Genomic DNA, 101,108 nt, shown 5'->3' on the forward strand with positions numbered 1-101,108 from the left:
AACCGGCCGCGGATTCGTCAATGGCGCCAATTATCGTACTCGTATTATGCTCAGAAGCGCCGTCAGAACGGCGGCCTGATCATGCATCGCAGCAGTGGAATTCACCACGAAACGCGGAGAGCCCGTAAGCATCGGAACAAGCAATGTCTTTCAGCCAGACCGCAAAAAGCACTATTCTCCCAACGTTCAGCGCGCTTGTACGTGCTTCGCCGCGGTCGCTATGGGCTCGGCGATTGTCACCCTCGTGCCTCAGCTTTAGCGAGCCTCTGCAGTCTGAGGATCTGCCTTCAATCAGGAGTACGCAGTCGAGCAGGTTGCTGCACGGCCAAGTGGCGCTTACCAGGGTCGGCATCAGAGAGGAATGGACACGACCGAGCAGGGCTCAAAGATGACCCTGCCCACGACTTTGCACACCATTGCTGAGATCCGGAACGATATGGGAACCGGTCACGGGCGGACCCTTTGTCACGGACGAGCGGTTCGACGCAGCGCAGGTTGGCCGTAACTCAGCTTGTTCAAGGCGCCTTCTGCCCCATTCCACCACCGGATCTCCTCACCTGACCGGTTCGCATCAATAAGGCAGGTGGGGGCTCTGATAGGACTGTGGGGAAGGACCGCATGGTAATTTTTCTATTCGGTCGCGAGCCTGCCCTAGTAGGGGTCGCTAGTCCTCGTCGGCGTCAATGATGTAGAAGCCCCCCCGTGTGAGGATCTTCCGTATCGCTGATCTGGCAAGCCTGCCCGCCTAGGCCTGCCAGGGCGGATAAGCTTTCACAGGCGCACAAGCGCTCTGCGCACGGACAGCCAGCCGCCGCCCGCATCGACCACTCCGAGGGACCACCCATGTCTATGACCGAACAATTCGTCGTGCCTGCAAAGCAGGACGATCTTCCGAGGATGAACGGGTTCGGCCTCGCTTCGCTCATTCTAGGCGCCTTCGCCGTCGCCGTTGCCTTTATTCCGGTCCTGGGGTTGCCGGCCCTCGTGCTCGGACCATTGGCCATGATCTTCGGAGGCATCGGCCGCGCGCGGGTTCCAAGGGATACGGTTGCGGGGACTGCCGGGCTGATTCTCGGAACGATCGGGACCGTGATCGCCCTCATCATCACTTTCCTGCTGGCCGTCAACCTGGTCCAGCTCCGAGAAACCTTCCCCACCCTTCCGCTCAATTCCGCGCAGGCCCCCTCCGTATCACCGAACGCCGCTAGGAGTCCGGCACCTGCCTCTGCGCCGTCTCCGGAAACCACCGGCCAGATGCCGGGCAAAAACTGCCAGGGACCCGGTGAAGCGGGGCCCGAAGGAGTAGCCGGCGGCACCCCGGTGACGTACGTCGTGGATGGTGAACCCGGGAAAACCTTCAACGTCGATTATGGGCACCCCATGGAATACGGCTGTGTCGAAGGGGTCTCCGGCCACTGGGAAATTACCAGATCGATGAGCGACCCCGAAATGGGTATAGGAATCACCACGTGGTATGACGGCGGGGGCGATGAGACGCCGACCTGCAAAATCCTGATTGACGGGAAGGTCGTCGATGAGGGATCGCTTCAAGGCTGCACTTTCTGACTGCCTCCGCGCCATTCGGGTGCTCAGGAGGCGAATGCCGCCCGTGACCTAATGAGCTTGAGCTCGAGCGGACAAGACCTAACGGCCCAGCCCAACCCTTTGTACTTCCGCGAATATTTGCGCCCGAAACCGAGTTTTGCTCGTTGTTCACCCCAGCGTGCAAGGTGCGCTGGTAGTGTCCCGTCATGGATGACGAACTGCTCGTAGCACAGCCCCTCTCCGCCAAAGACCTCGCCGGCCGTGCAGGCTTCGATGAGAACTTCCTGGGCCAGCCCGTGCCGATGCCCGCCTTGCCGGGCGTGGAGACGGTCCTGTTGCCCTACACGCACTTCTCGGTTCTGATACGCCCGGATAAGCGCCTGGCCGCCGTTACAGGACTGGGTATGGACGGCAGCAAACTCATGGACCTGGACCGGGCCGGGATCCCCTGGCGGCTGGATCCCCGGCTGGCCTCCGACCTGCAGACGGGCGAGCGGGTCTACGCCGGGAACGACATCGACCGCGGCCACCTGGTCCGCCGGGCCTCGGCGGTCTGGGGCGACACCGTCGCCGAGGCGAAGCTGGCCAACGAAGACACCTTCCACTACACCAACGCCGCACCCCAGGCGGCCAAGTTCAACCAGGGGCTCGAACTGTGGCTGGGCCTGGAGTCTTACCTGCAGCAGCATGCCGCCGAGTACCGCGACAGGATCGTCGTCTTCACCGGGCCGATTTTCAGCGCCCAAGATCCCGTGTATCGGGGCGTGGAGATCCCGTTGCGCTTCTTCAAGGTCGCCGTGTTCATCCACCAGGGAGAGCTGGCGGCTGTCGGATATGTGGTGGACCAGACGCCGGAGCTGGGCGAACTGCCCGACGTCCCGCGGCCGGGGGCCATCGACGACGTCCCGCCGCTGGGCCCGTTCCGGACGTTCCAAGCACCCATCAGGGACATCGCCGAGCTGACCGGCCTGGACCTGGACCAGCTGGTCGCCGTGGACCGGATGCCGATCGCCGCGACCCTCGGCCCTGCCGAAGTGGGGTCCACGTGGCGGAAACTGAATGCCGCCGAAGACCTCGACCTGGACTTCGACCTGGAGGACTAGCGCGGGGCTGCTTCTGGTCTTCGAGGGCTGGGGGAGTGGGCATGAGATCCCCAGACCGCACTCTCGGGAAAGGATGCCGCCCTCCTCATCGCACTACTCGCCGCCTCAATACTGCTGACCTTCGGGGTGGGTCTAGCAGTTCCCGACCGTGTAGGGATGGAGCCGGATTGCAGTCGAGGGTCGACGCGACGTGGTAGGAAGTTGTGCGACCGCCGCTGACGGCCTATCCTCTACAGGCATAGAATCAAAGTGTTGTCGATCACATCAGCGCCGCTCACGTCTAACATGGAAGAACACCCCTCCTATCGCGCAGCCAACTATTCCATCGTGATATCAGAGTTGAGAAGCAGTCGCTTTATTTAACAGCGATGGTCACTAGTTCCTGCATAAAGTTGGCCGAGTTTAAGTCCCATTGAAAGCAGGAGCAAATCGTCAGGATTATTTGGATCCAGGCCCGTTATTTCCTGTATTCTCCGCAAGCGATATGCAACAGTATTGGGATGTACATGTAGGAGTTTTCCGGTCCGCGCCAAGTTGTACTTCGTTTCGAAGTACGTGCACAGAGTGGCGACAAGATCACCCTCATGAACGGCATCGTACTCTCTGAGCGGCGTCACGGTGTCTGCGATCAGACTGCCTGAATAATCGCTTGTGCGAGCGATGTGGTGCAGGACAACATCTCGGAAGCTTGTCGCTTGATCGAAGCGCTTTAGGGCGATGGCAATAGCGGACGCTTCCGCAGCCTCTGCGTATCCCAAGGGTACGCCGGCCAGGCCTGCGTGAGAACGGCCCATCCCGACGACAGAATGTTTCACCCTCTTAGCTAAACGATCAGCAATAGCGCGGACTCCCTCGTCACTGCGATCATCGGCAAGGGGATAAACGCACACCAATTCGCTGTGTCGGTAGCCGAGAATCACACGCCTGGCATCTGACTCAAAGCAAGAGCGGACGTCTTCCACCAAGCCCCGGGGCGAAGCTGTCCCCAATTCGTCCAAGCCTTGGAAGCGCACGACCATTACAATGTGCTGGCCCTTGAGGCTCTGAGCTAGTGCCGAGGCGCCCAGCGTCGCACGCCCTTTAAGGACTCCTTCGCCATGCAGCAGCCAAGTCAACTGATCACCACGGAGGAGCGATCGATCCGAGGCGAAGCCGGACGCCTCGGATCGGAACGCCTCTGTTACTACTAACGACACATGGTCCACGAGCCGCATGATTTGCTCGGCCATCTGAAGGCCAGCGTCCATCCGGTTCGACGGCGTGGACTGTGCCTCTGGCCCAAGCATGTGCAGAACCGTCCGCCCCCAGAGTCGATAGGAGCGGAGCAGGCCTTCAAGGGAGACGCCCTGATGAAAACGACGGACAGCTAGGTCACGAAGCTCATTATCGTCGACTTCTCCCTTGTCGGGCCCACACGCGATACTGCTGTGGAGAACTTCGATGAGCGAGGCACAATGCGGCAAAAGATCCTGCTCTACAGCAACCACTGGAAATTGGGCCAGTTCATGAATGTCTGACAACCAGCGTGTCACAACTGCCCGCGCTACCTTGCCGATATCCCAACCTGGCCCGACCGCGGTTAGAGGAGACTCTTTCCACTCGTAGCCATCGCTGTACCGCTCGGACGAAGCATGCGGGGGGTCGGGAACCAGCCGGTGACCCAGTAAGACTTCGACCGGCTGTGCCTCGCTCTTCGCACGAAGCGTAGGGCGATGTAGACGATTAGCCAGCACGGAAACAGGCTGCACCAGCGGTGATCCCATCGCTTCCTCCAATAACACCATCGTTGTTCCGGTCAAGCTAGCCGATTACAGGACTTTCAACGCGGAAATTAGCCGCGCGATGGTCGGCGGGAAGATGTGGTCCCTTGTTGAATAGCTTCTCCCTCAAAGTTCCCTCCCGGTATTTGGTCTTGTAAACGCCGCGACGCTGCAGCTCTGGAATCACGTAATCGACGACGTCTTCATGGGTCTTGTGGGCGATCGCTCGGCTAAGACAGAAACCATCGACACCAGACTCCTCAACCCATTCCTGCATCTGGTCGGCAACTTCCTGGGCGGAACCCACAACAACCGGACCAAGGCCGCCAATCGCTCCCCACTGCACGATATCCCCGATGGTCCAGCTTTCGCCTTCCGGCTTGGAGGCCATAAAAGCGTCAATTGCTGAGGTAATCGAAATGTCGCGATTCGCGTTCTCATCCAACGGCTGAGACAAGTCGTACTTGGAAAAATCAGTGCCCAGCCACTGGGACATGAGAACCATCGACCCCTCTAAGCTGACATATTTCAGGTAGTCTTCGTATTTGGCTTTAGCTCCTTCCGAGGTCTCATCTGTAATAACCGTCATTTGGTTGAATATCACGGCACTGTCCGGCTCACGGCCTGCCTCTACCAGGAGTCTGCGGATGTCCGAGACCGTCGCCCGAAGTACTTCCTTAGTTGGGGCAGCTGTAAAGATCGCTTCGGCGTTCTGGGATGCGAATGCTTTACCACGGCTAGAAGATCCTGCTTGAAAGATAATCGGTGAGCGCTGCGGAGAGGGTTCACTTAAATGCATTCCAGGTACCGTAAAGATTTTTCCGACGTGATCGATGTCATGAACCCGTGAAGGATCGGCATAAACACCGCGCTCTTGGTCTCGCAGAACTGCCCCGTCTTCCCAAGACCCTTCCCAGAGCTTGTAACAAACCTCCAGGTACTCCTCGGCTAGGTCATACCGGTTTGCGTGAGTCATCTGGCTCGCGAACCCTAGGTTGCGAAGTCCACTTTCGTTGTAAGACGTCACGACGTTCCAACCGCTCCGGCCGTTGGTGAGATGGTCAAGCGTCGACATCCGCCGCGCAAACGGATAAGGATGCTCAAAAGCGACGGAGGCCGTAATCCCAAATCCGAGGTGCTCCGTCACGCCGGCCATGGCGGAAACTAGAAGAGAGGGGTCATTTTCAGGCACCTGCGCCGCTTCGCGGATTGCCGGATTCCGGCTCGATTCATAGACCTCGTAAAGGCCCAGAACATCGGCAATGAAGAGACCGTCGAACATCCCCCTTTCAAGCGTTTTGGCCAAACTGGTCCAGTACTCCAAACTGGTGTAATCCATGGACCGACACTCGGGGTGCCGCCACAGTCCTGGGGCTTCCGCCATTACGCAGTTCTGCTCGAATGCAAATAGACGTATCTCTCGGGTCATGATTTTCTCCTGATAGTTCAGTGTGTACATGCTTTACATAGTCACGGGGACAAGGACGCACGTCTGGAGCACGCAACAGTCGCTTGTGACAGACCCCCTCGGAATAGCTCACCTGTCGAGGGTGATCCAAACCGTCTTGAGTTCGGTGTACTGCTCGAAAGCCTCTATGCCCTTCTCGCGGCCTCCGAAGCCGGAAGTGCGGAAGCCGCCAAAAGGCGTCGTGATGTCACCTTCGCTGTATCCATTGATGGCGACAGTTCCAGCCCGGACGGCACCCGCGAGTTTGAGCGCGGTATAGATGTCGCGGGACCAAATCGTTGCGGCCAGCCCGTAACTGCTTGCGTTGGCAATTCGGATGGCTTCATCTGTGTCCTCGAAGCCGAGAACGGCTACCACGGGCCCGAAGATCTCCTCGCGGGCCACTGGCATGTCGGGGGTGACGCCATCTAGTACCGTCGGTTGGACGAAGTACCCACCCGTTTCCGGCAGCGCCCTTTTGCCGCCCGCTGCGATTTCAGCGCCGGCGCTGACCGCCTCCTCGATGTAGCGGATGGTTCGATCGGCGGCGGAGGCCTCGATCAGGGGGCCCATCTGCGTCCCGGGGTCTGCTGGCGAGCCCAGGCGAAGCTTGTTGGCTCGTTCAACGAGGAGCTCGACGAGTTCGCTGCGGATCGAATTTTGGACGAGGATGCGTGATCCAGCTGTGCAGTTCTGCCCGGCGTTCCAGAAGGCCGCGGTGACCATATCCTCGGCAATCACCTGCAGATCTTCTTTGGCGTCCGCAAAGACAATCTGGGGACTCTTGCCTCCGCACTCGAGGGAGACCTCCTTGAGGTTGCTGTCCGCTGCGTAGCGCAGGAATTTACGTCCCACTTCCGTCGAGCCGGTGAAGGTGATGGCGTCAACGTCGTCGTGCAGTCCGAGGGCCTTGCCCGCGATGTGCCCGAGCCCGGGAACGACGTTGAACACACCGTCGGGCACGCCGGCCTCGGTCGCCAGCTCGGCGAACCTGATGGCTCCGAGAGATGATAGCTCCGCGGGCTTTACGACGATCGAATTCCCCGCAGCTAGGGCGGGCCCAATTTTCCAGGCAAGCGTGACAGCGGGGAAGTTCCAGGGGACGACGACACCCACGACTCCGATGGCCTCGCGGACAACGTAGGCGAGGTTGTCGGACGAAGTCGGGGACACCTTTCCGAACACCTTGTCGATGCTCTCTGCATACCAGCGGATGGTGTTGATAGCGTCCGGAGTGTCGATCTCCCTGCAGTCTGTGATGGGCTTTCCCGCCTCGACGGAGTCGAGCTGTGCGATTATCTCGAGATCATCTTCAAGTAGGTCGGCGAACCGAAGGAGGATGCGCTTTCGTTCGGCGGGGGCTAGGCGGCTCCAGACGCCGCTTGTGAACGACCTGCGTGCCGCCTTCACTGCTCTGTCGATGTCCTCGGCGCCTCCGGCGGTGACCTCGCCGAGGACCTTTCCGGTCGAAGGATCGACTGTTTCAAACGTGGCGCCGTCGGCGGCCTCCTCGTGCCGGCCGTCGATGTAGGCATTGAAACTCGTCTTCGGTGGCAGTACGTGTTCCATGAAACTCTATTCCTTTCGTGATGTGGTATCTGTTGGGGTTTGGCCGGCGTCTCTGCACAAATTCTCAGAGATCACTTGCGGTGATGGTGTAAGCGGGGCACCGGGTCATTGGGGGAAACGACATGCCTGGGGAGATCGCCCTCCTGCGGCTGGCGTCGTTCATGAACTGCCCAAGCCTTGAATTGCCTTGGACGCGAGCACTGCTGATGCTAGGTCGTGTAGGGCCTCTCCTTGCCGGGTGCACAGGTCGTCTGCAGATGCAGTCAGCGCATGATCCTCAGTAAAGTGCTTTTTCCAAAGGAAGACATGGGGCGAAAGCGTCTGCATGTTATAAACGGAGCTCAGGACGGAGCGAAGATTCTCTCCGCCCCGGTAGTGGCGCTCGGACGCGCCGGTCATCAACGTGGCACATGCCTTTCCGGTCAACGGATTACGTTTTGAGGCGAAGGATTGGCTAGCGATTTCGTCCAAGAACGCTTTCAGCGGCCAAGTTGGCTCCGCGTTGTAGGTGGGTGATGCAAATACGGTCGCTGACGCTGTCTGGCAGACTTGGATCGCAGCCTTCACATCGCCGAAATCACGAACCAGTTGGACCGAAGTTGCACCGCCTTTCGATTCAACGCCATGGAGAACGGCAGATGCTGCAGCAGCTGTGCGCAGGGAGGGCAGAGGCGAGAAGATAAGCGCTACGACTGTGAGCGAGGGCCCGGGCGGCACAGCGGTGGTCATCCAACAACCCCCTTTAGTTGTTTGAACGACGAGCCGTGGTAAACCAGCGGGACCTGGTCAAGATGAGACTTGAGCGCCTGAATCCATAACAGAACGAGGAAGTGGTCGCCGGCAGGGATCACAGAATCGATCGTGCAATCGAAGGTGGCCGAGGCGCCCTCGATGAAAGCCGCCCCCGAATCACTAACTTGCAACTGGAGTCCATTGAACCGCTCAAGGAATTTACTTGACAGTTGGCGACACATGGTCCCCTGTTCTTCGCTCAGGACGCTGATGCCGAGCGCGTTCGCGTTGCGGAGACGCGGCCATGTCGAGGACTGACGATCCATGCATACGGATACGAGCGGAGGGTCGAGTGAGACGGGGGTGAAGGTGCTGGCGACCATACCGACCGGTTCGCCTTGAATCATGCTGCAGATCGCGACCACCCCGGACGGAAAGCAACTGAAGGCGCCCTTCAGCCCGGATACAGTGGGGCGTTCCAAGCTCGGCAACCGGTAGGCCCTTGGGGCATTGATCGAGTTGCTAACACTGCTGCTGATGCTCATGTCGACCTCCTATATCTGTGACCTACATCTCGAGTCTGTGGCCTCGGCTGCGACAAGTGCATCAGTGACTAGCACGGACTTCTCCACTGAACACTCCACGGAGTTCACGGTCGTGGCTGCTGCAACGTCTCCTAGCCGACAGCAGTAAATACTGGGGATTTCCTCGAGAGGCGGGGGATGGGTGAAGGCAGGCACGGGCATCGCTGAAGGGCGGTTCCGTCTTGCGCATCCTCGCCTTGGCTGAGCATGCGCGACCAGACGTGGCTGACCTGCGAGAATGCACGTGGGAGGGTAATCGGCGCTGCCGGCTATAAGCGGCAGTGGCGCCCCCTAGGAGTAGTCAGATAGAGATGCGGCAATGACTCGCCACTACTAATGCGTCGCGACGGGCATCCTAAATCGCCAAGTGGGATCCTTACGGCCCCTTGCGTAACCTTTCAAAGGCCGACTCACAGTCAACCTTTTTCATCTCTGTGCGGACAGTCCGGAGACACGTGTCCTCGCCGGTTGGTAAGGACGGAACTCCGGGCTGCGCGGACATTATCGCTTTCGCCGCTGTACGTCGACCATTGGTGACCTGGTTCTCCACCACCCCGGTTACTCGCCGCTAGTTCGCGACGCAGTCCTCGTTGGATTTGGGTGCCATCAACGAGCTTGAAGCCTTCGCCAAGGCTTTGGAGGCGCTGCTTCAGATGTACCCATAAGCTCACCCTGAACTCTTAGAGATGGCATAAGGTTATGCCCCCTGTGGTATCGACGACTTGCACGAGCAATTGTTGGGCATGCGTGTAGAGACAGGCACCGTAGTCGTTTCGTAGATTGACGTGCAGCACTCAGCCGACGAGGTATTTATTGTCTTCGGTTATCGGACCGTCGGGTCAGACCACAGGAGGAAAAATGACTGAACATCTCGCGCAGGGGCAAGGAGCTCCCCCAAAGGACCAGAAACGGTTGTGCGTTTTTATTGCCCCGGCGATATCTCTCCTGAGTCTGTGCGGGATTGCATATCTCGTTATACAGAACCTGTCGGGCCTCGTTGGAGGATCCACATCGCTAACGGCCGCCTTACTGGTGATGTTTGCGGCGGCTTTCGGAGCCGGCGTGGTCCTGGCTTTCCGCCGCCCCGACCTCACACTGGATTAGGAGTGAGGTCAATTGAAGCTGCCTCGCTCCATGGGGCACTAACCGTCAGCGGCCAGACGTGGTCCTGTACGGCTTGCGACGATAAAGGCTGCTGCGCCTGCCGAAGGCTGGGGCACCAGCTGCGGCAATGGGGTCGGTCCACGTGTGCTAGTTCCAGACCCCGACTGGCAACGCAAATTGCACGGCCGTATTGCCGAGTAACTGCTCCCAATATTAACGGTTTCTCTCTCCGGCTCGTGGAACTGCAATCCTCCTGCCCTGCAAGGAGTTACCAAGAACAGGTCGATCTGTGTCCCTCAATAGATAGAACCGACGGCAAAGAGCATACTGAAAATGCAGTGACCGCTCATGCCGAGCGCGCCCTATGAGCACTGGGCAGTCCGGGAAAATCCCAGCAGGCGCTCATCGGGGATTGGCTTTCCTCGCCCTGGCTATGTTCCTTGGCATGACCACTTGGTTCTCTGCCAGTGCCGTTCTCCCGCAACTCGTCTTGCGGTTCAACCTATCGACTACCTCCTCGGCCTGGTTAACCGTTGGAGTTCAGGTGGGCTTTGTCGTTGGGGCCGTTCTCTTGGCTCTCACCAGCGCCGCGGACCGGTTTGGTTCGCGGCAGCTCATGGCCACAGGCGCTGCCCTCGCTGGTGCGGTCAACCTGTCCCTGCTGGTGGTAGACACAGGAGTGGGATTAATTGTCGTTCGGGTGGTGACCGGGGCGTGCTTGGCGGGAGTCTACCCATCCGCAACCAAGGCGATCGCAACATGGTTTCGGGCTTCACGTGCGACAGCGATCGCGGTGTTGATCGGCGCCCTGACGCTGGGCTCTGCCAGTCCGCACCTTGCGGCGGCGGCAGGAGGGATGGACTGGCGGGTCGTTGTTGTTGTCACCAGCACGCTTAGCGCGCTGGGAGGGGCCACAGCGTTGTGGCTGGCGACTGACGGACCTTATTCGTTCCCGCGTTCGCGGCTTCGGCTGGGGGAGGCAGCCCGTGCCTTCATGGCCCGGCCTGTGTTTCTGACGTCGTTGGGCTACTTCGGACACATGTGGGAGTTGTATGCCATGTGGTCGTGGTTCGCGGTGTTCTTTGGTTCCGTACTCTCTAACAACAGAGCTACAGATGAGACTGCTCTTGGCAGTCTGGTGACGTTCGCGGTTATCGGTGTCGGCGCTGTCGGTTGCTGGGCAGGCGGTCAACTGGCTGAGCGAATCGGCAGCGCCCGCACCGCCATCTTCTCGATGATAGTCTCGGGATCATGCGCACTATCCATCGGGTGGCTCGCTGGCGGCCCAGTTTGGGTGGTGATCGCGGTAGCGCTGATTTGGGGATTCTCGGTGATCTCGGATTCCGCACAGTTCTCCACGCTCATCATCGAGGTCGCAGACCAGCGATATGTCGGCAGCATTCTCACTCTGCAAATGGCTCTTGGTTATTTGGTGACAGTTCCGGCTGTCTGGCTTACCCCCCTACTGGAGAAGTCCAGCGGATGGGGGCCGGCTTTCGTGCTCCTTGCGATGGGACCATTAGTTGGAGTGTGGGCTATTATTCGCTACCTGGTCAGCCCTCCTGTACGATCCGTGGGTTACGTGTTCGCGGGCCGCTTTCGTAGAGGCAGAGGATAGCCTCCGAGGGCGAAAGTACACGCGTTCGCCCACCCGAGCGGCATTTGGGACAACTCACGCAGTGGCTTCCGCGCCAGGCGTCCGCGCTTCAGGCAGCGCCGGCGTCGAAAAGGTGTGATCGGTTTTCCTTATTGCTGACTCTAACTACGTTGTCGACATCAAACTAGCTCGCCGACGCCGTAACTGGTCTTCAAAATGAAGTACCTGACGCTGCTCGTTCTGTGACGGCGTCTTGGCAGATTTTCGCATGGTGAGTCATGCTCAGGCGCTCATACGCCTCGTGTGCTTCGGTTAGGTAGGTCGTGCCTTGTGCGATGTCACCAGGCGCACCTCTTGAGTAGAGCATAAGCCCGAAAAATCGCCGGGAATGTGCTGCCTCAATGATATGCGGCAACCTGTCGGCAATATCGATGGCCGACAGGAAGTGTCTTTCTGCTTCGTCCCATCTTTCTGCCGCCAGCGCAGCAATGCCCGCCGACCGTTCGACAAGGCGACCATCAACGAACTCCATACATACGACTCCTGTGCGCCGGGAGAAGTCTACGATGTTTTCGTAGAGTTGGGCTGCCTGCTCGTGTTCGCCTAGCACGAAGAGGCCTTCGGCAACAGCAAGCATCCAGAACCAGGAGCCGCAGGTATTGGCTTGATTCCCAGCCGGCATCAGCCAACGATATTCATCGAGCATTTTCAATGACTCGGTCCGGTTTCCTTGGTAGGCCAGCAGCTCAAAGAGTAGGCCGGCTCCCCAGCCGGTCATCGCCGTTCGTTTTTCCAGCCTGGAGGCTTCTTCAAAATGGGTAAGAGCGGAGGACATGTCCCCACTGTAAAATAGCGCGGTTCCAAGATATCCATAAGACATAGCCTCGAGGCCAGTGCCCACTGCACGACAGAGCTCAAGGTCGCTCTCCGCGTATAAGGCAAAAGCCTGCATATCGCCGAATTCATAGAAAGCCAACAGCGCGTCTATCCGATTCTTTTGCAGCAAGGCACCAAAGTTACCGCCGCGGTCCGCGAGCGTACTGACCTCATTTCGAAGTGCTCGAGCTTCTTCAAACCGACCCGTGCCCACCAAAGCGAACTGTAGATAACCCATAACGCTACTCAGCATCCACCGATCGTCGGCGTCACGAAGATCTCGCAAGGCCGCCTTCGCGTTCTGAATCGCCCGACTGTGCTCGCTGAAAGCGGTAAGCTGAATCGTCGATGCTCCGAGAGCATGAGCTTTCAAAGCGCGATCGCCCAGAGTGGTCGCAATGCCATGTTCAGCTGCTATGCACCGAGAGCTTCTCACGTAGTCTCCAGACCAGCCCTGCGCGATCGCCAGATGGCCGAAGAGGCGCCCTAATTCCCGGCCTTCCGAACCTCTGAGCAGGTCGACTCCGTACTGCGCCAGTTGTACAGCCTCCTCCATACGGATGGCCCACATTGCGTTGTAACTTGCGGCTTCGCAGGTGCGCGCGACGGAATGGAGGTCTCCAGAATCACTTGACGCGTCCAAGGACTCGCGCCAACATTCTAGTGCGTCGTCCCATCGGCCCAATCCTCTTAACGCCACCCCCATCTGAAAAGTGATCTCCGACCAACTCACAGCGTCGGTTCTAGCTCCGTACTGCCGCGCCTGGTCGAAGAAGTCATACGCGTCCTGAAAAGCGCCGCTGGCAAGGGCAGAGCGTCCAGCCATGACCAGAAACGGCACCTGTTCAGGATTCGAAGCAACGCCTGCCTCGACGGTATGCCGGGCTATCTCGTCAGCTCGATTGGGGCCGCCTATCGTCTCGTCCTGCAATGCCGCCGCAGCCGCCGCGTGAATACGCCTTCTTCGAGCGGGCGAAACGTGACTGAGGATTGCTTTCCGAACGATCTCGTGTGCGAACGTGCACCGATCAGGCTCTTCGCGAACGTATGCTGAGGAAGGCTCCTTGTTGTCGTACACCAACCCCATGGCAGCGGCACGTTCTGTCATGGATATAACCCTGTGATCCTCACAATCCGCGACGCGGCTCAAACAGTCTACGTCGAACTGGTTGCCAAGAACTGCGGCTGCCTCAAGCAGTGCCCGATCGCCAGAATCTAATTTCCTGACGCGATGTGAAACTAGTTCAGCGACACCCAGAGGAACGGAGCCTGTGCCGGTGACGCTCTTTCTCGCGCCAAAATCTGCCCGCACCGCCTCCGTAAGGAAAAAGGGATTTCCCTTCGTCTCTGCGTAAACGTTCAGCCAACGACTCTCAGGTGGATCTTCTGCGTCCTTGTTAAATGAGTGTATGAGGGCCAGAGATTCCGTGACACTTAGTCCCGACATTTCGATACGCGTCGCTGCCAAACCACGGTATGTGTCACTGATGAATGAAGAAAGATCCGAACCCAGTTCGGCATATCGATATGTCAGCAACACGTGGATCCTGCCTAGTTCGCCTTTAACGAGGAGACGGTGCAGAAGACCCAGCGCAGGTCGAGATGCCCAGTGAAGGTCGTCCAAAACGAGCAATACGGGACGCGTTCCGGTGAGGCGCTGGAGCAGGATCCTGACGGCTTCCGTCAGACGGTGGCGCCCCACGCCGCCGTCGACCATGCGGTCAGCATCGGGTTCGGATCGGTGATGCTTCAAGTTCGGAACGATCAACCCTAAGTCGTCTAGGAGAGTCCCCAAGCTTTCCTGCAAATCTGATATGGATAGGTCGCGGAGATATGGAGTGACAGCTTCTGCGACAGCCTCGTACGGTGCCGAGATGTCTTCATGGAAGCCTCCGTAGAGTACCGTAGCGCCTGTATTGAAGACCTCCGCGGCGTACTGCGCGGCAAGGCGGCTCTTTCCAATTCCCGCTTCTCCGGAAAGCATGGAAAGCCGCTCGGAGCCTTGAAGAGTTCTCCGCCAGTCCTCGCGCAGCAGCTGTAACTCGGCTACCCGTCCCAAGAATCGGTTCGATCTCGCCTGACGGGCAAGCGGCGCTGGCATCGAGGGGGTGAGCCCCTGCTCGGGCGCGAGTTCTTCAAGAGACTTGATCAAAGCCGCTCGGCCAGGCTCTCCGAATTTACTCAACAGAGAAGAGACGTGGCTTTCCACCGTGCGCACCGAAATGAACATCTCGGCAGCCATCTCAGCGTTTGACTGTTTCTTGAGCAGCCCGCCGAGGATTTCAAGTTCGCGGTCCGTAACACTACGCGACCTCGCTTGGTTACTAAGCCACTGCGGGATGGAGCCCATAACATTTATCCTAACAAGTGTTACGTCGACCATTTCGGAACAATTGAACAGCCATGACGCCACCCATGAGCCCAACCTACTAGCGGGCACCTTGGTGGCGTCGCCGTCTTCCACACCTGGGTGGGTGCGTCTAGACGTGGCGCGATACCTTTGAGGTTAGTCGGCGAATTGTCGATATCAGTGACATCGAATGTGTGTGGGGGGGGGCTGGCCCTGGCGTGGTAGCTAAGGTTCACACCGAATGCTTGCTGGAGGTGTCCTGTCGTTTCAACGATGCCGACGAGAAGACACGGGCGAGGCTGCCGTGGTCGCCGCGACCAAAGACCTTGATGGGATCCCTGCTTTGCCCGCCTAAAACGAGGATGCGAACCGGATTGCAACCGATTGGTTGAGCCCGACCAGACCAGCCTCGACTTAGCCCTCCTGACGTCCGGTAGACCGGCCTTCGTGGCTCTTTACAGGAAAGCCTAGGAATGTCATGACCGACTCATGGTTGCGAGGGCTCTCTTCTCGCCCATTTTGAAAAGCCTGAGTTACCTTGGGTGAAGCTACCGCATCGCTCACTAAGACATTAGCCTTCACTGTCGCCACGTCCGCCCACCAAACCTGTCGCGGCGAGCACTTGGTCCAACCAAGGAACGCGATTGACGAACCGTGTATATTTTTGCGGCATCGTCCACCGATATGAGTCATGTTCCCAGTTAATCTTGAGCTGGCGTCGTTCCGTGACGGCTGTGAATGTGTAGATCAACCAAGGACTGCCGATCTCATCATCAATCACCAATACAGGGCCATGGCGGAGAGCGACAAGGTCCCTGGCCCCAAGTCCGGCTTCCTCATATATCTCTTCCAGGGCTTGGCAGCTGGGCGAAGATCCATGTTCGACAAAGCCCGTAATGCAGTGCCAGAGGCTTCCGTCATGAGTGAGATCGCTGCTCCGTCGGAACAGGGCGATCCTGCCGCGGCACTCAAGGACAACTGCCACCACCGTTCGACTCCCTGGAATTTCCTGGCTGTGAGTGTCGGCCAATATCTGAGAGTTCAATACCGTTGGCTCCTTTGATATTTGGGCGTCAGCACGGAGCAACCATCCCAGCGTTTACGATGGCACGTGCAGCCGATTCTTATAAAGAGGTGAGGCGTTGTAACCAAGGTGAAATGAGCCTGCGCCACTTACGAATCGGGTCGGATGCCCGCATGGGAGGATGGACTCTATGCAGACACTGTGGATCCTGATGGTTCCCTGTCCGCGCGGTCATGACGTTCCCACTTGTAATCGACCCACACTTCGAAGCCCTCCGATTTCTCATATAGCTGCCGTGGATCTGGGCCCTCTGGTCTCAGCCACAGAACCTCGTCATCCCGCGTGACGGCGTCTACAGTTCCGTAACGCACGACATTGCCCTGACGCCGTATAGCCACTTGTCGACCAATGAGGGGATGCCACGCACTTTGGAAATGAAATGCCATTAAGGCCCTCACATTCGGATGATTCCCCGTGCCCTGCCTGGAATTGGAACTTCTTCAAGCAGGGCACGAGGAAGGTCTAGGCGGAGAGCAATTCTTGCCAGGGGGACAGCTCAAGGGCGTGGGCGTCGCTTACCGACCTGTTGGCAACCCTCCCAGCCGCAACGTTGAGGCCAGCGGCGAGGGACGAATCCTTCTCCAGAGCCCTCCTGACGCCTTGATTCGCCAACGCGACCACGTATGGGAGGGTGACGTTGTTGAGCGCGTAGGTAGAGGTGCTGGGTACGGCCCCGGGCATGTTGGCTACACAGTAGAAAAGGCAGTTGTGTACCGAGAAGGTCGGGGATTGATGTGTCGTGGCACGGCTGTCTTCGAAGCAGCCCCCCTGATCCACTGCGATGTCAACCAGCACGCTTCCTGGTTTCATCCGGGAGACCAGTTCGTTGCTTACAAGCTTTGGAGCCTTTGCCCCCGGAATCAACACAGAGCCAATCACAAGGTCAGATTGCACTACCGAGCGTTCAATCTCATAGCTGTTGGAAGCGACTGTCTGGATACGACCGCTGTACTGCGCATCCAGTTCTCGCAGGCGATTGACGTTTATATCAAGAATGGTGACCTTCGCACCCAAACCGAGAGCCATGGCAGCGGCATTCGTACCTGCGACCCCTGCCCCGAGTACAGTCACGTTTGCCGGCCGAACGCCTGGCACACCGCCCAGCAGGATTCCTTTGCCGCCCGCAGGAGCCATGAGTGAGTTTGCCCCAACCTGGACAGCGAGTCGACCCGCGACTTCGCTCATGGGGGCTAGGAGCGGTAGGAACCGGCCAGTCTGCACGGTCTCGTAGGCGATGGCAGTTACGCCCGAGGACAGCAGTGCTTCGGTCAGCTCAGGTTCGGCGGCGAGGTGAAGGTATGTGAAAAGGGTCAGTCCCTGACGAAAATGACAGTACTCAGAGGCGACTGGTTCCTTAACCTTGAGGACCATATCTCCCCGGCCCCAAAGATCGGTGACGTCATGAACGATTTCTGCACCGGCCAGCACGTACTCCTGATCTGAGATGCCGGAGCCTTCACCAGCACCTGCCTGAACGAGAATTTCGTGGCCGTTGCTCTTGAGCTCGTGGACTCCAGCAGCGGTGATAGCCACGCGGTACTCATTATTCTTAACTTCCTTTGGAACAGAAACGATCATGTCGGTGCTTTCTGAAGAGTTATAAAACGGTTGGACGAGAATGCAGGGTAGGTCGCCTCGACGTCAAAGCCAGCAGCGGCCTTGAGGCTTCCGTAGTACGGCGTAGGTCAAGCGCGTCACTTGTTTTTGACCGGCGGAGCCGGCCTAATAAGTTCAACGGGGTGAGCCATGGTAGATGGTTTGTAGGTGGCCAAGTAAGAGAGTTTCTTCCGGGACTACTGCCATCACCTTCAGTGGGGTTTAGTGGGTGGGTTCGTGAAGCTGACGATATTTTCCCTTGAAAAAGAGCAGAGGATCGCGGGTATGCCATTCGGCAGGGCTCATTTCGTTGACCTGCCCAACCACGATGTAGTGATCTCCTGCTTCATATTCGGAGTGCAGGTCGCAGTCGAGCCACATGAGTGTGTCAGCGATGACGGGGTTTCGGTTGCGGGTGGGATTCCAATCGATGCCGGCCCATTTGTCCGTTCCCTTGCGGGCAAACTGATTTGAAATCTCTTGCTGAGTGTCGGACAGGACATTGACGGAAAACCGGCCGGTGTCTCTGATCCGAGGGTAAGTGGTGGAGGTCAGCATGACGCTGAAGGAAATGAGCGGCGGATCCATCGAGACACTGTAGAAGGACTGGCAAGTGAAGCCGATAGGTTCCAGTCCGTCGTGCCCAGCGATGATGGTGACGCCAGAGGCGTAATGTCCGAGGGTGTTTCGAAAGGCCCGCTGGTCGATCCGTTGGCCGGTAACGCAGTTCTGGACGTCTTGCCCGGTTTTCACGATGTGTCTCCTTTTGATGCTCTGTGTGCAGTCTCTTTGCACGCTTGCAGCTACCTTGGCCGGTCGGTCGAGGGCAGGCTGCGTGTTTGCCTCAGCGTTTCGACGATGTTTTCATGGCGGGCCATTCGGCACTTTAATGACTAATTGACAGTGATTGATCAATGACGAGGGCCGGCCGGTGCGCTCAAGCTAGCGTGTCTCCGCTCACAACTGTAAAGTCTGCCAAGGGGGGAAGTCTGTGCAGGTTCAATGGATCTTTTCCTCGTCCACGCTGTGGAATCCACAGGGCCGACGGTCTCCGCAGGCCGTAGGGATTCGCCGACGGTGACACATTCCCTGCCGCCTGGGACGATCCACTGTCGCGAAGGTAATGCGGCAGCAACCCAATCAGTTAAGCGAACGACGGTGACCATTACCGGCTCCGTCTGCGGCCGCCCGTTAGGCGAAGAAGTCCGCCAAAGCTCCATGGGCTGGATCCGGGAGCCCCTATGTTCTGCCTCGGCGTCTATGGACCCAGGTGACAACACCCCGCATCATGGACGACTGGTGGGACGACTGGTGGGGGTGTCCCTATGTTCTTCGTCAAGGAGTCAAGCTGCCTTGAGCTGGGATGTCTTGTAGAGGGTCATGTGGCAAAGCAAGGCGAAGAGCGCGTCGCAGCGGCGTCTAGCGAGAGCGATTAGAGCTTGGCTGTGGCGTTTGCCCCTCGGCGCGTTTCCCGTCGTAGTTAGCCGAGGGAAGCGGGGTTGCCCTTTCGAGGTGCCCGATCTCCAGGGCACGGGAGCGAATCCGGAGTAGGAGGCCAGATAGCCTGCGGAGGCGAATGCCTTGCCGTCGATCTTGGCAATGGTCCGTGATTCCGTCCTGACGCCGACCGCCGGCATGGATGTCAGGACGAGGTGAAGCGGGTGGGCGGTTTCCGCGAAAGTTCTTCGGCTCGGGCCAGCAACTGGATGCGGGACGTGCGCGACTGCACCAGTTCCGCGGCCAGTTGCGGCAGCACGATGCCGGGTGCACCCATATCGGATACCACCAAGGCCCGCTCGCCGAGGCGGTGAAAGCCTCGGCCGCCCAGCGTTTGCCGGCCCTCGGCGCGAATTTGCCCAGCAGGCGCCCAACCGGGTTGACCGGGCTTTCGCAGGGCCTCAGGGGTCGGGTATCTGACCGGCAGTTCGGCCATCGCCGGGTGGTCCAGATGCGGTTCGATCACCCGCTCCAACGCAGGGTGGGATGAGTCTTAAGCCCAGGATCCGATTGGATGCAGCCCCGGTCTGCTGCGCCAGGTCATAGCCGAACCCGCAGAGCATCGACAGTTCGGCGGACTGCTCATCATCTGTGGGCGAACAAAGAAGGTAACGAGGGACAGACATCATGCCGAGCCCGCAGGCCAGCAGCCCTAATTTTTACCAATCCGACGCTACGAAGAAGGTAATGAGATGGCAGCACGGCGTTATCGTTGCAAGGCGAGGCGGCTACTGAGGCATTCCACACAACGGGGTTGGGGAGTCCTGATCAGGTGACAGTAGCGTCAATTGTGGTATCGACGGCTTGCACGAAGCAATTGTTGGGCATGCGTGTAGAGACAGGCACTGTAGTCGTTACATAGAGTGACGTGCGGTACTCAGCCGACAAGGCGTCTATGTCGGTCCCTATCGAACCGTCGGATTAGACCACAGGAGTAGAAATGACTGAACGTCTTACACAGGGACGAACAGATCCCCCAAAAGCCCAGACACGCTTGCGTGGATCTATTGGTGTGTGGGGACTCGTCTTCATGGTTGTCGCAGGAGCCGCACCGTTGGCCGTAATCGGAGGTACTGTTCCCGTTGGTATGTCCCTGGGTAACGGCGCCGGACTTCCGATGATTTTTCTAGTCGCGATGGTCATCCTGCTGTGCTTCGCGGTGGGGTTCATGGCGCTGACGCCCCATGTACGCAATGCCGGTGCGTTTTACACCTACATCGGTAGAGGTCTCGGGCGTCACGTCGGCTTTGGTGCCGCTTTCGTAGCTCTGCTTGGTTACCTTGCGTTGCTCATTGGCCTCTATGGCCTACTGTCTGGTTTGGCGGTAAGCCTGTTCGAGTCATGGGGCATATCCTCACACTGGCTGGTATGGGCAGTCTTGGCTTGTTTAGGCACAGGCTTCATGGGGCACCGGAATATTGACTTGTCTAAGAAGGTGCTCGGAGCAGTGCTCATAGTTGAATTGTTGATCGTCGTGGTCTTTGACGCTGCAGTTTTCCTTAGGGGCGGCGGACCGGAAGGGATATCCACAGGGTTCCTCGACCCGGTAACTGTCATGTCCGGCGCTCCGGGACTGGCTCTGCTATATGCATTCTTGAGTTTCTTGGGATTTGAAGCTACGGCAGTGTTCAGAGATGAGGTAAAGGACCCCGACCGCACGGTACCTCGTGCAACCTACCTTGCGCTTGTCGTTGTCGGCGTCTTCTACGCTGTCTCCACCTGGGCGCTGATTTCATCATTTGGGGATGACGCAGCCGTTCAGGCAGCTACCGAAAACGGTGAAGCTATGCTGCCATCTGCGATGCATCAGTACCTCGGTGCCGTTGCCGAACACGGCGTCCAAGTTCTGGTCGTGACGAGTATGTTCGCTTGCGTATTGGTTTTCCAGAATATCGTTGGGCGATATTTTTTTACGATCGCCAATCGAGGGGCATTGCCGGCCGTTCTGGGCCGGGCTCACATCAAGCATGGCTCTCCCTATGTCGCCTCCGCTGTTGTCATGGTGACTGTGCTGGTTTTCCTAGTCGGGGTAGCGATTATTGGTCTGGAGCCAATCAACGGACTCTATGCGTCCTTCGCCGGATTCGGCACCGTCGGCTTCATTATTCTCCTGCTGGGAACCTCGCTTTCTGTTCTGGTCTTTTTCGCCCGTCGATCACGTGAAAAGAAAGACAGGCCGAGTGTTGTGCGCGTTTTTATTGCCCCAGCATTAGCTCTTCTAGGCTTATGCGGGATCGCATACCTCGTCGTACAGAACCTGCCGGACCTCGTTGGAGGATCCACCACGCTAGCGGGCGTCTTACTGGTGATGTTTGCGGCTGCTTTCGGGGCCGGCGTGGTCTTGGCTTTCCGCCGCCGCGACCTCACGCTGGATTAGCACCCGTCGCACCTCGCGCTGGTGGCGGATCGTTGACAGACAGGGTGCTATCCGCAGTTGTGCGACGCCATTTCTCCTTCGTATGCGGGACCCGGCGGGGGAACTTCCACGGGAACCGCTGACTGTTATCAGGATAACTCCGATTAGATTCATTGAGAACGGCCGCCTGACAGGTCCTCTTGGATGCGGTTGGGGTATTGAGCTTCTAGAGAAAGCTCCCGTTGCGGCCGTCCGTCACGTGCTCAGTCTGGCGCGGAATCAAGCCGTGATGAATATTCCGTGTAGCGCCTTCAAAAAACTGCGAAGCCGGATTTCCACCCGAATAAATCAAACGAAAGGAACACCATGACTGAAACAAACACCGTGACCACAGAGGCTTTCGCCGATCTCGCGGCAATCAAAGCGACAGTGGCTGCTGTGACGGAACAGCGCGAGCTCGGCAAGGTTACCTTCAGCATGCTCAGCGAGTCTGCTGGCGGACTCACTGCCAAAACCGTTACAGGACCTCTGACCCAGGCAGGCCATGCCGATGAATCTCGCCACGGCAAATTCACGCTGCACAGCGACGAGCCTGTTGCACTGCTGGGTACCGACACCGCTGTAAGCCCTGCTGAATACATCCTCAAAGGCCTGGCCGGCTGCTACCTGGTTACTTTGGCCTCCCTTGCTGCAGGCAGGAACATTCCGCTGAAGCACGTCGTGCTCACCCTGGGCTTTCATATCGACCTCAGCGGTTTCCTCGGTATCGACGACAGCGTCCGCAAAGGCGCCCAGCAGATCACCGTGGACGTCGAGATAGATAGCCCCGGCACTTCCCAAGAGGACTTGGAAGACCTGATCTGTGCGATGGAAGCAACTTCGCCCATCCGCGACACCTTGGCGAACCCTGTACCCATTACCACCCGCCTCGGCTAACTCTGGACGGGCATAGCCAACGCACAAGTAATGTGCGTCCCTTAGCGGACAGAAAAGATTTAAAAAAGGAGCAAGGCTTGGGCGGGTAGCTGCACAAAGCGCGGCTGCCCGCCTTCTTGTCCGCGGGGAAAAGGGCAACCACATCGTCAGGGAGAGCAACTTGTTGTGCCCTCCTCGGAGTGGCTCTTCCGATCTCCTAGGGTTAAGTGAGGAGATCATGCGAGCCAGCCTTGTCGGCCTTGAAGAGGATCAAATACCTTGGCATCATTGCCTCCCCAGCTAGTGAGCGGGGCGAGTCGAATCGTTTTCAGGCGACACCGCCCTGTTTCCTAGAGGCGCCGAGGGCAGAGCGACAGCAGGCGGAGTAACAGTTGCAGCGTCGATCTGGCTCGGCTCGAAACGGCCGGAGATGATGCGCTCAACAGCGGCCGGTTGCCGGCGCACCGCGATCAGCGTCCGTAGAGCCAGATCGACAGTCTTACGGTTCGAGGTGGCGCCCGTTAGCTGTTTGGCCTGCTTGAGTTTGTCTCGGTCGATGTCAAATGAGGTGAGGGGCCACGGTGCCTCCTGGTATACAACGGCCGACCCTGTGAGGCTGCGCGCAGGAGCTGTTCGGGTTGTTGCGCCGATCCATCAGGCGTAGCGGCCGGTAGCCGTTGATAACTTTTATCAGCGCCCAACCGTCAGCACCAGAGCGTCTTCGACTTCTCGATAAACGCTTGGAGCGTTATGCCGCCTTCGAGGTATGAGTTGATGTCCTCTACGGTCTCGCGGTCAGGCTTCATGCCCTCCAGCGCCCAGCTGGCCATAGTGTCAACGGTCAGCTCGCGCTTCTGCTGGCTAGTGAGCAGTGATCGAAATCCTCAAGACCTATAGCGCGGAACCGTGACTAGGCACAGCCGCTAGGGCGCAGGCGAGGTCCGGAACCTTGTGTGAGGAGCGTTTGGAGAAGCGCGAGCACCGCAAAATCTGACCCGTTCGGCAGTACGCCAACGCTGCGTTCAGATGCAACTCATTTGCATTCGACAAGTCTCTTGAGCTCAGCGTCGTAAACATAGCCGACGATCTCGCCGGACATGATCATGTTGACGGCTTGGTTAATTACGTTCCGGGGCGCGACAAACCACTCCGAGGGGTCGTAGTTGCGGCCTTTTCGATCGATCTGGGTGAGATCGAGCCGCACCTCGGCGAATACCCGGTGCAGGAGGTGCTCCAGCGCGGACGGCTTAAGATTGTAGGTGCGGTATTTCTCAACGATCTTCACCGGAGCCATCAGGTACGTCGGCGACTTCTCCGCTCCCTTCAGACGCTGTTCCACGCTCGTGGTCGAGAACCCGATCTTGTGAAGGTCCGTGATCCCGGCGATCTGCGGATCATCACTCAAGGACTGGAGCACGTAGATGTGGCCGCTCTCCTTGTCAGCGTCAAAGACATCCTCGGCTTCGACGCCGGTGCGGACGATCGCCTGGCCTTCCTGCTCGTGGAGCCGGATGGAAAGGGATTGCCTGTACATCGAGGACTCGGTGCCGTTCTCGAAGATCACCCGCAGCCGCTGCTTCGGTTCAGGTTTGCCGCCGACGACCATCGTCATGGTTTCACCAACCTCGGCGACGAACAGCATGATGCCGTTCAGGACGAAGAACCGCCCCTCCTGCACTGTGGGCAGCCCCTTGAAGGGAGCCAACGTCACAGTGCTTTCGGCAAGCTCGGCGTGCTTGGCCTTGAAGAGGTGTTCGAACTGGTCAAACTCAAGGCTCTTCTTCCGCTTCGCCACGGAGTCAGGCGAATTTGGTGCCTTTCGCACCGGTAATTCCGAGACATCGAGCAGTCCGGATTCATCGCCCAGCAGATTCAGATCATCATTTTCGAGCAGGTCATCAAGCGACGTAGGGGCCTCAGGAACCTCTAACAGACCAAACTCGTCGAGATGCTTCAGTGCTGCGATTTTCTCCTCGTTGGCGAGGATGCCATCGAGCCGGGCTCCGAGCTTTCGTTCGGCGATCTCCCGCGTCGTCGAGCTCGGGATCCGGCCATGGGCACGGCGAAACTCCACGATCTCCAGGAATGCGCGCTCCAAGCGATCGGCTGAGGTGACCTTCTTAGGCTTTTCCGGTGCGTCCAGTAGTCCGTCAACATCCGCGTCGAACAGCTCTTGGAAATTCCCCGGGTATGCAAAATCTACTGGACCGACCGTTTCCGCTTCGCTCATGCTTCCTCTGCCATTTCCATTGCCCGTTGCGCGGCCTGATGCTCCTGCTTCTTGCGCTGCAGGAACAGCAGCACCTCGGCATACCGCTTCTCGGTCGGCTCTTCAGAGCGCACGTTCGGCCTGCGTCCTGCAACCTTGACCCAGTTTTGGATCTTCGGGAAAAGTGCCAGGGCTTCCTCTTCGGTGACCTCCACACGTGTGGCGGTGATGGTGTCCTGGATGATGCGCAGTACGGATGGGGTCACGGACTTGGAGATGACCTCGAAGGCCCGCTGGAACGGGTTGACCGAGTCGATGAGATTGATATTGATGTCATCGATATTAACGAACTTCTCAGCCATCTTGATGAACCGCTTATCGCCGACCTCGCGGACCTCGCCGTTCTTAATGACGGAATCCACGATGACCTGCTGACGAAGCTCTTCAACTTGAGTCTCGTCCAGGTCGGGGTACCGCTCGCGGATGATTTTCGGGATCAGAACCTTATTCGTCGTTTCGGGATCGACCGAGCCGGCGGCCGCCTTGGCGAAGGTATCATCCTGCAGAATCGTTGCCTTCAGATCATTCAAATCCGTCTCGACGATCTGTTTGACGCGTTCGGACGAGGGCTCCTTGAATCCCTTGATCTTGATGATTCCCGGCGGAGTCACGTCATCGTCGTCAGTGCGCTTGGTCTTGAAGGTGAAGTTCTGTGCGAGCACTTGCTCCATCAGCAACGACGCCGTAATGGCCTTCAGCATGTTGTTCACCGAGACCTTCACCTCACTCTGAGTGGCGTCAGGCTCAGCGATCAGGTTCGTGAACTGGGCATGCTCCTTGCCGGGGCTGTCGCGGGTGACGCGACCAATGATCTGTATGACCTCGGTGAGCGAGGCACGGTACCCGACGGTCAGGGCGTGCTCGGCAAAAGGCCAGTCGAAACCTTCCTTTGCCATGCCCAGGGCGATAATGATGTCCACACCATCGCGCTCTTTGGAAGCTACATGAGCAAGATAGTGGAGCGTGTCAGCGCGCTTCTTCTGGTCCGTGTCATCCACGAGATCAGCGACCCGAAGAATCTCACCGGTGTCTTTGCGGCGAATGCTGATGATCCCGGTCTCCGGGTCGGTAGCTTCGACATGGCCGATGGCGTCGATAATGAACCCGACTTCTTCGATCTTGTCCTTGGTGGACTCACCTGAGTTGACGTTCGGAATGTGCACGATTGTCTTCTTGTCCAGAAGCAGGACCTCACCGATCGCATCGGTATAGCGGCCCTGGTAGAAGTGATGCCCGATGCCAAGCGAGTGCAAGTACTCATAACCGTTGAGCTGGTCGTAGTAGTTGAAAGTGACCGGCGTGAACCGTGCCTCATCCTCAGCAGACAGCACAGGGACTGAATCGCCGCGGAAATACGAACCGGTCATAGCAACGATGTGCACGTCCGAGCCGTTCATGACTTCACGCAGGAGCGCACCCAACCGGTTAGCCTCCGTGTTCGCTGAGACATGATGGAATTCATCGATCGCCAGCACGGTACCGTTGAACGCATCCGGTGCGAGCTTTTCGAAGGCGAACCGCAGAGTTGCGTGCGTGCACACCAGAGTGGCGTCGGGGCCTTCGAGAAAGTCGATGAACGCGCCAACCTTGCCTTGCGAGGAACCGGCGTCGCAGAGGTTGTGCTCGTCTTTGATTTCCCAGTCTGCGAAGAACCCCTGCAAGGTGAGCTTCGTCGAGGAGAAGGACGCCCCGATGGAACGCTCGGGGACGGCAACGATGACCTTTTTCCGGCCTTGGTTGTAGAGCTTATCGAGCGCAACAAACATCAAAGCACGCGATTTGCCTGAGGCCGGCGGAGCCTTGACCAGGAGGTGCTGGGCATCTCGCTTTGCGAAGACGCGCTGCTGCATCTCGCGCATACCTAAGGCGTCGGTGTTGACCGATGCCTTAGTGCGGGCATACGTCACGTCGACGATGTTCATCGGCTTGTTCACTTCTTCTGGTTCCCCTTTGCAGACTCTGCTTCTGTCATCGCCTCATACATAGCAAAGAGGTCCGACAACCTTTGTTCATCAGTCTCGTAGGCATGTTTTGAGTAGATCGAATCCACGAGAGTATCAATCTCGGCATGAGCGGCGCGGAGGTCGGCGGGCATGTACTTCGGATCGTAGAGTTCTGCCAAGGTGAGTTCGCAGTGGTACTCGCGGACATCCAACACACGAAGGGCTGCAACCGTGAGCCTTTCCTTCAAGTCATCGGAAAGTTGCGGCACCGGAAAGTTGTTGTACACGATTGTGTTGGAGTAGCGATAATTGATTCGCATTCTTCCTGCGACGGCTCGCACCCATGTCATGTGTGCTTTCGAGGTGATAATCGCGAATACCCAGGGCTCAGCATCGTACGCGGCGAATGCGGCATTAGAAATCACAGTGTCGGGCCCCAGATACCCGACGGGAATGTAGTCGCGAAGCCCCGAAGACGCAGCAGGGACAATAATCGACTCCGTCGGCTTGTAGCGGACCTCACCAAAGCGGAACGGCATGGACGAGATCTTCTGAGTGGCGGCCTTCGGGCTTGCCCTACGCATCTCGGACGTTTTCACGAAACGACGTTGCAGAGGCGCGATACTTAGTGCTGACTCTTCCTCGCCTGGGTTCACCCACACGCAGTATCGGTCTAGTCCGTTGATGAATTCCAGCGAGCCAAGGAAGGTCTTGAGGAAGTGTGCGGCTTGAGGAGCTTCATCTATGAGGGCATTCCGGTCGTGAGGTTCAAGGACCAAGTTGCCACCGTCGGTTGGTTGCGAGCCCTTTTCCATGGGCGGCAGTGCCGAAAGCGGTTTGGAGCGTGAATGAACGTAGATGTTCTTGCCGTCTGCGAGATAACCATTGATATTTGACGCAGCGATCTGTAGGTCATCCGTGAAGAGATACTTTGGACGCTGTCCCACTCTTCGCAAGCCGATAACGGCGACTGTGACGTCGGCGTTTCCCTTAGCATTGTTGTCCCATTGGAACCCGGTGTGAGCGAAACCGATCTCCAGATCCATGGAGAAGATCATGGGAAACATGAGCGCAACGTGTTCGCCTTGTGACACAGTCTTTGTCGTTACGAATGCGAGCTCAGCTCGGCTACGCGCGATGTACTCAGCGCCTTTGATAAACCAGAGGGCGATGTAGTTAAGGCTCTTCGAGTATGGACGTGTGCCGAACACAAAGCCGAAGTCTGCTTTTTGGGCAGTCGACTGCCTTGTCGACCCGTAGTACGGCGGGTTTCCGATGAGGTAGATCTCATCGGTCCCGTTGTTGGGGCAAATATGATTCCAGTCGACACGAGCGGCATTGCCCGCCTGAACCTGACCTGTCTCCTTCAGCGGGATCAGCGGGATGGAGAGCTTGAACTTTTCCTTAAACTCGCTGTTCATCTGGTGCTTGGCGATCCAGAGGGAGAGAATTGCGACCTCGACCGCAAAGTCGTCGAGCTCGATGCCGTAGAAGTTCTCAATGTTAATCTTCGACTCGGCGTACAGCACCTGATGCTTCGGATCGATCTCAAACAGTCGCTCCAAGATTGCGTGCTCCAGACGGCGCAGTTCCTTGTAGGCAATGACGAGGAAGTTGCCGGACCCACAGGCGGGGTCGAAAACCTTGATCGCGCTTATGCGTTCGAGCAGTGCTTCAAGCTTCTTGACGGAGTCGAATCCGGTATCGAGCTGTTCCTTCAAATCATCCAGGAACAGCGGCTCGATGGTCTTGAGGATGTTCGGCACCGACGTGTAATGCTGGCCCAGATCGCTGCGCTTGCCCGGGGTGACAATCGCTTGGAACATAGATCCGAAAATGTCCGGGTTGATGTCGCGCCAGATCAGCGTGCCCGACTCAAGTAGCAGGTCGCGGGCATTTCTCGTGAACTGCGGCACCACATGCTCTGGTGCCATGGTGAACAACCGGCCGTTGACGTACGGGAACCGTGCCAGGTGTTTGGGCTTCTTTGCGGCGTCTTCAGTATCGAGCGCCATGAAGACTGCCGTGAGGAACTCAGCGACGTCTGAACCGTCGGGCTGGGTATGCGAGCCGACGGCGTTGGTGAAGACACCCTCATCGAAGATGCCTGTGTCTTCGGCAAAGAAGCAGAACAGGAGCCGGGTGAAGAACACATTCAGGGCATGACGCCCGTGTGCCATGTCGAACATGCCGGGGTTCGCCGCCAGCAGCTCGTCGAACAGTTTGCCCATCCGTTCAGCTGCCTTGACGTCCGCGTGCGCCTCGGCGACGTATTGTGCTTTCTCCATTCCGGCCCAGGGCAGGAAGAACGTGAAGTGTTGGTTGATGTCCCGGATCGGGATCATCAGGTTCTCGCCGGTCTTCGTGTCGATGGCCAGCAGTTCCATGTAGTCGGTGACGATCACGAAGCGCGTGTTGTACCGCACGACCAGCGGGGAAGTCTTCAGCTCGTCGATGACCGCGAGCGGATCATCGGTTGTCTCCTTGAAGTAGACGACGTTTTTCTGCGCCACTTCAGTGCATGGATCTTTGGCAACGTTGAGCGAGCCATTGCGCAGTCGGGTCACATTGCCCTGAGGCTTTCCATACGCCAGTAACAGGCTGAAAATGAACTCGCGATCGTAGGATTCACGGCCGCCGAGTGGGGCAACGCGTTCCTCGACAGATTTTAAGTTCAGCTTCACCATCGACGATTTTCCTCCGCGAATGTGATCCCACCGAGGGCCTGGCCCTCGGTGTTTAAACCCTTGCATCCGAGGCCGGCTGGCATGCCGTCGGCAGACGACCTCGGATCGCAAGCGTTCATACTCCTCGTCGGCAGCGCAGGAGCGCGCAATACCTCCCCGTGATCTTATCCGGGACTGTCCCGGCGCACCGACGCAGCCCTGTCTTCGAGCGAAACGAGTGCGGGACCTGATGCGGGATTTGACCGGCCGCCACCGGAGTCTGCACCATAAATGCACCACGCCACTCCCCGAAATGAAGAAAACCCCCGGATTTCCGGGGGTTTTCTGTGGCGGTGACGGTGGGATTTGAACCCACGTTGGCTGTTACACCAAACAACATTTCGAGTGTTGCACCTTCGGCCGCTCGGACACGTCACCAACGCGTCAACTTTACCCGTTGTTGGCCCTGAGCCCCAAAACGGCCCGATGAGAGGCCCGTGTCAGAGCGCGGAGTCGCCGCGGTGGCCCGCAAAGAAGCCGCGGAGCATGGCGGCCGACTCGTCGGCCCGGACCTCGGGGTAGACCTCAACCCAGTGGTTCAACCGCCGTTCCCGCAGGATGTCGAAGACGCTGCCGGCTGCCCCGGCTTTTTCATCCCAGGCTCCGAAGACCACCTGCGGGATCCGGGCCAGCACAATGGCGCCGGCGCACATGGCGCATGGCTCCAGCGTTACCACCAAGGTGCAGTGGTCCAGCCGCCACGTTCCAAGCTTTCGAGCTGCCTCCCTGATGGCCACCATCTCGGCGTGGCCGGTGGGGTCGTGGAGCGCCTCCCGTTCGTTGCGTCCGGAACCCAGCACCTCGCCGTCGGGCCCGATCACTACGGCACCGATCGGTACATCGAGTGTGTCCAGCGCCAGGCGCGCCTGGTCCAGGGCAAGGCCCATCCATCGGTGGTGCTGCGGATCAATCGGGCCCATGGCACCATTCTGGCAGGCCCGATGTTTGTCCCTGCCAACCGGCTGCCGGTAGTTTTGTGTAATGCGCGTACTCGAAGTGGACCATCCTCTTGTTGCCCACAAACTCACCGTTCTCCGCGACAAGACCACTCCGTCGCCCGTCTTTCGCCAGCTCACCGAAGAACTGGTGACCCTGCTCGCTTATGAGGCCACCCGCGATGTCCGCACCGAGCCGGTGGAGATCGAGACTCCGGTAACCCTGACCATCGGCACTGCCTTCACCAAGCCCACCCCGCTGGTGGTGCCGATCCTGCGCGCCGGTCTCGGCATGCTCGAGGGTATGACCAAGCTGGTGCCGACCGCCGAGGTCGGGTTCCTTGGCATGGCCCGCAACGAGGAAACCCTCGATGTGATCACCTACGCCGAGCGGCTGCCGGCCGACCTCACCGGACGCCAGGTGTTCGTGCTGGATCCCATGCTGGCCACCGGCGGCACGTTGCGCGAAGCCATCAAGTTCCTCTTCGCGCGGGGCGCCGCGGACGTAACCTGCATCTGCCTGCTCGCCGCGCCCGAAGGGCTGCAGGCGCTGCGAGATGAACTTGAGGACACCAATGTCTCGATCGTCGTGGCCTCCATTGACGAGCGGCTGAACGAGAAGGCGTACATCGTGCCGGGGCTCGGCGACGCTGGCGACCGGCTCTACGGAGTGGCCGGCTGACCCAGCCGACAGGCGCCCAACGGAGGGCTGCGGCTTCAAGACCCGCCGCGCCTGGCCGGAACGAGAGGTGTGTCCACATTTTGGACGCCTTGCAATATCCCGCGGTATCGGGTTAGCCGCTGCCTGAGGGGGGCCTTAACGCCCCATGGGTGAATATTTATGCGGTCAAAGCCTGAAGCGATCGCTTTGCATTTATATTTATTCACCGTGATTATTGTGATCCCTCGCACAAAAACATGGAATCGTCTCATTATTTGAGATAAGCAGGCTTATATTACTTGCACGTAAGCTTTGTTACGAGGAAACTCATGCTTGTGAACAACAACGCAACAGCATCTGCAGCCGCAGCCATCAGTTTCGGAGGGTCTCCCGGATCACTGACGGACTGTTGCCGAATGCAGGCCTAACTCCCCACCCCTCGAGTTATCCAGGCAATCCAACTGTCCAATGGCGGGCGCCAGAAACACATTCCGTGCGGGCATGCCATGCATTCGCGCCGTGATGACGGCCATTCACACATGAGGTTCTCAATGTCAGTTTCATCCGGATACGTCCACATCTCCGTCCGCAACGCACAGAACCGGGCGGCCGCCGCCCAGCGTCAGGCCGCCGGAGCGCACCAGCAGTTCGCCGGGCAACCGAACCACCAAGGGGAGCAGCCCTACCGCGTGCTGCGTGCGGTTCCGGGCCAGTACGACGCCGGTGCGGCCAACCCGACCACGGCACCGACCCCTGTGGTCACCCCGAATGGAATTCCCGGGCCGCAGGCAGTCTCCAATGACACCGTTGCCCGCGGTTTTGTTCTCTACGTAGGCCTCGACGAGGAAGCCGCCGCCGCCCAGGGGACCTCGCTGAGCAAGTTGGCGGCCCAGGTCCGTGCCTACGTGCAGTCGCTGGCCGCTGACGCCCAGACCCACGGGGCCGTGGCCCTTGCCCCGGCCGACGCGCCAGGCGAGAACATTGATGTGGTCCGCCAGGCCCTCGGCGACCCCACCGTCAGCCGCCGTCCGCGCACGCCGGCGGTGGAGATCCAGCGCCAGCCTCAGCAGGCTTCGCACGCCAGCCGTCCGAGCGGCGTGCTGATCGATCTGTCCCGCCGTGAAGTGCATCTGGACGGCGAGACGCTGAACCTGACGTTCAAGGAATTCGAGCTTCTCAACTACTTGGTGGAAAACGCCACCCGCACGGTGGGCCGCGAAGAGCTGCTCTCCGGACTGTGGAAGAACGCCGAGGAAGTTCCGAACGAGCGCACCATCGACGTACACATCCGCCGGCTTCGGTCGAAGCTGGGCCGTTTGGCCAATACCGTGCGCACCGTACGGGGCCAGGGGTACCGGTTTTACGAGCACCCGGAAGTAGTTGTCTGGGCTGCGCCGGAGTACTCGATCTAGCGCTTTACTCGCCTTTCGCACCCCGGCCCCCGAATTCCTCGGGGGCCGGGGTGCTTTGTTGATTCTGCACCTCTACGCCGCTCCAGCAGGGTTACAGGCCGTATTTTTCTAGGAGGCGGAGCCAGACTTCGCTGATGGTGGGGTAGGAGGGGACGGCGTGCCAGAGGCGGTCCAGCGGGACTTGACCGACGATGGCGGTGGTGGCCGCGTGCAGCAGTTCGCCGACGCCGGGGCCGGCGAAGGTCATGCCCACGATCACCTTGCGCTCCTCGTCCACCACCATCTGCGCCCAGCCTTGGTAGCCATCGGCGTAGAGCGAGGATCCGGCGACGGCGATCGGCAGTTCGGTGGCCGAGACACTTAGGCCGCGCTCCCGGGCCTGGTCTTCGGTCAGGCCGACGAAGGCGAGCTCCGGATCGGTGAAAACCACCGAGGGCACCGCCGCGTCGTCGGCCGTGCTGGCATAGCGGCTCCACGGTTTCGGTTCACCGTCCAGCTCTCCGGCTGCCCGGGCGGCGATCGCCTCTCCGGTGGCGCGGGCCTGGTATTTGCCCTGGTGGGTCAGCTGCGCCTTGCCCGCCGCATCGCCCACCGCGTACAGCCAGCCGCCGTCCACTCCGGCAACGCACCCGCTGGCGTCCACGTCGAGATGCTTCGGGTCCAGCCCGATTCCTTCCAGGCCGAGCCCGGACAGGGCCGGGTGCCGTCCGCTGGAAACCAGAAGTTTGGCTCCCGTGACGGTGTCTGCCGCCCCTGTCTCCCCGTCCGAACCCGCCGCGGTCAGCGTGAGGGTGACGCCGCCGTCGTGCGCATCCGCACGGGAGGTGGCGGTGTGCAAGCGGATCCGCACTCCGTCGCGGCGCAGACCGGCTTCCACCAGCCGCCGGGCCGGTTCAGGAAACTTCGCCAACAAATCCCCGCGAGCCACCAGCGTGACGTCGGTGCCCAGCCGGGCGTAGGCCTGGGCCAACTCGCAGCCGGAGACGCCGCCGCCCAGCACCAGCAGGCTCTCCGGAACCTCGCGGGCGGAAGTGGCCTCGCGGGTTCCCCAGAACTCGATCTTGTCCAGGCCATCGACCCGCGGCACCGTCGGCGCGGACCCTGTGGCCAGCACGACGGCGTGGCGCGCCGCGATGCGTGTCTGCGTTCCGTCGTCGTCCGTGACCGTCACCTCGCGCGGACTGCTGATCTCGGCGGTGCCACGCAGCAGTTCGATGCCGGCCCCGTCCACCCACTTCACCTGCGACGAGTCGTCCCAATGGGAGGTGAACGAGTCCCGGCGGGCCAGCACCGCGTCCGCATCCAGGCTGCCGGTCACGGCCTGCGCAGCGCCCTGGACGCTCCGCGCGGCCTGCAGCACCGTCCCGGGACGCAGCAGCGCCTTGGATGGCATGCAGGCCCAGTAGGAGCATTCGCCGCCCACCAGTTCCGCTTCCACCAGAATGGTCTTGAGCCCTCCGTTGGCGGTGCGCTCCGCCGCGTTCTCGCCGACCGCGCCGGCACCAATCACCACAACGTCCGCTTCGAGTGTTTGCTCAGGCATGTGCCGAGCCTTGCACCGCTGCGTGGCCGTGGCAAGGGGGCTACTACACTCGTGGTGTGAACGACCACCACCTGAAGAAGCTCATGATCATGCGCCACGCCAAGGCTGCGTGGCCGTTGGGGGTGGAGGACCATGAACGGCCGCTGGCCAAGCGCGGGCACGACGAGGCGCCGCTGATCGGACGTTGGATGGTGGAACACGACTCGATCCCCGATTTCATTCTGTGCTCCTCGGCACTGCGCACCCGGCAGACCTGCACCTGGGTGTGCAACGAACTGGGGGAGAAGGCGCCGACGCCGATGCTCTCCGACGAACTGTACGACTCACCAGGGGTGCGGGTGCTGTCCGAGATCAACCAACTGCCGGACACCATCACCTCGCTGCTGGTGGTGGCGCACATGCCGGCGGTGCAGGATCTCGCTATGCGGCTGGCCTCGGTGGACTCGGACGAAGAGGCCGTGATGGAGATGGCCACCCACTACCCGACGTCCGGCCTGACCGTGCTCCAGCACGCCAAGAGCTGGGCCGAACTGGACGGACGCGACGCCGCGGTCACCAACTTCGTGGTGCTGCGCTGACCCAGCTTCCGCCCGATCGACTGCTCAGAATGCCGCGTGCCTCTGCGTCGCCTGGATGGCGGGCGGCCGCAGTCACTGCGGTGTGAACAGGTCCTCAATACTGCATTGGAAGACAGCCGCGAGCCGGAACGCGACTGGCAACGATGGGTCGTACCGGCCCTTCTCAATGGAAATGATGGTCTGACGCGATACTCCGAGCTCATCGGCCAACCGCTGCTGCGACCAACCTAACTCTTGGCGATGCTGCGGAAGCATGTTTTCCATCAGGCAGCGGATTTCTTCAGCCACAGGTAGCGTGCTGCGAAGTCGAGCATGGCAAACAGCAGCACTGCGGCGAGGATCCAGCCGATGGGTGCTTCCAGTCCCGTGAAGGAGAACACGGCAGCGCCCAGCCCGCCGGCCAGGAGAATATCTCCGAACGCCCCGCTCGTAGCTTTCTGATACCACGCCGATTCAATGGAATCCTCCGGCTTGTCAATCGCTCCAGTGAGAGTTGAGCGCTCCACGAGGACTGCCCATCCGAGTGCTGCTGCGACCGGCAGGGTGCAGACTACGACGACGGCGAACGCAAGCAGCGGACGCTCTACATCGGTCAGCAGCACGAAGAGCCCGCCTAGACCCGCGGAGATCAGTACGCCGATCGCCAGCGATGTACTCAACAATGCTGCGGTGCCGCCGCCAAAGCGTGCCTGCCCCCAGCGACTCCGCGCAATGACCTTGTCGCCCAAGTCCCGCTTCCCTTCTGTAGTGGGAAGCGCTTCTCCAGTGAGCACCTCCTAGGTCAAGGAAACTTTACAGTAAAGCGCACTTGACGTAAAGGGTGCTTGACTGTCGGGGCGGCTCGACTGGAACGAGTGTGATCCGGGCGTCCGATCGCCAGGGGACGGGGGCGTTCAGCGTCAGCTAGACGTGGATGCGGTGCAGCTTGTCCGGGTTCCGGACCAGGAAAATCTCCCGGACCAGGCCGCCGTCGATCCTGAAGCTTGCCACGGTATCCACCGCGCCGTCGGGGTCGACGGCGACGAGGGCCGGCAGCCCATTGACTTCGGCCACGTGCAGCTGGAACGGGGTGTCGGGCTTGCTGGTGACGCCGAGCAGGAAGCGCAGCACCTTCTCCACACCCAGGATGGGCCGCAGCGCCGCCGACTTCTGTCCGCCGCCGTCGCTGGTGAGAATGACGTCGGGAGCCAGCAGGCCCAGCAGCGGCTCGACCACCCCGGTGGTGGCTGCCTGCAGGAACTGCTCGGTAATCCGCTTGTGCAGGGCCGGATCCACTTGGTTCCTGGCCTGCCGGCTGGCCACATGGGCACGGGCGCGGGAGATCAGCTGCCGCACCGCGGCCGGGGAGCGGTCCAGTGTGCGGGCGATTTCCGGTGCCGGATACCCGAAGACTTCGCTCAGGATGTAGGCAGCGCGCTCCAGCGGGGACAGTTGTTCAAGGACCACCAGCATGGCCAGCGAAACATCATCGGCCAGCACGGCGGCTTCGTCGGGTGCAGGGGCTGCCGCCGCGCCCGGCAGGCTGCTGACTGGCTCGGGCAGCCACGGGCCCACGTACTCCTCCCGGCGCCGCTGTTGCGTGCGGAGCCGGTTCAGCGCCAGGTTGGTCACCGTCCGCAGCAGGTAGGCACGCGGCTCCCGGACCTCCTCGAGGGGCACCTCGGCAAAGCGCAGCCAGGCCTCCTGGACCACGTCCTCGGCGTCCGCCGCGCTCCCCAGCAACCGGTAGGCCGCGCCAAAAAGCAGCCCCCGGTACTGCTGGAACACGTCAAGGTTCGACTCCGTCGTCGTCACTTCAGCCTCCAATGCTGCACGTCTCCTTGAATCCCTGGCTGGTCAGCCCCATGGCGGCATTCACCCTTGAACGCTGGTTCTCCACGCCAATCAGGTAGGTCAGTTCGGCCAGTTGTGCCGGACTCAGGTTTTGCCTCAGCCTATCCACAAGTTCATCGGTAACGGCCGGCGGCGTGGCCGTCATGGCTTCGGCAAATTCAAGGACATCACGTTCCGCTTCGCTGTAGACGGTGGCGGTGCGCCACTGGGGGACGGCCCGAAGTTTGGCCGGATCAACGCCTTGATGGTGGTACTCCCAGTAGCCAAAATCCATGCACCAGCTGCACCCGATGGTGGCGGAGGCGCCCATCACCGCCAGCGCACTCAGCGTGGGCGGGACGGACCGGAACTTGCCCACGGCGGTTTCGTGCCGCAGCCAGGCGAACAGCACCCTGCGGTTGTGCATCATGGCGAGGCCGGGATCCAGCACTTTGCCGTACTTGCGCTTGCTGTAACCGGTCATGATCCGCAGGAACAGGCTGGGCTCGTGATCTAGCGGGATGCGTGCCATGTGGTCCTCCTTGACTCTGCCCCGGAAGTGGGGTTGTCAGGGAGACACCGCAGAGGTGGCGGAGTGTGACATCGGAGTAAGTGAGCATAAAAAATGCGGCCCGGTCGGTGACCGGGCCGCATCTGTTGGTGCGCCCAGAGGGATTCGAACCCCCGGCCTTCTGTTCCGTAGACAGACGCTCTATCCAGCTGAGCTATGGGCGCTTGGCCTCGCGGCCGGATACAACTGTAGCGTGTTTATCGGGCGGTCGCCAAATCGAGGGGTCCATGCCCCGCTGAGCCCCGGAATTCCGGGCGTTCTCGGCCCCTTGGGTTGTTCAGGTCCACTACGGCGCCATGTGAACTAGACCGGTCTATATGACCTTAATCACATATTTGATCGCGGTCACAACCAAAAACCCCGGAATCGCGGGGCTCATCCTCTTCGTCCCCGCCGAGGCTGGTTGGTGGGCCCCCGACTGGTCTAGCCGGTGGCCCATAGCATCAGTACACACCACTGGCCCAAGAAAGGGATGAGTCATGGGCGATACAACGCGTCAGCCGGTTCTTGAGGAAACACTTGGGGACGCCCCAACTACACATGCACAGCTTCTGGCCTGGGTGGCCGAAGTTTCCGAGCTGACGCAGCCCGACTCTGTGTATTGGGTGGACGGCTCCGAAGCGGAATACGCACGCCTGACCGACCAGTTGGTCGAGGCCGGAACGCTGCAGCGGCTGAACCCTGAGCTGTTCCCGAACTCGTTCGTCGGTTCGTCCGACCCGAAGGACGTGGCCCGCGTTGAAGAGCGGACCTTCATCTGCTCCGAGAAGGAGGCGGATGCCGGGTTTACCAACAACTGGATGGACCCCGCCGAGATGAAGGCGATCCTGCGGGAACGCTTCGCCGGCAGCATGCGCGGGCGCACCATGTACGTGATCCCGTTCGTCATGGGTCCCCTGGATGCCGAGCAGCCGCAGTACGGCGTCGAAATCACTGACTCCGCCTACGTGGTCGCTTCGATGCGCATCATGGCCCGGATCGGCACCGACGTGCTGCGCAAGATGGAAGCCGAGGATGCGTTCTTCGTCCCCGCGCTGCATTCCGTCGGCGCCCCGCTGGAGCCCGGCGAGGCCGACGTCGTGTGGCCGTGCAACGAAGAGAAGTGGATCGTGCACTTCCCGGAAGAGCGCTCCATCTGGTCCTACGGCTCCGGCTACGGCGGAAACGCGCTGCTGGGCAAGAAGTGCTACGCCCTGCGTATCGCCTCGGTGATCGCCCGGGACGAAGGCTGGCTGGCCGAGCACATGCTCATCCTCAAGCTCACCAGTCCGGAAGGCAAGGCCTACAACGTTGCGGCAGCCTTCCCCTCTGCTTGCGGCAAGACCAACCTGGCGCTGCTGGATCCCACCATCGAAGGCTGGAAGGCCGAGACCCTGGGTGATGACATCAACTGGATGCGCATCGGCAAGGAGGGCGAGCTGCGCGGCGTGAACCCGGAGTACGGGCTGTTCGGCGTCGCGCCGGGAACCGGCTGGGGCACCAACCCCAACGCCATGCGCGCCATCGCCAAGGGCAACTCCATCTTCACCAACGTCGCATTGACCGACGACGGCGGTGTCTGGTGGGAGGGCATGACCGAGGAAGTGCCTGCTCACCTGACCGACTGGGAGGGCAATGACTGGACGCCGGACTCCGGCCGTCCCGCCGCCCATCCGAACTCGCGCTTCTGCACCCCGATCTCGCAGATCGACATGCTGGCCCAGGAGTACTACAGCCCGGACGGTGTGGAGATCCACGCCATCCTCTTCGGCGGCCGCCGCAAGACCACCATCCCGCTGGTCACCCAGGCCCGCTCCTGGACCAACGGCATCTTCATGGGGTCCACGCTGTCTTCGGAAACCACCGCTGCTGCGGCTGGTGCCGTCGGAGTGGTCCGCCGCGACCCGATGGCGATGCTTCCTTTCATCGGCTACAACGCCGGCGACTACCTCAAGCACTGGGGAACCATCGAGGGCAAGGCCAACCCGGAGCGCCTGCCCAAGGTCTTCCTGGTCAACTGGTTCCGCCGCACGGCCGACGGCGGCTTCGCCTGGCCGGGCTTCGGCGAGAACTCCCGCGTGCTGAAGTGGGCTATCGAGCGCATCGAGGGCACCGCGGACGCCAGGGAGACTCCGATTGGGTACATCCCGACCGGAGAGTCGATCGACCTGACCGGCCTTGACATGACTCCAGGGCAGGTGGAAGAAGCCGTCAAGGTGGATCCCCAGGAGTGGAAGGAAGAGCTCAAGGGCATCGAGGAGTGGTACGCCCGCTTCGGCGAGGCACTGCCCGACGAGCTGGCTGCCGAACTGAAGCAGCTGCAGGCCCGCTTCGCCTGATCGGAAAAGTCCGGGCCGCCTTGATGGCCCAAAAACGGGTGAGACCCGGCGCTGTTGCGCCGGGTCTCACCCGTTTTGCTGTCCTGGGCCTTGCCCGGATCGCCAGCCGCAGTGCCGAGCCCGTGGAGCCGCTGGTCTAGACCGGCGACTCCGCGGGCGGCGGGTTTAGTTAGCCGAGGCCAGCCAGAGGTCCGGACCGAAGACCTCGTAATGGACCTTCGTGGCCGGAATGCCGGCGTCGATCGCCTGGCTGCGGATCGACTTCATGAACGGCAGCGGGCCGCAGACGTAGACCGACGCGTCCGCCGGCAGTTCCACATCCTGCAGGGTCATGAAGCCGGTGTTGAAGCCTTCGGTCGGCTCTTCCAGCCAGAGCTGGAGGTTGGCGCCGTCCAGCTTCTCGACGTCCTCGGTCATCTGCTCGCGCAGGGCCCAGGCTTCCAGGCTCTTCTCTGCGTGCAGCACGATCACTTCGCGGTCCGATCCCTGGCTGGCCAAGAGCCGCAGCGCGGAGGCGGACGGCGTGCAGCCGATGCCCGCGGTAGCGAAGACCAGCGGCCCATCTCCGTCGTCCAAGGTGACGTCTCCGTAGGGGTTGGACAGCTCCAGCACGTCGCCCACCTGCACCTCGGAGTGCAGGACCGGGGAAACCTCGCCGCCGTCGTCGCGCTTGGTGGTGAAGACGCGGCGGGTGGTGGACTCGACGTCGGAGCTAAGCGAGTACTGCCTGACCTGGCGCAGCCCGTCCGCCAACGTGACCTTGACCGAGACGAACTGGCCCGGGACGGCAACGGTGGCCGGGGTGTCGTCGGCCGGTTCCAGCACAAAGGTCATGCAGCCGATGCCTGCCGGGGTCTTCTCCACCACCTTCCACGGGGTCCACATCTTGTCATTGGCCTGCTGTGCGTAGAGGCCCTTCTCCAGCTTGATCAGGGCATCGGCCATCAGCCAGTAGACCTCGGTCCACGCTTCGGCGATTTCCGCCGTGATCACGTCGGCCAACTCTTCGGCAATCGCCTCGAAGAGGTACTTATAAACGATCTGGTACTGGTCCTCGGTGATGCCCAACGAGGTGTGCTTGTTGGCAATGCGGCTGAGCATCTGCTCCGGCACCAGGTCCGGGTTGGCGACCAGTGCGGAGGCGAAGGCGGCAATCGAGCCCGCCAGGGCCTTCTGCTGCTCGCCGTTGCGCTGGTTCGCGCGGCTGAACAACCCGTCCAACAGTTCCGGATGGGCGGCAAACATCCGCGAGTAGAAGTTCGGGGTGATGCTCCCGAGCCGCTCGCCGACGAGGGGCAGGGTGGCTTCGATGATGGGGCGGGATTTTTCCGAGAGCACTGCTACTCCTTGCTGGAAGTGAACGTTACGAGATCAAAGTAGCACCGCAAATGCTAGTTTAAATCCATGTTTCTACGTGTTGTAGAAAAAGTTCAGCGGAATGGTGCGGATCAGGCCGGACGGCGGGTGAGCAACGTCACAAACACCGGCTCCATTTGTGACTGGTGCGGCAGCGAGGAGACCACCACGGAGTCCAGTTCGAGGTAAAAAGCCTCGCGTGCACGGCGCAGTGCCCCGCGCAGTCCGCAGTTGTTGTTCATCGGGCAATCGCCGTTGGGCGACTCGCAATCCACCAGGTCTTCGCGGGCATCCAGGGTGCGCAGCACGCTGCCCACCGTGACTGCCCGGCCGGCAGGGCTGATCCGCACGCCGCCGGACCGGCCGCGCACCGCTTCGATGAGTCCGAGCCCGCGCAACTTCAGCACCGCCTTGCTGACATGGTTGTACGGCGTCCCCACCCCGTCGGCAATGGCCTGGGTGGTCATCAGTTCTCCGTCCGGGGCTGCCGAGAGCAGCATCAGCGCCCGGAGGCACACATCGGAGAACGCATTGATACGCATGCTTGCCATATTAGCCGCCCGCTCTTGACAAAAGCTGCGGCTGTGCCTTCAATCACCCGGTGCGGCGCAGCCCCGGGTCCTCGGGCCCATCCCGACGACGGGGCACGGCGGCCCTGCTCAGCCCTCCGCCGGGCCGGCTTCTTCCACGGCATCGGGCCAGACGAGGCGTTCCTGCGGGTCCACGAAGGGGTCGGGATAGCTCCACTTGCCATCGTCGTCGTGATGATAGGGCTGAATGGCGGAGACGGCGACGCCGGTGGAGTGCTCCACGGCAATCTGGATCGCGTCGGCGTCCTCTTCGGGCAGGAAGATGTCGCTGATCACGGCGACGGCGCGGAAGTCTCCGCGTTCCTGCCGCAGCGTGGCATACAGATCCTCGATCATGCCGTCCACGTTGACCTCGGCCGCCTCCGCATCAAGATCATCCGGAGAGACCACCACCAGGCGCAGTCCGCCGTCGTGCGTGGTGACCAGCGCCGCCGGCAGGAACGCCCCGTGGTCGGCCAACTGCTCCTGCGCTACACCCAGTCCGGTGCCGAACAGCGTGTCGATGTCGGCCAGTACCTCGGCGGGCAGGCCGTCGCGCCAGGACGCACTCATGCTGCTTCCCGGACCCGGGCCAGGACATGTTCACGGAGCGTGGTGAGCAGTGCCGGGCTGGTGGCTTCGGCGTTCAGGCGCAGGAACGGTTCCGTGTTGGAGGGCCGCAGGTTGAACCACCAGGATCCGTCGTCGGCAATGACGGTGGTGCCGTCCAGACGGTCCACGCTCACGCCGGTTCCCGCGTAGGCGGCGGGGCAGTCGGCCGCGGTGGCGGCGGTCCCAGCGGCGGCCGGGTCGCCGGCCAGAGCGGGCGCGAAGTCGGCCAGCACACGGGCGACGGCGGCGTCCTTGTCCTCGACCTGCGAGTTCAGTTCACCGGTGGCGTGGTAGGGATCGTATTCGGCGGCCAGTTCGGACAGCGGCGTCGGCTGTTCACCGAGCGCGGCCAGGACATGCATGGCGGCGAGCATGCCGGTGTCGGCGTTGTAGAAGTCGCGGAAGTAGTAGTGCGCGGAGTGTTCGCCGCCGAACACTGCCTTTTCTTCCGCCATGTGCGCCTTGATGAACGAGTGGCCCACCCGGGTGCGCACGGCCCGGCCGCCGGCGGCGGAAATGGCTTCGGGCACGGCGCGCGAGGTGATCAGGTTGTGGATCACGGCCGGCTGTTCTTCGCCGACTGCCTTGGCGCGGGCGATTTCCCGGCGCGCGACCAGCGCGGTGATGGCCGAGGGGGAGACCACGGCCCCGGTGTTATCAATCACAAAGCAGCGGTCGGCGTCGCCATCGAAGGCCAGGCCGATGTCGGCCCCGTGCTCCCGGACGGCGGCCTGCAGGTCCACCAGGTTATCCGGTTCCAGCGGGTTGGCCGGATGGTTGGGGAAGGTGCCGTCCAGTTCGAAGTACAGCGGCACAATCTGCAGCGGCAGCGCCGGTAGGAGGCTGTCGCCGAGCACCGCGGGAGTGGTCATTCCGGCCATGCCGTTGCCGGCGTCGACCACCACTTTCAGCGGCCGGATGCCGGTGAGGTCCACCAGCGAACGCAGGTACCCGGCGTAGCCGGAGAGCACGTTGGTTTCGGTGATGGTTCCCGTGCCGGTGCCGTCCGGGATGCCGGTCTCGAGGTATTTCTGCGCCCGGTCGCGGATGTCGAACATTCCGGTGTCGGAAGAGACCGGCACGGCGCCGGGCTTCGCCATCTTCATGCCGTTGTACTGGGCCGGGTTGTGGCTGGCGGTGAACACCACTCCGGCGGCGTCGAGGGATCCGCAGGCATAGTAGAGCTCGTCGGTGGAAATCAGTCCCAGCATCACGATGTTGGCACCCCGGCCGGCTGCGCCGTGCGCGAACGCGGCAGTGAACTCCGGCGAGGACGGGCGCATGTCCCCGCCCACCAGCACCGTCTGCCCGGCCAGGGACAGCACGTCCACGAAGGCGGCTCCAGTCGCTTCGACAGTAGCGGCGGTAATGGTCTCGCCCACGATCCCGCGGACGTCGTAGGCCTTGAAGGACAGGCCAAGATCTATGCTGCTCACCTCACCAGCTTATAAGGGGCACCTGTGGAAAAGGGACAGGTTGTCAGCTGCGGCTGGAATACTGGGCAGCATGGCTGAGCGGACCGACGGGACAATGGACACTGCGACGGCGGAGATCGCCACACTGGAAACGGCGGCGGCCGGGCAGGACGGCGGCGCCCTGCGCCAAGAGGCCACGGCGCTGCTGCGGGCCCTGGTGGGCAACGACGCGGCGGAGTTCCACGAGGGCCAATTCGAGGCCGTCGAGGCGCTGGTCTCCGGCGGCCGCCGGGCACTGGTGGTGCAACGCACCGGCTGGGGCAAGTCGGCGGTCTACTTTGTGGCGAGCCTGCTGCTGCGCCGCCGGGGCGCCGGTCCCACGTTGATCGTCTCGCCGCTGCTCGCGCTGATGCGCGACCAGGTGGCCGCTGCCGAACGCGCCGGCGTGCGCGCCGCCGCCATCAACTCGGCCAACCAGCTGGAATGGGGGCAGATCCAGGAGCAGCTGGCCGCCAACACGGTGGATGTGCTGCTGGTATCGCCCGAGCGGCTGAACAATCCGCGCTTCCGGGACGAGCAGCTGCCGCAGCTGGTGGGCAGCTCCGGACTGTTGGTGATTGACGAGGCCCACTGCATCTCCGACTGGGGCCACGATTTCCGCCCCGACTACCGCCGGATCCGGGACCTGATCGGGCAGCTCCCGGACCGGGTGCCGGTGCTGGCCACCACAGCCACCGCCAACTCCCGCGTGGTCCATGACATCGAAGAGCAGCTCGGCCTGCATGCCACCGCGGAGCACGACGGCGGGGTGCTCACCATCCGGGGGCCGCTCGCCCGCGCCTCGCTGCGGTTGGGGGTGCTCCGGCTGGCCAGCCCGCGTGCCCGGCTCGGCTGGCTGCTCACCCACCTGAACGACCTGCCCGGCAGCGGGATTATCTACGCACTCACGGTCTCCGCGGCAGAGGATACGGCACGGCTGCTGCGTGAGGCCGGCCATGAGGTGGCCGCTTACACCGGCCGCACCGATCCTGCCGAGCGGGAACAAGCGGAAGCGGCGCTGAAGGAGAACCGGGTCAAGGCGCTGGTCGCCACCAGCGCGCTCGGCATGGGGTTCGACAAGCCGGACCTTGGCTTCGTGGTCCATCTGGGGGCGCCAAGCTCCCCGGTGGCGTACTACCAGCAGGTGGGGCGTGCCGGGCGCGGAACCCCGAACGCCGACGTACTGCTGCTGCCGGGCACCGAGGACCGGGATATCTGGGAGTACTTCGCCACCGCATCGATGCCCAACGAGGGGACCGCCACCGCCGTGCTCCGCGAACTGGCCGCTCCCGGCACGGTGCTGTCCACGGCGGCGCTGGAGACGCTGGTCAACCTGAAGCGCTCGCCGCTGGAGCTGCTGCTGAAGGTCCTGTCCGTGGACGGCGCGGTGCGCAAGGTCAGCGGCGGCTGGGAGGGAACCGGCCAACCCTGGGTGTATGACGCGGAGCGCTACGGGCGCATTGCGCAGGCCCGGGTGGCGGAACAGAACGCCATGCTGGACTACGAGAACACGTCCGGCTGCCGGATGGAGTTCCTGGCCAGCGCGTTGGACGATCCGGCCGCCGCGCCGTGCGGTCGCTGCGACAACTGTGCCGGACCCTGGTACTCGGACAGCATCGCGGCCGAAGCCACTGAAAGCGCAGGCGCCGCCCTGCAGCGGGCCGGTGTCGAGCTGGAACCCCGAGCCATGTGGCCCAGCGGAATGGACAAGCTGGGCGTGCCGGTCAAGGGCAAGATCCCGCCGGCCGAGGCCAACGGCAGCGGGCGGGCGCTGGCACGCCTGACAGATCTGGGCTGGGGCGGGCAACTGAGGGAGGTCTTTGGCACCGATGCTCCGGACCGTGAGGTGCCTGCCGGCATGCTGAAAGCCTGCGTGCAGGTTCTGGCCCAATGGGGTTGGGCAGAGCGGCCGGTGGCCATCGTGAACGTGCCGTCGCGGAGCCGGCCGCTGCTAGTGCAGTCGCTCGCCCGGGGGCTCTCGGACATTGGCCAGTTGCCGTACCTCGGCGAACTCGCTGTCCCGCACGGCGGCCCGTGCAGCGGCCCCGGCGGCAACAGCGCCTTCCGGCTGGCCGATGTCTGGGACCAGTTCCAGGTCCCCGATGGCGGGGAAGCATGGCTGGCGCAGAACCGGGGCCCCGTGCTGCTGGTCGATGATCTCGCCGACAGCCGCTGGACGCTGACCGTGGCCGGCCGCGCACTGCGGCTGGCCGGGGCGGAATCCGTGCTGCCCTTCGCGCTCGCGCTCAAGGGCTGAGTTGCCCCAGGGCCGCTCGGCGGTCGTACGCTCACGGGCTGAGCTGCGGCCTCCCGGGCTGAGTCGCGACCTCCCCTTGTACGTTGACGGTTGGCTGTGCCGGGGCCACAATCGCATTGTCAACGCGGACGAGATGCCGCGGGCCTAGGTGAAGGGCTGCCTGGCCCGGCGGGTCCCGAACGTTCGAGGCCGCCAGCGCTGGTCGGATGGTGGCTCGCTCCTAGCATCAGGGGAGGTCGCTGAGCGTGGCCGAGAAGAAAATCGAGCACCCGACCGTCGAGGAGCGCGCCTCCCGCGGCAAGGAAAGCCGCCAGAAGACGCCCGTCTCCAGCCACACCGGCTGGATTCCTGCCTCCGACCGGCCCGACCCGATAGCACTCCTCGAGAAACAGAACCAGACCAGGGAACAGGATCTGGTGCCGGTGCGGCACGGTCGGATGCTGGTCTCACCATTCGCGTTCTACCGCGGCGCGGCCAAGATCATGGCCGCCGACCTGAAGGACACGCCGCGGGCCGGCCTCCCGTCCCAGCTGTGCGGGGACGCCCACCTGTCCAACTTCGGTGTGTTTGCTTCGCCCGAGCGGAACCTGCTGTTCGACTTGAACGACTTTGACGAGACGCTTCCAGGGCCGTTCGAGTACGACGTCAAACGCATGTCCGCGAGCTTCACCATCGCGGCCCGGAACAACGCGTTTACGAAGGACGAAACACGGGACGTGACGCTCACCGCGGTTCGCGCCTACCGTGAGGCGATGGCGCAGTTCGCGCAGATGCGGACGCTGGACATCTGGTACGCCCGCCTGTCCGAGGAGCAGTTGGTGGAAGCCATCGACCTGGCCGTGGCATCTCAGAAGGGCAAAGCCCTCAAGAAGGCAGCCAAGCGGATGGGACAGACGGCGCGGCAGGGCCTCGAAAAGGCCCACGCCCGAGACAACCTGCAGGCACTCTCCAAGCTCGCCGAGCGGGTGGACGGCAGCTACCGGATTGTCGGCCAGCCGCCCATCGTCATTCCGGCCCGGGAGCTGGCGGATGTGTATGGCATGTCCGGCGATGAAGTTGCGCACCTGATTCGTGAACAGTTCCGGTCCTACCGGGCCACACTGCAGGACGACCGGCGTTACCTCCTTGAACAATTCGAAGTCATCGACGTCGCCCGCAAGGTCGTGGGCGTTGGCAGCGTCGGTACGCGCGCGTACATCGCCTTGCTCAAGGGGCGCGATCAACAGGATCCGCTGTTTCTCCAGGTCAAGGAGGCCACGCGGTCGGTGCTCGAGGACCACTTGCCGAAGAGCAAGTTCCGGCAGCCCGGCGAGCGGGTGGTGCAGGGGCAGCGGATGATGCAGGCCGCGAGCGACATTTTCCTGGGCTGGACCAAGGGCGTGCAGGACAACCGTTTCCTGTATTGGCGCCAGCTACGGGATATGAAGGGCTCGGCCGTGGTGGAAGTGATGAAGCCGCGCGGCTTGACCTTCTATGCCAGTGCCTGCGGCTGGACCCTGGCCCGTGCGCACGCCCGATCAGGTGACCCGATCGCGATCGCCGCGTATCTGGGCAAGAGCACCAAATTCGACGTCTCCATCGCGGATTTCTCCGAGCGTTACGCGGACCAGAACGAGAAGGACTACCAGGCTTTCACCGACGCGGTGCGGACCGGCCGGCTAGAAGCAATCCACGGCGTCTAAGTCCAAAGCGTCAGCCGGGGACCGCTTGCCGGCCGGCGCCCGCTGGCGGCATCGCGGCCAGCGTAGATCAGGTTCGGTCCATGGCCGGGCGCCATTCTCTGGCCAGGCTACGTCAACGAGTCGATTGCGACGGTGAGGGCAAGGATGAGCGGGACGTCTTCGCCCGCCGAGATTTCGACGCCGTAGGACTCACGCACGCGGAACCACTTCTTCGAGATCGTGGCGACGGTGCGGCCGTCGCGCTCGATCTGGTACTCGTGGTCGACGATGTTACCGTGCGCCTTCAGATCCTCGCCGTCCTTCACATCGATGGCGAAACGATCCCGGATCCCGATCAGCGCCTTGTGGACCGTCGCGGCGGTGTCGCCGCCGCGCTTGACGTCGACCTTGTCCCGGATCGAGAGCTTGCGCTCCTGAATGCTCGCCAGTTCGTTTCCGGAGGTGTCCTCCAAAACGAACGTGTCCCGGATTCGGACCGCCTTGCCGTTGACCTTGAAGACTCGTTGGCCCTGGTCGTTCTCGATCCAGAAGTCATCCCCGATCGAGAGCAGTTTCTCGCGCATCTGAAACCGCGCGCCTGCGGGTTCTTCAGGCCGGTGCCGTAATAGTCCCATGTCCGGTTCATCCTTCGGATTCGAGCCCTGTGATGTCGGCGAGGGTTTCACCGGCCACGTTTTCATAGTCGGCCATGATGATCTCTCCATCTGGTTGCGGGGGAAGCCGAGGAACGCGATGCGGCCGGATCGCCACGGCTCTAGTCGCAACCTAATCCGCCAAAGCGGAGGAAGGCATCACCCGAAGGGGATGAGGATGGTCAATGCCAGATAACCAGCCCGGCGACGACCGTGACGACCGACGGGAACCAGGCGACGGCCGTGCCCAGAGCCCAAGGACGTGTCTGTGCCGCCACTTTTAATCTATCGCGCACAAGGGGGCTTGCGGCAAGGCCCCCGTCATGCCCCAAACTGGCTCGGACGTGCATGGAAGAGGCGTACGGACAAGGCTTGGAAAGGCGGTGGCTGCGATGGCCGACGTGATCATTGCCGGAGGCGGCCCGACCGGGATGATGCTGGCCGCTGAACTCACCCTGGCCGGGGTGGAGGCGGCGATTGTGGAGCGCCGTCGGACGCCGGAGCTGGTGGGCTCGCGTGCGGGCGGATTCCACTCACGGACCATCGAAATCCTCGATCAGCGCGGGATTGCCGACCGGTTCCTCGCCGAGGGGCAGCGCGTCCAGGCAGCATTCTTCGGGAACACCAAGCTGGACGTGAGCGACTTTCCGACCCGGCACCCCTACACGCTTGGCCTGTGGCAGAACCATATTGAGCGGATCCTCGCCGGCTGGATTGAGGAGCTGGGCGTGCCGGTCCATCGGGGTCTCGAGGTGGCCGGCTTCGCCCAGGACCACAGCGGGGTCGAAGTGCAGCTTGCCGACGGCGGGCGGATGCATGCGCAGTACCTGGTCGGCGCCGACGGCGGGCGCAGCGCTGTCCGGAAGGCCGCCGACATCGATTTCCCCGGCTGGGACGCGACGCGGAGCAACCTGATCGCCGAAGTGGAGGTAACCGAGGAGACACCGGCGGGCGTGCGCATCGACGAGGTGGGAATTCACGGGCTGCACCTGATGGAGGACGGCCGAACAATGCGGGTGATCGTGACCGAGAGGCAACTTGGCCCGGCAACCGAACCCACCCTCGCCGAACTCGGCAAAGCGCTGACCGAGATCTATGACACCGACTTTGGAATCCACAGTCCGAAATGGATTTCGCGGTTCACTGATGCCACGCGACAGGCCGCGACCTACCGCAGCGGCCGGGTGCTGCTGGCCGGCGACGCCGCGCACATCCATGCACCGTCCGGCGGGCAGGGAATCGGCCTCGGCATCCAGGACGCCGTCAACCTTGGCTGGAAGCTCGCCCAGGTGGTCAAGGGCCTTACCCCGGACAGTCTGCTGGACACGTACCACGCCGAGCGGCACCCCGCCGGCGCCCGGGCGCTGAAGCACACGATGGCGCAGTCGCTCATGCAGCGGGCCGATCCTCGGATCGGCGCGTTGGCCGACACGGTGGCCGACCTGTTGACCATTGAGCAGGCCAGGAAACAGGTGGCCGGGCTCATTTCCGGCCTGGACGTCCGCTACGACCTCGGCGACGGGCATCCGCTGCTCGGGCGCCGGATGCCCGACCTCGACCTCGTCACGGTCAACGGCCCGCTGCGCGTGTTCACGCTCCTGCACGATGCCCGAGCTGTGCTGCTCAACCTCGCGGCGCCGGGCAGCATCGATGTGGGACCGTGGGCGGGGCGGGTGCAGTTAGTAGACGCCGCGTACGACGGCGGGTGGGAGCTTCCGGTGATCGGTCCAGTCAGCGCGCCCGAGGCCGTCCTCATCCGGACCGACGGGCATGTGGCCTGGACGGGAGGCGGGACACAGTCTGGCCTGCGGGAGGCGCTAACCACCTGGTTCGGGCCCGCGCGGCCCTAAGGCCGGCCCACTTCATGCCGGCTGGGCGGGCCGGGCCCCGGAGACGCAAAAACTCCCCCGGTTTCCCGGGGGAGTTGACGCGGAGACGGGGGGATTTGAACCCCCGGTCGAGTTTAACCCCGACCCTTCATTAGCAGTGAAGTCCATTCGGCCGCTCTGGCACGTCTCCAAACGCTATTGCTAGCCACACAAGACTACCCAGAACCGAGGGTCAAGAGCAAAACCGCCGAACGGCCTAGTCCGTCAGCGCCCGCCACAAGAAGGTGTGTGAGAGGGCTTGCAGCCGGGCAGTCTGCTTGTTGTCGCTGGCGCCGGCATGGCCGCCCTCCAACGCCTCGTGGAACCAGACGTTCTCCACGCCCAACTCCAGCATCCGCGCCGCCATTTTCCGCGCCTGCACCGGGCCGACCCTATCGTCCGAGGTGGCGGTCCAGATCAGCGCATCCGGATACTCGGTGCCCGGCTGGAGCAGGTGGTAGGGCGAGAAGGTGCGGATGAACTCCCACTGCGCCGGGTCCTCCGGATCCCCGTACTCGGCAATCCAGGAGTAGCCGGCGGAGAGCTTGGTGTAGCGGGCCATGTCCAGCAGCGGCACCCCGCAGGACACCGCGCCGAACAGGTGCGGGTAGCTGGTCATCATATTGCCCACCAGCAGGCCGCCGTTCGATCCGCCCGCGCAGCCCAGCCGCTCCCGCCGGGTGACGCCCCGGTCCGTCAGGTCCTGGGCCACCGCCGCGAAGTCCTCGTAAGCGCGGTGCCGGTTGGCCTGCAGCGCCGCCCGGTGCCATCCCGGACCGTACTCGCCGCCGCCGCGGATGTTGGCCACCACATACACTCCGCCGCGGCCGTCCGCGGTGCGCTGTTCCAGCCACGCCCGGCCGACGGTTCCGCTGTAGCCAGGGGTCCTGGCGATTTCGAATCCGCCGTAACCCGAGAGCAGCACGGGATTGCCGCCGTCGTACCTGAGGTCTTTTGGCGCCACCTGGAAATAGGGCACCTGGGTGCCGTCCTTGGAGGTGGCGAAGTGCTGCTGGACCTCGTAGGCGTCAGCCTCAAAGTACGACGGCGAAGCCTTGACTTCCGCCGCCGGCCCGCCGATGGTGCCGCGCGAGAGCGTGGAGGGAGTGAGGTAGCCGGTGGCCACCAGCCAGTAGTCGTCGGACTCTTCGTCATCCACAGCCGAGGCATCCACGGCATGCAGCGGCGGGCAATCCTGCAGCTCCGAGGCCGACCACCCGTCCGACGGATCCAGCACCCGGACCTGGGAAGAGACATCGTGCAGCAGATTCAGCAGCAGGTAGTTCTTCGTCCAACTCCAGGACTGCAGCGAGGTTGCCGCATCCGGCGCGAACAACACCTCCACCTGGCGGTCGCCGGCCAGGAACGCTTCCAGATCCGCCGCCAGCAGCGAGCCCGCGGGTTGGACGGAACCGCCGATTTCCCAGTCGCCCTGCGGCCTCATCAGCAGCCACTGGCGGTGCAGGTCCACGTTCACATCGGTGGGCACATCGATGGGCAACCATTCCGCGTCCCGACGCAGGTAGGTGCGGTAGTTGAAGAAGTCGATCACATCCACCGCGACGTCGCGTTCAAAGCCGGGCGTGGAATCGTGCCCGACCTGGGCCAGCATGTGGTCCTCGGGGACGTCGAAGTATTCCTGGGCCTCCGCCGGATCCTGGCCGCGGAGCAGGATGCGGCTGGTCCGCGGGTAGGAGGACGTGGTCAGCGAGCCCGGGCCGAAGTCGGTGCCCAGCAGAATCCGGTCCTGGTCCAGCCAGGAAACGTAGCTCTTGGCCACGGGGATATCGAAGCCATCGGCCACGAAGGCCCGGTCCTCGACGTCAAACTCCCGCAGCCGCACGGCATCGCCGCCATCGGGTGACAACCGCAGCATCGCCCGCCGGTAGCTGACGCCGTCGGCCGGACGCAGGAAGGCGGAACCGGCGTACACCCACTCGATGCCCTCGGCCGCGGCCAGCGCATCCACATCCAGCAGGACCTCCCACTCGGGGGAATCCGTCAGGTAGCTTTCCCACGTAGTCCGCCGGAGCAGGCCACGGGGGTTCGCCTTGTCGCGCCAGAAGTTGTAGTAGAAGTGGCCGCGCTTGGTGACGGCGGGAATCCGGTCTTCCGCGTCGAGGACCTCCAGGATGCCGGCCTCCATCTCGCTGAACTGCCCGTCCACCAGCTTGTCCTCGGTGCGCCGGTTCTGGCCCTTCACCCAATCCAGCGGCTTGTCGCCGTAGATGTCCTCCAGCCAGATGAGGTCGTCCTGGGGCAAATGAGTGCTGTGCTGCGCGGAGTCCTGAGCCATGCACCCATCCTAGGCATGCTGCCGCGGACGCCAGCGTGCACCTCGCGGTGACAGCCGGCGCAACGTTGTCCTCCCGCCGGCCGGAGGGCTCGCAGATGGCTGGAGCGGGGCATGGACCGGCGGCGCGCGCGTCCGCTGGCGGACAGGATGCGCCACATTGTCCTCCCGTCAGTAAGCAAAGCTGGCGCTGCTTCCGTCCGCTGGCCCGAGATCACTGGGGCCTCCCGGATCAATCATGAGGACCGCTGGCCCTTCCGTGACGAATGTGGCGCCCGCTGTACAGGTAGGAGGTTGACGCGCACGGCGCGGGAAGGGGGAGCGCCGCGCCGTCCTGCTTGCGGGCCGTCGCGCTCGCGTCGCGCTCGCCGGGCCCGCTCCTCGGACCGTTGGCCCGGGCGGCAGCCCGTAGGCTAGAAAGCATGGACAATCCGGGCATCTATCGTGTAGCCATCGTGGGCGCAGGCCCGCGGGGCACCTCCGTGTTGGAACGAATATTGTCCAACCAGCAGGCACGCGGCGGGGCCCGGCTGCGGATCCATCTGGTGGACCCGTTCCCGCCGGGGCCGGGGCATGTCTGGCAGCCGAACCAATCGCGGTTGTTCCTGATGAACACGCCCTGCCTCTTCCCCACGGTGGTGCCGGCGCCGGGGACCGACCAGGTGGGACCCGATCCGGTGGCGGGGATGACGTTCGAGGCCTGGCGCTCCGCCGTAGCGGACGGCAACATTCCCGATGTGCCGCCAGCCGACGCGGAGGAGGCAGCAGCGCTGGGGCCCGCCGATTTTCCCAGCCGTGCGCTGTACGGCCGCTACCTAGCCTGGACCTTTGCGCACCTGGCCGCCCGGACCGGAGCGGATGCCTCGCTGACCGTTCATGCGGCCGAAGCCACCGGCCTGGCACGGCACGACGGCGGGTGGCAGCTGGAGTTGGACGACGGCACCACCCTGCCTGCTGACGCAGTGGTGCTGGCGCTGGGCCATGTGCCTGCGGCGCTGAACCCGGAGCAGCAGCAGCTCCAGGATGCGGCCGCCCGGCATGGGCTGAACTATCTGCCGCCGAATGTGCCGGCCGATGTGGACTGGGGCAGGCTTCCGCCCGGGCGCACGGTGCTGGTCCGCGGAATGGGCCTGAACTTTTTCGACCTGATGGTCCAGGTGACCGAAGGCCGCGGCGGACGGTTCCTGCCCGCGACAGACAGCCAGCCGCTGACCTACCTTCCGTCGGGGAAGGAACCGCGGCTGGTGGCCGGATCCCGGCGCGGCACCCCCTACCGGGCCAAGGCCAGCATCAACAGCTACATTCCGGCCGGCGTGGAGCTGCAGCACTTCACCACACACACGGCCCGCCTGTTCGCCGAAGCCGGCGTGCAGCCGGGTTTCGACCACGATCTGTGGCCCATGCTGCACCGCGACGTTTATTGGACCTATTACTCCACCCTGGCGCGGGAACAACCGGAATGCCTCAAGGTGCCACCGCAGGAGCTGCTGGCCGGGCTGGACCACCTGCTGGCGGAGAAATGGGAGCCAGGAAACCGGACGTTGCTGACACGCGTCCGGACCTACCTGGCCGAGCGGGTCAGCGAAGACAAGCTGCTGGACGTGGAAGCCCTGGCCAAACCCTTCGGCGGGCGGAAGTTTGGGTCCGCGGCGGAGTATCAGCAGGCGGTGCTGGGCTATCTGGACGCGGACGCGGAGGGTTCGGCGCGGGGTACCGATGATCCGCTCAAGATGGCGGTTGGGGCCCTGAACGCCGGCCGCTCGTTGCTCAAGAAGATCGTGGCCGACGGCGGCATCACCGAGGAATCATGGCTGGCCGAACTGCGCGGCTGGTTCGAACCGCTGGTCGAGGGACTGGCCAGCGGACCACCGGTGCAGCGCATCGAGCAGTTAGCGGCCCTGGCGCGGGCCGGCGTCGTGCAGTTTGCGGGTCCCGAGCCGGTGTACCAGGTGGACCCGGCGACCGGCCGCTTCCGGGTCACTTCGCCGTGGGTCGACGGCGCGGAATACAGCGCCGCCTACCTGGTGGAGGCGATGATGCCGGTCAACCGGGTGGCCCATAGCCGGTCGCCGCTGCTGCGCCGGATGTTCGAGGACGGCCTGGCCCGGCCCAAGCTGATGATTGGGCCGAACGGAGCGCCGGTGACCGGTTCAGGCCTGGATGTCACGCAGCCGCCGTACCGTCCGCTGGACCGGAACGGGCAGCCGGTGCAGGACCTGTACGTCATCGGGTTGCAACTGTCCGCGGTGCAGTGGGGCACCTCGATAGCCGCCGAAGCCGGGGCTTCCGGCGAGACCGGCGGCCGGACGTTGCAGGATGCCGACCGGATAGCCCGTGCCATCTTGGACGCCGCGGACCAAAGAAGCCTGGCCGGCGCCGCGCAGGCGGGCACCGCCGTCGTTGGCAGCAGGAGCCAAGCCGGCTGACGTGGGCAGCCGGGGCCAGGCCGGCTGACGCCGGCAGCAGGAGCCAGGCCGGCTGACGCCGGCAACGGAGCGAACGAACGGGCCCTCCCCACACTGAGAAGTACAGCGTGGGGAGGGCCCGTTCGTTGACGTGCTGGCTAGCGCTTACCGCCGCCGTTGCCGCGGTCCTTGTCCATGTCCAGGCCCACGATGATCGGATCGTGGTCACTGGCCCGGTAGGGATCCGGAGCGTAGAAATTGGTGGCGTTGTAGTTGTACCGGCTGTATTCCAGCGCGATCGATTCCACCGAGTTGATGTTCCAGATGTCGGCGCCCTTGACCTTCGCGTCCGCTGCGGGCGAGGCGAAGATGTAATCCAACGAGCCAACCATGCCGCCGAAGCTGTAGCTGTGCTCGCCGGTCTTGGCGCCCTGGTCCACGTACCCGGCCTCGGTGAGGACCTTGATCGGGTCCTCCTGCGCGTAGGAGTTGAAGTCACCGGTCAGCAGCACCTTGCCGGTCCGGAACTTCTCCTGCATCTGCTCCGCGAAGCCCACCAGCGAATGCGCCTGTGCGGTGCGGGCTGCATTCCAGGCGCCCTGACCGTGGTCGGCGTTCTCACCGGAGCTCGGGCCGGAGCCCTTGGACTTGAAGTGGTTGGCGATCACCACGAAGGTATCCGACGGGCCGTTCTTGGCCTTGAACGCCTGGGCCAGCGGCTTGCGCGCGTTGGCGAAGGCTTCGGTGTCGTTGTGGATCACCGACTCCTGGACCGTCTTCACCTCGTCCTTCTTGTAGATGAAGGCCGTGCGGATGAAGTCTTCGTCCCCCAAGGCCGGCAGTTCCTCCGGTGACCGGACGTAGTCCCAGCCGCCGTGCTGCGGCCCCTTGCCGGAATGCTTGCCGTTGTGGCGGGTGTCGCCCAGATCCGCGTTCAGTGCCTTGGTCAGTGCGGCCAGGGCAGCGTCGCGGTCCTTGCCGAACTGGGCGGAGTTCTCAATCTCCTCCAGCGCCACGATGTCCGCATCCAGCGCGTTGATGGCCGCCACAATCTTGGCCTGCTGGCGTTCCAGGTTCTCCGCGTCCCAGGCGCCGCGGGCATCGCAGTTGCGGGCCGTGATCGGATTGCCATCGCGGTCGGTGAACGCACCGCACCCCGCCACCTGGTCACCGGTGGTGCTGAAGTAGTTCAGCACGTTGAACGAGGCCAGCTTGACCCCGTCCACCTGTTCCGGAGCGTCGGTGCGGGTGTTCTGGAACGACGCCGGCTGGACGCTTTCCGCGTTGTCCACCGTCAGGTGGCCCAGCGGCTGGAATCGCCAGAGATCGAACCGGTAGTCCAGCACCACGTTGGTGTCGAACGTGGCCGGGGCGCCTACCCGCACCGGATCTTCGGTGGACAGGTAGGGCAGCGGGATGTCCTTGTTGGCATCCGCGCCCAGGTAGTTGACGCTCGAGCCGTCGTCCAGCGTGACGGCCAAAGCGGCGTTCTTCTCCGTTTCGGCCCAGAACTTGTCCGAGCCGTAGGCGCCGACGGCGGTGGGCTGCACCAGCGCCGAGTCCCCGGCGGCAAGGCCGATCTCGCCGTACTGGTTCAGGGAGAAGTTGTCGGTGACGGTGAAGCCGCCCTGCGGGCTGAGCAGCATGCCCTCGAACTTCTCGCGCTCCGTCTCCGTGGCCGGCCAGCCGATGCTTGCCGCCTTCGGTGCCTCCGCGGCTTCCGTCAGGACGGTCAGGCCTTCGGCGCCGACGGTGATCTCGGTCAGGCCGTGGAACTCGCTGACCTTGCCGATGACTTCCACGAAGTCGCCGGTTTCCACGTCACCGACGGTCTCGGGGGAGTAGACGAACACGGCGTCTGAGGCGGTCCGGTCGGTGGTGTTGGTGTCGCCGCCGGTGCCTTCGGTCTGCAGGTAGTAGCCGTCGAAACCGCCGGTGGCGTAGGCCGCGGTCACCACGCCGCGGGTTGTCACGGTCTTGCCGGCCAGCGGGCTTTCCGTGCCGGTGCCCTGGATTTCAGCGATCGTCGCTGCTTCCGGCTCGGGATCACCGCCGCCGTTGTCCTCGCCGGAACCCTGCGGGGAGATGTCTGCGCTGAGGCTGAAGTCCGCCGCGTTGTTGTTGGTGTCGGTCCCGTCGGTGCGGTTCATCGACCGGACATCCGTGTTGCCCCTCGGCGACTGGGCCGCTTCGGTCTCGAACGTGTTCGAGGTGCCGTAGCCCAGCAGGTCCACAACATTGCTGCGGTCGATTACCGAACCGGTGCCCAGATCGGCCACCGCGCCGGCCTGGTTGGCCAGCAGCAGGGTGCCGTTGGTTCCGGACGGCGTCAAGGTGGTCACCAGATCCGGTTCCGGCAGCTTTTCGCCGCTGCCGCCGTTGGAGTTTGCCTGCACCAGGTAGTAGCCGCCGGCCTCGATGCTGCCGGACAGTGCTGCCACACCGGTGGGGTTTCCGGTCCCGCCTGCCGAGCGGTACTGCAGCGACCAGCCGTCCAGGCTGACCTCCGCGTCGGTGGGGTTGTACAGCTCGATGAACTTGTTCTGGAAGGCGGCTCCGGCGCTGCCGCCGGAGAGGTAGGCCTCGTTGATCACCACATGGTCGCCGCCGCTGCTGCCACCGGACTCGATGGCGGACGGCAGCCGGAGGGTGGTCCCGGACGGGGTTGCCTTGAGCTCGAAGTAACCGCCGTTCAGCGCGGCAGGCGCGGTGAACTCGATGGAGGCACCGCCGTCGGCCACCGGGAAGGTGCCCAGTTCCGTGCTGGTGCCGGCCGCGTCAACGTAGGCGAGCGCCACTTCGGTGTTGACGGGGGCGCCCAGCGAGGTCAGATCCAGCTTGGCGACCTTTACGCTGACCTGCTGGCCCGGGCTCACTGATTCCGGCGTCCCGGCCACCTGCACGGTGCGGCGGGCGAAGTCCGGGGAGAGCGGGCTGTTGTCCCGGATGTAGGCGATCCACGCGTCGCGGTCCACCAGGCCAGAGTCCCGGGTGTCCGCGCCCTCGGTGAAGACATGGAAGTTGTCGCCGCCCTGGGCCAGGAAGCTGAAGGTGCCCACCCGGTAGCCGCGCTCCGGATCCAGCGGTTCGCCGTTGACCTGGACACCGGTGATGCGCTCGCCTTCGGGCAGCGCCGGGTCGTAGGTGTAGTTGACGTTCTTGCTGAGGCCCAGCTGCAGGTAGGCACGGCTGGGCACCTCACCGGCGGCGGTGCGCTGCCATTGCTGCTCCAGCATGGTCTTGACCTGGGCGCCGGTCAGCGTGGTGGTCCACAGGTTGTTCAGGAAGGGCAGTACTCCGTTGGCCTCGGCGTAGGTGATCGTGCCGTCGGGTGCGTAGTAGAGCTCGTTGCGCAGCCCGCCGGGGTTCACTACACCGATCTCTGCGCCGCCGCGGTCGGCGGAGGCGAGGGAAGCCAGCAGCGAGTCGGCCACCAGGTTGCCCAGCGTCGACTCAGAGCCGCGGTCGTCGCGGTCCGGCTCTGTATCCGCGTCCGGACCGTCGGGCAGGAAAGCGGTGGTGATGTCGCCGGTCACCGAGCCGACCTGCTGGGCGCCGACTTCCTCGGCGTTTTCCAGTGCGGCCTGGACGATCGAGGACACTTCGGCCACCCGCGGATAAGCGGATACCAGCTCGCCGTCGGCGGTGCCGGTGCGGGGCACAACGGCGGCGGTGTGCGCCAGCACCTCGTCGGTCGCGGCGTCGTAGCTCAGCTGCACCTGGCCGATGTTCGCACCGTAGGAACCGGTCTGCACCACGGGCCGCGTTTTGCCGTCCGCACCCGGAACCGGGGCGTCGAAGCTGTAGGCCTGGTGCGTGTGGCCGTTGAAAATGACGTCCACGTCCGGGCCGGTCTCGTTCACGATTCGGCTGAACACCGCGCTCGCAGCCACCGCGCCGGCCAGATCCGTGTTCGTGTTCGCGCCTTCGTGGTAGGAAGCCATGATGACGTCGGCTTCGTCGCCGGTGCCGTCGGTCAGCTCGGCCGCCACCCGGTTGACGGCGTCCACCGGGTCGCCGAACTCCACGTCGGCGATCCCGCCCGGGGACACCAGCGAGGCGGTCTCCTCGGTGACCACGCCGACCACGCCGACGGTCACACCGTTGACCGGGACCAGTTCGTACTCGGGCAGGGCCGGTTCGGTGGTGCCGGCCCGGTACACATTGGCGCCCAGCTGGGGGTACTTGGATGCGGGGGCCACACGGTCCGTCAGGTCCTCGAAACCGCGGTCGAACTCGTGGTTGCCCACCGCCGTCGTCGCCAGTTCGAGGGCGTTGAGCACATCGATGGTCGGCTGGTCCTGCAGGGTGGAAGACGCGAAGACCGAGGCCCCGATGTTGTCCCCGGCGGAGGTGAACACTGTTCCCTCCGGGTTCTGCGCCCGAAGCTGTTCCACGGTGCCGGCGAACTTGACCGTGTTCGCGTCGATCCGTCCGTGGAAGTCGTTGATGCTCAGCAGGTTGAGTTCGACCGGATCGGCCGCATGCGCGGGTAACGCCGCGAATGGCGCCGCTACCAGGCCTGCCGTCAGGACCGCAGCCAGCGCGGTCTTCGGTGATGAAGTAGCCATTTGGCCCTATCTCTCAAGGTGGAAGTGATGATCCGCGCACCCAGGGAACGGCTGCGGCACGGCTGCACGGTGCAAGCACCGCTCCCCAGTTCAGCTGGCTGGGATGAACGGGAGGTTACCCGAGGGCCAGATGTAGCGGAATACTTCTATGAAAGAACAGCTTCAAATAGGGTGAAACGTTCGCCAAGGCTTGACAGAAAGGGCCGAGCCCGTTGCTCGGGGTGCCCGACTCGGCTTAGCGGCGGCTGTCCTTCAGCGTGCCGGTGGTTGGGGCATCCTTGGCACCCACCAGGCAGAGCAGTTCCCGGTCCTGCTCGCCGCTCCAGCTTTCCTCGGTGGGGTTCAGGTGGATCAGTTCCAGCTCGGAGTCGTCGTAGGGGACGCCGGCGAAAGCCTTGAACTCGGCCACGCAGAACTCTTCGGCCTTGGCCGCCACTTCCTCGTCGCCGGGATAGTCTCCGTCCGGCAGGTTGCTGGCCGCGAACGCCTCCAGTTCGTGGGGCTGATCGCACGGCACGAACTCCACCTCGGTGAGGCGCTCGGCACGCGGGTTGTTCAAGCAGTCACCCACTTTGATGGCGTAGGCGCCGGCGGAAGCGGCTTCGGTCACGGCTCCGGATTCATCCCGCGGCGGTTCCTGCGGGCCGCCCAACCCGCAACCGCTCAGCGCTGCCAAGAGGACGACGACGGCGGACGCCATGAGTGGGCGGCGGACAGGTGCGGGCTGGCTGGGCACGGGTTCTCCTCGGGGCTTTGATGCAACGGCTCCTAGCCGAGGTTATACCGGCGGCGCGAGGGAGGCAGAATGCTTCACTCCGGCCGGACCCCCGGTGCCACCTTCTCGCCCCGGCGCCACCGCCTTCTCGCCCCGGTGCCACCTTCTCGCCCCGGCGCTACCGCCTTCTCGCCGTTGGCACCGCCTTCGACCGCCTTCTCCCGTGGAAAAGCAGCAGGTGCCCGGGCCGGACGGCCAGGACACCTGCTGCTGAAGCGGAAGGTATGGGATTTGAACCCATGAGACGGGGTTACCGCCTACTGGTTTTCAAGACCAGCTCCTTCGGCCGCTCGGACAACCTTCCTCACCTTGTAGTCTGACACGGAGGGGTGTACCCGGGCAAAGCGCGTACGCTCAGGGTTTCCGTGTCCGGAGCAGGCGAAGGGAGGCCGGCATGAAAGCGGTTTTTTACGAGGGAGCAGGCGGGCCCGAGGTCTTGAGGCTGCGGGAGGCAGAAGCCCCGCAGCCGGCGGAGGGCGAAGTAGTCATCGATGTGGCAGCGGCCGGGGTGAACCGCGCCGATGTCCAGCAGCGCCTTGGCGTCTACCCGCCGCCGCCCGGCGCATCCGAGATTCCTGGCCTGGAGGTGTCCGGCCGCGTGTCCGCGGTCGGCGCCGGAGTCACCGCGCTGCGGGTCGGCGACGAGGTGTGCGCCCTGCTGGCCGGGGGAGGGTACGCCGAACAGGTGGCGGTCCCTGCCGGCCAGGTGCTGCCGGTGCCCCGCGGCGTGGACCTGGTGACGGCGGCGGCGCTGCCGGAAGTGGCCGCGACGGTTTTCTCCAATCTGTTTATGACCGCCGGCGTGCAGGCCGGTGAAACCGTCCTGATCCACGGCGGGGCCGGCGGCATCGGCACCATGGCCGTCCAGTTGGTCGATGCGTTCGGAGCCGTCCCGGCGGTGACGGCGGGCAGTCAGGAAAAGCTCGACGTCGCACGGGGCCTGGGCGCCGAGGTGCTGATCAACTACCGCGAGGAAGACTTCGTGGAACGGATCAAAGAGGCTACCGGCGGCCGCGGCGCGGACGTCATCCTGGATGTAGTGGGTGCCAAGTACCTGCAGCGGAACGTGGATGCCCTCGCCACGTCCGGCCGCCTGGTCGTGATCGGCCTGCAGGGCGGAGCCAAAGCGGAACTGAATCTGGGCCAGTTGATGGCCAAACGAGGCGCGGTCATCGGAACCACGCTGCGGGCCCGCCCAACGGAGGAAAAAGCCGCCATCATGCGTGCGGTTGCCGAGCATGTGTGGCCGCTGGTGGTCTCCGGGGACGTCACGCCGCAGGTGCACCGCACCTTTGCCCTGGCGGACGCTGCCGCGGCCCACGAGTACTTCGATTCGGGCGCCCACACCGGCAAGATCCTGCTCACCACCGGCTGAAACGGACCGCTCCGTTCCCTGTAGACGGCGGCGCTGCTACGGTGCATCGTTAATAGCATCGGCGTTCCACGAAGGGGGAGCATGATGAGTGAGAAACCCACCGGAGCCCTGTCCGGGCAGTCCGGAAAGGACCCGGATTCCGACCTGCTGGTGCAGGATCCGAACCTCCCGCCGGTGGCCCTGGATCCGGCCGCCGAGGCCGAGCAATACAAGTGGACGCCTACCAAGGTTGTTATTTGGGTCGCCATTGCGCTGCTGGGCGGAGTCAGCTGGAGCATGCTCGCCTTTTCGCGCGGTGAAACGATCAACGCGATTTGGTTCGTCTTCGCCGCCGTCTGCACCTATTTCATCGCCTACCGCTTCTATTCCAAGTACATCGAGAGCAAACTGACCCGTCCCAACGATCGGCGTGCAACGCCGGCTGAGTACAACGCGGACGGCAAGGATTTTGTTGTCACGGACCGCCGCGTGCTCTACGGCCACCACTTCGCCGCCATCGCAGGGGCCGGTCCGCTGGTCGGGCCCATCCTGGCCGCGCAGATGGGGTACCTGCCCGGCACCTTGTGGATCATCGTCGGTGTGGTCCTGGCCGGCGCAGTGCAGGACTACCTGGTGCTGTTCTTCTCGATGCGCCGCGGCGGCCGCTCCGTGGGCCAGATGGCGCGTGAGGAACTCGGCGTGGTCGGCGGCACGGCGGCCCTGATCGCCACGCTGGCCATCATGATCATCATCGTGGCGATCCTCGCCCTGGTGGTGGTGAACGCCTTGGGCGAATCGCCTTGGGGCGTCTTCTCGGTTTCGATGACCATCCCGATCGCCATCTTTATGGGCATCTACCTGCGGTTCCTCCGGCCGGGCAAGGTCAGCGAAGTCTCCATCATCGGTTTCGCGCTGCTCATTGCCGCCATCATCGGCGGCGGGGCGATCGCTGAAACCGGATGGGGTGCGGCTATCTTCACGCTGGACCGGACCACCATCGCGTGGGGCATCATCATTTACGGCTTCATCGCAGCGGTGCTGCCGGTCTGGCTGTTGCTCGCCCCGCGCGATTATCTCTCCACCTTCATGAAGATCGGCACCATCCTGATGCTGGCGCTGGCCATTGTGCTGGTCCGGCCGGAGATCAACGTGCCCGCCTTCAGCGAGTTCGCCGGCCGGTCCGATGGGCCAGTCGTCCCCGGGTCGTTGTTCCCGTTCCTCTTCGTGACCATCGCCTGCGGTGCGATCTCCGGGTTCCACGCGCTGATTGCTTCCGGTACCACGCCCAAGATGCTGCACAAGGAACGGCAGACCCGCTTCATTGGCTACGGCGGAATGCTGATGGAGTCCTTTGTGGCCATCATGGCGCTGGTCGCAGCCCTCTCGATCGACCGCGGCATCTACTTCGCGATGAACTCTTCGGCGGCGGCGACCGGAGGCACGGTGGAAGGCGCAGTGGCCTTCGTCAACAGCCTGGGCCTGGCGAACGTGAACCTGACGCCGGACATGCTGACCGAACTGGCCCGCAACGTCGGCGAGCAATCGGTGGTCTCGCGGACCGGTGGTGCGCCCACCCTCGCTGTCGGTCTCTCGCACATCATGCATGGGCTGATCGGCGGCGTTTCGATGATGGGCTTCTGGTACCACTTCGCCATCATGTTCGAGGCGTTGTTCATCCTCACCGCGGTTGATGCCGGAACCCGCGTGGCCCGCTTCATGCTGCAGGACACCATCGGCAATGTCCTGCCGAAGTTCAAGAACATGTCCTGGCGGCCCGGTGTCTGGATCTGCACAGCCATCATGGTGGCCGGATGGGGATACATACTCATCCTGGGCGTTACCGATCCCTTGGGCGGCATCAATACGTTCTTCCCGCTCTTCGGCATTGCCAACCAGCTGCTGGCGGCGATCGCGCTCGCGGTCTGCCTGGCCATCGCGGCCAAGCGCGGGGCGTTCAAGTACCTGTGGATCATCGCCCTGCCGCTGGCCTTCGTCACGGTGATCACCGTCTGGGCCTCGATCCTGAAGATCTTCAGCCCCGATGTGAAGGTGGGCTACTGGGCCAACAACATCGCCAACCGCAATGCCCTGGCTGCCGGCGAGACCAGCCTGGGGAACGCGAATTCGGTGGCTGACATGGAAGCGGTGGTCCGCAACACCGCGGTGCAGGGCACCCTGTCCATTATTTTCGTGATCCTGACCATCATCGTCATCACCACCGCGCTGTGGGCCACGTACAAGTCCTGGCGGCTGGGCGGGGAACCGTCACACGAGGACCCGGCGGTTGTCTCCTCCACATACGGGCCGGCGAGCCTCTTTGCCACCCGGCAGGAGAAGGAACTGGAGAAACAGTGGAACGCGCTGCCCGTCGCGACCAGACGGCAAGGACGTGGTCATGATGTCGAGCATTAACTGGCCCCAAGCGCGGCGCGGCTGGCGGAGCTTCGCCTGGTACTTCAAGGGGGTGATGGGCGAGCACGCCTACCAGGACTACCTGGAACACCACCGGCGGGAACACCCGGGCACGGAACCGATGAGCGAACGCGAATTCTGGCGGGACAAGACGGACCGGCAGGATAACAACCCGCAGGGCCGCTGCTGCTGACTCGCCAAGAACGACGGCGGTGCCCGCACCTGAGCGTTGGCCAGCAACGTTCCGGTGCGGGCACTGTTGCGTCCCGGAACTGCGCCGGATCTGGTCTGCGCCGGCTGGCTGTCTCTGGCAAGATAAAAACATGAGCGAAGAGCAGACGCCGCAGCCCGAAGAACCGGTCATCGTCGGCGCACTGTCCGGCCGGAGCCAGGAAGACGGCGAGCCGCAGCCCGGGGAAGCCGGCACCGACGCTCCGCGGGCCGGCCGCGGCGGCTCAAAACTCGCAGACCTGGTTGACGAACCGGCCAAGGTGATGCGGATCGGCACCATGGTCCGGCAACTGCTGGAAGAAGTGCGCAGCGCCCCGCTCGATGACGCGGCCCGCACCCGCTTGGCCGAGATCCACGAGCGGTCCGTCAAGGAACTTGAGGATGGGCTGGCGCCGGAACTGGTCGAGGAACTCCACCGCATCAACCTGCCGTTCACCGACGACTCCACGCCCTCGGACGCCGAGCTGCGCATTGCCCAAGCACAGCTGGTCGGCTGGCTTGAAGGCTTGTTCCACGGCATCCAGACCGCAATCGCCGCCCAGCAGGCGATTAACCAGCAAATGGCGGCGCGGATGCAGATGCGCCAACTGCCGCCGGGCACGATGATCGCGCCGGGCGTCGTGATCGGCGACGACGGCGAACCCCGCCGCGCGCCCGGAGCGGAGGGGGAGAACGCCGGCCAAAGCGGCGAACGCCACCTCGGTCCCGGGCAGTACCTCTAGCTCCGTGGCGCTCTTCGGCGCTGCCCGGCAGGCCCGCCGGGACGACAAGGACCTCGGCAAAGGCATCTGGCGCCGTGCCCATGACCGTTTCCGCCGCGCCCTCGAGCGCTACCACCAGATCCTCGAGGGAGTGCAGGACGACGCTCTCTACGGCGAGCTGCTGCCGATCGCCAACCAAATGGCCGGGCTGCTGCCCCGGGTGCGCAACTGCTGTGTGGCAGCGCAGTCCATGCATCCAACCGACGGGTTGGACATCCCGGGCGGCCCCTTGGCCGAAGTCCACCGGAGCCTGTCCAGAGCCGGCAACTCGCTGGCCGCCACTGCGCAGGCGGCAGCCATGGCCAGGCTCGGCGGCGCGCAGGGCTATGACGTCGGGGCCGAAAACGTGCGCCGCCACGCCGCCGTCGTCCTGACGGACCTGGCCGAAGCCGAGCGGCTGCTGGCCAGCCAGGAGCGCGGAGGCGCAGGGCAGCGCTAGCCAGCTTCAGCCCATCACCACCATGGCCTGTGAGGTCCGGACGTGCCATTATGTTGGCAATCAGGTGCCAGTGTGGACGGCCCGGTTCCGGGCGGAATGGACGCGCTCATGACCTACATCAACAATCTCGACGATGTGGGAGAAGGGGATCTTGCCGCGGTCGGCGGCAAGGGCGTGGGCCTGGGCGGCCTTCGTCGGGCCGGCGTTCCGGTGCCTGACGGATTTGTGTTGACCACCGAGGCCTACACGGCTTTTGTGGACGCCAACCACCTGGCGGCGCGCATCCGGGAACTGGCCATGCTGGGACCGCAGGCGGCGATGCCGGACTACCAGCAGGCCTCGGAACGGATCCGTACCCTGTTCACCGGCGGGACCATGCCGGCGGAGGTCGCCGCAGAACTCGACGCCGCCTACCGGAGTCTCGGTGACGGGGGCCCGACGGTGGCAGTGCGTTCCTCCGCTACCGCCGAGGACCTCGCTACCGCCAGCTTTGCCGGCCAACAGGACAGCTACCTGAATGTGCATGGGGCGGAGGCCTTGGCCGCGGCCGTGACCGGCTGCTGGGCTTCGCTCTGGACCGCCCGGGCCATGTCCTACCGGGCGCGCGAAGGCATCGGGCCTGAATCGGTGCGGCTGGCGGTGGTGGTCCAGCGGATGGTCAGCGCAGACGCAGCCGGGGTGATGTTTACCGCCAATCCGGCCAACGGACGCCGCGACCAGATCGTGGTCAGCGCAGCCTGGGGGCTGGGTGAATCCGTGGTCAGCGGAACGGTCACCCCGGACAACATCGTCGTCGACGCGGAGTCGGGCCACGTGCTCTCGCGTCGGACGGCGGACAAGGACACCATGACCGTCTACGCGGAGCAGGGCACCCGGGAGCAACCGGTGCCGCCGGAGCGCCGCCGCCAGCCGGTACTGGACGATCGGGACGCGGCGGCACTGGCCGGTTACGGAGCACAGATTGGGGAGCACTTCGCGGCGCCGCAGGACATCGAGTGGGCACGAACCGGTGACGGGTTCTTCTTCCTGCAGTCTCGGCCCATCACGGCGCTGCCTGAGCCGGCGGCCGAACCTCCGGATAGCTGGGCTGTGCCCTACCGGAACGGGCTCTACTTCCGCGCCAGCATCGTGGAACAGTTGCCGGACCCGCTCTCGCCGCTGTTCGCCGACATGATTGACGGCTCGGTGTCCCGGTCGCTGAGCGCGCTGATGGCCGAGGTCTTGGGAAGCAACACCATACGGGAGACCGACGTAGGACTGACCACCGTCAACGGCTACGCCTACTATTTCTACCGGAACTGGGCGATGGTCCGGTTGATGGCCAGGACGCTGCCCGCCGTCGGAGCACTGGTCCGCGGCAAGGAACATCTGGGCATTACCGGGTGGCGGGAATTCTCCCACCCGCGCTACGAGCGGGTGGTGGCGGACTGGTCAGCGAAGCCGATACCGGAGCTCTCCGGCGAGGAACTGCTACAGGGCGTGCAGTCGCTGCTGGATGCCTGCACCGTCTACTACACGGCGGTACAGTCCGTGATCCCGACCGCCGCGACCAGTGAACTCTCCTTCCGGGCGTTTTACAGCAAGGTTGTCCGCCGCAAGGAAGATCCCCCTGCAGTGACTTTCCTGCTGGGCTTCGACAGCGAACCTATCCGGGCCGAGAAGTCCCTCTACGACCTCGCGTCCTGGGCCCGCGGTGTGCCGGGGCTGGCCCCGGAACTCCTCGGTGCACCGGCAACGGCGCTGGCCGACGCGCAGCGCTCCGGGTCCCCTCCTGCCGGGTTCGATGATGCACTGTGGCGGCAATGGCAGCCACGGTTCCAAGCCCACCTCGACCGGTTCGGCCATGCGGTCTACAACCTCGACTTCGTTCATCCGGTGCCGGCCGACGATCCTTCGCCGCTGCTGGAAACGGTAAAGTTTTACCTGCGCGGACAGGGCCAGGACCCGTATGAGCGGCAGCGAATGTCGGCCGCCCGCAGGGAGGACCACACCAGCCGCATTGCCGCCCGGCTGGGACGGACCCGCCGGGCCGCCGCCTTCTTCCGGCTGCTGCGCTGGGCGCAGAAGGCCGCACCCATCCGCGAGGACGCCTTGGCCGACGTCGGTCTGGCCTGGCCGCTGATCCGGCGGATGCTGCTGGAGTTAGGACAACGGCTGGCCGTCGCGGCAGTGATTGCAGAGCCCGCCGACGTGTTCTGGCTGCGTCATCGGGAACTGGTTAGCGCCGTCGACTTCGGCCTCGCCGCACCGCGGACCCGGGAAGTTCGGGAAGACCAGGGCGTTCCGGAGCCTCCCGGCACGTCTCCGGTGGCCATTACCGGAGCGGACCGCCCGGTCCGGGCCGACGCCGTCGAGAAGCGCAAGATGTTGTGGCGTGGGCAGCTCAAGGCAGCCGCCCCGCAAATGCTGCCGGAGAGCAGGCTGATGGACCGGGCCTTCGGGTCAATGATGCCCGCACGTACCCAGCAGGCCGGCGGCACCATCAAAGGAATTGGAGCCAGTCCCGGCCGGGTCAGCGCCTCCGCACAGGTCCTCGAGGGGCCGGAGGACTTCGCCCGGATGACGCCCGGAGACGTCCTGGTTGCCCGCATCACCACGCCCGCCTGGACGCCGCTGTTCGCGATGGCCTCGGCCGTGGTCACCGATGTCGGCGGCCCCTTGAGCCACAGCTCCATCGTGGCGCGGGAATACGGCATTCCCGCAGTGCTTGGCACGGGCGTGGCCACCCAACGCATCGCCAGCGGCGAGCAGATCCACGTCGACGGTGATGCCGGCACCGTCACGATCGAGCACCCGGCCGCTACCTAGGCCCTGCCGCTCTAGCGGTGCAGTTCCACCGGCTGCTGCAGGTGCTGGAAGGTCTCCACGATGAGCTCGACGCTCAGCGCTTCAGGAACGTCCGGGTCGCCGGCCTCGAACTCGGCCAGCTCGACGCCGCGGATGCTCTCACTGGGCAGCGCCGCGAAGATCGCCGCGACCTGGCGGGGCAGCAGTCCGGAAGGAATCTTGTAGGCGGCGGGAATGTAGCCGGGCTCGAGCACATCCCAGTCCACATGGATCCAGACGGGGCGGCCGGCCACCAGCTCCTGCACGGCCTCGGGGGAGGCATCTTCCGGTGACAGGATGGTGACCCCGGCATGCTGGAGCAGGTCCATCTCGGCGGCGTCGATGTCTCGTGCGCCGACCAGGATCACGTTCTCGGGATCCACGGTGCCGCCATGGCCGCTGTCCCACAGGCCGCAGGCGCCGGCCAGTGCCATCCCGCCCAGGTAGCCGGACTCGGTGGTGTCCGGGGTGTTGAAGTCCCCATGGGCATCGATCCACAGGACCGCCGCGTCGGGGTACCTTTCCGCTGCCACCGGCAGGGTGGCCAGGCTGGCCGCACAGGTGTTGGTGACCAACAGCGGGACCTCATGGGCGTCCAAGGCCGAGCCGACGGCGGCGGCGAGTCCGCGCAGGGTGTCCGCGGCCTGGTCAAGGGCCGGCCGCCAGTCGTCCTGGGCCGCCGGCGAGGGCTGACCCACAACGGTCGGCTCGATCGACAGGTGCTCGGCCAAGGCGTGTCCGGCCTTCCGCGCCCCAACGAGGGCGCCGTCGGTACGATCGGCGACCCTGCCTTGATTGATGATCACGCGGTAGTCCAAGATTGTCCTTCTTTCTCAACACGGCTTCAGGGCCGGCTAGGCAGCGCGGGCTTCTCCATTCTTCCTGAAGCTGTGACGGCCACCGAAACGCGAACGCCTCGGGGCCTAACCTCGCTCCCCGGCGGACGGGGCGTGCGTTCGTCGCATCTCTTGGGCCAGGGCAGGGTTGTGATGCTCCAGCTGGGCGATCACGTTCTGCACCACGCCGGGCTGCTTGTTCTGGCTGAGCTTCGCCCTCGCATCGAATCGTTCCACGAGCATCCGCAGCCCCACCGTTCCCTTGGCGGTGCGGCGGGTTCGCTCTTCGTCCTCGCTGAGGTGCCGGCCTTCCGGGTGGTGCTGCTCAAAGTGGTCGGTGAGGCGAGTGAGCATGTCGTAGTTTTCGTCGTCGCTGAGGATTTCCGGCGTTCCGTACAAGTGCGCGGTGACGTGGTTCCACGTGGGAATCAGATCGCCCGGCGCATACCAGCTGGGCGAAACGTAGTCATGCGGACCCTGGATGATGACGAGGAATTCGTGGCTGCCAAGCTCGTGCAAAGCGTCGTCGGGGCGGCCAAAGTGGCTGACGATGGTGATCTCGTCCCGGTCTTCCTCGAGCAACACGGGGTAGTGGGAGGCAACCAGGCCGTTGCTTGTCGCGGAGACGAAGGTGGCCCAAGGGTTGTTCCGGATCAGCCGCTTGACCTCGTTCGGATCGGTCATCAGGTAGACAGGGGCGTGCCGCATCAGGGAGTTTCCTTACAACCGGTGGCCGAAGCGCAGGAGATTGCCATCAGGATCAATATGCGCGCCTTCACGGATTCCGTAATCGGTATCAGAGGGTTCGACGTTCATGCCTCCTGGCGCGGTGGACCAGCGTCGCCAAACGGTGTCCGCGTTGCTGACATCTACATAGGCACAGCCCGCAGTAGTGTGCGGGTCATGTTCAGGATTGCGCGATACATGCAGTTCGACTGGCCCCAACGCCGCAAATCCGTAGTCCTCGTCATGGGCTTCGACATCGAACCCGAGACTGCGATAGTGCTCCAGCCATTGCCCCACGTTGGCAGTCGAGAACACAGGCGCGACGGATCGCAGGACTACCGGCTCCTCATCGGCGGCCGTATGGGTTGCCTTCATTCCCTGATGCTCGTTGAGACGAACACAAGGCGTCAAGTAAGCCGCGTCGCACGTCGCCTTCGGGCATTGCATCCACCAGCAGCTCGTGCCGGCAGATAGAGGAAACCCCGCCACATCGGTGATGTGACGGGGTTTTCGATGGGAGCCCCCTGCCAGAATCGAACTGGCGACCTTTTCATTACGAGTGAAACGCTCTACCGACTGAGCTAAGGAGGCGGGACGCCGCACCGTTGCCGGGCTGAATCCACGAAGAACAACTATATGGGAGCCGTGGCGGGCCGGTCAAAACGGACCGGCCCGCGGTGGCCTAGGAACAGACCTTGCCTTCGGCAGGCATGGTGCCGTCGGCGAAGTAGCTGTCCACAGCGTCGCGGATGCAGGTGTTCCCGCGCCCGTACGCCGTGTGTCCCTCGCCCTCGTAGGTCAGCAGCGTGGCTGACTGCAGCTCCGCGGCCATGGATTCGGCCCACTCATAGGGAGTGGCCGGATCCCCGGTGGTACCGACCACCAGGATGGGGGCGGCGCCCTCGGCATGGATCGGGGCGCGTTCACCCGTTGGTTCGTACGGCCAGTCCCTGCAGTTCGCCCCGCCGAAGGCCAGGTAACGGCCAATGGTGGGGGAGGCCTGCTCCAGTTCCTTGGCGTCCTGGCGCATGCCGGCCAGATCGCTCACCATCGGGTAGTCCAGGCAGTTGATCGCGGTGAACGCGTCCGTGGTGTTGTTGGTGTAGTGGCCGTCCTGATCGCGACCGGCGCCGGCGTCAGCCAGCAACAGCATGCTGCTGGGGTCGCCCCGGAACGCGGTGGTCAGGGCCTGGGTCAGGACCGGCCAGCTAGCGTCGTCGTACAGCGGGACCAGCAGGCCGGAGACGAAGGTGCCGACGGGCACCAGGCGTCCGTCGGGCGCGGTGAGCGGGCTCTCTTCAACGGAGCGGATCAGATCCCGCAATTGCTCAACGGCGTTGTCCACGCTGCCACTCATCGGGCAGCCGTCGTTGTCCAGGCAGTACGCCGCGTAGGCGTGGATGGCGTCCTCGAAAGCGGCTGCCTGGCCCAGCGTGACCTGCTCGTTGCTCAGCGCGGGATCCAGCGCGCCGTCGAGCACCATCCGTCCCGTCCGTTCCGGGAAGAGCCCGGCATAGGTGGCCCCCAGGAAGGTGCCGTAGGAGAAACCGAGGTAATTGAGCTTTTCATCGCCGACCACTGCGCGGAGGATGTCCATGTCCTTGGCGGCACTGACCGTATCCACATGACCCAGCACCGGTCCGGTTTTCTCGGCGCACTGGGCCGCGAGCTTGGCGGCGTCGTCGATGGCCCGCTCGATGTCCGCGTCCGAATCGCGGTTGTAATCCGTCTGCCGGGCCTCGTCCCGTTCGGCGTCGGTCTGGCAGGTCACCGGCGCGGAGCGCTGTACGCCGCGCGGGTCGAAGCCCACCAGGTCGTATTCGCTGCGGAGCCGCTCGGAGAACATCGTCTGCAGGCCGTCCCGCAGCAGGTCGTAGCCGGAGGCTCCGGGACCGCCCGGGTTGACCAGGATGGACCCCTGGGCCGAGCCGCCGGCGTCGCTGCGGATCGCCGCGATCTTGATTTTGTCGCCGCCAACATCCGCGTAGTCCAGCGGCACCTCGATCTCGGCGCACTCCAGGCCGTTCTCACACGGCTTCCAATCGACGTCCTGGGTGTAGAACGGCATCAGCTCTTCGGCTACACCGTTGGTCACCTTGGCCGGGTCGGCCGGCTCACGCGGCTGTTCGGGCGCGATGACCGAACAGCCCGTGCCCAGCAGAAGGACGACGGCGGCCAGCACCGCCGCGGCGGAATGGCGCAGCTTTGTTGCGGGGTGCCTGTGGCTGGTGCTGGGCATGCGGGCGGCTCCTGGTTAGTGCTGCGGGCGAACTCCGAGTGGAGACTCAGAGCAGGCTGACGGCCATGGCTTCCATGGCGAGGACGGGGGCAACGTTGGTGCCCAGGCGCTGCCGGGCCTGGGCGATGGCATCCATTCTGCCCAACGTCTGTTCGGGGGTGGATCGTTCCGCATAGCTGGTGAGGTCCTGGCGCAGGTATTCGTTCACCAGTTCGGTGCCGGTCCCCAGCTGCACCGTGAGCACATCGCGGAAGAAGGTGCTCAGGTCGATCAGCACCCGGTCCAGCGAGTCGCTCAGGCTGCGCTTGGCACGGCGCTTCTGGTCTTCTTCCAGCCGCTTGAGCTGGCTGCGGATAGCCGGCGGCATGGCGCCCTTTTCCGGTGCACCCAGCGCGATCAGCAACGCTTCGCGTTCGGCTTCGTTGCGCTGCTCGGAAGCGGCCGCGGCGTCGGCGTTGGAAATGTCCACCAGCTCGCCGGCGGCGGTGACGGCATCGGCCACGCCACGTAGCCGCAGCGGCAGCCGGACAATCGTGTCGCGCCGGTGCCGGGCGTCCGCGTCGGAGGCCAGACGCCGGGCCACGCCGATGTGGCTTTGCGAGACCCGGGCGGCGAAGCCGGCCAATTCGGGATCGGCGCCGTCCCGGCGGACCAGCAGTGCCGCCACGTCGTCGGCCGGCGGAATGCGCAGGCTGACCGGACGGCAGCGCGAGCGGATGGTGACCAGGACGTCCGCCGGGCTGGGCGTGCAGAGGATCCAGATGGTCCGCGGCGGCGGTTCCTCGATGGCCTTGAGCAGCACGTTGGTGGTGCGTTCGGTCATACGATCCGCGTCCTCGATGATGATGACCCGCCAGCGGCCCGACGACGGCTTGTCCTGTGCCTTGCCGACCAGGTCGCGCATCTCCTGAATGGAGAAGGTCACGTTCTCGGTGGCCACCACGGTGGCGTCGGCGTTGGAGCCGGCCAACACGGTGCGGCACGCGTGGCAGGTTGCGCAGCCGCGTTCGGCCGGATCCTGCTGTTCGCACAGCAGCGCGGCGGCGAAGGACTTGGCGGCATTGCTGCGGCCGGAGCCGGGAGGGCCGGTAAACAGCCAGGCGTGCGCCGGCCGTTCGGCGGCGGCCGCGCGGCTGAGCTGTTCGATCACCGCGCTCTGGCCGGGCAAATCGGACCAGACGCTCATGGTGTCAGCTCCCGGACCCGGTCCATGATGGCGGCGGTGAGTTCTTCCCGTGGGGCGCTTGCGTCAAGGACCAGGTATTTCTCCGGGGCCGCTTCGGCCAGCTCCAGGAACGCCCTGCGGATCCGCGAATGGAAGTCGTCCGGTTCGGACTCCAGCCGGTCTTCGGCAGCGTCACCGGCGGTACGGCGGTCGCGGCCCTGCTGCGGGGCGACGTCCAGCAGGACGGTCAGGTCCGGCAGCAGCCGCTGCGTGGCCCACAGGTTCAGTTCCCGGACTTCGGCGAGGCCCAGTCCGCGGCCGGCACCCTGGTAGGCCACCGAGGAGTCGATGAACCGGTCGCACAGCACCACCTCGCCGCGCGCCAGCGCAGGCCGGATGACTTGTTCCACATGGGCGGCGCGGGAGGCGGAAAAGATCAGCGCTTCGGTGCGGGCATCGATCTCGCCATGGCCATGTTCCAGCACCAGGGCACGCAGTTTTTCACCAACGGGCGTGCCGCCAGGCTCCCGGGTCCGGAGCACCGTGCGGCCCATGGCCCGCAGATGATGTTCGACGGCGGTGGCTTGGGTCGATTTTCCGGCCCCGTCCCCGCCTTCGAATGCGATGAAGAGGCCGCTGGCGTTGGCGGGCAGGCGGTCGGAACTCACCTGATTAGCCTAGCCGGAATCGCCGAGGCGCGGGACGGTCACAGTTAACGTGTGCATGGTGGCCGGTACTACTCTGCTGTCATGACCGACGCCTCCTCCCGCGACCTTCAGCATGCCGAGCATCTTGCGCCGGACACCGTGGTGGTGTCTGCCGGACGGCCGCCGCGCGACCACGATGCTCCGGTCAATCCGCCGGTGGTGTTGTCCTCCACCTTCTTCGGCCGTGGTGAAGTGGTCCAGGGGGACCGCGCGTACGGACGCTACTCCAACCCCACCTGGGACCCGTTCGAGGAGACCCTGGCCGAGTTGGAAGGCGCCGCGCTGCCCGGCCTCGTCTTCGCGTCGGGCCTTGCCGCCGTCTCGGCCGCGCTGTCGCTGATCCCGTCCGGCGGCGTCTTGGTGATGCCACGGCACAGCTACCAGGGCAGCCTGGCCATGGCCGAACAATTGGCCCAGCGGGGCGAGCTGCAGTTGCGCACGGTGGACATTGCGGACACCGATGCCGTGCGTGCGCAGCTGGGCGGCGCCGACATGCTGTGGCTGGAAAGCCCGACCAACCCGATGCTCGAAATCGCTGAAGTGGAGGCGCTTGCCAGCGCCGCCCACCAAGCGGGCGCCCTCGTGGTCGCGGACAATACCTTCTCCACGCCGCTCGGGCAGCGTCCGCTGGCGGCAGGGGTCGACGTCGTGGTCCATTCGGTGACCAAATATCTGGCCGGCCATTCGGACGTGGTGCTGGGCGCCGTCGTGACGTCCAGCGAAGAGCTGCGCTCCAAGCTGCTGGTGCACCGGTCGCTGCACGGTGCCATCGCCGGACCGTTCGAAACCTGGCTGGCGCTGCGCGGCGTGCGGACCATGGCGCTGCGGATCGAGCGTTCCCAGGCCACCGCCGGCGAGCTGGCCCGCAAATTGCAGCAGCACCCCGCGGTGGAGGCCGTGCGTTATCCGGGCCTGCCCGACGACCCGGGGCATGCCCGCGCCGCCGCCCAGATGGACGGCTTCGGCTCCATCATCGCCATCCAGGTGAAGGGCGGTGGCGCCGCCGCGGACAAGGTCATCGACGCGCTGCGGTTGTGGCTGCCGGCAACCTCGCTGGGCGGGGTGGAGTCGTTGATCGAGCGGCGTCGACGGCATGTCAACGAGCCGGACAGCGTGCCGGAGAACCTACTGCGGCTGTCGGTGGGAATCGAGAACCCGGCCGACCTGTGGGCGGACCTGGACCAGGCGCTTATCGCGGCCGACGTGTGAGACTGCCGAAACATACCGCCACCGGTTAGTCTTAAGGCGTGCAACTTGCCTACGACATCCAGTACTGGCTTTACATGGCCCTGGGGCTGATCGCCCTGGTGATTGAACTGTGGGCGCTGGCGGACTGTGTGGGCCGCAAGGCCGACTATTTTCAGGCCGCGTTCAAGAAGACCAAGGGCTTCTGGGTGGGCGTGCTGGTAGCCGCCACGGCCGTGGGCGCCTTGTCCGCTTTGGGCGCCGGCGGCTTGGGAACGTGGATGATCTTCCAGCTGGCTGCCGCCGCTGCTGCCGGCGTCTACTTGGCAGACGTCAAGCCTGCCCTGATCGAGGTCAAGGGCGGCGGGTCGGCCTACCCCTGGTAAATGCCGCAAGACGCCCGTTGCCGCAACCGCCGTCAGCCTGACGGCGTGCCTCTCACGATGAGGGAGCGACGGCTTTCCAAGCGACGGTGATCTCGCCCAGTCGCCAGCGCGAGGGGCCATCCAAAACCGGCCATCCGGCGTCGTGCATTGACTTGCACATGGCCAGCCAGCGCTGCCGGTAACCGAACGGGGCCAGCGGCGCCGCGTCCGCCCAGGCTCGGTCCAGCGCCTGAAGATAGCGGTGCACCGGCTCGCCGGGAATGTTGTGGTGGATGAGCGCCTTGGGCAGCCGCTCGGCCACCTCGGACGGCCGCGCGAACGCGCCGAAGCGCAGCGAGATGCTCAGCGAGAGCGGCCCTTCCGGGGCCACCGCAATCCAGGTGGCCCGGCGTCCGATTTCGTCACACGTGCCGTCAATGAACAGCCCGCCGGGCGCCAGCCGGCCGCAGACGGTGGCCCACGCTGCGCCGAATTCGGCTTCGGGGTACTGCCGCAGCACGTTGAAGGCGCGGACCACCGCAGGTCGCCGGCCGGAAACCGGGATTTCGAACCCGCCCTGGCGAAAGCTCAGGCCCGGGCGCTCCAGCGGCTTGGCGACGGCGACGCGTGCCGGTTCGATTTCAATACCGATCACTTCAACGTCCGCGCGCACCCGGCAGAGGCGGTGGTGGAGTTCGACGGCGGTGGTCGGCGCGGCGCCATAGCCCAGATCGATAACCAGCGGATCCGCGGCCCGGCGCAGCCGGGAAGCTTCGGGGCCGGCGAGCCAGCGGTCCATTCGCCGCAGCCGGTTGGGGTTCGTGGTGCCCCGGGTGACGGTTCCGATGGGTCGGCGGGCCGGCCGAGTGGCGGTCGTGGTGGTCTGGGGCACGAGAAAAAAGAATAAGGGAACGGCGGTCCGCCGCAGGCCGCTGCGGTACCGATTGTGCCGAAGCTCACGCAGGTAATTTCTTCCGTGTCCCGGGCCGTCCGTCAGCGTAACGTCCCGCCGGAAGCCACGGGTGCCGGCCGGCACTCCGCTAGGATTGCAGCCATGACTGCCACCTCGAAACACACGCTGGTCCTGTTGCGCCACGGGCAGAGCGACTGGAACGAAAAGAACCTCTTTACCGGCTGGGTCGACGTCCCGCTGACCGACCTGGGACGCAAGGAAGCGCACCGCGGCGGCGAGCTGCTGGTCGAAAACAACCTGCTGCCGGACGTCCTGTACACCTCCCGGCTGAAGCGTGCCATCGTCACCGCCAACATTGCGCTGGAGGCCGCCGACCGCAGCTGGATCGACGTCAAGCGCAGCTGGCGGCTGAACGAGCGCCACTACGGTGCCCTGCAGGGCAAGGACAAGGCGCAGATCCGCGACGAATTCGGCGAGGACCAGTTCATGATGTGGCGTCGCTCCTACGACACTCCGCCGCCCGCCCTGGACGACGCCAGCGAATGGTCGCAGGTCAACGACCCGCGCTACGCGGACCTGGGCAACAATGTTCCGCGGACCGAATGCCTCAAGGATGTGCTGGAGCGGTTCCTGCCGTACTGGGAGTCGGACATCTCCACGGATCTCACCGCGGGCAAGACCGTGTTGGTGGCCGCACACGGCAACTCGCTGCGCGCGCTGGTCAAGCACCTGGACGGCATCAGCGACGACGACATCGCCGGGCTGAACATCCCCACCGGCATCCCGCTGGTGTACGAACTGGACGAGAACCTGAAGCCGGTCACCCCAGGCGGCACCTACCTGGACGCCGACGCCGCGGCCGAAGCTATCCAGGCCGTGGCCAACCAGGGCAAAAAGTAACCACTGGCTAAAACCGGAAGGCCGGCTCCCCGCGGGGAGCCGGCCTTCCGGTTTAAGCGTCTGGCCTTAGATCGATTGGGCGTTGGGGCGCCACTCGCCGGTCACCAGGTAGGTCACCTTGCGGGACACGGAAACACCGTGGTCGGCAAAGCGCTCGAAGTAGCGGCTGGCCAGCGAAACGTCCACCGTGGTGGGTCCGGCGGAGTCCCATGCCGGATCGGCGATGGCCTTGAAGACGCCGGCGTGCAGTTCGTTGACGCGGGAGTTGCTCACATCAATCTGCGTGGCAAGTTCCAGGTCGCGGGTCTCGAGGAGCTCGGTCAGCTTCTCCGAGATGGCGATGTCCTTCTCGGCGAACTCCCGGAACGTCTCGCGCATCGGTTCGGGGATGACGGTGTCCGGATAGCGCAGGCGCACCAGCTGGGCGATGTGCCGGGCGAGGTCGCCCATCCGCTCCAGCGAGGCGCTCATCCGCAGCGCGCCCACAATCATGCGCAGGTCGGAGGCTACCGGCCCTTGCAGCGCCAGGATGTCGATGGAGCGCTCGTCCAGATCCGTCTGGAGGAAGTCAATCCGTGCGTCGGCGGCAATGACTTCCTGGGCCAACTCGATGTCTGCGGTGTCGAGCGCAGTGGTTGCCTTTTGCATTGCCTCGGTGACGAGCCGGGAAATTTCTACCAGCTGTTCTCCGACTTGATGGAGCTCGGCCTGGAAAACCTTGCGCACTGGCGTCCTTTCGCTTGTGTTCGTGAGCATACGGGACCTAGCATCCCATTCGCATCACACCCTGTCAGGCGGTGGTTAACTATTACGTCGCCTCAGGTGAACGTTAGTTGAACGGACTGGCGATTACTACTGGATCGGCCTGATGCCGTGGCAGGCTGCGCCTAAGCTAGAAGCGTGGATCCACTGACTATCGGCCTGTTGGCTGGACTCGTAGGTTTGGCGCTGGGCAGCTTCGGTGTGCTCGCGTTCGGCCTGAGCGACCGGCAGCGGCGACGGCTGCAGGAAGTTGCCGAGCCGACGTTGCCGGACGGAGCCGCCGAGGTGCTTTCCGTCGTCGGCCGCGCCTACGTGGTGGTGGACGCAATCGACGGCGTGGTGCGCGCCAGCCCGGCCGCCTACGCCTTCGGGCTGGTCCGCGGCCACACGATGGTGCACTCCGAACTCCAGGAGCTGACCGCCAGGGTGCGCCGCGACGGCGTGATCGAAGAGCGCCAGCTGGAACTGCCGCGCGGTCCGCTGGGCCAGGGCACCATTGTGGTGCAGGTGCGGGTGGCGCCGATCGGCGAGGAGTACATCCTGCTGCTGGCCGATGACCGGACCGAAATTACACGGACCGAGGCCATGCGCAACGACTTCGTCGCCAACGTCTCGCACGAGCTCAAGACTCCGGTCGGGGCGATCTCGCTGCTGGCCGAAGCGATTGACGACGCCGCGGACGATGCCGAAGCCGTCCGGCGCTTCGCAGGCCGCATGCACAAAGAGGCCCGCCGGCTGGGCGCGCTGGTGCAGGACATCATCGAGCTGAGCCGTTTGCAGGGCGCGGACGTGGTGCAGGGCGGCACCGAGGTGGACCTGAACGCAGTGGTCGCCGAAGCCGTGGACCGCAACAAGCTCACGGCGGAAAGCCGGCACATTGAACTGTCCGTCGGCGGAACCATCGGTGTTCCGGTCTTCGGCGATGCCGAACTGCTGACCACGGCGCTGCGGAACCTGATCGACAACGCGATCCGGTACGCGCCCGAGCGCAGCAAGGTGGGCGTGGGGCTGCGGGTGCGTGAAGGCTTGGCGACCGTCTCGGTGACAGACCAGGGCCCGGGCATCACCCCCGACCAGCAGGACCGGATCTTCGAGCGCTTCTATCGGCTCGACGACGCCCGCTCGCGGCAGACCGGCGGAACAGGTCTGGGCCTGAGCATTGTTAAACACGTCATCTCCCAGCACGGCGGGGAAGTATCGGTGTGGTCGCAGCCCGGTCAGGGTTCCACCTTCACCGTACGGCTGCCGGAAATGGAGCAGGAAGACGGCGGCGCCACTGAATCCGTGGAGCCGCGTACGCAGGGCGCCGGTGTGGCGCATGAACAAGGAGTCGGTGCTTGACCCGCATTCTGGTCGTCGAAGATGAAGAATCGCTGAGCGATCCGTTGAGTTATTTGTTGGGTAAAGAAGGCTTCGAAGTCGAGGTGGTGGACAACGGTCTGGAAGCCATCGTGGCATTTGACCGGGCCGGCGCGGATTTGGTCCTCTTGGACCTGATGCTGCCGGGACAGTCCGGTACGGAAGTTTGCCGGCAGCTGCGGCAGCGTTCCTCGGTCCCGGTCATCATGCTCACCGCCAAGGACTCGGAGATCGACAAGGTCGTGGGGCTTGAATTGGGTGCCGATGACTACGTCACCAAGCCCTATTCCTCACGCGAGCTGGTGGCCCGGGTGCGTGCGGTACTGCGCCGCCAGGGCGAACCGGAGGAATTGGTGCCGAACACCGTTTCCTCCGGCCCGGTGCGGATGGATGTGGAACGGCACGTAGTCAGCGTCGACGGCGAGCCGGTATCGCTGCCGCTGAAGGAATTCGAACTGCTGGAGATGCTGCTGCGCAACTCGGGCCGGGTCCTGACCCGGGGACAGCTGATTGACCGGGTCTGGGGCTCCGACTACGTGGGTGACACCAAAACGCTGGATGTGCACGTCAAGCGGCTCCGCAGCAAGATCGAGCCCGATCCGTCTGCACCGCGCTACTTGGTCACTGTGCGCGGTCTGGGTTACAAGTTCGAACCGTAAGCCCCCGCGCCGCTGGCACGACGCAAAAAGGCCGGGCCGCTTCCTGAAAGGGAAGCGGCCCGGCCTTTGAGCTAGGTATGTGGGATCAGGCCCCGGCCTCGTCGGTCGCCTCGGTCGTCGGCGCAGGGGATTCCTCCGGGGCAGCGCTCTCGGTCGGTGCCGGGGTGGGGAGGAAGCTGCTGTATTCCGGCAGCGTGCCGTCCAGGACCGGGATCTTGACTTCGGCGGATTCGTTGTTCACGCGGACGGTGACGTTGGCCAGGGCCCCGGGCGCTGCACCCGGGCGGTCCACCGTGGTCTTGTTCTTCTCGTCCTCGAAGTTGATCTGCCCGTCGGCCGGAACGGTGACGGTGGCGGTGCTGCCGGAGCCCGTCATGCTCAACTGCACAGGGGAGTCGGAGCTGTTCACCACGGTGCCGAGGATGCGGCCGGCAGAGTCTGCGTTCTCGGCAACAACCATCACGTTGCGCAGGCCGATCGGGCCAACGTTTGCCACAATGCCGTCGCTGGCGGAGTAGGACTTGGTGGTGGCCTGTTCGTTGATTGCGCCGCATCCGGTCGATGCGAGCAGGGTGAGCGCGGCGGCGCCTGCTACAAGGGTGCGCTGCACACGGTTCTTCGGCGCAATCTTCACGGCAGAAACTCCTCAGTATCAATCAGGTGCGGTGCTGCAGATCTAGGCAGCTTGCCTCGCCTAGCCTATCGGCAAACCGGTGAAAAGTAGGATTCGGGGTTTGTAAGAATCCCCCCGAATGCATCAAATCGGTGATCCGTCAAGGGGGTCAGGGGCCGCATTTTAGCCCCGGGACGGGCTGTTATCCCTGCAAACTCGCGGAAGTGGCTGAATCATCCATGGTAAACTGGTGGTCGGGAAAGGGGATACTACAGATGGTATTTGAGGTCGGCGAGACGGTTGTTTACCCTCACCACGGTGCTGCAAAGATCGAAGAGATCAAAATGCGCACCATCAAAGGTGAAGAGAAGATGTATCTCAAGCTCCGGGTTGCCCAGGGCGATCTGACGATTGAAGTTCCGGCGGAGAATGTGGATCTGGTCGGGGTCCGCGATGTAGTGGGCAAGGAAGGCCTCGAGCATGTGTTCGATGTGCTCCGTGCCGAGTTCACCGAAGAGCCGACGAACTGGTCCCGCCGCTACAAGGCGAACCTGGAAAAGCTGGCCTCCGGCGACGTCATCAAGGTAGCGGAAGTTGTCCGCGACCTGTGGCGCCGGGACCATGACCGCGGCCTCTCCGCGGGCGAGAAGCGGATGCTGGCTAAGGCGCGCCAGATCCTGGTTTCCGAACTCGCCCTGGCTGAGAAGACCGACGAAGACAAGGCAGCGGAAGTCCTCGACGAGGTCCTCGCCTCCTGATTGTGCTCCAAGCGGCCGGCATCCTGAACGGGATGCCGGCCGCTTTTGCATGCCGGCAGACAAGCCGGGCGGCCGGATTAGGCTAGTGGGATGAGCACAGCACAGGCATCGGTGGGCGTGATCGTGGTGGCGGCAGGCTCCGGCACCCGGTTGGGCTACGGGCTGCCCAAGGCCCAGGTCCCGCTGGCCGGTGAAACGATCTTGGCGCATGCCCTCCGTGGTGTCGTGGAATCAGGCGTGGCCGCCCGGATCTGCGTGGCCGTGCCCGCCGGGGATACAGCGCTGCGCCAGGTCTGTGCCGGCTTCGCGGCGCAGCACCCGGAAGTGGACATTTCAACCGTCGACGGCGGTGCCTCCCGGGCAGCCTCCGTCGCCGCGGCACTGCGCGGGCTGGGGGAGGGAGCCACCAGGGTCCTGGTGCATGATGCCGCCCGGGCACTCACCCCGCCCGAGGTGTTCCAACGGGTAGCGGACGCACTGGCTGCGGGAGCCCGCGCCGTCGTTCCTGCGGTAGCACTGGTGGATACCATCAAGACTGCGACGCCCAGCACCGGAGCAGAGGCGGACATCGCACCGGAGAAAGTGGCGGCCACGGTGGACCGCGTGCAACTGCGGGCCGTGCAGACCCCGCAAGGATTCGACGCCGCTGCGCTGGTCCAAGCGCACCAAAGTCTGGCCGGCCTGGCGCCGGCAGAGGCCGATGGCATCACCGACGAGGCACTGCTGATGGAACGCCGCGGAATTGATGTCATGCTGGTGCCCGGCTCAGCGCGAGCCCTGAAGATCACCACGCAGCTGGATTTGGCCGTGGCCGAAGCACTGCTGGCCGCCCGCCAGCCGAACATCATGGAAGGCTGGATTGTGCCCCAATTCCCGTATCCGATCCCGCGCACCGGAATTGGTGTGGACGTGCACGCCTTCGCCCCTGCGGCGGACCCCCAGCCATTGTGGTTGGGCGGACTGCTGTGGGAGGGGGAGCAGGGCCTGGCCGGCCATTCCGACGGCGACGCTGCCGCGCACGCCGCCGCCGACGCGCTGTTCTCCGCGGCCGGAGTCGGCGACCTGGGCACGCACTTCGGCACCGACCGGCCGGAGTACGCGGGCGCTTCGGGCGTCCGGTTGCTGTCCGAAGCGGCCCGGATTGTCCGCGAGGCAGGGTTCGAGATCGGGAACATTGCGGTGCAACTGGTCTGCAACCGGCCCAAGTTCGGACCTCGCCGGGCGGAATCCGAGGCGGTGCTCAGCGAGGCCGCCGGTGCACCGGTCAGCGTCTCGGCCACAACCAGCGACGGGTTGGGCTTCACCGGCCGGGGCGAGGGGATCGCGGCGGTGGCCACCGCTGTCGTTGTTTCGGTCCGCTAAGGAGCCCAGCCCAGACGCCCGCAGAGGCGGCGGGGGCGGCCCGGGCGGCCCGCATGCGCGGCGGTGGGGTGCGGGACAGTGCGGCCCGCATAGCGGCAGGCGGGACCCGACGCCGACGCTCCAGTTCGATCGTTTGCTCCCCCTCGAGCGGGAGCAAACGGTCCAAAGGGAGCGGTTCGTGCGCTCCGTGGATGAACGGGGCGGAGGTCCGTCCCCGGCCCGCCGCCCCTACCGCCTGGAGCGGTGCGCAACAGGACTCAATGGTTCGCACCGGCAGCGCGGGCACGGCTACGCTAGAGCGGTGAGCCTGAGATTCTATGACACCGCCACCGCGCAAGTACGCGACTTCGTCCCGCTGGTACCGGGCAAGGTGGGGCTCTATTACTGCGGGGCCACGGTCCAGGGCGACCCGCACGTGGGCCACATCCGCTCGGCCATCGCGTTCGACCAGCTCACCCGCTGGCTGCGCTATAGCGGATATCGCGTCACGGTGGTGCGCAACGTGACGGACATTGACGACAAGATCCTGGATAAGTCCGCCGAGTCCTTCCGCCCGGACGCCGCCGAGGTGGTCCCGGTCCCGAACGAGCCGTGGTGGGCGCTGGCCTACCGCTATGAGCAGGAGTTCGCCAAGGCCTACGACACGCTGGGCGTGGAACGGCCCACCTATGAACCGCGCGCCACCGGCCACATCCCGGAGATGCACCGGCTGATCCAGCAGCTGATCGACCGGGGCCACGCCTACCCGGCGCTGGACGATTCCGGGGACGTCTACTTCGACGTGCGCTCCTGGCCCGAATACGGATCGCTGACGCACCAGCGGATCGAGGACATGCAGGCCGCACCCGACGCCGGACCCCGCGGCAAGAAGGATCCGCGCGACTTTGCGCTCTGGAAGGGGCACAAGGACGGGGAGCCGGAGACCGCCAGCTGGACCAGCCCCTGGGGCGCCGGCCGGCCGGGCTGGCACCTGGAATGCTCGGCCATGGTCACCAAGTACCTGGGCACCGAATTCGACATCCACGGCGGGGGGCTGGACCTGCGCTTCCCGCACCACGAGAACGAAGTGGCGCAGTCCCGCGCGGCAGGCCACGGCTTCGCCAACTTCTGGATGCACAACGGCATGGTCACCTTCGCGGGCGAGAAGATGTCCAAGTCGATCGGCAACATCATCACCCCGGCGCAAATGCTCCAGGATGCCCGGCCGCTGGTGGTCCGCTACTACCTGGGCCAGGCACAGTACCGGTCCGCGCTGGACTACAACCCGGGTTCGCTGGTGGAAGCGGCCGCCGCGGTAGAGCGGATCGAGGGCTTCATGCAGCGTGCGCTGAAGTTCCTCTACGGCGAGGGACAGTTCGGCCTGATGGTGACCGAGCGCGTGCCGGACGCGTTCGCCGCCGCGATGGACGACGACCTCAACGTGCCGCAGGCGCTGGCCGCGGTCCACGAAACGGTGCGCGCCGGAAACACCGCACTGGACGCCAAGGAGAAGGAAGCGGCCACCCGCGCGCTGCACCAGGTCATGGCGATGACCGACGTGCTGCACATCAACCCGCTGGATCCGCACTGGCACTCCGGCGGCGCGGATACCGCGGCGCACCAGGCGCTGGACACGCTGGTGCGCGCCCAGCTGGAGGAGCGCCGGACGGCCCGCGCGGCCAAGGACTGGTCCCGCGCCGACGCCATCCGCGACACGCTGGCCGAGGCCGGAATCGTCGTGGAGGACTCGGCCGAGGGCGTGAACTGGAGCCTCAGCTAACAGCAGCGTGCACGGTTGGCGGTACCCTTTAAGCTAGACGGTTCCCGTCGGGCTAGCCGGCCACCGCCGGCGTGCGCCAGCGGGAACCTACCTTCCCCAACACCAAAGGTAGTTTTCGATGGCCAACAAACCTCGCCCCGGAGCGGTGCGCAAGTCCAAGAAGGGACCCACCACAGGAACCGGCGGCCACGGGCGCAAAGCGCTCGAAGGCAAGGGGCCGACGCCGAAGGCCGAAGACCGCCCGTACCACAAGGCATACCGCGCCAAGCAGCTCTCCGAACGCTCGGCCGCCAAACACCAGGGCGGCCAGCGCGGTCCCGCTGCCCGCCGCGGCAAGTCCGCCGGCGAGATGGTGACCGGGCGGAATTCCGTGGTGGAAGCACTGCGCGCCGGCGTGCCCGCCAAGGCCCTGCACGTAGCGGTCCGGATCGAAATGGACGACCGGGTCAAGGAATCCCTGAAGATCGCCGCCGAGCGCGGCATCCCGGTGCTCGAATCGCACAAGCCGGAACTGGACCGGATGACCGACGACGCCGTCCACCAGGGCCTGGCCCTGCAGATCCCGCCCTACGAATACCAGGACGCGCTGGAGCTGGCCGAGGAAACCATGGCCCAGTTCAAGAAGGGCTACATCAACAACGCCCCGCTGTTCGTGGCCCTGGACGGCATCACCGACCCGCGCAACCTCGGAGCCATCATCCGTTCCGCGTCCGCGTTCAGCGGCCACGGCGTGGTGGTGCCCGAGCGCCGCTCCGTGGGCATGACCGCCTCCGCCTGGAAGACCAGCGCGGGCGCCGCCGTGCGCGTGCCGGTGGCCAAGGCGAACAACCTGACCAACACGCTCAAGGCCTTCCAGCAGCTGGGCATCTTCGTGCTGGGCCTGGACGGCGAGGGCGACGTCTCGCTGCCAGACCTGTCCCTGGCCACCGAGCCGGTGTGCCTGGTGGTCGGCTCCGAGGGCAAGGGCCTGTCCCGGCTGGTCCGCGAAAACTGCGACCAGATCGTCTCCATCCCGATCGATTCGGCGATGGAATCGCTCAACGCCTCCATGGCGGTGGGCATCAGCCTGTACGAAATCTCGCGGCAGCGCGCCCGCTAGGAGCAGGTGGACCGCTGTGGCTCGTCACGCCAAAAGCATTCCCGCCAGGCCGCCGGCGCGCCAGCCACAGCTCTCGCGGGCCTTCCCGCTGGGGATCAGCGAGACGGCCCCGGGCATGCCGCCGATCCCCGGCGCGGTGAATGCAGCGGTCTTCGCCCCCGGGTTTGCCACCGTGGACGTCCACTTCCAGGACGGCCAGGGGGTTTGGCAGCGCACCGAGTTGAATGCTTTCACCGACGGCGTCCACCATGGCACGGTCAAAGGGCTGGAGGCCGGCAGCCGCTACGCCTTCTGGCCGCACGGCGAGCCGGCCCCGGCCTCGGGGCAGCTGCTGCTGGATCCCTATGGGCGTGCCATTGACGACGACGGCGGTGTGCTGCGCTCGGTGTACGTCACCGGCGGCTTTGACTGGGGCAACGACGCGCGCCCGCACGTGCCGTGGCGGGACACCGTGGTCTACGAGTGCCACGTCAAGGGCCAGACCATGCTGCATCCGGAGATTCCCGAGGAGCTGCGCGGCACCTATGCCGGCTTGGCACATCCGGTGATGGTCGATTACCTGCAGGAACTGGGCATCACCACGCTGGAGCTGCTGCCGGTGCACTACCACTTGGACGAGCCACACCTGCAGGACCTCGGTTTGGCCAACTACTGGGGCTACAACACGCTGGGCTTCTTCGCGCTCTGGCCGGGCTACGCCACCGCGGCCGCCCAAGCCGCCGGACCGAGGGCCGTGCAGGACGAGTTCCGGGCAATGGTGAAGAAGCTGCACGCAGCCGGGATCGAAGTGATCCTGGACGTGGTCTACAACCACACCGCCGAGGGCGGGAAAGACCAGGACACATATTCCTTCCGCGGTCTGGCGGACCACGTGTACTACCGGCACGACGGCCACGGGAACTACCTGGACACCACGGGCTGCGGGAACACGATGAACTTCAACGAGCCCCGGGTCATCCAACTGGCCCTGGACTCGCTGCGCTACTGGGTAGAAGAGTTCCACATCGACGGCTTCCGCTTCGACCTGGCCGTTTCCCTGGGGAGGGATGGACACAACCAGTTCAATCCCCGCCACCCGTTCTTGGTGGCCGTCGGCGCGGACTCGGTCCTGTCCGGAGCCAAACTGATCTCCGAACCCTGGGACGTGGGCGACGGCGGCTGGCAGACCGGCCACTTCCCGCCGGGCTGGGCCGACTGGAACGACCGGTTCCGCGACACCGTCCGGGATTTCTGGCTGGCGGACCAAGCCGCCGCGGCGTCGGGCGGACGCGGCGGAACGGTGGCCAGGCTGGCGAGCTGCCTGGCCGGCTCCACCGAACTGTTTGCCGGCTCCGGCCGGACCGCGCTGGCTTCGTTGAATTTCGTCACCGCCCATGACGGTTTCACCTTGGCCGACCTGACGTCCTATCACCGCAAGCACAACGAGGCCAACGGCGAGGAAAACCGCGACGGCCACGACGACAACCGCAGCTACAACCACGGCGTCGAAGGGCATACCGGCGACAGCCAGATCCTTGACGCGCGCGAGCGGACCGCGCGGAACCTGATGGCCACCTTGCTGCTGTCGCTGGGCGTGCCGATGATCTGTGCCGGTGACGAAATTGGGCGCAGCCAGCAAGGGAACAACAACGCGTACTGCCAGGACAACGCCTTGGCCTGGACCGACTGGCAACTGGATGAGCGCGAACACCGCATGTTTGAGGTCACCCGCCGGCTGCTGCGGATCCGCCGCTCCTTCCTGGCACACCAGCCCTACAACTATCCGGCACGGGAGGAGAGTTCCTACCTGCTCTGGTTCAATGCCGACGGCGAACCGATGACGCCGGATGACTGGAACGACCCGGACTGCCGCATGGTCCAGCTGCTGATGGGCTCGCCGCAAGGGGTGATCGACGGCCTGGTGGTCATCAACGGCGGCTCCCAGCCGCAGAAGATCGTGATGCCTGCTCCACGATCCCTGCGGGACTTTGGCAAGCGCCCCGGCGAAAAGATTCCCTTCGAACTGCTCTACACCACCGCAGACGTCGACGACCAACGGCGCGGGGCCAAGATCCGCAGCGGCGAGAAGGACGTCGTCGGCGCCAACGCCATCTCGATCTACCGCTCCTGACACGAATCCGGCGCCGGGGCCTTCAACGGGCTCTCCCGGCGCCGGATGACCGCGCGGTGGGACACGATCCGAGGCGGATCAGACCTGCCGCGGCGGCTCCTGCACATTCCCGCGGGCCTCCTGTGCCCGGTCCTTGACGTCCTGGGCTGCGGAAGTGCCTTCGGCCTTGACCTTATCCATCGAGTCCTGGGCCGAGTACTTCAGGTCCTCGGCGGCCTCCCGGGCCGGTTCCTTCATGTCCTGGGCCACCTCGTGGGCGGCGTCCTTGACCTTCTGGACCACCGGTTGGGCTTCTTCCTTGACCCTTTCGGCTGCCTGCTGCTCCACGCGGCTGGCAGGGAACAACGAGGACAGCAACCATCCTGCGCCGAAGGCGATCAGGCCTGCCGCCAGCGGGTTGCCCTCCGTCTTGCGGGCAATCTGGTGCGGAACGTCGCTGGCCATCTCGCCGGCGTCGTGCATCATGGACTTCGTGCTGCTGCCGGCATCGTCGGCCGCACCCATGACTTTGTCCTTGACCCGGCCCACGGAATCTTTCACCTTGTCCGTCTGCCGGTGAACGATGTTCGACGGCGAGGCTTTCTCCGCCACCGCGTCAACGTCGGTGCCCAGCCGGGCCCGAGTACGTTCGATATCGGCACGGATCTCTTCTGGTGACTGGCTCATCGTGCTTCCTCACTTGGCTTCAATGTTTCCGGAATCTTCTTCACTGACTCGGTGGTGCGGGGCATCCCCCGGACGGTCTTGAGCTGTTTGCGGCCCATCGCGTAAAGGATGGCGGCGATGATGGCCCAGATGACTGCCATGACCAGCCCGGACCAGGCCAGGCCAATGGCGTAGGCGAGCCAGGTCCACAGGGCCAAGGAGAGGAACAACAGGACGAAATGGCCGGCCACGCCGGCTCCGCCCAACATGCCTGCTCCCTTGCCGGCACGTGTGCCGGATTCCTTGAGCTCCGCCTTCGCCAGTTCCACCTCCTGCCGCATCAGCACGGAGATGTCCTTGCTGACTTGGCTGAGCAGGTCGCCGAGCGACTCATTCTCGGCCTTGATTTCCGCCCGCGTCGGCTCCGCGGAATCCTGGCCGGGCACCCGCTCGTGGCTCTGACCGGGCACCTGCTGATGACTCATCGTGTCCCTCCGTCGTCATAGGGGTTGCGGTCCGGGATTGCGGTCCTGCGACCGCCGACGGGCGGTTCGCCGACCGGGTAGGTTGTCTCAGGCTGTGCCGGTGCACCACCGATGGCCGAGCCCGTCTGCGCCCCCGGCGCCGCGAAGCCCGCTGCGCTCTGGGCCTCGTAGCTGCCGGCCGTTTCCGGCGTGGCGTAGACCGGTCCGGCGGTGGCGCGGTGCATGCCCACCCGCTGTCCGGTTCCCGTGCCCGATCCGCCGCTGTCGGCGGTCAGGCCCTTGGTCAGCCGGCCGGCCAGCACTCCGGCGCCGGCCGCGATGGCCAAGAACGCACCGGGACGCTGGCGCGCGAAGCGCTTCACCTCGTCCAGCAGCGAGCCCGGATCGCGGTTTTCCAACCAGCTGGCCACCGAGTCGGCCCGGCCTGCGGCCCGGCTCACCAGATGGGTGGCCGTGCCGGACTGATCGGAGCTGCGGGCCATGGAGCTCAGCTCTTCACCGATCGACCGCAGCCCCGAGGCGACGCGCTGTTGCTGGGCGTGGGCCTGGCCGTAGACGTCGTCGCCCAGTTCGGACATCAGGTTCCGGGCCTTCTCCTTGGCCTCGTGAGCCACCTGTTTTGCCTCGTCCTTGGCCGTCTCGGCCACATGCTGGCCGGCCTCGACCCCCTCGCGTCCAACTTCCCGGGCCTCGGTCTTGGCCGTCTCGCTTCTGGACTGGCCGGTGGTTGGCCCGGCGGTCGGCGGAGTCGTGGGCGGCGGGACTGCAGCGCCGCCGGCCGGGTAAACGGGAACTCCCTCGTCGTAACTGCCGGAACTTGAATTCGTGGTCATGGCAATTCCTTGTCTGTGTCGGGTTTTTTCCTGTCAGGCCTGACGTTTCAGGTGTGTTCACGGGACTTCTCCTGCTGCCCGTAGGCATGACGGAGCTGGCGGCCCCGCGCGACGTCCTCCTCTTCCTTCTCGGCGTCCTTATCGCTCTTGCGGCTGTCACGGACCGGAAGCTGAATGTTTTCTTCGGCGGCGATGCCGGCCTGAAGCTGGCGTCCACGCTCGGTCTCAGCGTCGAACTCAGCACCGAACAGCAGGGCAAGGTTGGCCAGCCAGAACCACAGCAGCAGCACGATCACGCCGCCGATCGCCCCGTAGGTCCTGTTGTAGCTGCCGAAGTTGGCCACGTAGAAGGCAAAACCGAGGGTCGCCAACGCCAGCACCAGCAGTGCGATCAGGGCGCCGAGGCTCATCCAGCGGAATTTCGGCTGCTTCACGTTGGGCGTTGCGTAGTACAGCACGGCGACCATCAGCACCGCGAACAGGACCAGGAACGGCCACTTGGCGATGTTCCAGACGGTCAGTGCCACTTCGCCGAGACCGATGACGGAACCAACGGCCTGTGCGACCGGTCCGGACAGCACCAGCATCAGCATCATCAGCACCGCCAGCAGCAGCAGCACGATAGTGATCAGCAGCATGACCGGGCGGAGCTTCCAGAACGGTCGGCCTTCGTCGACCTCATAGATCCGGTTCATGGCCCGGCCGAAAGCGTTCACGTAGCCGGAGGCCGACCAGATGGCACCCACGAGGCCGATGACGAAGGCGAATCCGGCTCCCTGCGAGCTGGCCAGCTGCTCGATCGGCTGCCGGATGATGGCAACTGCCTGGCCCGGTGCCACTCTCTCCACCATGTCCATCATGGCGTTGGTGGTTGCTTCGGCCTGGCCGACCAGTCCCAGAACGGAAACCAAAGCCAGCAAGCCCGGGAACAGGGACAGCACGCCGTAGTACGTCAGCCCGGCCGCCAGATCGGTGCAGTCGTCGTCGGTGAATTCACGGAAAGTCTTGCGGAGAATGTATTTCCAGGAGGCCTTCTTCACCTGTGGGGGAGTCTGAGGTTTGTCCTGATGGTCCGGCGGTGGTGCGGTGCCCTGCTCGGTACCGGTGCCCATATTCGCCCTCCTTGTGGTTCTTTCGGACGGAACACCCTCATGCTATTAGTCAGCATGCTGACAATAAAGGGGTGTGCCACACAGAAGAACGTACGAAGGGGCAGATTTTCCGCTGCGGCCGCAGCTGAACCGGGCAGCGCGGCATGGCGGACAACGAAGCGTTGGCGCGGATAGATCGGTTACGGCAGCCGCCGCGGCCCGGCACTGGTCGGGTGCGCCAGGACGGCCCAAAAATGGTTAACTTTTAGCCGGATTTCGCCCGGCCGCGTTCCCCGCCACGGCAGGTTGGCGGGGAACACAGCCAGTCAGGACCGGGAATCAGTTCGTGGCGTTGGCCACCAGACCGAGTTCGGCCGGGTTGGCCAGGGCGTCATGCCTGGGCAGCACCCGCACGCTGTAGCCGAACGAACCGGAACGGTCAATGGTCACGGAGCCGGTGAACAGGTAGCGGCCGTCGCCCAGTTGTTCAGCCACGGTCAGGTCGTCGCTGGAAGTCTGCGCGAGGTCGTCATTGTCGGTGACCTGCCCGTGGACTACCTGGACGGTGACGTTGTCCGGAGCCAACGGTCCCAGCCGGACATAGGCATTGACCGTCAGCGACTCGCCGATTTGCGGTTCGTCGGTAATGCCCATCGAATCCACATGCTCCACCGAAACGTCGCCCCAGGCGCTGCGGACCCTGCTGGTCCACGCAGCCAGTTCCTTTGCCGCTTTGAAATCATCGGAGCGGGCGGCCCGCCCGGATATCGATGCGGGACGGTAGAGCTGCTCCACATAGTCGTGCAGCATCCGTTCGGCGGAGACGGCGGGCCCCAGGTTGGCCAGCGTGTGCTTGATCATGGCAATCCACTGGTGCGGTACGGTGTCCGTTCCGATCGGCTCCGACGGGCCGGCGGCCCCGGCACCTTCGGATATCTCCGCGGCGTAAAAGCGCGGCGCAACGTGGTGCTCCACCAAGTCGTAGAGTGCGGCGGCCTCGATGTCGTCCCGCTCATCCGGATCGAACACGTCGTCGGTCCCGGCTTCGGTGGAAGGGTTGGCGGTCGGAATCGCCCAGCCGTTGTCGCCGTCGTACATCTCATCCCACCAGCCGTCCAGCACGGACAGGTTCAGGCCGCCGTTGATGGCCGCCTTCATGCCGGAGGTGCCGCAGGCTTCCAGCGGACGCAGCGGATTGTTCAGCCAGACATCGCAACCGGGGAAGAGGGTGCGGGCCATGGCGATGTCGTAGTTGGGCAGGAAGACGATCCGGTGCCGGACCTCCGGGTCGTCGGTGAAACGCACCAGATCCTGGATCATCCGCTTGCCCTGTTCATCCGCCGGATGGGATTTTCCGGCGATGACCAACTGGACCGGCCGCTCGGGATGCAGCAGCAGCGCCTTGAGCCGGGCCGGGTCGCGCAGCATCAGGGTCAGCCGCTTGTAGGTGGGAACCCGCCGGGCAAAACCGATGGTCAGCACGTCCGGGTCCAGCACCGAATCGGTCCAGGCCAATTCGGCATCCGCGGCGCCGCGCTTCTTCCACGAGGCCCGCAGCCTGCGGCGGACATCGTCAATCAGGTTGGTCCGCAGGGTCCGGCGCAGCGCCCAAATATCCTCGTCGGCGGCGTCGTACACGCGGTCCCACTGGCGGTCGATCACGGTCTGGTTGCCGAATGCCGACCGGGCGAACTCGGCCACCCGCGGGTCCACCCAGGTGGGCACGTGCACGCCGTTGGTTACCGAGCCGATCGGCACTTCCTGCTGGTCGAAGCCCGGCCAGAGCCCGCGGAACATGCCGCGCGAGACCACGCCGTGCAGCTTGGCCACACCGTTGGCCCGCTGCGCCAACCGCAGTCCCATCACGGCCATGTTGAACTTGGACGGATCTCCGCCGTCGTAATTTTCATCGCCCAGTTCCAGGATCTTGGCGCTGGGCACGTCCGGGGCGAGTCCGGCGCTGAAGAAGTGCTGGATCTGCGCCTTGTCGAACCGGTCGATGCCGGCCGGCACCGGAGTGTGCGTGGTGAAAACGGTGTTCGCCCGGCCCGCGGCCAAGGCCTCGTCCCAGCTCAGTCCGGCCGCCGCCAACTCCTGGATGCGCTCGACGCCCAGGAAGCCGGCGTGTCCCTCGTTGGTGTGGAAGACCTCCGGGGCCGGAGCGCCGGTGAGCCGTTGATGGACGCGCAGCGCCTTCACCCCGCCCATGCCCAGCAGCAACTCCTGTTGCAGCCGGTGGTCGCCGCCGCCGCCGTAGAGCCGGTCGGTGATGCCGCGCGCGGCCTCGTCGTTGCCCGGAATGTTGGAATCCAGCAGCAGCAGCGGTACCCGGCCCACGTCGGCGCGCCAGATGTAGGCGCCGAGCCGGCGCCCGTTGGGCAGCGGCAAGGTGATCTGCGCCGGCTGCCCGTCCGCCTCGCGCAGCAAGGTCAACGGCAGGCCGTCCGGATCCAGCACGGGATAGGTTTCCTGCTGCCACGCGTCGCGGCTCAGCGACTGCTTGAAGTAGCCGGCCGCGTAGAGCAGGCCCACACCCACCAGCGGCACGCCCAGGTCGGACGCTGCCTTCAGGTGGTCGCCGGCCAGGATGCCCAGTCCGCCGGAGTATTGCGGCAGCACATGGGAGATTCCGTACTCAGGGGAGAAGTAAGCGATCGACGCCGGGGCGTCGGCGCCCAGCGTCTGGTACCAGCGGTCTTCGGTCAGGTACTGATCCAGGTCAGCGTCGAGTTCGCGAACCCGGGCCACTACCTGCTGGTCGGCGGCGAGCGACCGCAGCCGTTCCCGGGTAAAGGAGCCCAGCAGGGCCACCGGGTCCTGCTGCACGTCGGCCCAGGCCTGCGGGTCCAGTTGTTGGAAGAGCAGCTGGGTTGGCTGATGCCAGGACCAGCGCAAATTGCCTGCCAGGCGAGCCAGCGGAGCAATGCTCTCGGGGAGGACAGTGCGGACGGTAAATCTGCGTATTGCCTTCACCCGGCCAAGGTTAGCGCAGATACTTCTCCGGTCGATGGCCGGCAGGTAAATGCGCGCCGAACTGGCCGCCAAACCGTCTCCGGGGTGTCTGGATCCTTCGCAATCGGAAAGGATTCTCGCTAACGTCTAGTCTTGTGACGACTTCGATGCAGGAGCACAGCCCGTCCCAACCTACGCAGCGCCTGAAATTCGGCCGGATCCCGGTCGTCGATGTGTGGCCCGTGGTGGGCGGCGGCGATTTCCCGGCCAAGGCGATCCCCGGCGAGGACCTGGAGGTAGCCGCCACCGTCTTCCGCGAGGGGCACGACAAGATCGGCGCCACCGCGGTGCTGTTCGACCCGGACGGCAACCCCGTCCAGCGTGCCCGGCTCACCCCCGGGGCCACCGGCACCGACCGCTGGCATGGCCGTCTCCGCCCCACCGGTACCGGCCTCTGGACCTTCCACATCGAAGGCTGGGGCGACAACTACGCCACCTGGCGGCACAACGCGGAGGTGAAGATCGCCGCCGGCGTCGACGTCGACCTGATGCTCACCGAAGGCCGGCTGCTGCTGGAACAGGCTGGCGGGCAGGGCGGCCGGCCGGAAGAGAATGCGCGGGTGCTGCGCGACGCCGCCGCCGCGCTCGCCGACGAGTCGCTGTCGGTGCACGATCGGCTCGCCGCGGGCACCTCGCCGGCCGTCCTGGACGCGGTGCGAAGCCACCCGATCCGCAGCCTGGTCAGTCCCTCGAAGCAGTACCCCATCCTGGTGGAACGCGAACGGGCCGGCCGCGGCGCCTGGTACGAATTCTTCCCGCGCTCGGAAGGCGCGCACTACGATCCGGCAGCCGGGACCTGGACCTCCGGGGACTTCACGACGGCGGCCGAGCGGCTGCCGGCGGTCGCCGCCATGGGCTTTGACGTGATCTACCTGCCGCCGATCCACCCGATCGGCGAGGTCAACCGCAAGGGCCCGAACAACACTTTGACCGCCGGACCGGGGGACCCCGGGTCGCCGTGGGCCATCGGCTCCAAGGACGGCGGTCACGATGCCATCCACCCCGACCTGGGCGGCTTCGAGCAGTTCGACGCCTTCGTGGCGGCGGCCGAAGCGGTCGGCCTGGAAGTGGCTCTCGACCTGGCCCTGCAGGCCGCCCCGGACCACCCATGGGCCACCGAACACCCGGAATGGTTCACCACCCGGGTGGACGGCACCATCGCCTACGCCGAGAACCCGCCGAAGAAGTACCAGGACATTTATCCGCTGAACTTCGACAACGACCCGCGCGGCCTATCCGAAGAGGTGCTGCGGATTGTGCAGCTGTGGATTTCCCACGGAGTGAAGATCTTCCGGGTGGACAACCCGCACACCAAGCCCGTGTGGTTCTGGGAATGGCTGATCGGCACCGTGAACCGCGAGCATCCGGACGTGGTGTTCCTGGCCGAGGCCTTCACCCGTCCGGCCATGATGCATGCGCTGGGCCGGGCAGGTTTCCAGCAGTCCTACAGCTACTTCACCTGGCGCAACACCAAGGAAGAGATCGAAGAGTACTTCACCGAGGTCAGCCACGAGACCGCGGCGTTCTTCCGGCCCAACTTCTTTGTCAACACCCCGGACATCCTCACCGAGTACCTGCAGTACGGCGGCCCGGCCGCGTTCAAGATCCGCGCCGTGCTCGCCGCGACGGCCAGCCCGCTGTGGGGCGTGTATGCCGGCTACGAACTGTACGAACACGTCGCCCGGCCGGGCGCGGAGGAGTACATCGACAACGAGAAGTACGAATACAAGGCCCGCGACTTCGCCGCGGCGGAGGCCGAAGGGCGCTCGCTGGCACCGTACCTGACCCGGCTGAACGCCATCCGGCGGGCCCATCCTGCGCTCGGGGACCTGGGCAACCTCACCGTCCACCGGAGCACGGATCCGGCCACCGTGGTGTACTCCAAGCACAAGGCGCACCTGCCGGAATCGCACAGCGGCGGGCGGGACACCGTCATCGTGGTGGTGAATGTGGACCCGCACAGTGCCCGCGAATCCACGGTCTCGCTGGACCTGGCGGCGCTGGGACTGCGGGACGATGACTACAACGACGACGGCACGTTCTGGGTGGACGACCTGCTGACCGGACAGAGCTGGCGCTGGGGCGAGCACAACTACGTGCGGCTGGACGCCCACGTAGAGCCGGCCCACGTCCTGCATGTCCGTAGGAACCGCTGATGGCGAGCCCCTTTCAGCTACATGCCCCGGGCCTGGCCCACGACCCGCACTGGTACCGCAAGGCCGTGTTCTATGAGGTGCTGGTGCGCGGCTTCGCCGATGCCAACGGTGACGGCTCGGGGGATTTCTCCGGACTGATCGAGAAACTCGACTACCTGCAGTGGTTGGGGATCGACTGCCTGTGGGTTCCGCCGTTCTTCAAGTCCCCGCTGCGTGACGGCGGGTACGACGTCGAGGACTACTTCGACGTGCTGGACGAGTTCGGCACGATTGGCGACTTCAAACGGCTGGTGGCCGAGGCCCACGCCCGCGGCGTGCGCGTGATCATCGACCTGCCGTTGAACCACACCTCGGACAAGCACGACTGGTTCGAGCAGTCCCGGCGCGACCCGGACGGGCCGTACGGGGATTTCTATGTCTGGTCGGACACGGACGAGAAATACCAGGACGCACGAATCATCTTCGTGGACACCGAAGACTCCAACTGGGCCTTCGACCCGATCCGCCGGCAGTTTTACTGGCACCGCTTCTTCAGCCACCAGCCGGACCTGAATTTCGAAAACCCCAAGGTGATCGAGGCGGTCTTCGATGTGGTGCGGTTCTGGCTGGACCAGGGAATCGACGGTTTCCGCGCGGATGCCATCCCGTACCTGTTCGAAGAAGACGGGACCAACTGCGAAAACCTGCCCGCCACGCACACCTTCCTGCAGGAGCTCCGCGCCATGGTGGACGCCGAGTACCCGGGCCGCGTGATCATCGCCGAAGCCAACCAGTTGCCCCATGAGGTGGTGGAATACTTCGGCCAGCAGGACGACGACGGCGGGTTGCGGCCGGAGTGCCACATGGCCTTCCATTTCCCGATCATGCCGCGCCTCTACTATGCCCTGCGGGACCAGAACGCCGCCCCGATCGTGTCCACCATGGAGGAGACGCCGGCCATCCCGGCCGGCGCCCAATGGGCAACGTTCCTGCGCAACCATGACGAGTTGACGCTGGAAATGGTCAGCATGGAAGAGCGCGAGGCGATGTTCGGCTGGTATGCGCCGGACTCACGGATGCGCTCCAACATCGGCATCCGACGCCGGTTGGCCCCGCTGCTGGACAATTCCCGGGCGGAAATCGAACTGATCCACGCGCTGCTGCTTTCGCTGCCGGGCAGCCCGTTCCTGTACTACGGGGACGAGATCGGCATGGGCGACAACATCTGGCTGGAAGACCGCGATTCCTCCCGCACACCGATGCAGTGGAATCCGGACCGCAACGCGGGGTTCTCCACCGCGGACCCGGGCAAGCTGTACCTGCCGGTGGTGCAGTCGCTGGTGTACCACTACAACTACGTGAACGTAGAGGCGCAGCTGGCGCACAACAGCTCGCTGCTGCATTGGGTGCGCCAAATGCTGGCGGTGCGCAAGGCCCATCCGGCCTTCGGCCTGGGCAGTTACCGCAATGTGCCGGTCGAATCGGAATCTGTGCTGGCGTTCCTCCGCGAGGTACCGGAAAACAATCCGGAGGGCGTGGAGAGGCCCGAGTCGATCTTGTGCATCTTCAACCTCTCGCAGCACCCGGTGGCGGCGCCGCTGCAGTTGCCCCAATTTGCCGGCCGCGGGCTGCGCGACCTCTTCGGCGGCACTCCGTTCCCGGCCTTTGACGACGCCGGCCAGCTCACCCTGACGCTGGGCAGCCACGACTTCTTCTGGCTGCGACTGCGTTCCACGGCATCCAACCCTGCATCACCGCAAACTGAGACCCTGCCGGTCATCAGACCCGCGACTGACGGAACTGAGGTGGCAACAACCCATGCCTAAATTCACGCCGAGCATTCCCGAACTGCTTCACCCGTGGCTGGCAGCCCAGCGCTGGTTCCCGGCCAAGGGCCAGGACTCCGTGCTGCACCGGCTGGGCGGCATTCGGCTTCAGGACCCCGCCGGCGAGGTGGGGCTGGAGGTGCACATCGTGGCAGTGCACACCGCCAACGCCGTCCACGTGGTCAACGTGCCGCTGAGCTACCGACGGGAGCCGTTGGCCGGCGGGGACGCGGCGCTGGTGGGGCGTGCACAGCAGGAGTCCCAAGAGGCTGGCGGCGGCGCCGGCGGCCAGGCTGCGGCCTGGACCGGCGAAGGCAATGGCGGCACGGACAGCGGCAGCGGGGAGCGTTGGATTTACGACGGCGCGCACGACCCGGTGTTCGTCGCAGCCTGGCTGGAACTGATGCGGCGGCAGGCGGTGACCGGTGACGGGCATACCCGCGGCCATGCTGGAGCCGGGTTCGACACCTGGCCGGAGTTCTCCACCGGGTTACAGGCCTCGGTGCTGTTGGGCGAGCAGTCCAATACCTCGGTGGTGGTTCAGTCCGACCACGGGCCGCTGATCGTGAAGTTCTTCCGGGTCCTGGAAGCCGGCGCCAACCCGGACGTGGAAGTTGGCGTGCTGCTCACCAACGCCGGTTGCCGCGAAGTGCCGGCCACCTACGGATGGGTCACCGGCGGCTGGCTCACCCCCGGCCAGAACGACGACGGCAGCGACCGTCTCTGGGACACCGGCCACCTGAGCGTGCTGCGGGAATTCCTTCCGGACAGCCAGGATGCGTGGCGCACCGCGTCCGGCTCGGCGCTGGACGGCACGGACTTCAGCTCACAGGCGCACCAGCTGGGTGCCGTCACCGGACGGATCCACCGCAGCCTGCGCGATGCGGCCGGAAGCCATCAGGCGGATGCCGCTCAGATCAGCGCGTTCAAGGCCGCGCTGGCCGAACGGATCCGCTGGGGCTGGGCGCAGGCCGGGGCCTCGGTGGGGCCGCTGGACGAGGCGGTGCAGGAACTGCTGGACCGGCTGGACCAGGTGACCGAGCTGCCCGAGTTGCAGCGGATCCACGGCGACTATCACCTGGGCCAAGTGCTGGACTCCGCGCAACGCGGCTGGGTGGTGCTGGACTTCGAGGGCGAACCGCTTCGGCCGATGGGCGAGCGCGGCACGGAAGACGTGCCGCTGCGCGATGTGGTCGGCATGCTGCGATCCTTCGACTACGCCGCCGGAGTAGCCCGGCTGGCCGGGCCCGACGATTCGGCAGAAGCCACCGCCGACGAGTGGGCCGCACAGGCCAGCACCGCCTTCCTGGACGGGTACCGCGAAGAGACCGGCGACCCGGTGGACACCTCGTCCACCCTGTATCTGGCCCTGCTGCTGGATAAAGCGCTCTACGAAGTGGTCTACGAACAGCGCAATCGTCCGCGCTGGGTCAAGGTGCCGGTCCGCGGTGTCCGCGAGGCGTTGGCTCCGCTGACCAGGGCGGGCAATGAAGCCGCCGGCAGCCGGGACATGGCTGCCGCCGGGGTCGGTGCCGCCGGCGCTGCAGCGGGCAATGGTCATGCTGCGGCCGCCGCGCCAGTCCGGCCCACCGCGGAGGAGGCGTCCGCGCCGCCGGTGGCATCGCCGTCGTCGGGTCACCGATCCGGCACCCCGGTGCACGTCGACGCGGAGGTGCTCTCCGCCGTCGCGCACGGCGCCTACCACCAGCCGCACGCGGTCCTCGGCGCGCACCTGGACGACCACGGGCACGTGACCGTCCGGACGCGGCGTCCGCTGGCCGAATCCGTCACCGTTCTCACGCCCTCGCTTCGGGTGCCGATGGAGCACGAACACGAAGGCATCTGGGTGGCGGTCTTCCCCGCGGACGACCCCGGACACGTCCCGGATTACCGCCTTGAAGTGGTGTACGACGGCGGCGCCCCCAACATCGCCGACGACCCGTACCACTACCTGCCGAGCCTGGGCGAAATCGACCTGCACCTGATCGGCGAGGGCCGGCACGAGACGCTGTGGACCGCGCTGGGTTCCCACGTGCGGCGCTACAACTCCGCGCTGGGCGACACCTCCGGCGCCAGCTTTGCTGTCTGGGCGCCGAATGCGCGCGCCGTCCGGGTCAAGGGCGACTTCAACCACTGGGACGGATCCCGCCACGCGATGCGTTCGATGGGCGGGTCCGGCGTGTGGGAACTGTTCATTCCCGGGGTGGAAGCCGGCGCCGTGTATAAGTACGAGCTGCTCGGCCAGGACGGCCAGTGGCGCGAAAAGGCCGACCCGATGGCCCGCTGGACCGAGGTCCCGCCGCTGACCGGCTCGCGAGTGGTCGAGTCACATTACCGCTTTGGCGACCAGGAGTGGCTGGAACGCCGGTCCGTCCGTGACCCGCACAACGGGCCGATGAGTGTCTACGAAGTGCACCTGGGCTCCTGGCGGCTGGGCCTGGACTACCGGCAACTGGCCGAGCAGTTGGCCGAATACGTCAGCTGGCAGGGGTTTACCCACGTGGAGTTCATGCCGGTGGCCGAGCATCCGTTTGGCGGATCGTGGGGCTACCAGGTGACCTCCTACTACGCGCCGACCTCGCGTTTCGGGCATCCGGACGACTTCAAGTACCTGGTGGACAAACTGCACCAGGCCGGCATTGGCGTGATCCTGGACTGGGTGCCCGCGCACTTCCCCAAGGACGAGTGGGCGCTGGCCCGCTTTGACGGCCAGCCGCTGTACGAGCACGGCGACCCGCGGTTGGGCGAGCACCCGGACTGGGGCACGCTGATCTTCGACTTCGGCCGCCGCGAGGTGCGCAACTTCCTGGTGGCCAACGCGCTGTACTGGCTGGAGGAGTTCCACATTGACGGGCTCCGGGTGGATGCGGTGGCATCGATGCTCTACCGCGACTATTCCCGCAAGGAGGGGGAATGGTTCCCGAACGTCCACGGCGGCCGCGAGAACCTGGAAGCCATCTCCTTCCTGCAGGAAGTCAACGCCACTGCGTACAAGCGAGTGCCCGGGATCGTCACCATCGCGGAAGAGTCCACAGCGTTCGACGGCGTGACCCGGCCGACCAGCGCCGGCGGCCTCGGGTTCGGGCTGAAGTGGAACATGGGCTGGATGCACGACACGCTCGAGTACATGGCCGAGGACCCGGTCAACCGGATGTATCACCACGGCAAGGCCACGTTCTCGATGGTCTACGCCTACACGGAGAACTTCCTGCTGCCGATCAGCCACGACGAGGTCGTGCACGGCAAGGGATCCATGCTGCGCAAGATGCCCGGAGACCGCTGGCAGCAACTGGCCAACCTGCGCGCCTATCTGGCGTTCCAGTGGGCGCATCCGGGTAAGCAGTTGATTTTCATGGGCACCGAATTCGGCCAGGAGTCCGAATGGTCTGAACAACACGGACTGGACTGGTGGCTCTCCGAAAACGTTCCGCACAAGGGACTGCAGCGGCTGGTCCGCAACCTCAACGGGATCTACCGCTCCACGCCGGCCCTCTATGAGCGGGACAATGAGCCGGCCGGCTTCCAATGGATTGATGAGAACGACGGCGTGCACAACACGCTGTCCTTCATCCGCTGGGACCACCAGGGCAATCCGCTGGTTTGCGTGGCCAACTTTGCCGGCGCCCCGCATGAAGGGTTCCGGCTCGGCCTGCCGTGGGCGGGGGACTGGGACGAGACCCTGAATACCGATGCCGCCGAATACGGCGGATCCGGGGTCGGCAACCTCGGAGTTGTCACGGCAGAAGAAGGCGGCTGGAAGGACAGTCCTGCCTCGGCCATACTGCGGGTTCCCCCGCTGGGCGTCATGTACTTGAAGCCCTCGGCCGGTCCCTCTGCCCGGATGTCGGAAGGGTGAACAGCAGCGGAATTTACTTCCCGGCCGAGCGGTGCTAGAGTTTATATCCGCGCAGGGCGGTGAAGCTGCCAGCGCGAAGCCGACCGGAGGCCTTGGCCGCCGGAAGGAACCGGCCGGACAGTTTGACAAAGACTGAAGGCGCGGGTAAGTTAGAAAAGTTGCTCCGGAGCGATGGAGGGCCTGTGAGGGTCGTCCGGGTGCCGGGTGCTCCTGTTGTTTGAGAACTCAATAGTGTGCCAAGTTTGTTGATACCAATTATTTATTGGTTGAAGTGCCGTGGCGTGCCGCCCCTGTGGTGTGTCGCGGTTTTTATCAGCCTGGTTTGAAT

The 101,108-nt window shown here is 64.4% G+C and carries 73 protein-coding genes and 5 tRNA genes; 32 read left to right on the plus strand and 46 right to left on the minus strand.

The window, feature by feature from the left end:
* Window positions 1-843: 843 nt before the first annotated feature.
* Complete coding sequence (locus tag E4J89_RS15825; RefSeq protein ID WP_136787153.1) at window positions 844-1,566, plus strand: multidrug effflux MFS transporter; 723 nt, start codon at window positions 844-846, stop codon at window positions 1,564-1,566.
* Window positions 1,567-1,751: 185 nt separating this feature from the next.
* Complete coding sequence (locus E4J89_RS15830) at window positions 1,752-2,648, plus strand: DNA/RNA non-specific endonuclease (protein ID WP_136787155.1); 897 nt, start codon at window positions 1,752-1,754, stop codon at window positions 2,646-2,648.
* A gap of 359 nt (window positions 2,649-3,007) precedes the next feature.
* Here the strand turns inward: E4J89_RS15830 and E4J89_RS15835 are convergent, their stop codons facing one another.
* The 5 genes from E4J89_RS15835 to E4J89_RS15855 form a co-directional block, all read right to left on the minus strand.
* A complete protein-coding gene (locus E4J89_RS15835; protein WP_136787157.1) occupies window positions 3,008-4,447 on the minus strand; it encodes a helix-turn-helix domain-containing protein in 1,440 nt (479 codons plus the stop codon).
* 1 nt (window position 4,448) lies between these two features.
* Window positions 4,449-5,867: an LLM class flavin-dependent oxidoreductase gene (locus E4J89_RS15840; RefSeq protein WP_240691930.1), complete on the minus strand. Its 1,419-nt coding sequence runs from the start codon at window positions 5,865-5,867 to the stop codon at window positions 4,449-4,451.
* Window positions 5,868-5,945: 78 nt separating this feature from the next.
* Window positions 5,946-7,424 (minus strand): aldehyde dehydrogenase, encoded by a 1,479-nt coding sequence (locus E4J89_RS15845; protein ID WP_136787159.1) that lies wholly within the window; start codon window positions 7,422-7,424, stop codon window positions 5,946-5,948.
* Between the two features lie 159 nt (window positions 7,425-7,583).
* Window positions 7,584-8,153, minus strand: a complete 570-nt coding sequence (locus tag E4J89_RS15850) for an NAD(P)H-dependent oxidoreductase (RefSeq protein ID WP_136787161.1) — start codon at window positions 8,151-8,153, stop codon at window positions 7,584-7,586.
* Window positions 8,150-8,701 carry a flavin reductase family protein gene (locus E4J89_RS15855; protein WP_136787162.1) on the minus strand — a complete coding sequence of 184 codons (552 nt, stop codon included), beginning with the start codon at window positions 8,699-8,701 and terminating at the stop codon, window positions 8,150-8,152. Before E4J89_RS15855 ends, E4J89_RS15850 begins: the two co-directional genes overlap by 4 nt.
* 1,576 nt (window positions 8,702-10,277) lie before the next feature.
* Between E4J89_RS15855 and E4J89_RS15860 the strand changes: the two genes are divergently transcribed.
* Entirely contained in the window at window positions 10,278-11,462 is a 1,185-nt protein-coding gene (locus E4J89_RS15860; protein ID WP_276606352.1) for an MFS transporter, read from the plus strand.
* A gap of 190 nt (window positions 11,463-11,652) precedes the next feature.
* Here the strand turns inward: E4J89_RS15860 and E4J89_RS15865 are convergent, their stop codons facing one another.
* The 5 genes from E4J89_RS15865 to E4J89_RS15895 all read right to left on the minus strand — a co-directional run bounded on the left by E4J89_RS15865 (window position 11,653) and on the right by E4J89_RS15895 (window position 19,310).
* Window positions 11,653-14,667, minus strand: a complete 3,015-nt coding sequence (locus E4J89_RS15865; RefSeq protein WP_169304030.1) for an AAA family ATPase — start codon at window positions 14,665-14,667, stop codon at window positions 11,653-11,655.
* A gap of 571 nt (window positions 14,668-15,238) precedes the next feature.
* Window positions 15,239-15,712 carry an NUDIX domain-containing protein gene (locus E4J89_RS15870; protein WP_169304031.1) on the minus strand — a complete coding sequence of 158 codons (474 nt, stop codon included), beginning with the start codon at window positions 15,710-15,712 and terminating at the stop codon, window positions 15,239-15,241.
* Between the two features lie 501 nt (window positions 15,713-16,213).
* Window positions 16,214-17,329, minus strand: a complete 1,116-nt coding sequence (gene ald / locus E4J89_RS15880) for an alanine dehydrogenase (protein WP_136787172.1) — start codon at window positions 17,327-17,329, stop codon at window positions 16,214-16,216.
* 240 nt (window positions 17,330-17,569) lie between these two features.
* On the minus strand, window positions 17,570-18,100 hold the full coding sequence (locus E4J89_RS15885) for a flavin reductase family protein (RefSeq protein ID WP_136787174.1): 531 nt from the start codon (window positions 18,098-18,100) through the stop codon (window positions 17,570-17,572).
* A gap of 889 nt (window positions 18,101-18,989) precedes the next feature.
* Window positions 18,990-19,310, minus strand: coding sequence for a hypothetical protein (locus tag E4J89_RS15895; RefSeq protein WP_136787177.1), 321 nt, complete (start codon window positions 19,308-19,310; stop codon window positions 18,990-18,992).
* 474 nt (window positions 19,311-19,784) lie between these two features.
* Between E4J89_RS15895 and E4J89_RS15900 the strand changes: the two genes are divergently transcribed.
* Entirely contained in the window at window positions 19,785-21,221 is a 1,437-nt protein-coding gene (locus E4J89_RS15900) for an APC family permease (protein WP_136787179.1), read from the plus strand.
* 345 nt (window positions 21,222-21,566) lie between these two features.
* Window positions 21,567-22,136 carry an OsmC family protein gene (locus E4J89_RS15905; protein ID WP_136787181.1) on the plus strand — a complete coding sequence of 190 codons (570 nt, stop codon included), beginning with the start codon at window positions 21,567-21,569 and terminating at the stop codon, window positions 22,134-22,136.
* A gap of 1,012 nt (window positions 22,137-23,148) precedes the next feature.
* Here the strand turns inward: E4J89_RS15905 and E4J89_RS15915 are convergent.
* From E4J89_RS15915 to E4J89_RS15935, 5 genes are all read right to left on the minus strand, one after another.
* Window positions 23,149-24,345: a GIY-YIG nuclease family protein gene (locus tag E4J89_RS15915; protein WP_136787183.1), complete on the minus strand. Its 1,197-nt coding sequence runs from the start codon at window positions 24,343-24,345 to the stop codon at window positions 23,149-23,151.
* Window positions 24,342-26,306 carry a DEAD/DEAH box helicase gene (locus tag E4J89_RS15920; protein ID WP_136787185.1) on the minus strand — a complete coding sequence of 655 codons (1,965 nt, stop codon included), beginning with the start codon at window positions 26,304-26,306 and terminating at the stop codon, window positions 24,342-24,344. Before E4J89_RS15920 ends, E4J89_RS15915 begins: the two co-directional genes overlap by 4 nt.
* A gap of 8 nt (window positions 26,307-26,314) precedes the next feature.
* Window positions 26,315-29,014, minus strand: a complete 2,700-nt coding sequence (locus tag E4J89_RS15925; protein ID WP_205754516.1) for a DNA methyltransferase — start codon at window positions 29,012-29,014, stop codon at window positions 26,315-26,317.
* A 327-nt stretch (window positions 29,015-29,341) separates the two neighbouring features.
* Window positions 29,342-29,431: transfer RNA gene (locus tag E4J89_RS15930), tRNA-Ser, on the minus strand.
* A gap of 62 nt (window positions 29,432-29,493) precedes the next feature.
* Window positions 29,494-29,973, minus strand: coding sequence for a nucleoside deaminase (locus tag E4J89_RS15935; protein WP_136787187.1), 480 nt, complete (start codon window positions 29,971-29,973; stop codon window positions 29,494-29,496).
* A 61-nt stretch (window positions 29,974-30,034) separates the two neighbouring features.
* Here E4J89_RS15935 and upp point away from each other — a divergent pair, with 61 nt between their 5' ends.
* Both upp and E4J89_RS15945 read left to right on the plus strand, forming a co-directional pair.
* Window positions 30,035-30,670 (plus strand): uracil phosphoribosyltransferase, encoded by a 636-nt coding sequence (upp, locus tag E4J89_RS15940; RefSeq protein ID WP_136787189.1) that lies wholly within the window; start codon window positions 30,035-30,037, stop codon window positions 30,668-30,670.
* A 530-nt stretch (window positions 30,671-31,200) separates the two neighbouring features.
* Window positions 31,201-32,061 (plus strand): winged helix-turn-helix domain-containing protein, encoded by an 861-nt coding sequence (locus tag E4J89_RS15945; protein WP_136787191.1) that lies wholly within the window; start codon window positions 31,201-31,203, stop codon window positions 32,059-32,061.
* A 91-nt stretch (window positions 32,062-32,152) separates the two neighbouring features.
* Here E4J89_RS15945 and E4J89_RS15950 read toward each other — a convergent pair whose 3' ends face one another.
* On the minus strand, window positions 32,153-33,604 hold the full coding sequence (locus E4J89_RS15950) for an NAD(P)/FAD-dependent oxidoreductase (RefSeq protein WP_136787193.1): 1,452 nt from the start codon (window positions 33,602-33,604) through the stop codon (window positions 32,153-32,155).
* A 56-nt stretch (window positions 33,605-33,660) separates the two neighbouring features.
* Between E4J89_RS15950 and E4J89_RS15955 the strand changes: the two genes are divergently transcribed.
* Window positions 33,661-34,182 carry a histidine phosphatase family protein gene (locus E4J89_RS15955; RefSeq protein ID WP_136787195.1) on the plus strand — a complete coding sequence of 174 codons (522 nt, stop codon included), beginning with the start codon at window positions 33,661-33,663 and terminating at the stop codon, window positions 34,180-34,182.
* Between the two features lie 72 nt (window positions 34,183-34,254).
* Here the strand turns inward: E4J89_RS15955 and E4J89_RS15960 are convergent, their stop codons facing one another.
* The 5 genes from E4J89_RS15960 to E4J89_RS15980 form a co-directional block, all read right to left on the minus strand.
* On the minus strand, window positions 34,255-34,446 hold the full coding sequence (locus E4J89_RS15960; protein ID WP_136787254.1) for a helix-turn-helix transcriptional regulator: 192 nt from the start codon (window positions 34,444-34,446) through the stop codon (window positions 34,255-34,257).
* Window positions 34,446-34,910, minus strand: a complete 465-nt coding sequence (locus E4J89_RS15965) for a hypothetical protein (RefSeq protein ID WP_136787197.1) — start codon at window positions 34,908-34,910, stop codon at window positions 34,446-34,448. Before E4J89_RS15965 ends, E4J89_RS15960 begins: the two co-directional genes overlap by 1 nt.
* Before the next feature lie 175 nt (window positions 34,911-35,085).
* Window positions 35,086-35,988 carry an RNA polymerase sigma-70 factor gene (locus tag E4J89_RS15970; RefSeq protein ID WP_240691931.1) on the minus strand — a complete coding sequence of 301 codons (903 nt, stop codon included), beginning with the start codon at window positions 35,986-35,988 and terminating at the stop codon, window positions 35,086-35,088.
* Entirely contained in the window at window positions 35,978-36,526 is a 549-nt protein-coding gene (locus E4J89_RS15975; protein WP_136787199.1) for a carboxymuconolactone decarboxylase family protein, read from the minus strand. The genes E4J89_RS15970 and E4J89_RS15975 overlap by 11 nt, the downstream gene beginning before the upstream one ends.
* A 126-nt stretch (window positions 36,527-36,652) precedes the next feature.
* Window positions 36,653-36,729: transfer RNA gene (locus E4J89_RS15980), tRNA-Arg, on the minus strand.
* A 315-nt stretch (window positions 36,730-37,044) separates the two neighbouring features.
* Here E4J89_RS15980 and E4J89_RS15985 point away from each other — a divergent pair.
* Window positions 37,045-38,883 carry a phosphoenolpyruvate carboxykinase (GTP) gene (locus tag E4J89_RS15985; RefSeq protein WP_136787200.1) on the plus strand — a complete coding sequence of 613 codons (1,839 nt, stop codon included), beginning with the start codon at window positions 37,045-37,047 and terminating at the stop codon, window positions 38,881-38,883.
* Window positions 38,884-39,048: 165 nt separating this feature from the next.
* Here E4J89_RS15985 and E4J89_RS15990 read toward each other — a convergent pair whose 3' ends face one another.
* From E4J89_RS15990 to manB, 4 genes are all read right to left on the minus strand, one after another.
* Window positions 39,049-40,221, minus strand: coding sequence for a globin domain-containing protein (locus E4J89_RS15990; protein ID WP_136787202.1), 1,173 nt, complete (start codon window positions 40,219-40,221; stop codon window positions 39,049-39,051).
* A gap of 110 nt (window positions 40,222-40,331) precedes the next feature.
* On the minus strand, window positions 40,332-40,781 hold the full coding sequence (locus E4J89_RS15995) for an Rrf2 family transcriptional regulator (protein ID WP_136787204.1): 450 nt from the start codon (window positions 40,779-40,781) through the stop codon (window positions 40,332-40,334).
* 117 nt (window positions 40,782-40,898) lie between these two features.
* Window positions 40,899-41,381: a hypothetical protein gene (locus E4J89_RS16000; protein WP_136787206.1), complete on the minus strand. Its 483-nt coding sequence runs from the start codon at window positions 41,379-41,381 to the stop codon at window positions 40,899-40,901.
* Entirely contained in the window at window positions 41,378-42,856 is a 1,479-nt protein-coding gene (gene manB, locus E4J89_RS16005) for a phosphomannomutase/phosphoglucomutase (protein WP_136787208.1), read from the minus strand. Before manB ends, E4J89_RS16000 begins: the two co-directional genes overlap by 4 nt.
* Before the next feature lie 70 nt (window positions 42,857-42,926).
* Between manB and E4J89_RS16010 the strand changes: the two genes are divergently transcribed.
* On the plus strand, window positions 42,927-45,131 hold the full coding sequence (locus E4J89_RS16010) for a DEAD/DEAH box helicase (protein WP_240691932.1): 2,205 nt from the start codon (window positions 42,927-42,929) through the stop codon (window positions 45,129-45,131).
* Window positions 45,132-45,376: 245 nt separating this feature from the next.
* Window positions 45,377-46,813, plus strand: a complete 1,437-nt coding sequence (locus E4J89_RS16015) for a DUF2252 domain-containing protein (protein ID WP_136787210.1) — start codon at window positions 45,377-45,379, stop codon at window positions 46,811-46,813.
* 107 nt (window positions 46,814-46,920) lie between these two features.
* Here E4J89_RS16015 and E4J89_RS16020 read toward each other — a convergent pair whose 3' ends face one another.
* Window positions 46,921-47,376, minus strand: a complete 456-nt coding sequence (locus E4J89_RS16020) for an LURP-one-related family protein (RefSeq protein WP_240691933.1) — start codon at window positions 47,374-47,376, stop codon at window positions 46,921-46,923.
* Between the two features lie 461 nt (window positions 47,377-47,837).
* Between E4J89_RS16020 and E4J89_RS16025 the strand changes: the two genes are divergently transcribed.
* Complete coding sequence (locus tag E4J89_RS16025; RefSeq protein ID WP_136787257.1) at window positions 47,838-49,295, plus strand: FAD-dependent monooxygenase; 1,458 nt, start codon at window positions 47,838-47,840, stop codon at window positions 49,293-49,295.
* Between the two features lie 80 nt (window positions 49,296-49,375).
* On the opposite strand, the gene E4J89_RS16030 is transcribed toward E4J89_RS16025, so the two are convergent.
* Both E4J89_RS16030 and E4J89_RS16035 read right to left on the minus strand, forming a co-directional pair.
* Window positions 49,376-49,464: transfer RNA gene (locus tag E4J89_RS16030), tRNA-Ser, on the minus strand.
* A 66-nt stretch (window positions 49,465-49,530) separates the two neighbouring features.
* Window positions 49,531-51,609: a prolyl oligopeptidase family serine peptidase gene (locus tag E4J89_RS16035; RefSeq protein ID WP_136787214.1), complete on the minus strand. Its 2,079-nt coding sequence runs from the start codon at window positions 51,607-51,609 to the stop codon at window positions 49,531-49,533.
* A 419-nt stretch (window positions 51,610-52,028) separates the two neighbouring features.
* Here E4J89_RS16035 and E4J89_RS16040 point away from each other — a divergent pair, with 419 nt between their 5' ends.
* The gene (locus E4J89_RS16040) at window positions 52,029-54,032 is read left to right on the plus strand and encodes an FAD/NAD(P)-binding domain-containing protein (protein ID WP_136787216.1); all 2,004 of its coding nucleotides are present in this window, start codon (window positions 52,029-52,031) and stop codon (window positions 54,030-54,032) included.
* 137 nt (window positions 54,033-54,169) lie between these two features.
* On the opposite strand, the gene E4J89_RS16045 is transcribed toward E4J89_RS16040, so the two are convergent.
* The 3 genes from E4J89_RS16045 to E4J89_RS16055 form a co-directional block, all read right to left on the minus strand.
* Window positions 54,170-58,582, minus strand: coding sequence for an ExeM/NucH family extracellular endonuclease (locus tag E4J89_RS16045; protein WP_136787218.1), 4,413 nt, complete (start codon window positions 58,580-58,582; stop codon window positions 54,170-54,172).
* A gap of 235 nt (window positions 58,583-58,817) precedes the next feature.
* Complete coding sequence (locus E4J89_RS16050; protein ID WP_136787220.1) at window positions 58,818-59,318, minus strand: septum formation family protein; 501 nt, start codon at window positions 59,316-59,318, stop codon at window positions 58,818-58,820.
* Window positions 59,319-59,573: 255 nt separating this feature from the next.
* A tRNA-Ser gene (locus tag E4J89_RS16055) sits at window positions 59,574-59,661 on the minus strand.
* A gap of 90 nt (window positions 59,662-59,751) precedes the next feature.
* On the opposite strand from E4J89_RS16055, the gene E4J89_RS16060 reads away from it, so the two are divergent.
* The 6 genes from E4J89_RS16060 (at window position 59,752) to E4J89_RS16085 (ending at window position 67,362) form a co-directional block, all read left to right on the plus strand.
* A complete protein-coding gene (locus tag E4J89_RS16060) occupies window positions 59,752-60,732 on the plus strand; it encodes an NAD(P)H-quinone oxidoreductase (protein ID WP_136787222.1) in 981 nt (326 codons plus the stop codon).
* 84 nt (window positions 60,733-60,816) lie between these two features.
* Window positions 60,817-63,123 (plus strand): carbon starvation CstA family protein, encoded by a 2,307-nt coding sequence (locus tag E4J89_RS16065; protein WP_136787224.1) that lies wholly within the window; start codon window positions 60,817-60,819, stop codon window positions 63,121-63,123.
* Window positions 63,107-63,316 (plus strand): YbdD/YjiX family protein, encoded by a 210-nt coding sequence (locus E4J89_RS16070; protein WP_136787225.1) that lies wholly within the window; start codon window positions 63,107-63,109, stop codon window positions 63,314-63,316. The genes E4J89_RS16065 and E4J89_RS16070 overlap by 17 nt, the downstream gene beginning before the upstream one ends.
* 130 nt (window positions 63,317-63,446) lie before the next feature.
* Complete coding sequence (locus tag E4J89_RS16075; protein ID WP_136787226.1) at window positions 63,447-64,076, plus strand: bacterial proteasome activator family protein; 630 nt, start codon at window positions 63,447-63,449, stop codon at window positions 64,074-64,076.
* A 4-nt stretch (window positions 64,077-64,080) separates the two neighbouring features.
* Window positions 64,081-64,554: a hypothetical protein gene (locus E4J89_RS16080; RefSeq protein ID WP_136787227.1), complete on the plus strand. Its 474-nt coding sequence runs from the start codon at window positions 64,081-64,083 to the stop codon at window positions 64,552-64,554.
* 108 nt (window positions 64,555-64,662) lie between these two features.
* Window positions 64,663-67,362, plus strand: a complete 2,700-nt coding sequence (locus E4J89_RS16085; protein WP_136787228.1) for a PEP/pyruvate-binding domain-containing protein — start codon at window positions 64,663-64,665, stop codon at window positions 67,360-67,362.
* A gap of 11 nt (window positions 67,363-67,373) precedes the next feature.
* Here E4J89_RS16085 and E4J89_RS16090 read toward each other — a convergent pair whose 3' ends face one another.
* From E4J89_RS16090 to tmk, 7 genes are all read right to left on the minus strand, one after another.
* The gene (locus tag E4J89_RS16090) at window positions 67,374-68,186 is read right to left on the minus strand and encodes an arginase family protein (RefSeq protein WP_240691934.1); all 813 of its coding nucleotides are present in this window, start codon (window positions 68,184-68,186) and stop codon (window positions 67,374-67,376) included.
* Window positions 68,187-68,303: 117 nt separating this feature from the next.
* Entirely contained in the window at window positions 68,304-68,924 is a 621-nt protein-coding gene (locus E4J89_RS16095) for an FMN-binding negative transcriptional regulator (protein ID WP_136787230.1), read from the minus strand.
* Window positions 68,925-68,936: 12 nt separating this feature from the next.
* Window positions 68,937-69,317 (minus strand): VOC family protein, encoded by a 381-nt coding sequence (locus tag E4J89_RS16100; RefSeq protein WP_136787231.1) that lies wholly within the window; start codon window positions 69,315-69,317, stop codon window positions 68,937-68,939.
* 143 nt (window positions 69,318-69,460) lie between these two features.
* Window positions 69,461-69,533 (minus strand) — tRNA-Thr (locus E4J89_RS16105).
* 91 nt (window positions 69,534-69,624) lie between these two features.
* Entirely contained in the window at window positions 69,625-71,181 is a 1,557-nt protein-coding gene (locus tag E4J89_RS16110; protein WP_136787232.1) for an alpha/beta hydrolase, read from the minus strand.
* A gap of 46 nt (window positions 71,182-71,227) precedes the next feature.
* Window positions 71,228-72,367: a DNA polymerase III subunit delta' gene (locus tag E4J89_RS16115; protein WP_136787233.1), complete on the minus strand. Its 1,140-nt coding sequence runs from the start codon at window positions 72,365-72,367 to the stop codon at window positions 71,228-71,230.
* The gene (tmk, locus tag E4J89_RS16120) at window positions 72,364-72,999 is read right to left on the minus strand and encodes a dTMP kinase (protein ID WP_136787258.1); all 636 of its coding nucleotides are present in this window, start codon (window positions 72,997-72,999) and stop codon (window positions 72,364-72,366) included. The genes E4J89_RS16115 and tmk overlap by 4 nt, the downstream gene beginning before the upstream one ends.
* 96 nt (window positions 73,000-73,095) lie before the next feature.
* Here tmk and E4J89_RS16125 point away from each other — a divergent pair, with 96 nt between their 5' ends.
* Together E4J89_RS16125 and E4J89_RS16130 are read left to right on the plus strand one after the other, a co-directional pair.
* Window positions 73,096-74,262, plus strand: coding sequence for an aminotransferase class I/II-fold pyridoxal phosphate-dependent enzyme (locus E4J89_RS16125; RefSeq protein ID WP_136787234.1), 1,167 nt, complete (start codon window positions 73,096-73,098; stop codon window positions 74,260-74,262).
* A 38-nt stretch (window positions 74,263-74,300) separates the two neighbouring features.
* The gene (locus E4J89_RS16130; RefSeq protein WP_136787235.1) at window positions 74,301-74,624 is read left to right on the plus strand and encodes a DUF2516 family protein; all 324 of its coding nucleotides are present in this window, start codon (window positions 74,301-74,303) and stop codon (window positions 74,622-74,624) included.
* Window positions 74,625-74,676: 52 nt separating this feature from the next.
* Here E4J89_RS16130 and E4J89_RS16135 read toward each other — a convergent pair whose 3' ends face one another.
* Window positions 74,677-75,402 carry a class I SAM-dependent methyltransferase gene (locus E4J89_RS16135; protein WP_240691936.1) on the minus strand — a complete coding sequence of 242 codons (726 nt, stop codon included), beginning with the start codon at window positions 75,400-75,402 and terminating at the stop codon, window positions 74,677-74,679.
* Window positions 75,403-75,657: 255 nt separating this feature from the next.
* Here E4J89_RS16135 and E4J89_RS16140 point away from each other — a divergent pair, with 255 nt between their 5' ends.
* Window positions 75,658-76,416 carry a phosphoglyceromutase gene (locus tag E4J89_RS16140; RefSeq protein ID WP_136787237.1) on the plus strand — a complete coding sequence of 253 codons (759 nt, stop codon included), beginning with the start codon at window positions 75,658-75,660 and terminating at the stop codon, window positions 76,414-76,416.
* Window positions 76,417-76,482: 66 nt separating this feature from the next.
* Here E4J89_RS16140 and phoU read toward each other — a convergent pair whose 3' ends face one another.
* Entirely contained in the window at window positions 76,483-77,142 is a 660-nt protein-coding gene (gene phoU, locus E4J89_RS16145) for a phosphate signaling complex protein PhoU (protein ID WP_136787238.1), read from the minus strand.
* A 174-nt stretch (window positions 77,143-77,316) separates the two neighbouring features.
* Here phoU and E4J89_RS16150 point away from each other — a divergent pair, with 174 nt between their 5' ends.
* Together E4J89_RS16150 and E4J89_RS16155 are read left to right on the plus strand one after the other, a co-directional pair.
* Window positions 77,317-78,519, plus strand: a complete 1,203-nt coding sequence (locus tag E4J89_RS16150) for an ATP-binding protein (RefSeq protein WP_240691935.1) — start codon at window positions 77,317-77,319, stop codon at window positions 78,517-78,519.
* Window positions 78,516-79,196, plus strand: a complete 681-nt coding sequence (locus E4J89_RS16155) for a response regulator transcription factor (RefSeq protein WP_136787239.1) — start codon at window positions 78,516-78,518, stop codon at window positions 79,194-79,196. The genes E4J89_RS16150 and E4J89_RS16155 overlap by 4 nt, the downstream gene beginning before the upstream one ends.
* Before the next feature lie 85 nt (window positions 79,197-79,281).
* On the opposite strand, the gene E4J89_RS16160 is transcribed toward E4J89_RS16155, so the two are convergent.
* The gene (locus tag E4J89_RS16160) at window positions 79,282-79,830 is read right to left on the minus strand and encodes a hypothetical protein (RefSeq protein ID WP_136787240.1); all 549 of its coding nucleotides are present in this window, start codon (window positions 79,828-79,830) and stop codon (window positions 79,282-79,284) included.
* 254 nt (window positions 79,831-80,084) lie between these two features.
* Between E4J89_RS16160 and E4J89_RS16165 the strand changes: the two genes are divergently transcribed.
* The 5 genes from E4J89_RS16165 (at window position 80,085) to glgX (ending at window position 86,897) form a co-directional block, all read left to right on the plus strand.
* Complete coding sequence (locus tag E4J89_RS16165) at window positions 80,085-80,567, plus strand: CarD family transcriptional regulator (RefSeq protein WP_127513280.1); 483 nt, start codon at window positions 80,085-80,087, stop codon at window positions 80,565-80,567.
* A gap of 90 nt (window positions 80,568-80,657) precedes the next feature.
* Entirely contained in the window at window positions 80,658-81,929 is a 1,272-nt protein-coding gene (ispD, locus tag E4J89_RS16170; protein ID WP_136787241.1) for a 2-C-methyl-D-erythritol 4-phosphate cytidylyltransferase, read from the plus strand.
* A gap of 301 nt (window positions 81,930-82,230) precedes the next feature.
* Window positions 82,231-83,688, plus strand: coding sequence for a cysteine--tRNA ligase (cysS, locus tag E4J89_RS16175; RefSeq protein WP_136787242.1), 1,458 nt, complete (start codon window positions 82,231-82,233; stop codon window positions 83,686-83,688).
* 118 nt (window positions 83,689-83,806) lie between these two features.
* Complete coding sequence (rlmB, locus tag E4J89_RS16180) at window positions 83,807-84,787, plus strand: 23S rRNA (guanosine(2251)-2'-O)-methyltransferase RlmB (protein ID WP_136787243.1); 981 nt, start codon at window positions 83,807-83,809, stop codon at window positions 84,785-84,787.
* A 115-nt stretch (window positions 84,788-84,902) separates the two neighbouring features.
* Window positions 84,903-86,897 carry a glycogen debranching protein GlgX gene (gene glgX / locus E4J89_RS16185; protein ID WP_136787260.1) on the plus strand — a complete coding sequence of 665 codons (1,995 nt, stop codon included), beginning with the start codon at window positions 84,903-84,905 and terminating at the stop codon, window positions 86,895-86,897.
* A 78-nt stretch (window positions 86,898-86,975) separates the two neighbouring features.
* Here the strand turns inward: glgX and E4J89_RS16190 are convergent, their stop codons facing one another.
* The 5 genes from E4J89_RS16190 to glgP all read right to left on the minus strand — a co-directional run bounded on the left by E4J89_RS16190 (window position 86,976) and on the right by glgP (window position 92,924).
* On the minus strand, window positions 86,976-87,563 hold the full coding sequence (locus E4J89_RS16190; protein ID WP_136787244.1) for a DUF3618 domain-containing protein: 588 nt from the start codon (window positions 87,561-87,563) through the stop codon (window positions 86,976-86,978).
* A complete protein-coding gene (locus E4J89_RS16195; RefSeq protein WP_136787245.1) occupies window positions 87,560-88,027 on the minus strand; it encodes a phage holin family protein in 468 nt (155 codons plus the stop codon). The genes E4J89_RS16190 and E4J89_RS16195 overlap by 4 nt, the downstream gene beginning before the upstream one ends.
* The gene (locus E4J89_RS16200) at window positions 88,024-88,860 is read right to left on the minus strand and encodes a hypothetical protein (RefSeq protein ID WP_136787246.1); all 837 of its coding nucleotides are present in this window, start codon (window positions 88,858-88,860) and stop codon (window positions 88,024-88,026) included. The genes E4J89_RS16195 and E4J89_RS16200 overlap by 4 nt, the downstream gene beginning before the upstream one ends.
* A 47-nt stretch (window positions 88,861-88,907) precedes the next feature.
* The gene (locus E4J89_RS16205; protein ID WP_136787247.1) at window positions 88,908-89,972 is read right to left on the minus strand and encodes a YihY/virulence factor BrkB family protein; all 1,065 of its coding nucleotides are present in this window, start codon (window positions 89,970-89,972) and stop codon (window positions 88,908-88,910) included.
* A gap of 318 nt (window positions 89,973-90,290) precedes the next feature.
* A complete protein-coding gene (gene glgP, locus E4J89_RS16210; protein ID WP_136787248.1) occupies window positions 90,291-92,924 on the minus strand; it encodes an alpha-glucan family phosphorylase in 2,634 nt (877 codons plus the stop codon).
* A gap of 146 nt (window positions 92,925-93,070) precedes the next feature.
* Between glgP and E4J89_RS16215 the strand changes: the two genes are divergently transcribed.
* Genes E4J89_RS16215 through glgB form a run of 3 tightly spaced genes read left to right on the plus strand, consistent with a single transcriptional unit; the run spans window position 93,071 to window position 100,780 of the window.
* On the plus strand, window positions 93,071-95,119 hold the full coding sequence (locus E4J89_RS16215) for an alpha-1,4-glucan--maltose-1-phosphate maltosyltransferase (protein ID WP_136787261.1): 2,049 nt from the start codon (window positions 93,071-93,073) through the stop codon (window positions 95,117-95,119).
* On the plus strand, window positions 95,119-96,924 hold the full coding sequence (treS, locus tag E4J89_RS16220; protein WP_136787249.1) for a maltose alpha-D-glucosyltransferase: 1,806 nt from the start codon (window positions 95,119-95,121) through the stop codon (window positions 96,922-96,924). The genes E4J89_RS16215 and treS overlap by 1 nt, the downstream gene beginning before the upstream one ends.
* Window positions 96,917-100,780 (plus strand): 1,4-alpha-glucan branching protein GlgB, encoded by a 3,864-nt coding sequence (glgB, locus tag E4J89_RS16225; RefSeq protein WP_136787250.1) that lies wholly within the window; start codon window positions 96,917-96,919, stop codon window positions 100,778-100,780. Before treS ends, glgB begins: the two co-directional genes overlap by 8 nt.
* Window positions 100,781-101,108 lie beyond the last annotated feature (328 nt).

The organism is Arthrobacter sp. CAU 1506 (assembly GCF_005047635.1).
GTDB lineage: Bacteria > Actinomycetota > Actinomycetes > Actinomycetales > Micrococcaceae > Crystallibacter.

Bases quoted from the DNA above. Each gene is read 5' to 3' on its own strand.
- E4J89_RS16075 (WP_136787226.1), top strand. From the start codon at position 63,447: ATGAGCGAAGAGCAGACGCCGCAGCCCGAAGAACCGGTCATCGTCGGC.
- treS (WP_136787249.1), top strand. From the start codon at position 95,119: ATGGCGAGCCCCTTTCAGCTACATGCCCCGGGCCTGGCCCACGACCCG.
- E4J89_RS15830 (WP_136787155.1), top strand. From the start codon at position 1,752: ATGGATGACGAACTGCTCGTAGCACAGCCCCTCTCCGCCAAAGACCTC.
- rlmB (WP_136787243.1), top strand. From the start codon at position 83,807: ATGGCCAACAAACCTCGCCCCGGAGCGGTGCGCAAGTCCAAGAAGGGA.
- E4J89_RS16095 (WP_136787230.1), bottom strand. From the start codon at position 68,924: ATGCGGCACGCCCCTGTCTACCTGATGACCGATCCGAACGAGGTCAAG.
- E4J89_RS15825 (WP_136787153.1), top strand. From the start codon at position 844: ATGTCTATGACCGAACAATTCGTCGTGCCTGCAAAGCAGGACGATCTT.
- E4J89_RS16110 (WP_136787232.1), bottom strand. From the start codon at position 71,181: ATGCCCAGCACCAGCCACAGGCACCCCGCAACAAAGCTGCGCCATTCC.
- E4J89_RS15985 (WP_136787200.1), top strand. From the start codon at position 37,045: ATGGGCGATACAACGCGTCAGCCGGTTCTTGAGGAAACACTTGGGGAC.
- E4J89_RS15995 (WP_136787204.1), bottom strand. From the start codon at position 40,781: ATGCGTATCAATGCGTTCTCCGATGTGTGCCTCCGGGCGCTGATGCTG.
- E4J89_RS16020 (WP_240691933.1), bottom strand. From the start codon at position 47,376: ATGCGCGAGAAACTGCTCTCGATCGGGGATGACTTCTGGATCGAGAAC.
- E4J89_RS15925 (WP_205754516.1), bottom strand. From the start codon at position 29,014: ATGGTGAAGCTGAACTTAAAATCTGTCGAGGAACGCGTTGCCCCACTC.
- upp (WP_136787189.1), top strand. From the start codon at position 30,035: ATGCGCGTACTCGAAGTGGACCATCCTCTTGTTGCCCACAAACTCACC.
- E4J89_RS16200 (WP_136787246.1), bottom strand. From the start codon at position 88,860: ATGACCACGAATTCAAGTTCCGGCAGTTACGACGAGGGAGTTCCCGTT.
- E4J89_RS16115 (WP_136787233.1), bottom strand. From the start codon at position 72,367: ATGAGCGTCTGGTCCGATTTGCCCGGCCAGAGCGCGGTGATCGAACAG.
- E4J89_RS15855 (WP_136787162.1), bottom strand. From the start codon at position 8,701: ATGAGCATCAGCAGCAGTGTTAGCAACTCGATCAATGCCCCAAGGGCC.
- E4J89_RS16025 (WP_136787257.1), top strand. From the start codon at position 47,838: ATGGCCGACGTGATCATTGCCGGAGGCGGCCCGACCGGGATGATGCTG.
- ispD (WP_136787241.1), top strand. From the start codon at position 80,658: ATGAGCACAGCACAGGCATCGGTGGGCGTGATCGTGGTGGCGGCAGGC.
- glgB (WP_136787250.1), top strand. From the start codon at position 96,917: ATGCCTAAATTCACGCCGAGCATTCCCGAACTGCTTCACCCGTGGCTG.
- E4J89_RS15950 (WP_136787193.1), bottom strand. From the start codon at position 33,604: ATGCCTGAGCAAACACTCGAAGCGGACGTTGTGGTGATTGGTGCCGGC.
- E4J89_RS15845 (WP_136787159.1), bottom strand. From the start codon at position 7,424: ATGGAACACGTACTGCCACCGAAGACGAGTTTCAATGCCTACATCGAC.
- E4J89_RS15945 (WP_136787191.1), top strand. From the start codon at position 31,201: ATGTCAGTTTCATCCGGATACGTCCACATCTCCGTCCGCAACGCACAG.
- E4J89_RS15900 (WP_136787179.1), top strand. From the start codon at position 19,785: ATGACTGAACGTCTTACACAGGGACGAACAGATCCCCCAAAAGCCCAG.
- E4J89_RS16140 (WP_136787237.1), top strand. From the start codon at position 75,658: ATGACTGCCACCTCGAAACACACGCTGGTCCTGTTGCGCCACGGGCAG.
- E4J89_RS16060 (WP_136787222.1), top strand. From the start codon at position 59,752: ATGAAAGCGGTTTTTTACGAGGGAGCAGGCGGGCCCGAGGTCTTGAGG.
- E4J89_RS15865 (WP_169304030.1), bottom strand. From the start codon at position 14,667: ATGGGCTCCATCCCGCAGTGGCTTAGTAACCAAGCGAGGTCGCGTAGT.
- E4J89_RS16000 (WP_136787206.1), bottom strand. From the start codon at position 41,381: ATGAGTGCGTCCTGGCGCGACGGCCTGCCCGCCGAGGTACTGGCCGAC.
- E4J89_RS16085 (WP_136787228.1), top strand. From the start codon at position 64,663: ATGACCTACATCAACAATCTCGACGATGTGGGAGAAGGGGATCTTGCC.
- E4J89_RS16205 (WP_136787247.1), bottom strand. From the start codon at position 89,972: ATGGGCACCGGTACCGAGCAGGGCACCGCACCACCGCCGGACCATCAG.
- E4J89_RS15850 (WP_136787161.1), bottom strand. From the start codon at position 8,153: ATGACCACCGCTGTGCCGCCCGGGCCCTCGCTCACAGTCGTAGCGCTT.
- E4J89_RS16190 (WP_136787244.1), bottom strand. From the start codon at position 87,563: ATGAGCCAGTCACCAGAAGAGATCCGTGCCGATATCGAACGTACTCGG.
- E4J89_RS16040 (WP_136787216.1), top strand. From the start codon at position 52,029: ATGGACAATCCGGGCATCTATCGTGTAGCCATCGTGGGCGCAGGCCCG.
- E4J89_RS15975 (WP_136787199.1), bottom strand. From the start codon at position 36,526: ATGGCACGCATCCCGCTAGATCACGAGCCCAGCCTGTTCCTGCGGATC.
- E4J89_RS16100 (WP_136787231.1), bottom strand. From the start codon at position 69,317: ATGAAGGCAACCCATACGGCCGCCGATGAGGAGCCGGTAGTCCTGCGA.
- E4J89_RS15915 (WP_136787183.1), bottom strand. From the start codon at position 24,345: ATGAGCGAAGCGGAAACGGTCGGTCCAGTAGATTTTGCATACCCGGGG.
- E4J89_RS16010 (WP_240691932.1), top strand. From the start codon at position 42,927: ATGGCTGAGCGGACCGACGGGACAATGGACACTGCGACGGCGGAGATC.
- E4J89_RS15935 (WP_136787187.1), bottom strand. From the start codon at position 29,973: ATGGGCCCGATTGATCCGCAGCACCACCGATGGATGGGCCTTGCCCTG.
- E4J89_RS16065 (WP_136787224.1), top strand. From the start codon at position 60,817: ATGAGTGAGAAACCCACCGGAGCCCTGTCCGGGCAGTCCGGAAAGGAC.
- glgX (WP_136787260.1), top strand. From the start codon at position 84,903: ATGCCGCCGATCCCCGGCGCGGTGAATGCAGCGGTCTTCGCCCCCGGG.
- E4J89_RS16125 (WP_136787234.1), top strand. From the start codon at position 73,096: ATGACCGACGCCTCCTCCCGCGACCTTCAGCATGCCGAGCATCTTGCG.
- E4J89_RS16035 (WP_136787214.1), bottom strand. From the start codon at position 51,609: ATGGCTCAGGACTCCGCGCAGCACAGCACTCATTTGCCCCAGGACGAC.
- E4J89_RS16070 (WP_136787225.1), top strand. From the start codon at position 63,107: ATGATGTCGAGCATTAACTGGCCCCAAGCGCGGCGCGGCTGGCGGAGC.
- E4J89_RS15840 (WP_240691930.1), bottom strand. From the start codon at position 5,867: ATGTACACACTGAACTATCAGGAGAAAATCATGACCCGAGAGATACGT.
- E4J89_RS15860 (WP_276606352.1), top strand. From the start codon at position 10,278: ATGTTCCTTGGCATGACCACTTGGTTCTCTGCCAGTGCCGTTCTCCCG.
- E4J89_RS15960 (WP_136787254.1), bottom strand. From the start codon at position 34,446: ATGGAAAACATGCTTCCGCAGCATCGCCAAGAGTTAGGTTGGTCGCAG.
- E4J89_RS16165 (WP_127513280.1), top strand. From the start codon at position 80,085: ATGGTATTTGAGGTCGGCGAGACGGTTGTTTACCCTCACCACGGTGCT.
- E4J89_RS16215 (WP_136787261.1), top strand. From the start codon at position 93,071: ATGCAGGAGCACAGCCCGTCCCAACCTACGCAGCGCCTGAAATTCGGC.
- E4J89_RS15920 (WP_136787185.1), bottom strand. From the start codon at position 26,306: ATGAACATCGTCGACGTGACGTATGCCCGCACTAAGGCATCGGTCAAC.
- ald (WP_136787172.1), bottom strand. From the start codon at position 17,329: ATGATCGTTTCTGTTCCAAAGGAAGTTAAGAATAATGAGTACCGCGTG.
- E4J89_RS16045 (WP_136787218.1), bottom strand. From the start codon at position 58,582: ATGGCTACTTCATCACCGAAGACCGCGCTGGCTGCGGTCCTGACGGCA.
- E4J89_RS16195 (WP_136787245.1), bottom strand. From the start codon at position 88,027: ATGAGTCATCAGCAGGTGCCCGGTCAGAGCCACGAGCGGGTGCCCGGC.
- E4J89_RS16135 (WP_240691936.1), bottom strand. From the start codon at position 75,402: ATGGACCGCTGGCTCGCCGGCCCCGAAGCTTCCCGGCTGCGCCGGGCC.
- E4J89_RS15905 (WP_136787181.1), top strand. From the start codon at position 21,567: ATGACTGAAACAAACACCGTGACCACAGAGGCTTTCGCCGATCTCGCG.